The 110,118-nt window shown below is 69.3% G+C and carries 105 protein-coding genes and 1 tRNA gene (2 of these 106 running past the window's edge); 53 read left to right on the top strand and 53 right to left on the bottom strand.

The window, feature by feature from the left end; genetic code table 11:
- The 3 genes in view from MLE42_RS07760 to MLE42_RS07750 are tightly spaced (at most 39 nt apart) and all read left to right on the top strand, a layout consistent with a single transcriptional unit that may run on beyond the window.
- Positions 1-570 carry the 3' portion of a PLP-dependent cysteine synthase family protein gene (locus MLE42_RS07760; protein ID WP_243287307.1) on the top strand. 369 nt of this gene lie to the left of the window's left edge, so 570 of the gene's 939 nt are visible here — the last part of the coding sequence; the start codon falls outside the window, past its left edge; its stop codon occupies positions 568-570.
- Positions 570-1,211: an orotate phosphoribosyltransferase gene (gene pyrE / locus MLE42_RS07755; protein ID WP_243287306.1), complete on the top strand. Its 642-nt coding sequence runs from the start codon at positions 570-572 to the stop codon at positions 1,209-1,211. Before MLE42_RS07760 ends, pyrE begins: the two co-directional genes overlap by 1 nt.
- A 39-nt stretch (positions 1,212-1,250) precedes the next feature.
- Positions 1,251-1,808, top strand: coding sequence for a cob(I)yrinic acid a,c-diamide adenosyltransferase (locus MLE42_RS07750; RefSeq protein ID WP_243287305.1), 558 nt, complete (start codon positions 1,251-1,253; stop codon positions 1,806-1,808).
- A 137-nt stretch (positions 1,809-1,945) separates the two neighbouring features.
- Here the strand turns inward: MLE42_RS07750 and MLE42_RS07745 are convergent, their stop codons facing one another.
- From MLE42_RS07745 to MLE42_RS07720, 6 genes are all read right to left on the bottom strand, one after another.
- On the bottom strand, positions 1,946-4,996 hold the full coding sequence (locus MLE42_RS07745; protein WP_243287304.1) for a TonB-dependent receptor: 3,051 nt from the start codon (positions 4,994-4,996) through the stop codon (positions 1,946-1,948).
- A 391-nt stretch (positions 4,997-5,387) separates the two neighbouring features.
- Positions 5,388-8,582 (bottom strand): TonB-dependent receptor, encoded by a 3,195-nt coding sequence (locus MLE42_RS07740; protein ID WP_243287303.1) that lies wholly within the window; start codon positions 8,580-8,582, stop codon positions 5,388-5,390.
- Between the two features lie 322 nt (positions 8,583-8,904).
- Positions 8,905-11,823 (bottom strand): TonB-dependent receptor, encoded by a 2,919-nt coding sequence (locus MLE42_RS07735; protein ID WP_243287302.1) that lies wholly within the window; start codon positions 11,821-11,823, stop codon positions 8,905-8,907.
- Positions 11,824-12,243: 420 nt separating this feature from the next.
- Positions 12,244-15,222: a TonB-dependent receptor gene (locus tag MLE42_RS07730; protein ID WP_243287301.1), complete on the bottom strand. Its 2,979-nt coding sequence runs from the start codon at positions 15,220-15,222 to the stop codon at positions 12,244-12,246.
- Between the two features lie 243 nt (positions 15,223-15,465).
- The gene (locus MLE42_RS07725) at positions 15,466-16,770 is read right to left on the bottom strand and encodes a thymidine phosphorylase (protein WP_243287300.1); all 1,305 of its coding nucleotides are present in this window, start codon (positions 16,768-16,770) and stop codon (positions 15,466-15,468) included.
- Positions 16,771-16,794: 24 nt separating this feature from the next.
- Entirely contained in the window at positions 16,795-17,475 is a 681-nt protein-coding gene (locus MLE42_RS07720; RefSeq protein ID WP_243287299.1) for a YfgM family protein, read from the bottom strand.
- 105 nt (positions 17,476-17,580) lie between these two features.
- Between MLE42_RS07720 and MLE42_RS07715 the strand changes: the two genes are divergently transcribed.
- Positions 17,581-17,656: transfer RNA gene (locus MLE42_RS07715), tRNA-Phe, on the top strand.
- 312 nt (positions 17,657-17,968) lie between these two features.
- Here the strand turns inward: MLE42_RS07715 and MLE42_RS07710 are convergent.
- Positions 17,969-18,580, bottom strand: a complete 612-nt coding sequence (locus MLE42_RS07710) for a hypothetical protein (protein WP_243287298.1) — start codon at positions 18,578-18,580, stop codon at positions 17,969-17,971.
- A 55-nt stretch (positions 18,581-18,635) separates the two neighbouring features.
- Between MLE42_RS07710 and MLE42_RS07705 the strand changes: the two genes are divergently transcribed.
- The 9 genes from MLE42_RS07705 (at position 18,636) to MLE42_RS07665 (ending at position 28,015) form a co-directional block, all read left to right on the top strand.
- A complete protein-coding gene (locus MLE42_RS07705; protein ID WP_243287297.1) occupies positions 18,636-18,929 on the top strand; it encodes a glutaredoxin family protein in 294 nt (97 codons plus the stop codon).
- Positions 18,930-18,962: 33 nt separating this feature from the next.
- A complete protein-coding gene (locus MLE42_RS07700; protein WP_243287296.1) occupies positions 18,963-19,136 on the top strand; it encodes a hypothetical protein in 174 nt (57 codons plus the stop codon).
- A gap of 21 nt (positions 19,137-19,157) precedes the next feature.
- Positions 19,158-20,201, top strand: coding sequence for a rod shape-determining protein (mreB, locus tag MLE42_RS07695; RefSeq protein WP_338028450.1), 1,044 nt, complete (start codon positions 19,158-19,160; stop codon positions 20,199-20,201).
- A 19-nt stretch (positions 20,202-20,220) separates the two neighbouring features.
- A complete protein-coding gene (gene mreC, locus MLE42_RS07690) occupies positions 20,221-21,108 on the top strand; it encodes a rod shape-determining protein MreC (RefSeq protein ID WP_243287295.1) in 888 nt (295 codons plus the stop codon).
- Positions 21,105-21,593, top strand: a complete 489-nt coding sequence (locus tag MLE42_RS07685; RefSeq protein ID WP_243287294.1) for a hypothetical protein — start codon at positions 21,105-21,107, stop codon at positions 21,591-21,593. The genes mreC and MLE42_RS07685 overlap by 4 nt, the downstream gene beginning before the upstream one ends.
- On the top strand, positions 21,593-23,479 hold the full coding sequence (mrdA, locus tag MLE42_RS07680; protein WP_243287293.1) for a penicillin-binding protein 2: 1,887 nt from the start codon (positions 21,593-21,595) through the stop codon (positions 23,477-23,479). Before MLE42_RS07685 ends, mrdA begins: the two co-directional genes overlap by 1 nt.
- A complete protein-coding gene (gene rodA / locus MLE42_RS07675) occupies positions 23,476-24,561 on the top strand; it encodes a rod shape-determining protein RodA (RefSeq protein ID WP_243287292.1) in 1,086 nt (361 codons plus the stop codon). Before mrdA ends, rodA begins: the two co-directional genes overlap by 4 nt.
- Complete coding sequence (ligA, locus tag MLE42_RS07670; protein ID WP_243287291.1) at positions 24,561-26,561, top strand: NAD-dependent DNA ligase LigA; 2,001 nt, start codon at positions 24,561-24,563, stop codon at positions 26,559-26,561. The genes rodA and ligA overlap by 1 nt, the downstream gene beginning before the upstream one ends.
- 62 nt (positions 26,562-26,623) lie before the next feature.
- Positions 26,624-28,015 carry a serine/threonine-protein kinase gene (locus MLE42_RS07665; RefSeq protein ID WP_243287290.1) on the top strand — a complete coding sequence of 464 codons (1,392 nt, stop codon included), beginning with the start codon at positions 26,624-26,626 and terminating at the stop codon, positions 28,013-28,015.
- Here the strand turns inward: MLE42_RS07665 and MLE42_RS07660 are convergent.
- Positions 28,012-28,425 (bottom strand): hypothetical protein, encoded by a 414-nt coding sequence (locus MLE42_RS07660; RefSeq protein WP_243287289.1) that lies wholly within the window; start codon positions 28,423-28,425, stop codon positions 28,012-28,014. The genes MLE42_RS07665 and MLE42_RS07660 overlap by 4 nt on opposite strands.
- 42 nt (positions 28,426-28,467) lie before the next feature.
- Here MLE42_RS07660 and MLE42_RS07655 point away from each other — a divergent pair, with 42 nt between their 5' ends.
- Positions 28,468-29,622 (top strand): trans-sulfuration enzyme family protein, encoded by a 1,155-nt coding sequence (locus tag MLE42_RS07655; protein ID WP_243287288.1) that lies wholly within the window; start codon positions 28,468-28,470, stop codon positions 29,620-29,622.
- 129 nt (positions 29,623-29,751) lie between these two features.
- Here MLE42_RS07655 and MLE42_RS07650 read toward each other — a convergent pair whose 3' ends face one another.
- A complete protein-coding gene (locus MLE42_RS07650; RefSeq protein WP_243287287.1) occupies positions 29,752-30,276 on the bottom strand; it encodes a class IV adenylate cyclase in 525 nt (174 codons plus the stop codon).
- 50 nt (positions 30,277-30,326) lie between these two features.
- Here MLE42_RS07650 and MLE42_RS07645 point away from each other — a divergent pair, with 50 nt between their 5' ends.
- The 3 genes from MLE42_RS07645 to MLE42_RS07635 all read left to right on the top strand — a co-directional run bounded on the left by MLE42_RS07645 (position 30,327) and on the right by MLE42_RS07635 (position 33,896).
- Positions 30,327-31,631: a hypothetical protein gene (locus MLE42_RS07645; protein ID WP_243287286.1), complete on the top strand. Its 1,305-nt coding sequence runs from the start codon at positions 30,327-30,329 to the stop codon at positions 31,629-31,631.
- A gap of 111 nt (positions 31,632-31,742) precedes the next feature.
- Positions 31,743-33,209, top strand: a complete 1,467-nt coding sequence (locus MLE42_RS07640) for a response regulator (protein ID WP_243287285.1) — start codon at positions 31,743-31,745, stop codon at positions 33,207-33,209.
- A 42-nt stretch (positions 33,210-33,251) separates the two neighbouring features.
- Positions 33,252-33,896: a hypothetical protein gene (locus MLE42_RS07635; protein WP_243287284.1), complete on the top strand. Its 645-nt coding sequence runs from the start codon at positions 33,252-33,254 to the stop codon at positions 33,894-33,896.
- A gap of 78 nt (positions 33,897-33,974) precedes the next feature.
- On the opposite strand, the gene MLE42_RS07630 is transcribed toward MLE42_RS07635, so the two are convergent.
- Complete coding sequence (locus MLE42_RS07630) at positions 33,975-34,880, bottom strand: YoaK family protein (protein WP_243287283.1); 906 nt, start codon at positions 34,878-34,880, stop codon at positions 33,975-33,977.
- 125 nt (positions 34,881-35,005) lie between these two features.
- Here MLE42_RS07630 and MLE42_RS07625 point away from each other — a divergent pair, with 125 nt between their 5' ends.
- The 7 genes from MLE42_RS07625 to MLE42_RS07595 all read left to right on the top strand — a co-directional run bounded on the left by MLE42_RS07625 (position 35,006) and on the right by MLE42_RS07595 (position 40,108).
- Positions 35,006-36,013 carry an asparaginase gene (locus MLE42_RS07625; RefSeq protein ID WP_243287282.1) on the top strand — a complete coding sequence of 336 codons (1,008 nt, stop codon included), beginning with the start codon at positions 35,006-35,008 and terminating at the stop codon, positions 36,011-36,013.
- Positions 36,014-36,189: 176 nt separating this feature from the next.
- A complete protein-coding gene (serS, locus tag MLE42_RS07620) occupies positions 36,190-37,458 on the top strand; it encodes a serine--tRNA ligase (RefSeq protein WP_243287281.1) in 1,269 nt (422 codons plus the stop codon).
- 68 nt (positions 37,459-37,526) lie between these two features.
- A complete protein-coding gene (locus MLE42_RS07615) occupies positions 37,527-38,225 on the top strand; it encodes an ATP-binding cassette domain-containing protein (RefSeq protein WP_243287485.1) in 699 nt (232 codons plus the stop codon).
- A 119-nt stretch (positions 38,226-38,344) separates the two neighbouring features.
- Positions 38,345-38,668 (top strand): ArsR/SmtB family transcription factor, encoded by a 324-nt coding sequence (locus MLE42_RS07610; protein ID WP_243287280.1) that lies wholly within the window; start codon positions 38,345-38,347, stop codon positions 38,666-38,668.
- Entirely contained in the window at positions 38,665-39,072 is a 408-nt protein-coding gene (locus MLE42_RS07605; protein ID WP_243287279.1) for an SRPBCC family protein, read from the top strand. Before MLE42_RS07610 ends, MLE42_RS07605 begins: the two co-directional genes overlap by 4 nt.
- A gap of 171 nt (positions 39,073-39,243) precedes the next feature.
- The gene (locus MLE42_RS07600) at positions 39,244-39,657 is read left to right on the top strand and encodes a DoxX family protein (protein WP_243287278.1); all 414 of its coding nucleotides are present in this window, start codon (positions 39,244-39,246) and stop codon (positions 39,655-39,657) included.
- Between the two features lie 31 nt (positions 39,658-39,688).
- On the top strand, positions 39,689-40,108 hold the full coding sequence (locus MLE42_RS07595; protein ID WP_275975773.1) for a DUF1801 domain-containing protein: 420 nt from the start codon (positions 39,689-39,691) through the stop codon (positions 40,106-40,108).
- Between the two features lie 7 nt (positions 40,109-40,115).
- Here MLE42_RS07595 and MLE42_RS07590 read toward each other — a convergent pair whose 3' ends face one another.
- Entirely contained in the window at positions 40,116-42,020 is a 1,905-nt protein-coding gene (locus MLE42_RS07590; RefSeq protein WP_243287276.1) for a peptidylprolyl isomerase, read from the bottom strand.
- Positions 42,021-42,097: 77 nt separating this feature from the next.
- On the opposite strand from MLE42_RS07590, the gene def reads away from it, so the two are divergent.
- Together def and fmt are read left to right on the top strand one after the other, a co-directional pair.
- A complete protein-coding gene (gene def / locus MLE42_RS07585; RefSeq protein ID WP_243287275.1) occupies positions 42,098-42,601 on the top strand; it encodes a peptide deformylase in 504 nt (167 codons plus the stop codon).
- Positions 42,598-43,518 (top strand): methionyl-tRNA formyltransferase, encoded by a 921-nt coding sequence (fmt, locus tag MLE42_RS07580; RefSeq protein ID WP_243287274.1) that lies wholly within the window; start codon positions 42,598-42,600, stop codon positions 43,516-43,518. The genes def and fmt overlap by 4 nt, the downstream gene beginning before the upstream one ends.
- 86 nt (positions 43,519-43,604) lie before the next feature.
- On the opposite strand, the gene MLE42_RS16090 is transcribed toward fmt, so the two are convergent.
- The 3 genes from MLE42_RS16090 to MLE42_RS16085 form a co-directional block, all read right to left on the bottom strand.
- The gene (locus tag MLE42_RS16090; RefSeq protein WP_275975772.1) at positions 43,605-46,382 is read right to left on the bottom strand and encodes a tetratricopeptide repeat protein; all 2,778 of its coding nucleotides are present in this window, start codon (positions 46,380-46,382) and stop codon (positions 43,605-43,607) included.
- A gap of 71 nt (positions 46,383-46,453) precedes the next feature.
- Positions 46,454-46,870, bottom strand: coding sequence for a cytidine deaminase (locus tag MLE42_RS07560; RefSeq protein WP_243287272.1), 417 nt, complete (start codon positions 46,868-46,870; stop codon positions 46,454-46,456).
- A gap of 22 nt (positions 46,871-46,892) precedes the next feature.
- Complete coding sequence (locus tag MLE42_RS16085; protein ID WP_275975771.1) at positions 46,893-47,843, bottom strand: DUF58 domain-containing protein; 951 nt, start codon at positions 47,841-47,843, stop codon at positions 46,893-46,895.
- A 74-nt stretch (positions 47,844-47,917) separates the two neighbouring features.
- Here MLE42_RS16085 and MLE42_RS07550 point away from each other — a divergent pair, with 74 nt between their 5' ends.
- The 5 genes from MLE42_RS07550 (at position 47,918) to MLE42_RS07530 (ending at position 51,469) form a co-directional block, all read left to right on the top strand.
- Positions 47,918-49,492 (top strand): amino acid permease, encoded by a 1,575-nt coding sequence (locus MLE42_RS07550; protein WP_243287271.1) that lies wholly within the window; start codon positions 47,918-47,920, stop codon positions 49,490-49,492.
- A gap of 19 nt (positions 49,493-49,511) precedes the next feature.
- On the top strand, positions 49,512-50,162 hold the full coding sequence (locus MLE42_RS07545) for a riboflavin synthase (RefSeq protein WP_243287270.1): 651 nt from the start codon (positions 49,512-49,514) through the stop codon (positions 50,160-50,162).
- A gap of 138 nt (positions 50,163-50,300) precedes the next feature.
- A complete protein-coding gene (locus MLE42_RS07540) occupies positions 50,301-50,678 on the top strand; it encodes a hypothetical protein (RefSeq protein WP_243287269.1) in 378 nt (125 codons plus the stop codon).
- Between the two features lie 18 nt (positions 50,679-50,696).
- Positions 50,697-51,065, top strand: coding sequence for a hypothetical protein (locus MLE42_RS07535; RefSeq protein WP_243287268.1), 369 nt, complete (start codon positions 50,697-50,699; stop codon positions 51,063-51,065).
- Entirely contained in the window at positions 51,062-51,469 is a 408-nt protein-coding gene (locus MLE42_RS07530; protein WP_243287267.1) for a hypothetical protein, read from the top strand. The genes MLE42_RS07535 and MLE42_RS07530 overlap by 4 nt, the downstream gene beginning before the upstream one ends.
- A gap of 18 nt (positions 51,470-51,487) precedes the next feature.
- On the opposite strand, the gene smpB is transcribed toward MLE42_RS07530, so the two are convergent.
- Positions 51,488-51,943 carry an SsrA-binding protein SmpB gene (gene smpB, locus MLE42_RS07525; RefSeq protein WP_243287266.1) on the bottom strand — a complete coding sequence of 152 codons (456 nt, stop codon included), beginning with the start codon at positions 51,941-51,943 and terminating at the stop codon, positions 51,488-51,490.
- Between the two features lie 44 nt (positions 51,944-51,987).
- Here smpB and MLE42_RS07520 point away from each other — a divergent pair, with 44 nt between their 5' ends.
- Complete coding sequence (locus MLE42_RS07520) at positions 51,988-52,644, top strand: DedA family protein (RefSeq protein WP_243287265.1); 657 nt, start codon at positions 51,988-51,990, stop codon at positions 52,642-52,644.
- Here the strand turns inward: MLE42_RS07520 and pip are convergent, their stop codons facing one another.
- The 5 genes from pip to gmhA all read right to left on the bottom strand — a co-directional run bounded on the left by pip (position 52,645) and on the right by gmhA (position 57,137).
- Positions 52,645-53,607, bottom strand: coding sequence for a prolyl aminopeptidase (pip, locus tag MLE42_RS07515; protein ID WP_243287264.1), 963 nt, complete (start codon positions 53,605-53,607; stop codon positions 52,645-52,647).
- Positions 53,608-53,768: 161 nt separating this feature from the next.
- Positions 53,769-54,656 (bottom strand): DMT family transporter, encoded by an 888-nt coding sequence (locus MLE42_RS07510; protein ID WP_243287263.1) that lies wholly within the window; start codon positions 54,654-54,656, stop codon positions 53,769-53,771.
- Positions 54,653-55,843, bottom strand: coding sequence for a coproporphyrinogen-III oxidase family protein (locus MLE42_RS07505; RefSeq protein ID WP_243287262.1), 1,191 nt, complete (start codon positions 55,841-55,843; stop codon positions 54,653-54,655). The genes MLE42_RS07510 and MLE42_RS07505 overlap by 4 nt, the downstream gene beginning before the upstream one ends.
- Positions 55,833-56,564, bottom strand: coding sequence for a DUF4124 domain-containing protein (locus MLE42_RS07500; RefSeq protein WP_243287261.1), 732 nt, complete (start codon positions 56,562-56,564; stop codon positions 55,833-55,835). Before MLE42_RS07500 ends, MLE42_RS07505 begins: the two co-directional genes overlap by 11 nt.
- Before the next feature lie 9 nt (positions 56,565-56,573).
- Entirely contained in the window at positions 56,574-57,137 is a 564-nt protein-coding gene (gmhA, locus tag MLE42_RS07495) for a D-sedoheptulose 7-phosphate isomerase (RefSeq protein WP_243287260.1), read from the bottom strand.
- A 362-nt stretch (positions 57,138-57,499) separates the two neighbouring features.
- Between gmhA and MLE42_RS07490 the strand changes: the two genes are divergently transcribed.
- Complete coding sequence (locus MLE42_RS07490; protein ID WP_243287259.1) at positions 57,500-58,459, top strand: hypothetical protein; 960 nt, start codon at positions 57,500-57,502, stop codon at positions 58,457-58,459.
- 12 nt (positions 58,460-58,471) lie between these two features.
- Here the strand turns inward: MLE42_RS07490 and MLE42_RS07485 are convergent, their stop codons facing one another.
- The 6 genes from MLE42_RS07485 to MLE42_RS07455 form a co-directional block, all read right to left on the bottom strand.
- Positions 58,472-58,891, bottom strand: a complete 420-nt coding sequence (locus MLE42_RS07485) for a hemerythrin domain-containing protein (protein WP_243287258.1) — start codon at positions 58,889-58,891, stop codon at positions 58,472-58,474.
- 122 nt (positions 58,892-59,013) lie between these two features.
- On the bottom strand, positions 59,014-60,387 hold the full coding sequence (locus MLE42_RS07480) for a rhodanese-like domain-containing protein (protein ID WP_243287257.1): 1,374 nt from the start codon (positions 60,385-60,387) through the stop codon (positions 59,014-59,016).
- 365 nt (positions 60,388-60,752) lie between these two features.
- On the bottom strand, positions 60,753-63,326 hold the full coding sequence (locus MLE42_RS16080) for an FtsK/SpoIIIE family DNA translocase (protein ID WP_275975770.1): 2,574 nt from the start codon (positions 63,324-63,326) through the stop codon (positions 60,753-60,755).
- A gap of 48 nt (positions 63,327-63,374) precedes the next feature.
- Complete coding sequence (locus MLE42_RS07465) at positions 63,375-64,775, bottom strand: polysaccharide deacetylase family protein (RefSeq protein WP_243287256.1); 1,401 nt, start codon at positions 64,773-64,775, stop codon at positions 63,375-63,377.
- Complete coding sequence (locus tag MLE42_RS07460; protein WP_243287255.1) at positions 64,772-65,122, bottom strand: 6-pyruvoyl trahydropterin synthase family protein; 351 nt, start codon at positions 65,120-65,122, stop codon at positions 64,772-64,774. The genes MLE42_RS07465 and MLE42_RS07460 overlap by 4 nt, the downstream gene beginning before the upstream one ends.
- 49 nt (positions 65,123-65,171) lie before the next feature.
- Complete coding sequence (locus MLE42_RS07455; RefSeq protein ID WP_243287254.1) at positions 65,172-65,843, bottom strand: HD domain-containing protein; 672 nt, start codon at positions 65,841-65,843, stop codon at positions 65,172-65,174.
- 107 nt (positions 65,844-65,950) lie between these two features.
- Here MLE42_RS07455 and MLE42_RS07450 point away from each other — a divergent pair, with 107 nt between their 5' ends.
- The 3 genes from MLE42_RS07450 (at position 65,951) to MLE42_RS07440 (ending at position 68,645) form a co-directional block, all read left to right on the top strand.
- Complete coding sequence (locus MLE42_RS07450; RefSeq protein WP_243287253.1) at positions 65,951-66,271, top strand: (2Fe-2S)-binding protein; 321 nt, start codon at positions 65,951-65,953, stop codon at positions 66,269-66,271.
- Positions 66,272-66,330: 59 nt separating this feature from the next.
- Entirely contained in the window at positions 66,331-66,807 is a 477-nt protein-coding gene (bfr, locus tag MLE42_RS07445; protein ID WP_243287252.1) for a bacterioferritin, read from the top strand.
- 92 nt (positions 66,808-66,899) lie between these two features.
- Positions 66,900-68,645 (top strand): protein-disulfide reductase DsbD family protein, encoded by a 1,746-nt coding sequence (locus MLE42_RS07440; protein ID WP_243287251.1) that lies wholly within the window; start codon positions 66,900-66,902, stop codon positions 68,643-68,645.
- Positions 68,646-68,661: 16 nt separating this feature from the next.
- Here MLE42_RS07440 and MLE42_RS07435 read toward each other — a convergent pair whose 3' ends face one another.
- The 4 genes from MLE42_RS07435 to nth form a co-directional block, all read right to left on the bottom strand.
- Positions 68,662-69,258 (bottom strand): outer membrane beta-barrel protein, encoded by a 597-nt coding sequence (locus tag MLE42_RS07435; protein ID WP_243287250.1) that lies wholly within the window; start codon positions 69,256-69,258, stop codon positions 68,662-68,664.
- A gap of 103 nt (positions 69,259-69,361) precedes the next feature.
- A complete protein-coding gene (locus MLE42_RS07430) occupies positions 69,362-70,402 on the bottom strand; it encodes a TlpA family protein disulfide reductase (RefSeq protein WP_243287249.1) in 1,041 nt (346 codons plus the stop codon).
- 54 nt (positions 70,403-70,456) lie between these two features.
- A complete protein-coding gene (locus MLE42_RS07425) occupies positions 70,457-71,212 on the bottom strand; it encodes a TlpA disulfide reductase family protein (protein WP_243287248.1) in 756 nt (251 codons plus the stop codon).
- 32 nt (positions 71,213-71,244) lie between these two features.
- Entirely contained in the window at positions 71,245-72,717 is a 1,473-nt protein-coding gene (gene nth, locus MLE42_RS07420; RefSeq protein WP_243287247.1) for an endonuclease III, read from the bottom strand.
- Positions 72,718-72,783: 66 nt separating this feature from the next.
- Between nth and MLE42_RS07415 the strand changes: the two genes are divergently transcribed.
- Positions 72,784-73,644, top strand: a complete 861-nt coding sequence (locus MLE42_RS07415) for a bifunctional 5,10-methylenetetrahydrofolate dehydrogenase/5,10-methenyltetrahydrofolate cyclohydrolase (RefSeq protein WP_243287246.1) — start codon at positions 72,784-72,786, stop codon at positions 73,642-73,644.
- A gap of 10 nt (positions 73,645-73,654) precedes the next feature.
- Here MLE42_RS07415 and MLE42_RS07410 read toward each other — a convergent pair whose 3' ends face one another.
- The 3 genes from MLE42_RS07410 to kdsA all read right to left on the bottom strand — a co-directional run bounded on the left by MLE42_RS07410 (position 73,655) and on the right by kdsA (position 75,752).
- Positions 73,655-74,104 (bottom strand): hypothetical protein, encoded by a 450-nt coding sequence (locus MLE42_RS07410; protein WP_243287245.1) that lies wholly within the window; start codon positions 74,102-74,104, stop codon positions 73,655-73,657.
- A gap of 260 nt (positions 74,105-74,364) precedes the next feature.
- Positions 74,365-74,913, bottom strand: coding sequence for a GNAT family N-acetyltransferase (locus tag MLE42_RS07405; protein ID WP_243287244.1), 549 nt, complete (start codon positions 74,911-74,913; stop codon positions 74,365-74,367).
- A gap of 8 nt (positions 74,914-74,921) precedes the next feature.
- Positions 74,922-75,752: a 3-deoxy-8-phosphooctulonate synthase gene (gene kdsA, locus MLE42_RS07400; protein ID WP_243287243.1), complete on the bottom strand. Its 831-nt coding sequence runs from the start codon at positions 75,750-75,752 to the stop codon at positions 74,922-74,924.
- A gap of 118 nt (positions 75,753-75,870) precedes the next feature.
- On the opposite strand from kdsA, the gene MLE42_RS07395 reads away from it, so the two are divergent.
- Genes MLE42_RS07395 through MLE42_RS07385 form a run of 3 tightly spaced genes read left to right on the top strand, consistent with a single transcriptional unit; the run spans position 75,871 to position 77,569 of the window.
- Positions 75,871-76,377: an Lrp/AsnC family transcriptional regulator gene (locus tag MLE42_RS07395; protein WP_243287242.1), complete on the top strand. Its 507-nt coding sequence runs from the start codon at positions 75,871-75,873 to the stop codon at positions 76,375-76,377.
- Positions 76,374-76,700, top strand: a complete 327-nt coding sequence (locus MLE42_RS07390) for an antibiotic biosynthesis monooxygenase family protein (protein ID WP_243287241.1) — start codon at positions 76,374-76,376, stop codon at positions 76,698-76,700. The genes MLE42_RS07395 and MLE42_RS07390 overlap by 4 nt, the downstream gene beginning before the upstream one ends.
- Complete coding sequence (locus tag MLE42_RS07385) at positions 76,700-77,569, top strand: EamA family transporter (protein ID WP_243287240.1); 870 nt, start codon at positions 76,700-76,702, stop codon at positions 77,567-77,569. Before MLE42_RS07390 ends, MLE42_RS07385 begins: the two co-directional genes overlap by 1 nt.
- Here MLE42_RS07385 and MLE42_RS07380 read toward each other — a convergent pair.
- The 4 genes from MLE42_RS07380 to MLE42_RS07365 all read right to left on the bottom strand — a co-directional run bounded on the left by MLE42_RS07380 (position 77,505) and on the right by MLE42_RS07365 (position 82,776).
- The gene (locus MLE42_RS07380) at positions 77,505-78,269 is read right to left on the bottom strand and encodes a hypothetical protein (protein WP_243287239.1); all 765 of its coding nucleotides are present in this window, start codon (positions 78,267-78,269) and stop codon (positions 77,505-77,507) included. The two genes, MLE42_RS07385 and MLE42_RS07380, sit on opposite strands and share 65 nt — an antisense overlap.
- Positions 78,266-79,522 (bottom strand): hypothetical protein, encoded by a 1,257-nt coding sequence (locus MLE42_RS07375; RefSeq protein WP_243287238.1) that lies wholly within the window; start codon positions 79,520-79,522, stop codon positions 78,266-78,268. Before MLE42_RS07375 ends, MLE42_RS07380 begins: the two co-directional genes overlap by 4 nt.
- Positions 79,519-81,240 carry a DUF2339 domain-containing protein gene (locus MLE42_RS07370; RefSeq protein WP_243287237.1) on the bottom strand — a complete coding sequence of 574 codons (1,722 nt, stop codon included), beginning with the start codon at positions 81,238-81,240 and terminating at the stop codon, positions 79,519-79,521. The genes MLE42_RS07375 and MLE42_RS07370 overlap by 4 nt, the downstream gene beginning before the upstream one ends.
- Before the next feature lie 78 nt (positions 81,241-81,318).
- Complete coding sequence (locus tag MLE42_RS07365) at positions 81,319-82,776, bottom strand: GGDEF domain-containing response regulator (protein WP_243287236.1); 1,458 nt, start codon at positions 82,774-82,776, stop codon at positions 81,319-81,321.
- Positions 82,777-82,916: 140 nt separating this feature from the next.
- Between MLE42_RS07365 and MLE42_RS16280 the strand changes: the two genes are divergently transcribed.
- Positions 82,917-84,365, top strand: coding sequence for an NFACT RNA binding domain-containing protein (locus tag MLE42_RS16280; RefSeq protein ID WP_243287235.1), 1,449 nt, complete (start codon positions 82,917-82,919; stop codon positions 84,363-84,365).
- Between the two features lie 138 nt (positions 84,366-84,503).
- On the opposite strand, the gene MLE42_RS07355 is transcribed toward MLE42_RS16280, so the two are convergent.
- From MLE42_RS07355 to MLE42_RS07335, 5 genes are read right to left on the bottom strand one after another with little or no spacing between them, the layout of a single operon-like run.
- The gene (locus tag MLE42_RS07355) at positions 84,504-85,034 is read right to left on the bottom strand and encodes an SPOR domain-containing protein (protein WP_243287234.1); all 531 of its coding nucleotides are present in this window, start codon (positions 85,032-85,034) and stop codon (positions 84,504-84,506) included.
- Positions 85,031-86,113 carry a beta-ketoacyl synthase N-terminal-like domain-containing protein gene (locus MLE42_RS07350; RefSeq protein ID WP_243287233.1) on the bottom strand — a complete coding sequence of 361 codons (1,083 nt, stop codon included), beginning with the start codon at positions 86,111-86,113 and terminating at the stop codon, positions 85,031-85,033. Before MLE42_RS07350 ends, MLE42_RS07355 begins: the two co-directional genes overlap by 4 nt.
- Positions 86,110-87,288 (bottom strand): beta-ketoacyl-[acyl-carrier-protein] synthase family protein, encoded by a 1,179-nt coding sequence (locus MLE42_RS07345; protein ID WP_243287232.1) that lies wholly within the window; start codon positions 87,286-87,288, stop codon positions 86,110-86,112. The genes MLE42_RS07350 and MLE42_RS07345 overlap by 4 nt, the downstream gene beginning before the upstream one ends.
- Positions 87,285-87,689, bottom strand: a complete 405-nt coding sequence (locus MLE42_RS07340) for a 3-hydroxyacyl-ACP dehydratase FabZ family protein (RefSeq protein WP_243287231.1) — start codon at positions 87,687-87,689, stop codon at positions 87,285-87,287. The genes MLE42_RS07345 and MLE42_RS07340 overlap by 4 nt, the downstream gene beginning before the upstream one ends.
- Positions 87,690-87,699: 10 nt before the next feature.
- The gene (locus MLE42_RS07335; RefSeq protein WP_243287230.1) at positions 87,700-87,957 is read right to left on the bottom strand and encodes a phosphopantetheine-binding protein; all 258 of its coding nucleotides are present in this window, start codon (positions 87,955-87,957) and stop codon (positions 87,700-87,702) included.
- Between the two features lie 139 nt (positions 87,958-88,096).
- On the opposite strand from MLE42_RS07335, the gene MLE42_RS07330 reads away from it, so the two are divergent.
- From MLE42_RS07330 to nuoD, 4 genes are read left to right on the top strand one after another with little or no spacing between them, the layout of a single operon-like run.
- Positions 88,097-88,477: an NADH-quinone oxidoreductase subunit A gene (locus tag MLE42_RS07330; RefSeq protein WP_243287229.1), complete on the top strand. Its 381-nt coding sequence runs from the start codon at positions 88,097-88,099 to the stop codon at positions 88,475-88,477.
- A gap of 2 nt (positions 88,478-88,479) precedes the next feature.
- Entirely contained in the window at positions 88,480-89,088 is a 609-nt protein-coding gene (locus MLE42_RS07325) for an NADH-quinone oxidoreductase subunit B (RefSeq protein WP_243287228.1), read from the top strand.
- A 12-nt stretch (positions 89,089-89,100) separates the two neighbouring features.
- Positions 89,101-89,610, top strand: a complete 510-nt coding sequence (locus MLE42_RS07320) for an NADH-quinone oxidoreductase subunit C (RefSeq protein ID WP_243287227.1) — start codon at positions 89,101-89,103, stop codon at positions 89,608-89,610.
- Between the two features lie 58 nt (positions 89,611-89,668).
- Entirely contained in the window at positions 89,669-90,823 is a 1,155-nt protein-coding gene (gene nuoD, locus MLE42_RS07315; RefSeq protein WP_420843087.1) for an NADH dehydrogenase (quinone) subunit D, read from the top strand.
- A gap of 165 nt (positions 90,824-90,988) precedes the next feature.
- On the opposite strand, the gene MLE42_RS16070 is transcribed toward nuoD, so the two are convergent.
- Entirely contained in the window at positions 90,989-91,477 is a 489-nt protein-coding gene (locus MLE42_RS16070; protein WP_275975769.1) for a MarR family winged helix-turn-helix transcriptional regulator, read from the bottom strand.
- Positions 91,478-91,592: 115 nt separating this feature from the next.
- Here MLE42_RS16070 and MLE42_RS07305 point away from each other — a divergent pair, with 115 nt between their 5' ends.
- From MLE42_RS07305 to nuoF, 3 genes are all read left to right on the top strand, one after another.
- Complete coding sequence (locus MLE42_RS07305; protein ID WP_243287225.1) at positions 91,593-92,186, top strand: YceI family protein; 594 nt, start codon at positions 91,593-91,595, stop codon at positions 92,184-92,186.
- A gap of 94 nt (positions 92,187-92,280) precedes the next feature.
- The gene (locus MLE42_RS07300; protein WP_243287224.1) at positions 92,281-92,856 is read left to right on the top strand and encodes an NADH-quinone oxidoreductase subunit NuoE family protein; all 576 of its coding nucleotides are present in this window, start codon (positions 92,281-92,283) and stop codon (positions 92,854-92,856) included.
- 9 nt (positions 92,857-92,865) lie between these two features.
- Entirely contained in the window at positions 92,866-94,236 is a 1,371-nt protein-coding gene (gene nuoF / locus MLE42_RS07295; protein WP_243287223.1) for an NADH-quinone oxidoreductase subunit NuoF, read from the top strand.
- A 78-nt stretch (positions 94,237-94,314) separates the two neighbouring features.
- Here nuoF and MLE42_RS07290 read toward each other — a convergent pair whose 3' ends face one another.
- On the bottom strand, positions 94,315-95,064 hold the full coding sequence (locus MLE42_RS07290; protein WP_243287222.1) for a cytidylate kinase-like family protein: 750 nt from the start codon (positions 95,062-95,064) through the stop codon (positions 94,315-94,317).
- Positions 95,065-95,187: 123 nt separating this feature from the next.
- Between MLE42_RS07290 and MLE42_RS07285 the strand changes: the two genes are divergently transcribed.
- Positions 95,188-96,528 (top strand): metallophosphoesterase, encoded by a 1,341-nt coding sequence (locus MLE42_RS07285; protein ID WP_243287221.1) that lies wholly within the window; start codon positions 95,188-95,190, stop codon positions 96,526-96,528.
- Positions 96,529-96,557: 29 nt separating this feature from the next.
- On the opposite strand, the gene MLE42_RS07280 is transcribed toward MLE42_RS07285, so the two are convergent.
- From MLE42_RS07280 to MLE42_RS07250, 7 genes are all read right to left on the bottom strand, one after another.
- Positions 96,558-98,027 carry an MFS transporter gene (locus tag MLE42_RS07280; RefSeq protein ID WP_243287220.1) on the bottom strand — a complete coding sequence of 490 codons (1,470 nt, stop codon included), beginning with the start codon at positions 98,025-98,027 and terminating at the stop codon, positions 96,558-96,560.
- A 45-nt stretch (positions 98,028-98,072) separates the two neighbouring features.
- Positions 98,073-98,486, bottom strand: a complete 414-nt coding sequence (locus tag MLE42_RS07275) for a nuclear transport factor 2 family protein (protein WP_243287219.1) — start codon at positions 98,484-98,486, stop codon at positions 98,073-98,075.
- Between the two features lie 39 nt (positions 98,487-98,525).
- A complete protein-coding gene (locus MLE42_RS07270; RefSeq protein ID WP_243287218.1) occupies positions 98,526-99,023 on the bottom strand; it encodes a hypothetical protein in 498 nt (165 codons plus the stop codon).
- Between the two features lie 100 nt (positions 99,024-99,123).
- Positions 99,124-100,116: an ornithine carbamoyltransferase gene (gene argF, locus MLE42_RS07265; protein WP_243287217.1), complete on the bottom strand. Its 993-nt coding sequence runs from the start codon at positions 100,114-100,116 to the stop codon at positions 99,124-99,126.
- 127 nt (positions 100,117-100,243) lie between these two features.
- On the bottom strand, positions 100,244-101,179 hold the full coding sequence (locus MLE42_RS07260; protein WP_243287216.1) for a polysaccharide deacetylase family protein: 936 nt from the start codon (positions 101,177-101,179) through the stop codon (positions 100,244-100,246).
- A 79-nt stretch (positions 101,180-101,258) separates the two neighbouring features.
- Positions 101,259-101,594, bottom strand: a complete 336-nt coding sequence (locus MLE42_RS07255) for an acyl-CoA carboxylase biotin carboxyl carrier protein subunit (RefSeq protein ID WP_243287215.1) — start codon at positions 101,592-101,594, stop codon at positions 101,259-101,261.
- Positions 101,595-101,636: 42 nt separating this feature from the next.
- On the bottom strand, positions 101,637-103,178 hold the full coding sequence (locus MLE42_RS07250; RefSeq protein WP_243287214.1) for an acyl-CoA carboxylase subunit beta: 1,542 nt from the start codon (positions 103,176-103,178) through the stop codon (positions 101,637-101,639).
- A gap of 206 nt (positions 103,179-103,384) precedes the next feature.
- On the opposite strand from MLE42_RS07250, the gene MLE42_RS07245 reads away from it, so the two are divergent.
- Positions 103,385-103,813, top strand: a complete 429-nt coding sequence (locus MLE42_RS07245; RefSeq protein WP_243287213.1) for a CBS domain-containing protein — start codon at positions 103,385-103,387, stop codon at positions 103,811-103,813.
- Positions 103,814-103,829: 16 nt separating this feature from the next.
- Here MLE42_RS07245 and MLE42_RS07240 read toward each other — a convergent pair whose 3' ends face one another.
- Both MLE42_RS07240 and MLE42_RS07235 read right to left on the bottom strand, forming a co-directional pair.
- Positions 103,830-104,396, bottom strand: a complete 567-nt coding sequence (locus MLE42_RS07240) for a hypothetical protein (RefSeq protein ID WP_243287212.1) — start codon at positions 104,394-104,396, stop codon at positions 103,830-103,832.
- Between the two features lie 74 nt (positions 104,397-104,470).
- Positions 104,471-105,601: a twin-arginine translocation signal domain-containing protein gene (locus tag MLE42_RS07235; RefSeq protein WP_243287211.1), complete on the bottom strand. Its 1,131-nt coding sequence runs from the start codon at positions 105,599-105,601 to the stop codon at positions 104,471-104,473.
- 91 nt (positions 105,602-105,692) lie between these two features.
- Here MLE42_RS07235 and MLE42_RS07230 point away from each other — a divergent pair, with 91 nt between their 5' ends.
- The 3 genes from MLE42_RS07230 to MLE42_RS07220 all read left to right on the top strand — a co-directional run.
- The gene (locus MLE42_RS07230) at positions 105,693-106,967 is read left to right on the top strand and encodes an NTP/NDP exchange transporter (protein ID WP_243287210.1); all 1,275 of its coding nucleotides are present in this window, start codon (positions 105,693-105,695) and stop codon (positions 106,965-106,967) included.
- 249 nt (positions 106,968-107,216) lie between these two features.
- The gene (gene thrA, locus MLE42_RS07225; RefSeq protein ID WP_243287209.1) at positions 107,217-109,700 is read left to right on the top strand and encodes a bifunctional aspartate kinase/homoserine dehydrogenase I; all 2,484 of its coding nucleotides are present in this window, start codon (positions 107,217-107,219) and stop codon (positions 109,698-109,700) included.
- Positions 109,697-110,118 carry the 5' portion of a homoserine kinase gene (locus MLE42_RS07220; protein WP_243287208.1) on the top strand. Its footprint extends 592 nt past the window's final position, so only the first 422 of its 1,014 coding nucleotides appear in the window; the start codon lies at positions 109,697-109,699; its stop codon lies off the right edge, out of view. The genes thrA and MLE42_RS07220 overlap by 4 nt, the downstream gene beginning before the upstream one ends.

The raw sequence follows: 110,118 nt of genomic DNA, 5'->3' as shown, positions 1-110,118 counted from the left end.
CAGGGCATGAAGGGTGCCATCGCCAAGTGCCAGGAGCTGGCGGCGAGCATTCCCCACGCCTTCGTGCCCCAGCAGTTCGACAATCCCAGCAATCCCGACAGCCACTACGCCACCACGGGACCGGAGATCTGGCAGCAGATGGAGGGCCGCGTGGATGCCGTGGTGCTGGGCGCGGGCAGCGGCGGCACCTTCACAGGCATCGCCCGCTACCTGAAGGAGAAGAACCCCGCCCTCAAGGCCGTGGTGGTGCAGCCCGTGGGCTCCGTCTACTGCGGGGCCCCCGTGGGCGAGTGGGTGGTGGAGGGGGTGGGCAACGGCTTCATCCCCGCGAGCCTCGACCTCTCCCTGGCGGACCGCATCATCGACGTGGCGGACGCCGACAGCCTGGCCACGGCCCGGGAGCTCATCGCCACCGAGGGCTGCCTGGTGGGCGCCTCCGCGGGCGCCAACGCCTGGGCTGCCCGCGAGTTCGCGAAGACCCTGCCCGCCGGTTCCCGGGTGGTGACGCTCTTCCCCGACGGGGCCGAGCGCTACATGTCCAAGCAGCCCGTGGCCGACCTGGAGATCTGATGCCCCTCTCGCCCCGGGATCTCGCCGCCTGCCTGCTGGACGCCGGCGCCGTGCGCCTCCAGCCCCTGGACCCCTTCACCTGGGCCAGCGGCCTGAAGGCGCCCATCTACTGCGACAACCGGCAGTTGCTGGGCTTCCCCGAGGCCCGCGGCCAGATCGTGGCGGCCCTGGCGGCCCGGACCGCCAGCTTCGCCCCGACGCTCGTGGCCGGGGCGGCCACCGCGGGCGTGCCCTGGGCGGCCATGGTGGCGGATCGCCTGGGCCTGCCCATGGCCTACGTGCGTCCCACGCCCAAGAACCACGGCATGGGCCGCCAGGTGGAGGGCCCCCTGGCCAAGGGGCACCGCGCGGTGCTCATCGAGGACCTGATCTCCACGGGCATGTCCAGCCTCAAGTGCGCGGACGCGCTCCGGGCCGAGGGCGCCGAGGTGCCGGCGGTGCTGGCCCTCTTCAGCTACGGCCTGCCCCAGGCGGAGCGGGCTTTCGCCTCGGCGCACATCCCGTTCGAGGTGCTCGGCTCCTTCCAGGTGCTGTCCGAGGAGGCCGAACATCGTGGCCTCCTGGATGCCACCGGCCTAGCCGCCCTGGCGGACTGGCGCACCGACACCGTGGCCTGGAGCCGCGCCCGCGGCGGGGCGTAGGCGCCGACTCATCCTGTCCCTGTTTATCGAGGTCCGATCATGAGGCTCTACACGCGCACGGGCGACGACGGTTCCTCAGGGCTCTTCGGCGGGGAGCGGGTCAGCAAGTCCCACCTGCGCCTGGTGGCCTACGGCACGCTGGATGAGCTGAACAGCGTCATGGGCCTCCTGCTGCTCCATGCCACGGCTCCCTGTGCCACGCAGGAGACCCTCCAGCGCATCCAGCACGACCTCTTCGTGCTGGGGGCCATCCTGGCCACGCCCGCCAACCGCCAGGAGCTGCTGGGGGCCCGCATGAGCGCTCCCACCTGGACCCTGGCGGACATGGAGGCGGACATCGACCGCCTCACGGCGCTGGCGCCGCCCATGACGGCCTTCGTACTGCCGGGCGGCACGTCCGCCTCCGCCCACGCCCACCTGGCCCGCACGGTCTGCCGCCGGGCCGAGCGCGAGGTGGTGGCCCTCACCCACGAGGAGCCGCTGAATCCCTCCGTCCTGGCCTACCTGAACCGCCTCAGCGACTGGCTCTTCGCCCTCGCCCGCGCCGAGAACGCCACCGCCGGCGTGGCCGACATCCAGTGGGTGCCGAAGGACTGATCTGATGGCGAGGCGCGCCTGACAAGGTCTTGCGTCGCCGCTCGAGGAGCGCCGTGCGAGCGCGCCATAGCAGCGGGTCTCTTGGCCAAAGGAAAGGGGGCCGGATGGCCCCCTTCTCCTTGGTGCAGATGGTTCCGCTAGAACTTCAGGCGGAAGCCCATCTGATAACGCCGTGGCGCCTGGAAGGCATAGGGCTCGCCTGCCACGGCCGCGTTGTAGATCGTTGTCGTTCCGGAGCGGACATTCAGGCCTTCGGAAACCCCGGTGACTTCCTGGCGGTTCGTCAGATTGATGATGTCCAGATAGACCTCGGAGCGGAGCTTCTGGTTCCACTTCCAGGCGTACTGGATGCGGATGTCGCTCTGCCAGAAATTGGGGGTCCGGAATTTCCCGGCCTGCTCGGTGAAGACATCGTTGATGTCCTTGGGAGCGCTATTCAGCACGCGGGTGCCGACCTTGTCGCTGGCGCTGTAGTGGTAGCCGGAGTTCGCGTTGAAGTTCATGGCCACCTGCAGGCCCATGTCCCAGTGATAGAAGGCGTTGAACTTCGCCATCCAGTCCACGGAGCCATCCAGCTTGCCGTTCATGTAAGGCAGACGAGGGTCATACTGCGCCAGATCGCCCTGGTAGTCCGCGTTGCCGAGGCTGAAGCTGTTGCCCTGGCCATCCACCAGGCTGACCGAAGCGAAACCGCCCCAGTTATTGGATTCCCGGCGGCTGACGGTGACATCGAGGGTCTTGTATTTACGGACGCCGCCCGGCAGGTTGGCCAGGGCGAAGTTGAGCTGGCCTGCGTTGGCACGGGCCAGGTTCTGGGCCCCGGTGAACCCACCACCGGCAAAATATTCAACCGGCATGGCGAGCCCTCGGAAGTAGTCCACCACGCGTTTCTGCTGGGCGGTGAGAGAGGCGTAAGGCGCCGTGGCGGCACTGCCCATGTTCCACAGGGCCCTGGCCTCGCCTTCAAGGTTGTCGGGGCTGGTGTAGAGCCCGATATCCCAGTCCTCCACGATGTCGAAGTCGCGGCGAAGGGTTCCAACGACTTCGAAGGAGTAGATCCTCGCGAAATCCGTGGCATAGCCGAGGCGGAACTCATCGGTCTTGGGGAGCTTGAACTTGTCCACGAAGACCGCGTCGACAGAGCCCTTGGTGCCGCGGTTGATGGCCGTGATCCAGGTGTTGAACATCCGCACGTCTTCGGTGGTGGCCGAAGCCTGGAGGCTGCCGGTGAACCGGACCATGTCCAGGCGGATGGGATCGATGTAGCGGCCCCAATAGGCGTAGATCTTGGAGTGGCCGTCGCCCTTCACATCGTAGGTCGCACCGACGCGGGGGGCGAAGTTGTAGTCCGTTTTGAAGAGTGACTGGCCGTTGTCCGCCTTGTACTCGTACTTGTCAAACCGGAAGCCGGGGCTCAGCGTGAACCGGCCGACCTGCCACTGATCCTGGATGTAGAACCCCTGGGTGAGCTGCTTGGGCGTGGAACTGGCCGAGGATACGAAATTATTCCGGTAGCCGTAGTAGCCGCCGATGGGATTCACTTCGTTGAAGGTGTAGCTGTTGAAGTCCGAGGACTGGAACACGCCGCCGGTGCCGGTAGGCGTGTAGCCGGCGGCGATGGCCGTGGCCTTGAGGGAGGGGGTGTTGTTGATGGCGCCCAGCACGCGCGCGCGCTGTGACCTCACCTGGCCGCCGGGCAGGGCTCCCCAGGTATAGGTGCCGAGATCGAAGCTCTCGTAGGCCGTACCCTGGCTGATGCCGGAGGTGCGGGTGAGGGAGTCTTCACCGCTCTGGCCGCCGAACTTGACGGTGTGATTGCCGAGCGCGGAAAAGATCCAGGTCAGGTCCGCGCGAAGCAGGTCCTTCTTGTAGACGCGCAGGTCCATCGCTGAACTGTTCCCCTGCTGGGCCTGGTCGGGCGTGAGCGCGGAGAGGGAGACGATGGTGTTCTGCGGGCCCGCATCGGTATAGAGACCCGTGACTTTGTTGTCTTCCTGGTGGTGGGAGTAGTGGACATCCAGGAAGATGTTGCTGAACTGATGAGAGTAGGCCGCGATCCAGCGGTTTCCGCCCCACTCGGTCTTGGCCGCACGGCGCGTGACCACGCCGGGATTGGTGAGGTTGTCGAAGTCGTATGGATTGGTGTTGTAGGTGAAGCTGAACAGATCCTCAGGCGTGATCTGCCAGGTCAACTTGCCGAAGAATCGCTTGCCGTCCTCGTTCAGGCCTGTGCGCGACTCGCCGCTGGGGAGCTTGACGGTCAGCTCATCCTTGACGGATTGGACGCTCCCGACGAACCAGAGCTTGTCCTTGATGATGGGGCCCATGAAGAAGGCGCTGTAATCTCGGACGCTGCGCTCGCCCACGTCGTACTTCCCGTAGCCGACCTTGTTCTGAAGCGAAGGGCTCTGGTAGTCGACGGTCAGGCCGCCTGAGTAATCATTACCACCCACCTTGGTCGTCACGCTGGAGAACAGACCAGCGCGGGCGGTGTATTCCGCGGTGATGGCGCCGGTTTTCACATCCTGCACCTGGATCAACTCAGGGGCGATGGTCGTGCGCAGGGTCCCGGCCTCTGGGCTGGTCACATCCACGCCGTCCACGAGGTAGGTGTTGTTGCGGCCGCCGCCAGACCCGAAGTTGTCGCGGTTGAGGCCCGTGGCCAGAGTGGGATTGCCGTTGGTGTTGCCGAGAGTGGCGATCACTCCGGGAGCCAGATTCAGCGTGGAAAGCTGGGTGCGGCCGACGGGAAGGGTCTCAAGTTCCGTGGAGGTGATCTGGGTGCCGGTGGTGACGGTGGTGGCATCCACTGCGGCCACATTGGACACCACTTCGACAGTCGCCGATCCCAGGGGTTGGAGCTTGAGATTGGCCGAGGAGGTCTGGTCCACCTTGACATCGATGGCGGAGAGGGTGGCGGTCTGGAATCCCTCCTTGGATACCTGGACCTTGAAGTCACCCGGGCTGAGGCGGATGAACCGGGCATTGCCCTCCTTGTCGGAAGGCACGGTGCGGGCGCCGCCGATCTGGGTGGGGCTGGTGACGATGACCGTCGCGCCTGCGACGGGCTTGCCCTGGGAATCCAGCACCTTGACATACAAGTTGCCGTCACCGGCAGCGAAGACCGTGGCGCCAGCGGCCACAAGAAGGGCCGTGGTGCGGGCCATTCGGCGGGGGGAGAGATGCATGCAGAACTCCTGATGAGTGCGGAAGGCCGCACAGGTGAAGGTTGTCGAAACATCGAGCCTGCCTTCGCCTAGACCGCGGCCGACCTCCATCCGGGATTCATGGAGGCGGGACGACGGACCCGGGGAGTAACGGGACGTCGATGTCGAAAGAGCGGAGAGTGCGATAAGGATAGGACAAGTTCTCGACTCCTTTCAGGTTTTTCTTGACCTTTTCATGCGCTACATCGCAACGCGATATTAATTGGCCGAGTCTCTGGAAGCCTAGGAAATAGAGCTAGATTGAAGTCATCTTGGTTAAAGAATAGACGATTGATCCATCATCAATAATGGGGTGGCCTCCAATGAAAACGGGCCCCGAGGGGCCCGTTTTCATTGCGGTTGTGGGTTCCGATTAGAACTGGAACTTCACGCCGAACCGGTAGCGACGGCCAATCTGCCAGGCGTTTGCGGCGCCGTAGCGGGGATCCGGAGCGCCACCCTGGTCGGTGGCCTGCTGGAGCTGGCCGGTGGCGTAGCGGGTGTTGAACAGGTTGAACACATCCACGCTGGGGACCAGCTTGTACTTCTTGCCGATCTTGTAGGCCCAGTCGAGGTGCAGGTCCACGTTGTTGAGGGCGGGTGAGCGGCCAGCGTCGCCCTGCTTCCCGTTGGTGGCCACGGCATCGCCGTAGAAGCCGATGTCCAGGAACTTGTAGGTGTCGGACATGGGGCCGATCCACTGGGTGCCGATGCCGTAGCCGGTGCCAGTGGCCCAGTTGTTGACATTGTTGTAGGCAGCCTCGGAAGAGATGACGACGGGGTTGCCACTCAGGGTGGTGTTGTTGTCGTAATCGAGGTAGCCGAGGTGGGCGGTGTCGTAGCCCGGGGCCCTGCCGTGGCTCAGGGAGCCGTCATCCCAGGCGCTGTTGGGGGTGCCGCTCTGGTAGGTCCAGTTGACGCCCACGTTCAGGTCGCCACCGAAGAAGTCGAAGCGGTGGCTGGCGAAGAGCTTGACCACGTGGGTGCGGTCGTTGGGCAGCAGGCCCCAGCCCACATAGGGGAAGTAGTCGAAGCTGGCGGTGATGTTGCCGTCCGCCTGGCCGTTGGAACTGGATACCACGCCCTCGTAGTTGCCTTCCAGGCGGCTCCAGGTGTAGCTGAAGCTGAAGGTGTCGCGGTCGGTCTTCTTGTCCAGGGTGAAGTCCACGCTCTGGTAGCGGTTTCCGGCCTTCTCATACCCGGTGTTCTGGACGGTGAAGAGGCCCGTGGCCGGGTTGTAGTAGTCCAGGATGTTGATGCCGTAGCTGTTGTAGGGGTAGGGGTAGCCGAAGTACGTGGAGCTGCCGGGTCCGCCCGCCAGGATCACGTTGGTCATGCTCTTGGCATTCGGACGCCACTGCTGGAAGGCACCGGGGTTGCCGATGACGGCCGCGCCAGCGCCGTAGCGGGGAGTCCCGCTGGCGGTGGTGGAGATGGCCGGACCCTCGTCGTAGGGGTTGCCGTACGAATCCGTGAACACCATGTCTTCCATGGGGTTCTTCAGCTCGCGGTACTTGGCGTGGATGCCCGCGGTCCAGCCGCTGGCGAAGGTGTGGTCCACGCCCAGGATGTACTCATTGCGCTCGGGGAGCTTGGTCCCTTCGGCGATGGGGTCGAAGCTGAAGGGCGTGCCGTAGTCGGTGATGGAGTTCGGCGTGGCCCCGTAGGTGTAGGCGCCAGTGGCGGTGTCATAGGTGGAGTTGGTGGGGCGGTAGTTGTAGCGCAGGTAGGTCTCGTTCGCGTAGACGCGGATGGCCATGCGCTGGGGGATCTGCTCGAAGTACTTCGCGTAGTTGCCGCTGACCTTGGTCTTGCCGTCCTGGTTCACGTCCCAGGTGAAGCCGAGGCGGGGCTGCACGTAGTCCTTGAAGTTGTCGAACTTCATGAAGGACTTGTCGTGGAGATCCCGCTGATCCTGGGTCTCGAAGCGGAAGCCATACATGAGCTTGACGCCGGCGCCCACATCCCACGTGTCCTGCGCGTAGAAGGCGTTGATGATGGCCTTCACGGTGGCATTGGTGTGGAGGAACTGCCGGATGATCTGCGTCTGGGTGGGCGCGGTCGTCACGTTGATCTGGACGCGCTCCCCACCGGAGGTGGCGGCGACCTCCGTGTACTTGGAGACGAGCTGGGACAGGCCGAACTTCATGTTGTGGTTGCCCAGGAACCAGCTCAGGTCCACGCGGGCCTGGGTGGTCTGCGTCTTGTCCTCGCTCACGTAGTAGCCCGCGCCACCGTGGGCATAGGCGAGGCCGCTGCCGGCATTGGGATCGCCATTGGTGGAGCCGGGGCCGATGTCTTCCCAGAGGTAGTCGGTCACGCGGACAGTCGTGGTGTCCGTGGGGTTGTTGGTGGTCTTGTACTGGGTGGTGCCCAGCTTGGCGCTGAGGAACAGGCTGGGGCTGATGTTCCAGTCGTAGTTCAGCACGAAGTTCTGAACGTCGAGCTTGGCGTTGTAGCCGAGCTGCGCGTTGCCCAGGGTGCCGGGGTACTGGTTGGGGAAATCGTCCTTCGTGTTGTTCACGTTGGCCGAGAAGGTGAGCTGCTGGTCCTGGGTCAGGTACCAGTTGATCTTGCCGATGACCTGGTAGGCGTCGACCGTCTCGTCGCCGTTGCGGAGGCCGCTGCGGTTGGGCAGGTTGTTGCTCTCGGGGGACTCGGTCTTGCTGCCGTCCACGCCGATGAAGAAGAAGAGCTTGTCCTTGATGATGGGACCGCTCACCTCGCCGCCGAGGTCATAGCGGCTGGTGGGGGGATCCTGCTTGAAGTACTCGTTCCTCTTGGGCACGGCCTGGATGCCGATGGCGTCCCAGGTGGCCCAGGCGGAACCCTTGAAGGCATTGGTGCCGGACTTGGTGATGGCGTTGATCACGCCGCCGAGGGCGCTGAACTCGGGCTTGAAGCCGCCGGTCTGGACTTCCACCTGGTCGATGAAGTCGGTCACCAGCTGGGCGCCCTGGAAACCGCGGGCCGTGTTGGTGGTGGAGAGGCCGTCCACGACGTAGCTGTTCTCAGCGCCCGAACCGCCGCCGATGGAGGGGTCGTTGTGCTGGTTGAGGCCGGTTCCGAACGTGCCGCCGGCGACGACGCCGGGAGCCAGCAGGGCCACGGTGCTCATGTCGCGGCCCTTGGGGATGGCGGACAGGTTGTCCATGGAGGTCACCAGACCCGTCTGGGTGGTGGTGGTGTCCACGGTGGCGGTGGTGCCGAGCACCTCGACCACGGTGGCCGCCTCGGAGGCCATCTTGATGTTGACGGGCTGGGTCTGGTTCACCAGGACCGTGAGGTTCTGGGTGAACTTCTGGAGGCCGGACTTGGTGACTTCGATGGTCCAGGCGCCGGGGTTCAGGAGGCCGAGGCGGAAGGAGCCGTCGGCCCCCGTCACCGCCTGGCGGGTGGTCTGGGCGGAGGTCAGGCGGACGGTCGCACCAGCGATCGGGGCGCCCTTGCCATCCGTCACCGCGCCGCTGACGGCACCGGTGGTGGCCGTCTGCGCGTGCGCGACGATGCCGCTCCCGGCGACGATGGCGGCGGCTGTGAAGCCCAGCCGGGTTAAGACACGATTCATAGAAACTCCTTTGGGGGGAAGGCGGCAATGCCGCATGGTGCAGGTAAAAAGCGAGGGAAGTCGGAGTCAAATGGGGGTAAACAAGTCCGCCGCAGGGTCTGCGGCGGGGGCGGTTCCGAATTCGGAGGACTGCCAAAGAGCGGGGACGAGTGTCGAAAGGATAGGTCAGGTTCCAAGAACTTTACAAATAAATTTGACCTTGAGTCTGGGAATACAGGCATCGTAATGCGATGTCAATTGATCTAGACCTTTCCGACGAGTTTTCTTTAGTACATAAGGAAAGAGGCCCTTGCGGGCCTCTTTCCTGAAGCGGCGTTCCCGATTAGAAGCGGAAGCCGGCGGAGGCCACGATGTTGCGGGCCTGACCGTAGTAGGTGGCACTGTTGAGCGACGTGCCGAACTGAGAACCCTGGATCCAGGGGGAATTGACGGCCGTGGGGTAGGTGGCGGAAGTGGGCACCGAATTCCACGAGGTGTTGAAGGTGACGACCTGCTGGTGGTTGAGCACGTTGGTGACGACCACCTTGCCGAAGGCCACCACTTCCTTGCCCGCGACCTTGAAGAGGGGGAAGTCGTGGGAAATGGCCAGATCGAGGTAGGACGAGGCGTTGTAGACGCCAGCGCCGCGCTCCTGATCCATGTACTGGGTGAATGTCGAGCCAGCCTGGCTGCTGAGGGCCGAGCTGCCGAGGCGGGTGCGGGAGATGTTGCGGGTGTTGCTGTAGTGGGCGCCGGAATCGAAGCGGTAGATCAGGCCCACCGTCGTCTTGCCGAACTCGTTGGTGAAGACCTTGCTCCCGTTGAAGCGCATGCGGAGCGGGTTGTGGCCGAACAGGTAGCCATAGGGGTGGACCCAGTTCTTGTCGAAGTACTGGACGCCATTCTGGATGTACCAGCTGTTGATGGACTCGCCGCGGCCGGGGGTGTTGGTGCCTTCACCCTCGTAGTTGCCCTGCAGCTTGCTCCAGGTCATGTTGCCGCCGTAGGCCCAGCCGTTGCGGTTGAACTGGCCTTCGACTTCCAGACCCCTGTACTTGCGCTTGGCATCGGGGTTGTTGTCCCAGACGTTCATGTAGATCAGCGCGCCGGTGGGGTCCGCCACCTGGCCGTTGTTGCCGGCACTGACGTCGATGAGGTTCTTCCAGTTCTTGTAGACGCCGGTCACCTTGACGAAGCCGTCGCCGACGCCCTCCCAGTTGAAGGAGTAGGCGTAGCTGCCCTGGAACTCGTCCACCGTGGGAGCCTTCATCTTGTCGTTCAGCTTCACGTTCAGGGTGGGGTTGTTGTAGTAGGCGATGGGGTTGGTGCCGCCGATGGCATAGTTGGCCAGGTTCTGGATCTCGGCGAAGCTGATGCGGTTGGCGGTGAGCCAGTCACCGCCAGCGGCCAGGTAGGAATTGGCATACCAATCCACCTCGGTGGGGTTGCCCTGGCCCGTGACGGAGTTGGTGATGCCTTCCAGCACCTTGGCGTTGTAGCGGGCGTAGCTGGCCTTGAAGATGTGCTTGCTGTCGCCGAACAGGTCATAGGTCAAGCCCAGGCGGGGAGACAGGCCATCGGCGCCGGCGGTGCGGGCACCAGACTCGTTCTCGGCCTTGTACTTGTCCCAGCGGAGACCCAACTGGAAGTTCCAGTGCTGGTCGAGGTTCCACTTGTCGTTCACGTAGAGGCCGTAGGCATAGTTCTTGGCCTCGCCGGGGGTGCTGACGAACAACCAGGCGGCCGTGGGGATTGCGGTCCGGGTGACCAGGTCGACGCCGGCGGCCTCGAAGATCATGTTCGTGGGGCTCTGCTCGTTGCGGGCCCGGCGGACGCCTTCGTAGTAATCGATGCCGAAGTCGGTCTGGTGGCTGCCGAGGCCATTCCAGAAGAGGCTGGCCTTCACGTTGTAGGTGCGGTTGTCGCGGTTGTCGCCGCCGTCCGTGTTGTTGAAGATGCCGTTGTTGTAGTAGAGGCCCGTGTCATCGGACTGGATGGGGCTCTGGCCATTGGCGGAGCCGCCGGCGGAGAGGTTCTGATGCTTCTTGCCGAACCGGATCTCCGTGGTGAAGTTGGTGGCCCAGGCGGACCGCAGGGTGGCGTTCCAGAAATCGGAAACGCTGATCTGGGGAACCAGAGAGAGGAGCTCACCGGCGCTGTAGTTGCGGTTGGTGTCGTTGATGGCGTTCCGCATGTAGGCCACGACCAGGGTGTGGTCCTGGGTGATGGACCAGGTCAGCTTGGCCTGGCGGCGGATGTCCTTGCGGCCCTGCACGTAGCCCGCGCCGAACCCGGTGCCGTCGTTGGGGTTCTGGGCGCCGACGCCGTTGGGATCGTTGCTGAGGTTGCCGCCGATGGTGCCGGGGGTGTTCAGCTCGGTCTTGAAGTAAGAAGCGGCGAACCAGAGCTTGTCCTTGAGGATGGGACCGCTGAGGAACAGGGTCTTCTGCTCGCCGAGGATGTTGTTCAGGGCCGACTTGGCCTGGAAGGGCTGCAGGGCGTTCCAGGAGGGGTTGTTCAGCTCCCAGCGGAGAGAGCCGCTGAACTCATTGCCGCCAGAGCGGGTGATGGAGTTGATGACGCCGCCCTCGACGTCGCCGTACTCGGCGGACATGGCGCCGGTGACGACCTGGGTCTCTTCGATGGAGTCATCGATCACGGAAACGCCGCGGTTGTTGTAGGCGTTGTCCGCGATGTTCTGGCCGTCCAGCAGGTAGAGGTTGCCGGAGGTCATGGCGCCGCGGATCTGCACGCGACCGCCCACGCCGGTGGTGACACCAGGGGTGAGGAGGGCCACGGTCTCCATGCTGCGGTTGTTGGTGGGCAGCTGATCGACGGTGTCGTTGCGGTAGTTCGTCGCGGTCTTGACGTCGGTCTTGTCCACGGCGGGAGCGGCGGCGACCACTTCGACCACAGCGCCACCGGCCTTGCTCATGGTGACCTTGGGGCTGAAGGTCTGGTCGATGCCGAGCTGCTCGGTGATCTTGCGGGTCTCGAGGCCATCCTTCGTGTACTGGATGGTGTAGAAGCCGGGAGGCAGCAGGCGGGCGATGAACTTGCCCGTGGCATCCGTGACGTAGGTGCGGACGCCCTGGAGCGCGGGGGAGGTGAGGCGGACGGTGACGCCAGCCACGGGGGCGCCGGCGGTGTCGACCACCGTGCCGGTGACGTTCGCAGTCTGGGTGCCCTGCGAGTACAGCGCTGCCCCGCCCAGGGCGAGGAGGGCCGTGAGGCGGCCCAGGCGGTTGTTCAAGAGATGCATTGCATCCTCCGGAAGACCAGAGCCGGACAGGGTGGCTCTGCGTTGAAAAAAACATCCGCAGTCCCCGGTGGCGCCCGGGGAATTGCCCAGGCATCGGGAATGGCAGAAGGCATTAAAGGGGAGAAAGATCAGAGCACGATGATGCGGCCATTGTATTGCGATGGGTATTAATTTTTGTTAATTCGGCCTGAAAGTCGGGAACCGATTCGGCGGAATCGGCACTCCACTTTAACTTTGCAGGCATACCTCTAGTTGCGAGGTTATCGCAATGTCAAAGATCTCTCGAAGGGGCGTGACGGTATTTTCTCCCCACACCGCCGGAGCCCCTGTGATTCGAATGGTACCTGCAGGTTTGACCGGGTTTGCCAGCCAAGAAGAGGGCTCCCGAAGGAGCCCTCTTCTTGGCTGGGGTGGCTGGTTTCAGAAGCTGAACTTCACGCCGAGGCGGACCCGGCGTCCGGCATCGTAGGCGGGGGTTCCGCCCACCACGCCGGTGGGTCGCATGTAGTTGGGATTGACGGTATTGATGCCCAGATCCACGTTGGTGTCCAGCGCGGTGACCTTCTGCTGGTTGAAGACGTTGAACACGTTCGCGATGAAGACCAGGCGCTTGGATCCACCCAGCTTGAGGCTGTACTGACCGGCCAGGTCGAGGAGGAAGCGGGAGGGCAGGCGCCCTTCCACGCCGCGGCCGTAGACCGGAATCTCGCCCGCGTTCTCATACACGGGGTGGGCCAGGTACGAGGTGATGGGGGTGCCGGTCAGGTAGCGGGCCGTGAAGCCCACGGTCAGCCCCATGTCGAAGTTGTAGCTGCCGCCGGAATTGACCACGAGGGTGCGATCCGAGGGCAGGGCGCCGATCAGGAACTGCTCCTGGCCCGTGAGGCCGCGGGCGGGGTCCGCCAGCAGTTCCACGGGAAGGTCATAGAGGCTCGAGATGTTGGGGTCGGACTGCCCGTTGTCGTTGCGGAACAGGCCCTCGTAGTTGCCCTCCAGCTTGGAGAGGCGCAGGTTCATGAAGGCGTTGTATTTGACCGTATTCTTCCGCATCTCGAACTCGAACGCGTAGTAGTTGCGAGTCGGGGAGGGGAAGGTGGCGGTGCCGGTGAATCCCGTGAGGGCGGCGATAGCCCCGTTGTTCTCGCCGGGGTTCGCGATGAAGTAGCTGTCGCCATCCAGCGACATGTCTTCCAGGATCCGGCCGAGCTTGCGGTAGATGAAGCGGTTGCTGAGGGCCACGCCGTTCGGGAGCTCGACATCGAAGCCGAAGATCGACTCGTCCTGATACATCGACTTCGTGCCCGGGATGACGAGGGTCGTCTGGTCGCCGGTGGTGCGGTAGTGGATCGTGGTGACGGTCGTGGTGCCGTCATCGATCACGGGGGTGCCGGTCAGGATGGGATTGGAGAGCCCATTGAAACCAGGGGCCAGGGTCAGGAAGTCCGACCGGTTCACGCCCTTCTCATTGGAGAAGGCTCGGACGCAGATGTCGTTGGGAACCTTCTCGAAGTAGCGGCCCCAGAAGGCGTAGAGCTTCGACTTGCCGTCGCCGCTCATGTCGTAGGTGACGCCGAGGCGCGGTGCGATGTTGTCGCTGGCCTTGAACTTGTAGGTCTGGTCCTGCCCGATCATCTTCTGGCCTTCCATGCGGACGCCCAGCTTGAAATTGAACCGGTCCAGCTTGATGGCCGTCTGCAGGAAATAAGCGTCGTACTTCGTCTCCGTCTTGATCTGGGGATTCGAAATGTCACCCCGGACGATGCGGTAATAGGGCGTGCCGGCGGGGCCGCCATTGATGGACCCGTACCGCTTCTGGATGGAGAGCCCCTGGGAGAAGACCGTGCCGGGGGAGTGCGGGTCCGCGAAGCCCAGCGGGCCTGAACGCTGCAGGTTGGACTTGTAGTCCACATCCTCGTGCAGGTAGCCGATCTTGAAATCGAACCTGCCCCAGGTCCGGGACAGCTTGACATCGTACTGCTTGTTCTGGCCCTTCAGCTTCTGCTCATAGAGGCCGGCCGAGTTGGGGGAGAGGGTCGCGCCGCCCCGGGTGTCGACCACCTGCCATTCGCTGTTGCCCAGGCTTGAAATCGAGGTCTCGAAGGTGTTCTCGCTGGAGGTGGCGCGGGCCTCCAGGAAGTACTCATTGGCGAAGGTGGCGTTGTACTTCAACGTCAGGGTCTGGCTGCCGAACTTCAATTCGGTGTCCTTGCCTTCGGTGCCGCGGAAGGAAGAGAAGAGCTGGGGGCCCAGGTCCCGCTTGCCGGGATCGCCGAACGCACTGAATTCCAGGATCTGATCGGTGGCCACCACCCACTGCAGCTTGCCGTAGTAGGAGTCGGTCTTGTTCTTGTTCTCAAGGGTCTGGCCGCTCCTCGGCCACGGATAGATGCCCTCTGGCATGGCGGTGGTGGCCGAGGCGGCCGTGACGATGTGATAGGGTGCGACCCGCTTCTGGGATTCAGAAACTGGGTTGTAACCCACGAAATAGAACAGCTTGTCCTTGATGATGGGGCCCGAGACGAAGAACCCCAGCTCCAGGCGGTCGTACGACTTCCAGGTGGGCTGTTCCGTGCCGTCCGTCCGGTAGACCTGCCGGTCCGCGGCCTGGAGGCTATCGATGTCCAGGAAGGCGAACACGCTGCCCTGGAATGAGTTGGATCCCGATTTTGTGACGGCGTTGATGATGCCGCCCGTGCTCTGGCCGTACTCGGCCTCCATGGCAAAGCTCTTGACCTGGACTTCCTGGATGAAGTCCGAGTTGATGCCCGTGCCGAGGGAGCCATAGATGATGGAGAAGGAGCCGCTGCCGCCGAACCCGGTGTTGGTGGTGTTGGCGCCATCGATCACGTACTGGTTCTCGAGGCCGGATCCGCCCGAGATGGAGGGGTTGTTGGCGCCCGTGCCGCCGCCATCCACCACGCCGGGAGCCATGGAGGCAATGGCGGTGAAGGAACGGCCGAGGGGCATGGTGCTGAACTCGTCCGTGCCGAAGGATGTGCCGCTGGTCACCGTGGTGGTGTCCAGGGCCTGGGTGGTGGCGATCACTTCCACCACGGCGCCCGCTGCCCGGGTCATGGTGACCCGGACGGGCGTCAGGGTGTTGATGGAGGCGGTGGCGATGAGCTTCGTCGCCGTCTCATAGCCGGCCGCCGTCACCGTGAGGTGGTACTGGCCGGGAATCAGGGCGGACGCCTTGAAGGCGCCATTGGCGTCGGTCACGCGGACGACCTGGCCGCGGCCGCCATCGAGGACGACCTTCGCGCCGGCGACCGGGGCCCCGTTCGGGGCGGTCACCGTCCCCGAGATGGCGCCCGTCGTGGCGTCCTGCGCGCACAGGATCACCCCGCCGATGGCGAGGAGGGCCGTCAGACGGCCGAGGTGGGAGAAACGTCCATGCATACAGCCTCCAGGGAAATCGGGGCCATGCATCGCAGGTCCCGAGGGTGAACACGGGTCCTCCGCCAGACGTCGTCGATCAAGGGTCCGCTCGGGCCCCCAGGCTTGACCTCTGGGACTTCATCATGGAAAAGATCGATTCTTGTTGGGTCGTATTATAACGGCAGGCCCCAGGTCAATCGTCTTTTTTTATAAATTTCTGGGAACCCTTGCCAGCAAGGGCGCACTTCGCCGGCTTATTGAGACTCAGCAACCGATGGTGTCCAGCAGCCAGGGGACCGCCACAGGCTGCGCCGCTGCGAGCTCCAGGGTGGCCAGGTAGGCATCCGCCTTCAGTGAGTACCCGGCCTTGGCATGGGCGGTGAAGACCACATCCCCCGGTTCGATCCGCTGACCGACGGTTGCGTGCACCCGGATCCCCACGCCGAGATCCAGCACGTCCTTCTGATCCTTCCGCCCGGCGCCCAGTTCCATGGCCAGGAGGCCCAGGGCGCGCCCATCGATGGCGGCCACGTACCCGGCCCGGTCGGCCCGGATGTCCACGGTCTGGCCGGCCTGGGGCAGGCGGCTGAAGTCGTCCAGGGCCCGGGCGTCGCCGCCGTTGAGGGCGACGAAGCGCCGCAGGGTCTCCAAGGCGGAGCCGTCCTGGATGCTGGCCTCGATCCGGGTCCGGGCCTCCGGCAGCGCCTTGGCGGCGCCGCCCATGATCAGCATCTCCGCCGCGAGGCGGAAGCTCATCTGGGCCAGCTCGGAATCGCCGTGCTCGCCCCGCAGGATCTCCACGGACTCCATGACCTCGAGGGCGTTGCCGATGGCCCAGCCCAGGGGGGCGTCCATGCGGGTGATGAGGGCGCGGATCTGCATGCCGTGGGCGGTGCCCACATCCACCATGCTCTGGGCCAGGGTGCGGGCATCCTCCAGGGTCTTCATGAAGGCCGTGGGCCCGCACTTCACGTCCAGCACCAGGGCATCGGCCCCGCCCGCCAGCTTCTTGGACATGATGCTGGCGGTGATGAGGGGGATGCTCTCGACCGTGGCGGTGGTGTCGCGCAGGGCGTAGAGCTTCTTGTCCGCGGGGGCGATGTTCCCCGTGGGCGCGGAGTTGGCGAAGCGGGTCTCCTTCAGGCTGCGGATGAACTCCGCGTCCGTCAGCTCGACCTTGAGGCCGGGGATGGCCGCGAACTTGTCCACGGTGCCGCCCGTGTGGCCCAGGCCGCGGCCGCTGAACATGGGGCAGGGCACGCCGCAGGCCGCCACGATGGGGCCGAGGATGAGGGTGGTCTTGTCGCCCACGCCGCCGGTGCTGTGCTTGTCCACCTTGGTGCCGGGCACGGCGGAGAGATCCATGCGCTTGCCGGAATCGCGCATGGCCAGGGTGAGGGCCAGGGTCTCCTCGGTGGTCATGCCGCGCCAGCAGATGGCCATCAGCAGCGAGGCGCTCTGCTCATCGGGAACGCTGCCATCGGCCGCGCCCTTGACCCAGAAGGCGATCTGCTCAGGCGACAGGGCGCCGCCCAGCTTCTTGGTGTAGATCAGGTCGTACATCCGCATGGGATGATCCTCGGCTGAAGGCCCTCAGATGCTCTGGACCAGGCTTTCGAAGGCCCCGCCGTCGCTGCGGCCCTTGAAGCGGGCCTTGTATTCGGCCAGGTCCTTCATGGCCTGCGCGCGGTCACCGGCCAGGCGGTCCACATCCATCTGGCTGGCCCAGAAGGCCTCGGCCCAGGGCTCCCCTGGGGTGGCCTTGGCCCGCAGGCCGTCCAGCTGGGCCCGCGCGGCATCGGCCTGGCCCAGGGCCAGGGCCCGCTGGGCGAGGCGGATCTTGCCCCAGGGGTCCTCGGCCTTGCTCGGGGCCTGCTCCTTCCCGTCCAGGGCCAGGCGCCAACTCGCCAGCAATCCGGCGGTGGCGGCCTTCCGCGACGAGGGCGCCTGGTTCACCAGGGCCTCCAGGCGACCCAGGCGCTCCCGCATGCGCTTCTCCACTTCGGCGGGGGGGACGGGCGTCACGCCATCACCCTCGACTTCCATTTCCAGAGCCGAGAGGGCGGCCTCGTGCTTTTCCACGGCCTGGGTCTGATAGGCGCTCCAGCCGCCGTAGATGAGCCCCGCCAGCACCAGGGCCCCGATGCCGATGAGGATGGGCTTCAGGAGCGCTCCATCCTCGTCTTCGCTCTTGCCCAGCTTGGTCTGGAAGTGGGCCAGGCTCTGCGCCGGCTTCTGGACCTGGATCTCGCGGTTCTTGGTGGGACGGGCCATGGCGGACCTCTCTGACGGAGCAGCACTCAAACCATTGAGGATGCACCAATCCCCTCGGTTCCGGCACTTGAAAATGCGCCGCTGCCTGATATGCTGGCTCTTCCCGCCTGGGTAGCTCAGTTGGTAGAGCAATGGATTGAAAATCCATGTGTCGGCGGTTCGATTCCGTCTCCAGGCACCAGAAATCAAAGGCCCCCGCTCGGGGGCCTTTGATTTCTGGAAAGACGGAAGCGAAGTCGAGGCTCCACTGCCGAGAGCCGAAGGCGATTGGGAGGGTGCCCCGGCGGGGCGCCCGATCAGTGGAGGCAGTCTCAGGGCGCGTTCCGGAGGCCGGAGGTCGCCTCGCGTCTGGCGTCTGGAGGCCGAAGGCGCCCCTAGACTGCGTGCGGCGGAGGGGACGTGCGTGAGCGAGGCCCCCGAGGGTTCCGTCTCCAGGCACCAAAACCAAGGCCCCCAACCGGGGGCCTTGGTTTCGTGAACGCGCGAAAGGTTCCTATTCCGCCCCCGCTGGCCGGTAGTCATCGGCCAGGGTGACGGGGACCTTCTGCTTGACCTCGTTCTGGATCTGGTCGCTGAGGGTCTGCATGTGCTGCTGGCGCCAGAGCTCCGGCAGCTGGGACTTGACGGTCTCGAAGGGGGGGATGCCCTGGGCGCGGCCCTGGGCCTTGAGGGCTTCGACGCGCTCCTTGTAGAAGGCCTGGAGCTGCTCGTCGGTGGGGTTCATGCCCGCCATGCGCTTCTTCATCAGGGCCTGGAAGTAGACGTTGGCCTGCTGCTGCTCCAGCTGCCGCTTCACGGAGGGATCCTGATCGAGCCCCGTCTGCGCCGCATAGGTGGTGATGGCCCGCGACATGGCGATGCGCTGGGCGAGCTGGGCCCGGTCGTTGCGGGCGGCGGCGTCCGTCAGGAAGGCCTGGGCTTCTTTGGGATCCGGCGACAGGCTCTTCACGATGTCCTGGAACTCGGCCTCGGTGAGCTTGCTCCCACCGATGTTGGCGATGACGCGGCTGGAATCCGGCTTGACGGCCTTGCCGCAGCCCAGGGCGAGGGCAAGGAAAAGGGCCGGCACCGCGATCAGGCCGGCTCGATGGGTCATCTTGGACATGGAACCCCCAACAAAGGCATCAAAGTCTCCAGAATGACAGGTCCGGGAGGATCGCATGAGTCGAATTGATGACCTGAAGGGCCTAGATCTGGCGGTCTACAGCGCCACCTGGTGTCCGGATTGTCGCCGCCTGGAGGCCTGGCTGACGGGTCAGGGTGTGGCCCACCGGAAGGTGGACATCGAGACGACCCCGGGCGCGGCGGAAAAACTCGAGATGGAAACCGGGAAACGGGCCATCCCGTTCGTGCTGGTGAATGGGGGGCGCTGGGTCCGGGGCTACCACAAAGAACTGCCCCAGCGGCTGGACGGGGACCTGCTCGTGGAGGAGCTGCTGGCGGCCGGGAGGTGAACCGCCCCGGACACGCGCTTGTGATGCTCGCCGGTGCGGGGCGATCACAAGGAGCTGCCCCAGCGGCTGGACGGGGATCTGCTCGTCGAGGAGCTGCTGGCGGCGGGGAGTGAGCCGGCCGGGACACGCGCGGTGATCCGCTCCGGCACGTCCCTGCCCGCGGGTTCTCCTCGGCTGGCCTGGGGGGGGTGGTTCGTGGCACTCTAGGAGGTTCTCCGGGAGCCGCCAGTGGCCAGCATTTTTTCCAGCCAGTTCTGGTCCAACATCTTCAATTCGGACCTCGCCATCGACCTCGGCACGGCGTCGACTCTGATCCATACGAAGCAGGCGGGCCGCATCGTCATCTACGAGCCCTCCATCGTGGCCGTGAATACGGTCACCCATGACGTGGAGGCCGTGGGCGACGAGGCCAAGCAGCTGCTGGGCCGGGCCCCCCAGGGCGTCCGGACCATCCGGCCCATGAAGGACGGCATGATCTTCGAGGTGGATGCCGCCGAGAAGATGCTGGCCCAGTTCATTTCCAAGGCCCGGCCCAACCGCGGCATCGCCCGCACCCGCATCGTCGTGAGCGTGCCCCCTCGGGCCCACCAGGTGGCGCGCCGGGCCGTGAAGCAAGTCTGCTACGACGCCAAGGCCGGCGAAGTCTTCATCGTGGACCAGACCATGGTGGCCGCCATCGGCGCGGGCCTGGCCATCAACGAGAAGCGCGGCTGCATGATCGTGGACATCGGCGGCGGCACCACGGACGTGGCCGTCATCAGCTACAACGGCAAGGTGTTCTCGGATTCCATCCTCATCGCCGGCGACGAGATGGATGAGGCCGTCATCAAGTACATCCGTGAGAAGTACAACGTGCTCATCTCCGAGGCCTCGGCCGAGGAGGTGAAGTGGACGCTGGGCTCGGCCTTCCCCTCGGAGCTGACGCGCACCATGGAGGTGAGCGGCCGGGACCAGTTCGAGGGCCTGCCCAAGACCCTGACGCTCAACGACGCGGAGATCCGCGAGGCCCTGGCCGAGCCCATCAACGCCATCATCGACCTGGTCCGCAAGGCCCTCAACGAGACGCCGCCCCAGCTGGCGGCGGACCTCATCGACCGGGGCATCTGCCTCACGGGCGGCGGCTCGCTGATCCAGGGCCTGGATGAGCGGCTGCGCAAGGAGACCCATCTGCCGGTCTTCCGCGCCGAGGACCCCCAGACCGCCGTGGTGCGGGGCACCGCGCTCCTGCTGGAGAACATCCCGCTCCTGCGCCGCATCCAGATCCTCGACTAGCTGGCGGGAGGTTCGACAGATGGCCCTCCGCGCAGCCAAGTGGGGATGGAGCCGCACAGGCTGGCAGCGCCTGCTCGTCCTCCTTCTGTGGTTGGGCCACGGAACCTGGGTCCTGCTGGGCCCGCACCCCAGCCGACACTGGGCGCGGGTGGCCGATGTCCTCTCGAAGCCCGGCCAGGGCCTGGCGTCCCGATGGGCGCAGTGGCGGGCGGCCCAGCGGGTGTCGGCCCGCAGCTTCGCGGAGACCCAGGCCGAGAACGAACGGTTGCGCGCCGAGCTCGCGCAGCTGCGGACCCAGTCGGCGCAGGAGGCGCCCCGGCTGATGGAGGTGGACGAGGCCGTGCGGCTCTTGGGGCTGAAGCGGCAGGTCCCCCTGGATCTGAAGGGCGCGCGGGTGATCTTCAGCACGCGGCCCGCCGCGTTCGGAGGCCTCATCCTGGACCGGGGCCAGGATCTGGGCCTGGTGGCGGACCAGGGCGTGCTGGTGCCCGAGGGCATCGTGGGCCGCCTCTGGTCCGTGGGCCCCACCCAATCGAAGATCCTGCCGGCGGACGCGCCGAACGCCTCCGTGGCCGTCATGCTCATGCGCAGCCGCGCCACGGGGGTGCTCCAGGGCCTGGGATCTGGGCGCGCCCTCATCCGCTACATCAGCAACCAGGAGGTGGTGCAGGTGGGTGAGGCCGTGCTCACGTCGGGCCTGGACCGCGTGTTCCCCCGGGGCCTCCTGGTGGGCTACGTGGCCGAAGTGGCGCCCGGCGATCTGGAGCTGAAGGTGCAGGTGAACCTGTCGGCGCCCCTGGACCGGATCTCCACCGTGCTGCTGCTGCCCGCCCAGCCACCACTGGAGGTGCAGCCGCCCTTCGTGGCACCTGAACAGAAACCGCAGCGCAAGCGGGGGACGCCATGAGGATTCCGGCTCCTTCCGCCATGCGCCAGAACCTCCTGTGCGCGGCCGCCCTGGGCCTGGTGTTCCTCTGCGCCCCCTTCCCGCGGCTCCAGGCCGTGGTGCATGTCCTGCTGGTGCTGGCGCTGGCGCCCCGGGCCGGCTCTCCCCTGACGGGCCTGCTCTGGGCCGCGGCCGCCGGCTGGGCCTTCGAAGGGTCCCTCCGGCTCTATCCGCACCTGGGCGGAACGGCCTGGGCGGACATGACCCTGACCCTGGCGGCTGGCTGGATGGCGGGCCGCTGGCCGCTGGAGGGCCTGAAGGGCTGGCTGGCGCGGCTGGCGTGCCTGGTCGTGGCGCACACCCTGCTGGTCCACGCGGCCGTGCGCCTGGCGGCGGGTCCGCACGCCTGGGGTCCCGGGTGGTTCTGGGCCCTGCTCAGCCTGCCCCTCTGGGGCTGGGCGACCTGGCGCCTGATGTACTCCGGGCCTTCTCCCCGGCTGGGCTGATGGATCCCCGGCAGCGCCCCCTCCTCCACCGCCGCCTCGGGGTGTTCAAGGGCCTGGCCTGGAGCCTGGTGGCCCTGCTGGTGCTGATCTACGCGTGGCTCCAGATCGTCCGCCACGGCGAGTTCAAGCAGCTGGCCATGCAGCAGGCCGTGAAGATCCGCCCCATCGCCGCGCCGCGGGGCCTGGTGCTGGACCGCAACGGCTACCGCCTCGTGGACAACCGCCGCGCGCTGCATCTCGTCATCCAGCGGGAGGATCTCCCCACGCGGCCGGAGGTGGTGCAGAGCCTGGCCCAGGCCCTGGAGCTGGACCCGGCGGGGCTGGCACGGAAGATCCAGAGCTACCGCCTGGCCGGGAAGGGCCGTCCGCTGGTGCTGAAGGAGAATCTGGACGATGCGGGCATCGCCCAGGCGGAGCGGGTCCGGGCCCGCTTCCCCTTCCTCAGCGTGGACGTGGCGCCGCGGCGCGTGTATCTCGGCGACGAGCTGGCCGGTCACGTGCTGGGCTACGTGGGCGAGGTGGACGAGCCGATGATGAAGGCCAATCCCGATGTCTTCCGGCTGGGCGAGACCATCGGCAAGGAGGGCTTCGAGGCCAGCGGCAACGACAAGCTCAAGGGGGTGGATGGCCAGCGGCGCATCCTCGTGGATCAGCTGGGCACGGAAGTCGCCCACTTCGGCCAGACCGATGCCGTCGCGGGCCGCAGCCTCTACCTCACGCTGGACGCGGGCCTCCAGAAGGTTATGCAGGACGCCTACGGCGAGGAGGCCGGCGCGGCCGTGGTGCTCGACCTGCGCGATGGCGGCATCCTGGCCATGTACTCCAGCCCCTCGTACGATCCGAACCTCTTCCTCAATCGCCTCAGCCAGGAGATGGTGGACCGCTACCTGAACAATCCCACACGCCCCATGATCAACCGGGCCATCCAGGGCATCTACGCGCCGGGCTCCACCTTCAAGCTGCTGGTGGCCCTGGCGGGTCTGGAGAAGGGCGTCATCACCCCCCAGACCGTCATCTACTGCGCCGGGAAGAAGAACTTCTACGGCCGCGACTTCCGCTGCGACAAGCCCACGGGCCACGGGGGCCTGAACCTGGTGCAGGCCATCGCCCAGAGCTGCGACGTCTACTTCTACGAGGTGGCCTCCCGGCTGGACGTGGACGACATCTACGCCACGGCCGAGAAGTACGGCCTGACCGAGCGCACGGGCATCGACCTGCCCCGGGAGAAGCGGACCCGCATCCCCAGCCGCGCCTGGAAGCGCAAGGCCGTGCCCAAGGACCCCAAGTGGTACGCGGGCGAGACCATCAGCGTGGGCATCGGCCAGGGGGCGGTGGGCGTCACGCCCATCGGCCTGGCGCGGTTCTACGCCACGCTGGCCACGCGGGGGAAGGTGCTCACGCCCCACCTGTTCTACGGCTTCCGCAGCGACCAGTCCAACACCCTGGAGCCGGCATCGGTCGCGCCGTTCAAGGACACCCCTCTGGACCTTCGCAACTGGGCGGTCCTGGACGAGGGCCTGTACGAGGTGGTCCAGAGCGGAACGGCCGCGGCCAACCCCTTCATCCGGGAGATCGCGCGGGAAGCTCCCTTCGTCGGCAAGACCGGCACGGCCCAGGTGGCCACCTTCGTGGACAAGAGCCACTACGCCCGCCAGGCCAAGCACCTGAAGGATCACGCGCTCTTCGCGGGCTATGCGCCCCATGACAAGCCGCAGATCGCCTTCGCCGTGGTGGTGGAGAACGCCGGCTTCGGCTCCACCGCCGCCGCGCCCATCGCGGCCAAGCTCGTGAAGTACTGGTTCGTGGACCGGATGAAGACCCCCATCCCGCCCCCAAGGGGCCGCATGGTGGATCCCTTTGCGCCTCCCGCGGAGGCGGCCGAATGAAGGATCGCGTCCGAGCCCTGGATTCCCGGCTGCTGGGGGTCATCCTCGCCCTCATGGCCCTGGGCACGCTGACCCTCTATTCCGCGGGCCGGAACACGCCCCAGGCCACCATCTGGCTCAAGCAGACCGTCTGGAACCTCATGGGGCTGGCGCTGATGCTCCTGCTGGCGAACACGAATCCCCGCCGCGTCCTCCGCTACAGCTTCCCCGCCTACCTGCTGGGCCTGGCGGCCCTGGTGGCGGTGCTGGTGGTGGGCAAGAAGATCGGTGGCGCCACCCGCTGGTTCGTGGTGGCCGGCCAGACCTTCCAGCCCTCGGAGCTCATGAAGTGGGTGACGCTCCTCTACGTGTCCCAGCGCCTGGGCTCCCGGCCCGCGGACAGCATCGGCCGCCTCGAGCTGCTGGGCGCGGTGGGCCTGGTGGCCTTTCCCATGCTGCTCGTCCAGCGCCAGCCGGACCTCGGCATGGCCCTGAGCTTCCTGCCCATCCTGCTGATCATCCCCCTCATGAAGGGCCTGCGGATGCGCTGGGTGGTCGCGCTGATCCTGCTCGTCTCCCTGGGCGGCTTCGGCGCCTGGAAGTTCGCCCTCAAGCCCTACCAGAAGCAGCGAGTGATGATCTTCCTGGATCCCTCCAGCGACCTCCAGGGCAAGGGCTACCAGGTGAACCAGAGCCGCATCGCCATCGGCGCGGGCGGCCTCATCGGGAAGGGCTTCACCAGCGGGTCCCAGACCCAGCTGAACTTCCTCCCCGTGAAGACCACGGACTTCGCCTTCAGCGTGTGGGCGGAGGAGCGGGGCTTCCTGGGCGTGCTGCTGGCCCTGGGCCTCTTCGGCCTCTTGCTCAGCCGGATCCTCGACGCCGCCAAGGCCGCCCACACCACCGCCGAGGCCTACTTCTGCGCCGGGGCGTCGGGCATCTTCGCCCTGCACCTGCTGGTGAACGTGGGCATGGTGGCCGGGGCCCTGCCGAACAAGGGCATGGTGCTGCCCTTCTTCAGCGCCGGGGGCAGCAGCACCCTCAGCTTCTTCCTCGCCCTGGGGCTCATCATGGGCATCCTGTACCGGTCGAAGGTGAAGTGATGGATCTCCGGACCCGCATGAAGCAGCTGGCCGACCAGGTGCGACTGCACCGCCACCGGTACTACGTGCTGGATCAGCCCACCGTCTCCGACGCCGAGTACGACGCCCTGGAGCGGGAGCTGCGCGACCTGGAGGCGGCCCACCCGGAGCTGGCTGATCCCAACAGCCCCACCCTGCGCGTGGGGGCGCCGCCCATCGACGCATTCCAGAAGCGCCGCCACGCCGTGCCCATGCTGAGCCTCGACAACGCGTATTCCGAGGCGGAGCTGCGGGAGTGGGAGGGGAAATGGCGGAAGCTCGCCCCGGAGGCCGAGCCCCGCTACGCCGCCGAACTGAAGGTGGACGGCCTCTCCCTGTCCCTGCGCTACGAGCGCCGCGAGCTGGTGGAGGCCCTCACCCGCGGCGACGGCGAAACCGGCGAGCTGGTGACGGAGAACGCGCGGACCATCGCCGACATCCCCATGCGGTTGCCCGAGGACGCTCCGGATACGCTCACCGTGCGCGGCGAGGTGTTCCTGTCCCGCAAGCGGTGGGAGGAGCTGAACCGCCAGCGGGACGCCCGGGGCGAGGCCCGCTTCGCGAACCCCCGCAACGCCGCGAGCGGCACCATGAAGCTGCTGGACAGCCGGGAGGTGGCCGGCCGAGGGCTGTCCTTCCTGCCTTGGCAGGCGCTCTGGGACGGCGCTCCGGCGGAAGATCACGCCCGGTCCATGGTCCACCTCGGCGCCTGGGGCTTCGGGGTCATGCCCGCCCATGCCACCGGGGACCTGGAGGCCATGCTGGCCTTCATCTCGACCCAGGCCGAGGCCCGGCTGAAGCTCCCCTTCGACACGGACGGCGTGGTGATCAAGCTCCTCGACGCCGAGCTCCAGCAGCGGCTGGGCGCCACCGACCGCGTGCCGCGCTGGGCCATCGCCTTCAAGTACCCCGCCACGCAGGTGACCACCACGGTGCTGGGCATCACCTGGCAGGTGGGCCGCACGGGCAAGCTCACGCCGGTGGCCGAGCTGGAGGCTGTGGAGGTGGCGGGCTCCACCGTGCGCCGGGCCACGCTCCACAACGCCGACGAGCTGGCCCGCCTGGGCCTCCGCGTGGGCCATCGCGTGTTCATCGAGAAGGGTGGGGAGGTCATCCCCAAGGTGGTGGCGCTGGTGCCCGGCGAGGAAGACCGCGGCCTGCCGGCGGCGGAGATCCCCTCGGTCTGCCCCGTGTGCGGCGGCGAGGTGGGGAAGGCCGACGACGCGGAAGTGGCCATCCGCTGCCTCAACCCCGAGTGCCCCGCCAAGCTGGTGGCCCGGATGCTCCACTTCGGCGGACGGGCGGCCCTGGACATCGAGGGTCTGGGCGAGGCCCTGGTGGAGCAGCTGGTGGCCTCCGGGCGCTTCGAGCAGCCCTGGGAGGTCTTCACCCTGCTGGGCGAGCCCCGGCTGGGCCTCGCGTACCTGTCGAACCTCGAGCGCATGGCGGAGAAATCCGCCCAGAACCTCATGGATGCCCTGGCGGCGGCGCGCACGAAGCCCCTGTCCCGGTGGCTCCACGCCCTGGGGATCCCCATGGTGGGCGCCCGCACCGCGGAACTGCTGGCGGAGGCCTACCCGTCGCTGGAGGCCCTGTGGGCGGCCGAGGAGGCTCGCCTCCAGGCCGTGGAGGAGGTGGGACCCAAGGTGGCCGCCGCTTTGCGTGGCTTTGCGGCCCTGCATCCGGACCTGCCCGCGCGGCTGTCCGCCCTGGACATCCATCCCGCCCCGCCAGAGGCCCGGGACCGGAGCGGCCTGCCCCTCGCTGGTGAAGTGGCGGTGGTCACCGGCACCCTGCCCACGCTCTCCCGGGAGGAGGCCGAGGCCCGGCTGAAGCGCCTGGGCGCGAAGGTCACGGGCAGCGTCAGCGCCAAGACCACGCTGCTGGTGGCCGGGGATAAGGCTGGCTCCAAGCTGGCCAAGGCCGAGGCCCTGGGCATTCCCGTGCGGGATGAGGGGTGGCTGCTGGGGCAGGGGGACTGAAAAGGCCTGGACGGCGGGTTGGGGATCGTCCGATGATCGGGGCCGAATCCTTGGAAAGTCCCGTGCTCACGCGCCTCGGCAAGTTCGACATCCTCCGCCTGCTCGCCCAGGGAAGCATGGGCGATGTCTACGTGGGCCGCGATCCCATCATCGGCCGGGAGGTGGCCATCAAGGTCATCCAGGCCACGGCGGCCGCGGGGCCCGAGGCGCGCGAGCGGTTCGCCCGGGAGGCCCGGGCCGCCGGGGCGCTGAACCACCCGAACATCGTGACCATCCATGAGATGGGGGAGGAGCAGGGGGTGCTCTACCTCGCCATGGAGCTGGTGAAGGGCGAGGACCTGGCCACGCTCATCCGGGCGGGGACCCTCTCGCCGCGGGACACCCTCGAGGTGCTGGCCCAGGTGTGCGATGGGCTGGCGGTGGCCCACCAGCACCAGGTGCTGCACCGGGACATCAAGCCGTCCAACATCCGGGTGGTGTGGGATGGGAAGGCCCTCCAGGCCAAGGTCCTGGATTTCGGGGTGGCCAAGATCTTCAACACCGACACCACGGATGAGGGCATCGTCTTCGGCACCGTGACCTACATGGCGCCCGAGTACCTCCAGGGGGGCCGTCCGGATGCCCGCAGCGACCTGTTCGCCGTGGGGGTGGTCCTCTACGAGACGCTGACGGGCATTCCCCCCTTCGACGGGCCCAATCCCGGCGCCGTGATCTACCGCCTGCTGCACGAGCCCCCGCCTCCGCTGCTGCCCACGGCCTCCCATGGCATCAGCCGCGACATCCAGAGCCTCCTGAGCGGCGCCTTGGCCAAGGACCCGGCGCACCGGTTCCAGAGCGCCGAGGCCCTGGCGGCGGCCCTGAGGGCCGCCAAGGATCCGAACTGGCGCTGGAGCCCGGAGTGCCTCCACGCCGGTCCCCCGCTTCCCCGAGTGGCCCCGAGCCCGTTCCCAGCGGCGCCCCCGCCTCGGCCCGTAAAAGCCCAGGAGGCCACGGCGCCGAGGGAACTCCCCGCCTCCGCCGCCCCCTCCGGGCGTTCCCGGGACACGCCCCCCGCGAGGCTCCCTTCTCCGGCTTCGGGGCCCCGGCGGGCCGCCGGGGCCGGAGGGATCGCGCCGGATCCGGACCACGAGGAGGAGGTTCCGCTCGAGAAGCGGCCCGCGGGCCAGGCGGAAGTGCGGAAGGACGTCCTGGAGACCACGCGGCGCCAATTGCTCCAGGCCCTCGCCATCGATCCAGGCAATGCGAAGGCCCACGCGATGCTGCTGGTCACGCTCTATCGCCTGGGCTGGCGGGAGGCCATGATGCAGAGCCTGCGCCACGCCCGGGATGGCGGCATCCCGGCCCCGCTCCTGAAGGCGGTCCCCCGCTGCGCCCAGCTCGTGGATGAGGAGGCCGCCGCCTGCCACCTCCCCCTGGAGCTGCACCAGGAGTTCATGGCCTACCTGGGGGATTAGCGCTCCTGGATCTCCAGGATCCGCCAGTCGTCGCCGGCCTTCCGCCAGCGCAGGCCGAAGGAGCGGCGCGTCGCGTCCCGGGGCAGGAGGCCGGCTTGGCGGCTCGTGATGACGAGGTCCACCTCCTGGAAGGCCTCGCTCCCCCGAACGGTGAGGTCGTTGCGCAGCACCGTCACCCCCACCTTGTCCTGCCGGAGGAGGCCCATGAGGAACAGGCGGGCGCCGGCCTTGTCCATGCCTTCGGGGCCACGGAAGGCCGCATCCAGAGGCCCCACGGCGGCCGCCGCGTCCCCATCCTCCACGGCGACGCGGCAGGCTTCGAAGGCGCTCCGGATCCGGTCCTCGGGCTTGTCGGATCGACAAGCCAGGAGGATCGCCAGCATAGAAACCAAAGCGATGCTTTTCCTCATGGACGCTCACCTTCACACTGGTGGATCAGGAAGGATGGTCCCATGAATCCCCAAGGCCGTTTCGACACCCGCTGCATCCACGCCGGCCAGAGCCCGGATCCCACCAGCGGCGCCATCATGACGCCGGTCTTCTTCACCAGCACCTATGTGCAGGAGGGCCTGGGCCAGAACAAGGGCTTCGACTACGCCCGCGTGCGCAACCCCACCCGCGACGCCCTGGAGGCCAACCTGGCGGCCCTCGAGGGCGGCGCCCACGGCATGGCCTTCGGCTCGGGCATGGCGGCGGTGCAGGCCATCTTCGAGCAGCTCTCCAGCGGCGACCACGTGGTGCTGGGCGACAACGTCTACGGCGGCACCTTCCGTCTCCTGGACAAGGTGATGACCCGCTTCGGCCTCACCTACACTCAGGTGGACACCGGCGACCTGGCCGCCTTCCGCGCAGCCCTGCGCCCGGCCACGAAGCTCGTGATGCTGGAGACGCCCACCAACCCCATGCTGGGGATCACGGATATCCCCGGCGTGCGCCGCGTGATGACGGAGGCGGGCTGCACGGCCGTGCTGGCCGTGGACAACACCTTCGCCACGCCCTACAACCAGCGCCCCCTGGAGCTGGGGGCCGACCTGGTCTTCCACTCCACCACCAAGTACCTGAACGGCCACAGCGACACGATCGGCGGCATCGCCATCACCAGCCGCGAGGACATCGCCGAGGGCCTGCGCTTCCACCAGAAGGCCGCGGGCGGCATCCTCTCGCCCATGGAATCCTGGCTCATCCTGCGGGGCACCAAGACGCTGCACCTGCGCATGGAGCGCCACAACCGGAGCGCGCTCCAGATTGCCCGCTGGCTGGAGGCCCGCAAGGACCTGAAGGCCGTCTACTACCCCGGCCTGGAATCCCACCCCCAGCACGCCCTCGCCAAGCAGCAGATGAAGGGCTTCTCGGGCATCGTCAGCTTCGACACCGGCGACGCTGAGCGCACGCGGCGCATGGCCTCCAGCTTCAAGGTCTTCTCCCTGGCGGAGAGCCTGGGCGGTGTGGAGAGCCTGGTCTGCCACCCGGCCAGCATGACCCACGGCAGCGTGCCCGAGGCCGACCGCCAGCGCCTCGGCATCAACGACAACCTCCTGCGCCTTAGCGTGGGCGTGGAAGACGTCCAGGACCTCATCGAGGACCTGGAGCAGGTGCTGAAGGTCTGATATCGCTCCGGGGGTTCCCCTGCGCGGACGCATGCGTCCCGCAGGATCTAAGGGCACGCTGCGCGAACACCCCCGGACCCCCGCGCAGAGGCAAGGAGACCTTGCCTCTGCGCATGGCCCTTCAGAACATCAGCCCAGCCCATGCGCTTGGTACAGCTCCGGATAGCTGCGGGGCTCGGCGCGGTTGGGGGCGAGGCCCAGGCCCTCCATGGCGACGCGGATGGCCTGGGGATCGCCCTCCAGCTCCAGGTAGCAGCCGAAGGGGGTCTCGTCGAGGCAGGCCTCCAGCTCGTCCCGTTCCCACACGGCCCGGGTCTTCTCCATGCGCAGCACGGGCGAGAAGCCCAGGGCGCGGAGGATGGCCTCCAGGGATTCGCCATCGTCGATGCCCGCCTCGTGCTCGGGGCGGATCTTGAGCATGGGGTCCGGCACCTTGGGGCCTTTCCAGGTCAGTCGGAAGGCTCCGGCGAAGCGCCGTGTCCGCAACGCCGAGCCCGCCGCCCGCAGCTCGCCATCCCGATCCCAGAGCACGCTTACCTCCGCCTGGGCGGGGACGACCTCGCGGAAGCCCAGGGCCTCCAGCAGGGCGCGGTAGGGGCCCGTGGCCGGGATGCGCAGCTTGAGCTCGGTCTCCACGGCGGGTTTGTGCTTCATCGCGGCGCGCCTCCGATCAGGCATGATGGTGCTGTCCCTGCGGTCCCATCGTGATCCCACAACGGTACATCATCGCCACCCTCTTCATCGCCGCCATGCTGCTGCTCTTCGCGGTGGTGCAGGCGCCGCGTCCGGTGACCTCGGGCGGGGTGGGCGCGGTGGACGCCCCCGCGGTGATGAGCCTCGGCGGCAGCGAGACCCTCGCCGAGCTGAGGTTGGAGGAGGGCTGGGCGCCGCGCTTCCAGGGGGCCCTGGATCCGGACCAATCCGAGCCCTGGCCCTTCGAAGGCGGCTTCGGCACGCCCTGGGAGCCGGCCTCGCCCTACCTGGGCGACCAGGGCCTGGCCCTGAACGGCCCCCAGGGGCGGAGCGAGGTCGTCCTCTGGCGCGGGCTGGAATGGCGCCGGTACCGGTTCGATGCCCCCCTTTCCTCCGCCCGGCTGGATCCGGCCAAGGGCAACCGCCTGCTGGTCACCCTCCAGATGGGGGACGGCCGCTACGAGACCCGGTTGCTGGAGGTGCCCGAGGGCCGGGTGATCTGGTCCACGGAGTCCGGGCCGTGGAGCCGGTTCAGCTGGGACGGGAGGGCGGTGCTGCTGGGCTTCTTCGAGAAAGCCGATCCCAGGGCGGAATCCCGCCTGCTGGTCGGGGTCCTGCCCCTGGAGACGGATCTGGGGGAAGCCACCCTCGCCGGCTGGGATGAAGCGGATCTCCCCGCTCCGCCCCGGGGCCTGGCCACGAAGCCGGAGGCCCTGTCGGACGATGGCCGGGACCTGCCCGGTGCCCGCATCGAGCTGCCTTGGCACGCGGGGGATCGGCTCTGGTTTCCGCGGGCGGACCGCCTCTGGTACGGAGGCGTCCAGGGGTGGGTCGCCTGGGTTCTGAAGGAGGGCCGGTGGCGCCGCGCCGCCGCGGGGCCGGGGCTGCTCACGGCCCATCCGCCCCAGCGCATGGCCTTGACCTCGCCTCTCGCCGACGAGGGGATGGCCCGCCGCACCAGCCCGGTGACCGGGGTGGACTGGTCCCCGGTGCCCGAGGGGGCGCTGCCCTGGCCCGCCTGGGACGCGGCCTGGGCCTGGCGGGACAACGGGGCCTTCGATGCCTGGGACCAGCGGTGGAACGAGAGCGCCCTGCCGCCGGAGCGCCAGCGCCAGGCGCTGAGCGAGGCCTTCCGTCCGGATTGGCGCGCCGCCTTGAACCTGCGCGTCTCCGTCAAAGGCTGGCTGCCCGGGGGCCCCGAGGTCGCCCTGCGCGAACCCCTGGGCGTCGCCTGGATCTGGGTGGGAGATCGCGTCCTGCTGGTCCGCCTGGTGGAAGTGGAACGGGTACGGGTCTTGAAGAAGCTGTTGCGCTAGCGTCAGATTCCAGACACGCCTCCGGCCCATTCGCTTGCGTTGGAAGTGCAGATTTCTGGTAGCGTTGTGCCCAGCCACTCTTTCTTCCTCCCGGCCTCCCGAGGTAACCAGATGCCCCGCCTCCTCCTCGTGGACGACAATCCCAGCATCCACCGCATCGCCGAATCCCTGCTGGCTCCCACGGATGTGGAAGTGGTCTGTGTCGACTCCGCCGCCGAGGCCCTGGACCGGATCGTCCGGGGCGAACGGTTCGACGTGGCCCTGGTGGATACCGCCATGCCCGGCATGGACGGGTGGGCCCTGCTGGCCCGCCTGAGGGAGATGGAGGCCACCGCCCGCCTTCCCATCGCCATGATGGCCGGCGTGCTGGACCCCGTGGATCCGGCCAGGCTGGCCCAGGCCCCCGTCCAGGGCTTCCTGAAGAAGCCCATCGAGCTCCGCGAGTTGGCGGATCGCGTGAAGGCCCTGCTGGCGACCCCGGTCGCCTCAGCCGCGCCTGCCGCCGCCGCACCTGTTGCCGCTGTGGCTCCCCTGACGCCGGAGCCTGCGAAGACGGCCGAATTCGCCCGACCGGTCTTTCCGCCGAACCCTCCGCCCCCGGCGCTGGAGGCCCTTCCGGCCCTGGATATCGACCTTCCTGCCCTTGGCACCGACGCCGTGCCTCCGCAGATCGCCCTCGCCGACACGGCCGAGGACGACCTGCTGGTCCTGACGGCCGAGGACCTCTGGCCCGAGGATGTGGTGGCCGAGATGGCCCCCCCGTCCGCTCCTGAGCCGATTCCCGCCCCGGTTCCCGCACAGGTTCCCGCCCCGACTTCCACCTTGGTCCCCGAGCCTCCGGCCGTGGCCCAAGTCCACCTCGACCTGGAAGAGCTGGACCTGGACAGCCTTCACGGCCTGGCCACCGAGTCGCTTCCTCCTCTGCCTGTCGCCCTCCCCGCGGTGGCCGAACCCCTGCCGGCTCCTTCGGCGCTTCCCCCGATGCCTGCGCCGGCGCTCGAGCCCGCCCCCGCGCCCACCCCGGCGGAGGCCCTGGTGGAGGAAAGCCTGCCCGCCTTCACGGGCCTCGAGACCCTCGACGACTTGGGCACCCTCGACCTGCCGCCTCTGCCCGAGCCGCCCGCCGCGGCCGAGCGCCCTCCCATTCTTCCCGTGGCGGGCGTCGCCTTCGCCGGCCTGGCGGCCGGGGCCGCCGGTCTGCTGGAGCGGTCGCAGGAGGCCCACCAGCCCACCCATCCGTCCACTCACCAGGCCGCGCCGGAACCCCCGGCGGCCCCGGTCTTGGAGCCTCCCCCTCCAGCGTTCCCGATCGCCGGAATTCCGCCGGTGGTTCCTTCCGCTGCGCCTGTCCCGCCAGCCATGGCCGCCCCGGTGGAGGTGGCAGCTGCCGCGCCTGGGCAGGCGCCTGCCGCACCCGGGCAGGCGGCCCTCACGCCTGCCCAGGTCCAGGCGCTCCTGGCCGATCCTGCGCTGATGGATGCCCTGGTGAAGGCCCTGGTGGCCCGCATGGGCGATCAGGTGATCCGCGAGATCGCCTGGGAAGTCATGCCGGAACTGGCTGGAAGATTGCAGAGGTAGGTTCATGATCCGCCCTGCCCCTCCGTCTTCCGGGTTCCTCCCATGATCACCGGCTACAACACCGATGTCCGCCATGGGAACCGCGTCTACCACGTGCAGACCGAAGACAAGGGCATGTCGAACCCCAAGATCGAGACCCTCATCTACGTGGGCGGCGAGATCCTGGACAACTACCGGTCTTCCTATGAGGACCTGATCTCGGCCCCGCCCGTGTCCGATGTCGCCGTTCAGGAGCGCATGGATGAGCAGCACCGGGCGGTGATCCGGGACATCAAGAACGGCAAGTACGACCAGACGCCGCCGGATCTGCTGGAGAAGCAGGCCTTTAACGACCGGCCTCTGGACCAGGCCATCCTCGAGTTCCTCCAGCTGGAGGGCGATGTGGACACGCTGGAGCTGGTGCTGGACCAGCCCCTGAAGCCGGCCTTCGGAGCCCCCTTCCGGGTGCGCCTGCGGGCCCGCCTCAGCCAGAGCCAGAGCCCCGTGGCCGATGCCGAGGTCTCGGTGAAGCTGGTGTCCAGCCTCAAGAAGGCCATCAGCCTCCTGACCGGGCGCACGGGCAGCGATGGCCACTTCGATGGGGAGGTCCAGCTGCCGCCAAGCCAGCCGGGCCAGTGCGCCGTGGTGATCAGCTGCACCTGCGACCAGGGCTTCGACGAGCTGAAGGCGGCTGTGGTCGCGCTGTAAGCCTCATGGCAACCCGCGTTGTAGCCTGCGGCCGGCAGCCAGGCGGGGGCAGAGGGCCGGAGGTTACAGTTCCGGGGGTCACGGCGAGGTGTGATCCGGATCCCACTGCCGGCGGAGGCGGTGCAGCAGGAGGCGCATCTCCAGCAGCAGGGGGCGGGCCGCGAGGAAGCACAGGAACAGGGCCAGGGGCACTGTGACCTTGAAGCCGATGTGCCGGAACCCGAGGGCCCCCGATACGCCGCCGACGATGAAGGAGATCAGGATCAGCAGGAGCAGCGTGAGCTTCTGGCGGTTGGCGACGATGCGCTCCCGGCCGTGCCGGTGGTGGACATTCACGTAGGTCAGGCGGCTCAGTTCGATGCCAATGTCCGTGACCGTGCCCGTGAGGTGAGTGGTGCGCACGGCGGCGCCGGAGATGATGGAGGTGACGGTGTTGTGCATGCCCATGATGAAGCAGAGCAGCATGACGGTGCTGGGCAGGGTGAAGCGGATCTCCTGCTGGAGGCGGTTGCCCATGAGCCCGAAGACCATCATCAGGATGGCCTCGAACACCAGGGTCAGCGCGTAGCGGCTGCGCATGCGCCGGCGCTGGCCGAAGCTGATCAGGGTGGTGCAGACGAAAGCCCCCGCCAGGAAGCTCAGCATCATGGCGAGGGCGGCCAGGGCGGTGGCCAGGTCCCCGTCGGCCAGTTCGTCAGCCATGGAGGAGACCACGCCGGTCACGTGCGAGGTGTAGTGGCTCACCGCCAGGAAGCCGCCGGCGTTCACCGCCCCGGCCACGAAGGCCATGGCCCAGGCCAGCTGGCGGTTCAGGGTCTCGGAACGCAGGGCCCCCTCGCGCACCAGGAGCTTCTCCTGGATGGGCAGGGTGGCGATGGCCGTCTCCACGGCCGTCTGCAGCTGCCGGCCGGACAGACGCCCCCTCAGCAGCCGCCGGAGGTAGCGGCCAGCGATCAGCTGGAGGTAGCGTGGAATGCGGCGCATGAGGTGGCGATAGGCCCAGTCCAGTTAACCATCCGGGACCCAGGGCGGCCAACCGTCCGGCCAGGACCCGCCGTGGGCGGCCCACCCGATGGAGAAGTCCGGTCCGTTTCGATTAGGGTGGAAGCATGCGGACGATCCTCCTCCTCCACACGGGTGGCACCCTGGGCATGATGCCCAGCGGGGAACCGGCCTCGCTGGCGCCGGGGCGCTTCCTGGACCACCTGCTGGAGCAGGTGCCGGAGCTGGGCCAGATGGCGAAGCTCTCCGTGGAGGTCCCGTTCAACCAGGATTCCTCCTGCCTGGAGCCGGAGCACATCCTCGCGCTGGCTTCGCGCGTGCGGGCCGCGGCCCAGGAGGTCGACGGGTTCGTGATCATCCACGGCACGGACACGATGGCGTTCACGGCCTCCTGTCTGGGCTTCCTGCTGGCGGACCTGGGCAAGCCCGTGGTCATCACCGGCAGCCAGCGCCCCCTCGCCTTCGTGCGCAGCGACGCCCGCAGCAACCTCGTCAATGCGGTGGACCTGGCCTGCCGCGGGATCCCCGAGGTGGGGATCTGCTTCGGCACCCACTGGATCCGCGGGGTGGCCGCGGACAAGCTGAGCGTCCACCAGTTCGAGGCCTTCCAGAGCCCGAACCTGCCCCCCCTGGCGGAGATCGGAGCGGAAATCCGCCTCCATCCCGACGTGGGCCAGTTCGTCCGGCAGGTGCCAGAGGGCGTGGGAGAGCGGCTGGATCTGGCCATCCACACCCTGACGCCCCACCCGGGCATGGCCTGGAGCCTGGCCCCCGCGGGCGCCAGGGCCGTCCTGATCCAGGCCTTCGGCGCGGGCAACCTGCCCATGGGCCGGGCGGATCTCCGGGCCATGCTCGAGGACGCGCGGCTGCGGCGGCTGCCCGTGGTGGTGATCTCCCAGTGCCCCTACGGCGGCGTGGACCTCTCGGCCTACGAGCTGGGGCGGCAGATCGAGGCGATGGGCGCCATCTCCGGCGGCCTGCACACCCGGTGGGCCGCCCTGGCCAAGATGGGCCTGGTCCTGGGCACCGGTGGCGGCATCGAGGCCGTGCGGGAGGCGTTCGGGGTGGCCTGGGCCGGGGAGCCCATGCCGGAGGGGGCGTGGTCGCAGGACTGAGCGTCGAGTGATTCCCTCCCTGTGGGGGCCCCGCTCCACAGGCTACCCCGCAGCCTGTTCCGCGACCCGCCTGGTCGGGAGGTCACAGGATTGAGCTTCTGCCGTTGATGAGCTCCAAAACGCGTCCGTAGCACGTTTTGGAGCCAGGTAAACTGATAGGTCATTGGGAAACCGACATGATCGACGCCAACCTCCTGCGCAACGACCTCGACGCCGTGGCGACCCGCCTGTCCGAGCGGGGCTACACGCTGGACCGGGCGCGCTACCAGGAGCTGGACCAGCGGCGCCGGGCGGCGCTCCAGGAGGCGGAGGCCCTCAAGGCGGAGCGCAACCGCGTGAGCGAGGAGGTGGGGCGTCTCAAGCGGGCCAAGGAGAACGCGGACCACCTCATCGCCCAGCAGCGGGAGGTGGGCGACCGGCTGAAGGCGCTGGAAGCCGCCGAGCGCGAGATCGAAGCGGCCTTCCGGGACTTCCTGGCCGGCATCCCCAACCCGCCCCACACCAGCGTGCCCTCGGGGTGTGACGAGCATGCGAATGTCGAGATCAAGCGCTGGGGGAAGGTCCCGAAGATCGACGCGCCGAAGGACCACGTGGAGCTGGGCACGGCCCTGGGCATCCTCGACCTGGACCGCGCCGCCAAGCTGAGCGGCGCGCGCTTCGCCGTGTTGAAGGGCCTGGGCGCCAAGCTGGAACGGGCCCTCATCGCCTTCATGCTCGACCGCCAGACGGCGGCGGGCTACACCGAGGTGATCCCGCCCTACCTGGTGAACGCCGACAGCATGTACGGCACGGGCCAGCTGCCCAAGTTCGAGCAGGATCTTTTCAAGACCTCCCGCGGCGACGGCGCCGCGCTCTACCTCATCCCCACGGCGGAAGTCCCCGTCACGAACCTCTACCGCGACGAGATCCTGCCGGCGGACGCGCTGCCCCTGCGCCACTGCGCCTTCACGCCCTGCTTCCGCAGCGAGGCGGGCAGCTACGGCAAGGACACCAAGGGCATCATCCGCCAGCACCAGTTCCACAAGGTGGAGCTGGTCACCTTCGCCGCCGCCGATGAGGCCGAGGCCGAGCTGGAACGGCTCACGGGGAACGCGGAGGCCATCCTGGAGGCCCTGGGCCTGCCCTACCGCCGGGTGCTGCTCTGCACAGGCGACATGGGCTTCAGCAGCCAGAAGACCTACGACCTGGAGGTGTGGCTGCCTTCGCAGGACACCTACCGGGAGATCAGCTCCTGCAGCTGGTTCGGGGACTTCCAGGCCCGTCGCGCGAACATCCGGATGAAGGGGAAGGAGGGCAAGCCCGCCTTCGCCCACACCCTCAACGGCAGCGGCCTTGCCGTGGGCCGCACCTGGGTGGCCATTCTGGAGAACTACCAGCAGCCGGACGGCAGCATCGTGGTGCCCGAGGCCCTGCGGCCCTACCTCGGGGTCGAGGTGATCCGCTGACCACCACCCCCCCGCTCTCGGTGGAAGGTCTCGGCCTTCGCCGAGAGGGGCGCTGGGACTTGCGGGGCGTGACCTTCACCGTGGCCCCGGGCGAGGCCTTGGGTGTGATGGGCGAGAGCGGGGCGGGGAAGAGCACCCTCCTGAACCTGGTGCTGGGTCTGCTCGAACCGACCGAGGGTCGCATCTCTCTGGAAGGCGAGCCCTGGTCGCCCCTGCCGGAACGGGAGCGCCGCCCGCGCCGGCCGAGGATCCAGGCGGTTTTCCAGGATCCCCTGGCCAGCCTGCCGCCACACCGCACGGGCTGGGAGATCCTTCAGGAGCCCCTGGAGATCTGGAAGCGTGGCACGGACACGGCGCGGCAGGAGGCCGCGGCCCGCATGGCCGCGCGCGTGAGGTTCCCGGAGGCGGCCCTGGATCAGCGGCCCGGGGCCTGGTCCGGAGGGCTGGCCCAGCGGCTCTGCCTGGGGCGGGCACTCATGCTGGAACCGGCCCTGCTGGTGCTGGACGAGCCTTTTTCAGCCCTGGATGCGACCCTGGCGGGCCACCTGCTGGAGGTGTTGCTGGGCCTGAAGGCCGAAGGCCTGGCCCTGCTGTTCGCCAGCCACGACCTGGCCGCCGCGCGGAGCCTCTGCGATCACCTGCTGCTGCTGCGCGCCGGTGAAGCGCTTTGGAACGGGCCGATCCGCGAAGCATGGCCCGACCCGGAACCCCCGTCCCTGCGGACCCTCCGGATGGCGATGCTCCAGGTTCCAGTCGCGGAAGATTAGGTCCGCCTTCAACTCCGGGTGCGGGCCGCGAGGCGCCCCAGGATGGCCTCTTGACGATCAATAACCATTTGGCTATGGTTTGTCCCTGCCGGCCACCCGTGCCTGGACGAGGACTCCCCATGCACGCCGAACCGACAGCCGTCCTGAAAATGTTGGCTGATCCGACCCGGCGCGCCCTTTTCGAGCGCTTGAGCCGGGAGGGCGAAATGACGGTGCATGCGCTGACCGATCCGTCCGGGGTCTCCCAGCCCGCCATTTCGAAGCACCTCGGCGCGCTCAAGCATGTCGGCCTGGTGCGGGGCCGGCGGGACGGGCGGGAGACGTATTACCGGGCCGAACCCAAGGCGTTGGCACCGCTGATCGACTGGATCAGCTTCTATTCAACCTTCTGGCATCACCGGTTCGACCGGTTGGAAGCCCTCTTGAAGAGGATGGACCCATGACGCACCCCAGCGACACCAGGACGCTGATCGTGGAAAGGGAGCTGCCGCATGCCCTCGAGAAAGTCTGGCGGGCGCTCACCCAGGGCCCGCTCATCGAAGCCTGGCTGATGGAGAACGACTTCAAGCCCATCGTGGGCCACCGGTTCGATCTGCGCGCCAACTGGGGCGTGGTCGAGTGCCAGGTCCTGGCGGTCGAGCCGAACCAGGCGCTGTCCTACACGTGGGAGGCCCATGGCCTCAAGAGCGTCGTCACGTGGACGCTCACCCCCGCGGGCGCCGGGACCCACCTGCGCATGGAGCAGTCGGGCTTCCGGGCGGATCAGCAGCAGGCCTATCAGGGCGCCCAGGTCGGCTGGCAAAAGTTCCTCGCGGGCCTCGAACGTGTGGTGGGGGACCTGTCGTGAGCGGCGTCCCCGCCTCGCGCTAGCAGCCTGTCCTCACCGCCCAGCATGGGTTTCCATGCGTCGCACCCCCTGGAATCGCCCCTGCAGAAGCCGTCCCTCGTAACAGCGGGTGGGGAAGTGATTCCGGCTTCTCGAACGAAACTCGCAGCCCCCCCAACCCAGAGGTGCCCGATGCCCACTGAAACCGCCCGCCCCGTTCCCATCCCTCGCTGGAGGCTCTGGACCGGCCGGGTCCTCTCCTTCATCCCGGTCGCGATCCTGCTGAGCAGCGCCTGGGTCCGGGCCACCCACCACACCAACGCCGTGGCTGAAATCGTCACGGCCTATGGCTATCCCGAATCAGCCATCGTCCGCATCGTCATCGCGGAATGCGTCCTGGTGGTGCTCTACCTCGTCCCGCGAACGTCCATCCTCGCCGCCATCCTGATGACCGGCTATCTCGGCGGCGCGGTGGCCGCGCATCTGCGGATCGCGGACCCGGCACGCGCAGCGATTCCGTTGGCCGCGGGCCTGTTCGCCTGGGGCGGCCTGTACGTGCGGGACGCCCGTCTCCGCCACCTCCTTCCCCTCCGCCGGTCGGCGTGAGTCGGATCCACGGAATATCTAGGGTGGGATCATGAAAAAGTCGGACGCAGACCAGGGCCAGTCAGCCTCGGAGCTCATCTCGGGAAGAATCGCCGAACTCGGGGACTGGCGCGGGGAGACCCTCCGCCGAATGCGCGAGCTCATCAAGGAAGCAGACCCGGACGTCGTCGAGGAATGGAAGTGGATGGGCACTCCCGTTTGGTCGCACGACGGCATCATCTGCACAGGCGAATCCTACAAGAACGCCGTGAAGCTCACCTTCCTCAAGGGCGCATCTCTGAAGGATCCGGCCCGTCTCTTCAACTCGAGTCTCGACGGGAACGCGCGGCGCGCGATCGACATCCGCGAAGGCGAAGCGGTGGACGCGTCCGCCTTCAAGGCGCTCGTCCGCCAGGCGGTCGCCCTGAATGGCTCCGGCAAGGGGGACCCTTCGAAGAAAGCGAAGTCCTGAGGGGGGCCTAGTCTTCGACCGGCACCTGCACAGCGCTGGCGTTCACGTAGATGCCGCCGAAATGGCCCCAGAAGCTGCTGAGGCCGGGGCGCAGGCGGCCTTCCTGGTCCAGGGACTGGAGCTCGGCGGAGAGGAGCTTCTGGGCCTCGGAGGTCTGGACCTCCTGGATGAGGCTCCGGCGCCCTTCGAAGCCGAGGGCCGGGGCGGGCTCCCGGGAGACGATGCGGGCGGCCCACAGCTTGCCGTCCGGTGCCCAGAGCAGGGGCGTGGTCTGTCCGATGGGGGTGTCCAGCAGAGCTTTGCGGATGCCGGGGTGGGACACCAGGTCGCGGAGGCCGCTGAGAGGGGCCGCGGCCTGGTCGGAGACGGGACCCACGGCCTGGAGGCCGCCGGTCTTCATGGCCTGCTCGGCTTTGGCCAGGGCCTGCTTGCGGGATTCCTCCAAGCGGTAGGCGGCCAGCACCTTGGTGCGGATCTCCTTGAAGGGCGGCACGGCCTCGGGCAGCTCCTCCTGCACGCGGAAGAGGATGTGGCGATCGGCGAACCGCATGGGCTTGGAGACCTCGCCCACCTTCAGGCGGAAGGCCTCGCCGGCCATCTGGGACAGTTCCGGAAGGCCTTCGGACTGGGCGCCGGGCTCATTGCTGAAGGGCTGGCTGAGCTGGGCCTGGCTGGCGAAGCTCTTGGCCGCGGCACCGAGGTCGCCCCCGTTGGCGCGCTTGCGGATCTGCTCCAGGCGCTCCTGGGCGCGGGAGTTGAAGCGGTCCTCCGAGATCTCGCGGGCCAGCTGGTCCTTGACCTCCTCGAACCGCTTCTCCCGGCGGCCTTCCAGCTTGATGAGGTGGACGCCGTAGACGGTCCGCACGGGCTGACTGATCTCGCCGGGCTTGAGGGCCGCGGCGGCATCCGAGAAGGGCTTGACCATCTTCGAGGCGTTGAACCAGCCCAGGTCGCCGCCGTTGCCCTTGGCGCTGGGATCCTCACTGAGCTCCTCGGCGGCCTTGGCGAAGTCCTGTCCCTTCACGAGGCGTCCCCGCAGCAGCTCGGCCTTGGCCGTGGCCTCCTGGAACTGGGTGTCGCCCTCGGCCTTGAAGAGGATGTGGCGCGCCTTGAACTCGATGAAGTCGCTCTTCCGGGCTTCGAAGGCGGCCTTGAGGGTGGCGTCGTCCACCTGGAGGTCCTTGCCCAGGGCGGCGCGATCCACGGCCACGTACTGGATCACGCGGCGAGGGGGCTGGAGGAAGCGCTGGCCGCCGGCCTTGTAGAACGCCTCCAGAGGGGCGTCGCCGGGATCGGCCACGGCGGCCGGATCCACGGCCAGGGTGGCCTGTTGGAAGGCCACCTTCTCGTTGCGCAGCCGGTTCTCCACCGCCAGCCAGGCTTCGTCCACGGGTACCTGGAAGGCCGCCTGCTGGATGAGCTTGGTGCGCAGCAGCTCGCTGCGCAGGTTCCGCTCCTGGATGGCCGGGTTGAAGCCGGTGTCCTGGAAGATCTGCTTCAGTTCCGCGGTGGACTTCAGGTTGCCGTTGGCATCCAGGAGGACGGGGTACTGCTTCAGGAAGGCCCGGAGGCGGGCGCCCACCTCTTCGTCTGTCACCACCACGTGGTGCCGTTCCGCCAGTTCCTCCATGAGCTTCTGGTTAATGAGGTCCTTCAGGGCCTGGGACTGGACGAAGGGCTTGAGGGCCTCGGGGCTGGCCTGCTTGCCATAGCGCTGGTAGAGCTCCTGCATGTGCTCGGCCAGGTCGCGCAGCAGCACGTCGCGGCCGTAGACCCTCGCCACGACGGTATCCGGCGTATCCACCCGCCCGGAGGGGGCCAGATACGCCACCAGGCCCAGCAGGACCACGATCATGATCGCGGCCATGGGCGTGCGGTTGGATTTGAAGACCTGGCGGAAGGAACGCAGCATGCGGGGCTCCGGAGCACGGACCTCCCAGATTACCTCGGGAACGGCAATGGATTACACTGGAATGCTGGAGCGAATGCATGGCCGTCCTGCCCGTACTGACCTGGGGCGATCCCCGATTGAAGAAGAACAGTGAGGATGTGGGGGCATGGACCCCCGAGCTGGAGCAGCTCGTGGCCGACATGTTCGAGACGGCCCTGGACGAGGAGGGCGTGGGTCTGGCGGCACCTCAGGTCGGCGTGAACCTCAACCTGGCCGTGATCGACTGCTCCTGCGGGGAGGATCCGGCCCAGAAGCTCGTCCTCATCAACCCTGAGATCGTCCGGACCGAGGGCAGCCAGGTGGGGCCGGAGGGCTGCTTGTCCATTCCCGGCATCCGGGAAGTGCTCGAGCGCCCCCAGAAGGTGGCCATCCGCAACCGGGCCAAGGACGGCAGCTGGCATGAACTGGAGGGCGAAGATCTGCTGGCCCGGGCCTTCTGCCACGAGATCGACCACCTGCGCGGCCGGCTCTTCGTGGAGTACTTCGGGCCCGTCAAGCGCCAGGTCATTCAACGCAAGTACCAGAAACAGGCGCGGGGATGACACGCATCGCGTTCCTCGGCACTCCCCGCGCGGCCGTCCCCGCCCTGCGGGCCCTGGCCGAGGAGGGGATCGAGGCGGTGTTCTGCAATCCCGACCGGCCCGCGGGCCGGGGGCGTCACCTGGAAGCCCCGCCGGTGAAGGGGGCGGCCCTGGAGCTGGGCCTGCCCGTCCACCAGCCCCCGACCTGGAAGGCGCCGGAGACCCGCGAGCTGTGGGACTCCCTGAAGATCGACCTGGCCGTGGTGGTGGCCTACGGGCACCTGCTGCCCGGCTGGATGCTGGATTCCTGCCCCAACGGCGTCTGGAACCTGCACTTCTCCCTGCTGCCCCGCTGGCGGGGCGCGGCACCCGTGAACCACGCCCTCCTGGCGGGAGACGAGGAAACGGGCGTCAGCCTCATGCGCCTCACCCTGGGGCTGGATGAAGGGCCCATTCTGGCCCAGTCACGGCGTGCCATCGGCCACGGGGACACGGCCGAGAGCCTGCTGGCGGCCCTGGCGCAGGACGCGGCCGAGCTGCTCATGGATCAGCTGCCCCTGCTGCTCTGTGGCTGCGGCCGGCCGGCGGAGCAGCACCACGAGGAGGCCACCTACGCGTCGAAGCTCCGCAAGGACATGGGCCACCTCGACTGGCACCGCCCGGCGGCGGAGCTCCACCGCCAGGTGCGGGCCCTCTGGCCCTGGCCGGGGTCCGAGCTGCAGCTGGAGGGCCAGCCCCTCAAGGTCTGCGGCGTGGGGGCCCTGCGGACCTGCTACCGCGACCCGGGCCAGCTCCTCTGGGGCAAGGAGGGCGCCTGGCTCACCACCCCCGAAGGTGCCCTGGAGCTCACGCAACTCCAGCGTCCCGGCAAGCCCGTCCAACCCGCCCTCCAGGCCCTCCAGCCCTGGGGCGCCAGCGGCAGCCGGGCACTGAGCTAGCTCACGCCAGGTCCGAGGGAAAGCGGGTGGGCGAGCAGGATGAAAGCCCTCGCCCGGCTTCGCTGGGCGAGGACCCCCGGAGAACGTCAGGCCAAGCGCGCGGCCACGTCCCGGTAGTCGGGGTCCATGGCGTGGACGGCCTTGAACTCGGCGGCGGCCAGGGCGGCCTGGCCCTGCTGGAGGTAGATCTCGGCCAGATCGTAGCGGAGGCCGATGCTGTCCTCGGGCGGGAAGCCTGGGGCCTCGACGCCCTGCCGGAGCCAGTCCACGGCGGCCTGGAGATCGCCCCGGCTCTGCTCGCAGATGCTGAGCATGGAGCAGCACTCGAGGGTCCGCTCGGGGTCGCCCATGGCGATCTTGAACTCTTCGATGGCGGGATCGATGAGCATCATCTCCTTGTAGGCGATGCCCAGGTTGTAGTGGGTGTCGTAGTCGTCGCCCTTGACCTGCTTCTCCACGCCCTCCCGGAAGGCGCTGAACAGCTCGTCGACGCTCTGGATCTTCTCCACCACATGGGTGGCGTCGTGCATCTCCTCGCCTTCGCCCGTGTCCAGGAGGGCGGTGCCCAGCACGTCCGTGAGGTCGAAGAAGGAATTGGCGAAGTCGCCTTCCTCCAGGGCATTGGCCTTGGGGGCGTGGCCCAGCTTCTGGAGGGCGATGGAGGCCCGCTCCATGCGGGTTTCCAGTTCGGGGTGTCCCGGGAACTGCTTGAGGGCGGCCTGGATCTCGAGTTCCGCTTCCTCCGGGCTCCCGTAGTCCAGCTGGAAGTCGATGTCGCCCAGGAGGCTGACCAGCTCATCCGGGAGGGCCGGCTCCACCGGGGGCGCCCAGGGTTCGGCGGCCGAGAGCGGTGGCAGGGCTTCGACGACCTCCGGCGAGAGGACGCCGGTGGGCATAGGGGGGAGCTGCAGCGTGGGGGCGGAGAGGGGATTCGATCCGGCGCTCAGGTCGGACAGTGTCTCGTCCATCCAGCTCAGGTCGGAGGCGTCGAGCGCCGCGGGCGAGACCGCCGCCGAAGGCAGGGCTGCGGCCGGGACGATGGGCTCCGGCCGCACGGGCAGGCCTTCGCCCAGGGGGATGGGCTCCCGTGAAGGGGGAAGCGGCTTCTTGGCCGGGGGCGCCGGGGCGAGGTCGGGGAGCTCCAGCTCGATGGGCTGTTCCAGGGAGATTGAAGGCTCGGGCAGGGGCTCGGGCAGAGGGCTGGGAGCGGGGACAGGAGCGGGCGCGGCGAGGGGGATGGCCGGCCGTGGCGGGGGCGGGGCCGGCACGGGAATCGGCGGGGGGGCCGGAGGTTCGGGCAGGCGGGCGCCGGGCTCGGGAAGGCCCAGGGTCCGGCGGTGGATGCGGGTCGATCCCGGGAAGAGCTGCTCGGCCATGTCCAGCAGCTGGGCGGCTTCCCGCTTCCTGCCGAGCTGGTTGAGGGCCTGGGCGCTCTGCACGTACTGCATCTGCACCTTGGTGAGGTGCCCCGTGGTCCGGTGCACGGCGACGATGGCCTCGATGATCGCGAGGTCCGAGGGGTCGAGTTCCAGGGCCTTCTTGTAGCTTTCCACGGCGCGGTCGTGGCTGCCGCCGCGCAGCAGGGCCTCGGCCTCCCGGGAGAATTGTTCGATCCGCAAGCGCCGGACGGGATCCAGCTCCGTGTCCCCACCGCCTTGAAGGGTGGTCTCCATGATCGCCGGGGCCTGGAAGCCCGCGGGGGAACCGGGCTGGAGCGGGCTCGGCGGCGGCGCCGAGGCATCGGGAACCGCGCCCAGCCCGCGCAGCTGGTTGGCGAGCTGCCCGATCTGCGTCTGGTCATTGGTCTGGTGGGCCAGGCTGTACGCGTTCTGCAGGGCATGCACCTGGTCGGTCCGGTTGCCGCTCTGGTGGGCGATCTCGGCGAGCAGGACCCAGGCCTCGAGGCTCATGGCGCTCTGCATGGCCCCCCGGAGGCTGCGGCCCACGATGTCGCCGGAACCCCGGCGGGCCAGCTCGCGGGCGATGGGTGCGAACAGCCGGAGGCCTTCGTTCCCGCGATCGGCATTCACCAGGTTGCGGAGGGCCTTCTCGGCCAGCGGAAGGGACTTCTCCGGGAGCTGGGCGACCTCCGTCAGGGCCTCCAGGGCGCGGTCGGGGTGGCCGCTGCGGAGTTCGATCTCGGCCAGGGCCTCCAGCAGCTCCGTGTCACGCGGGTTGCTGGCTAGGCCCTCCCGCAGGTGCTGGGCGGCGAGGGCGTAGTCGCCCTGGATCACCCCCAGCCGGCTCTGGGTGAGGAAGACGTGGGGCGTGGAGATCATCGACTTGGCGCGCTCGAGGATCTGGTTGGCCTCCCCGTGCATCTGCTCCATGGCCAGGGACTCGGCCACTTCGAGGTAGATGCCCGCCGCGCGGTCCTTCATGCCCTCCTTGTTGTAGAGGTCCGCCAGCTTGACCTTCATCTTCAGGTTCTTGGGGTCCAGGTCGACGACCTTGTTGAACTCCTCCAGGGCCCGCTTGATGAGACCCTTCTTCTGGAAGTGCTCGGCCACCTGCAGGTGGACCTTCACCGCGTCGGTGACCTTGTTCATCTGCCGATAGAGGTCCGCCAGGCGCTGGGCCGCGTCGATGTCCTCCGGCGCGTTGCGCACCACCTTCTGGAAAATGGCGGCGGCGCGGGCATGGAAGCCGTCCCGCTCGTAGGCCCCGCCGAGCCGCTTGTGGATCTCCACGCCCTCCCGGGACCGCCCGATCTGCACGTAGAGGTCGCCGATCTGGTTCAGGGTGGCGTAGTCCTTGGGATTGTCCTCGACGAGCTTGTGGAACTCCTCGATGGCCCGATCGACTTTCCCCGCCGTCAAGAGCTTGTCGGCTTCCTTCTTGACTTTGACGCGATCAATGGCCATTCACTTCCTCAAGATGCCTGACGGTTCGGAAAGTGTAGGCGGCGGGGGCCCACTTGGATAGATCCTGTGGTCTAGGCGAGATTGCGCCCCGTGAAGCTGTGGGGCAGCAGATCCTCCAGGCGATGGAGCTCGCGGTCCCGGCGATTGGCCAGGAGGACCGGCAGGCGCTCGGCAAACTCGGCCAGCGCCTGCCGGCAGGCGCCGCAGGGTGGCGTCAGCAGATCCACGTCCGTCACCACCACGGCGGCCACCAGGCCTCCCGGACGCAGGCCGGCGGCCACGGCGGCGCTGAGGGCCCCCCGCTCGGCGCAGAGGGTGACGGGGTAGGCGGCATTTTCCACATTGCATCCGGCCACGATGTCGCCCGAGGCGGTCAGCAGCGCCGCCCCGACCTGGAAATGGGAATAGGCGGCGTGGGCATTCGCCCGGGCCTTCCAGGCCGCCTCCAGCAGGGGCGTCCAGGATGGGGATTGGGGATCGTCGAACACCGGCGCCTCCGTCACGTTCAGATTAGCGGAGGTTCTCAGGGGCCGGCGGGTCTCCGGAACCCTCGGCCTGGGCGAGGGCCAGGGCGCGCCAGCAGGGGGCGTGCCCCCGCACTTCCCGGGTCTCCAGGGCGCCCTGGAGCTCCAGGCTGACCTCCCGCTTCTGGAGGCGGGCCTGGAGCACCGCGCCGGAGAGCCGCTCCAGCTCCCGCTCGAAGGGTCGGCCCGGGGCCCAGGCGGCGAGGTCGAGCCGCAGGTGCAGGCCCTGGGGGCGCTCCTCGTGGAAGGTGCGCACCCAGAGCTGGCTCCGCTGGGCCGTGCGCTTCCAGTGGACCCGGCCCGGGGGATCCCCCGCCCGCCAGGGGCGCGCCCCCTCCGGGCTGCTGGTTCCCTCCTGGGTCACCGTGCGATGGCCCTCACCCCGCCATCCCGCGGGAGGGGCCGGCGGGGTGCGGGGGTGGGGCAGGATGAGCAGGTCCTGGTCCAGGTCGATGAAGCGGGCCTTCTCCACCAGACCGAAGGGGAAGCGGGTGCGGAGCTCCAGCCGGTGCGCCTTCGTCCAGCCCCGGTGGCCGGCGCGGGCCTGGAGGACCACCAGGGTCTCGCCGCCGGAGGTGGTCCGGCCCAGAAAGCCCGGCTCCACCTGGCCATCCTCCAGGGTGAGGTGGAGCTCCAGGCCCCGGATCCGGCCCCGACCATGCTCTCGGCCCCGGTCCTGGAGGCGGAGCCGGAGGCCGCCCCGGACGCGGGCGAAGAGGTTGCCCTCCTCAAGGCTGACGATCCGGAGGCCCTGAAGGGCGCGGCGGCTCAGGACCCCGGAGACCAGGAAGAGGCCCAGCATCAGGGAGAACACCAGGTAGAGCAGGTTGTTCCCCGTGTTCACGGAGAAGGCGCCCACGGCCAGCAGGGCCAGCAGGCACTGCGCGCCCAGCCCCGTGAGGGAGAGGCGAAGGCGGCGGTCGCTCCACAGTTGCATGGCCTCCAGCCTACCTCGCCATGCGACCGGATATCCGCCTGCTAGCATGATCCTCTCTCCCCACAAGGCCCCCCATGCTGGAACGTGTCCTTCGCACGAAAACCCTGGAGCAGCTCCGCGCCAGCGCCGATGAGCCGGAGCACCAGCTCAAGAAGAACCTGGGGGCCTTCGACCTGACCATGTTCGGCATCGGCGCCATCATCGGCGCGGGCATCTTCTCCAGCATCGGCACCGCCGCGGCCGGGAACATGGTCGACGGGCGGCTCCCGGCCGGGCCCGGCCTGGTCCTCAGCATCCTCATCGTGGCGGTCATCTGCGGCTTCACCGCCCTGGCCTACGCCGAGATGGCCTCCATGATCCCCGTGTCGGGCAGCGCCTACACCTATGCCTACGCCACGCTGGGCGAGCTGATGGCCTGGATCATCGGCTGGGACCTGCTGCTGGAGTACGCCATCTCCAACGTGGCCGTGGCCATCTCCTGGGGCGACTACGCGCGGAGCTTCCTGTCCACGGTGCTCCACGTGGACATCCCCGGCTGGCTGGGCATGGACCCCCGCAGCGCCCTCAAGCTGGCCGAGGGCGTGCCGGCCATGGACCTCGGCGCCAAGCTCCACGCCCTGGCCCAGGCCAAGGCGGGACTCATCAGCGGCGGCGCCACCTTCGCCAACTGGGAGGTGGTGAAGGCCGCACCCAGCCTGGGGGGCTTCCCCATCACCATCAACCTCCTCGCCGTGATCATCACCGCCCTGATCACCTGGCTCTGCTACATCGGCATCAAGGAGAGCGCGCGGGTGAACGGCGTCATGGTGGTGGTCAAGGTGATCATCCTGCTGGCGGTGGTGGGGCTCGGCATCAAGTTCATCAGCCCGGGCAACTGGCATCCCTTCGTGCCCCACGGGTGGCGGGGCATCCAGGCGGGCGCGGCCATCATCTTCTTCGCCTTCATCGGCTTCGACGCCGTGAGCACCACGGCCGAGGAATGCCGCGACCCGGGCCGCGACCTGCCCCGGGGCATCCTGGGCTCCCTGGTCATCTGCACCGTCATCTACGCCGCCGTGGCCCTGGTGGTGACGGGCATGCTGCACTACACGAAGCTGGGCGGCATCGCCGATCCCCTGGCCTACATCTTCACCCAGCACAAGATGGCCGGCATCGCCGCCGTCATCAGCTTCGGGGCCGTCATCGCCACCACCGCCGCCCTCCTCGTCTACCAGGTGGGCCAGCCCCGCATCTTCCTGAGCATGAGCCGCGACGGCCTGCTGGGGTCCTGGTTCGGGAAGGTCCATCCCCGGTACAAGACCCCCTCCACGGCCACGGTGCTCACCGGCTTCCTGGTGGCCATCCCCGCGGCCCTGCTCAACATCGACGAGGTGGTGGAGCTGGCCAACATCGGCACCCTCTTCGCCTTCGTCATCGTCTGCGCCGCCGTGCTCATCCTGCGGAAGCGCCGGCCCGAGGCCCCCCGGAAGTTCGTCATGCCCTTCGCCTGGGTCGTGGCGCCCCTGGGCATCCTGGGCTGCTTCTGGATCGCCAAGGGCCTGCCGGCCATCACCTGGTACCGCTTCTTCGGCTGGCTGGGCATCGGGCTGGTGATCTACTTCTTCTTCGGCTCGCGGAACAGCCGCCTGGAGACGCCGGCTGCGCGATGATGGATCCGGAGCGGCCCCCATGTTCACCGGATTGATCAGACACCTCGGCACCCTGGAATCCCGCGCCTCGCGGCCCGGCGGGGCCCGGCTGCGCATCGCGGCCCCGCCGGACCTGCTGGCCCGGGCTGACCTGGGCGCCAGCATCGCCGTGAACGGCGCCTGCCTCACCAGCGTGGCCGCGGATGGCCGGGCCTGGGAGGCGGACCTCAGCGAGGAGACGCTGCAGAAGACCACCCTGGGCCGCCTGCCCCTGGGCGCGACCCTACACCTGGAGCCGGCCCTGCGCGTGGGCGACCCCCTGGACGGCCACCTGGTCTCCGGGCACGTGGATGGCGTGGGCCGGCTGCTGGAGCGCCCCAGCGCCAAGGGCGGCATCGACGAGGGCATCTGGCGCTTCGCCATGCCCCCGGAGCTGGCGCCCATGACCGCCCCCAAGGGCTCCATCGCCGTGGACGGCATCTCGCTCACGGTGGTGGACTGCGGCCTGGATTGGTTCACCGTGGCCCTCATCCCCGAGACCGTCACCCGTACGGCGCTGGATGCCATGCGCCCCGGCGACCCCGTGAACCTGGAGGCCGATCCCGTCGGCCGCTTCGTGGCCCGCGCCCTGGCCCTCCGCGGCAGCGAGGAGAAGCTCGCCAGGTTCGCCCAGGGCGGGTGGAGCGGCTGATCCGAAGTGGCATCTCCGGCTCGACCGCCGGCCAGGCCTCTTTTGACGGAGACCGCCCTGCGCGATACATTGACCGCGACACGCCCATCCCCTCTCCGAGGCCCTGTGCTCCCTCGAGCTCTCCTCCCGATGCTCTCCATGGCCTTGGCTCTCGGGGTCGCCTGTGTCAGTCCAAGCGCGAGACAGGAGAAGGCGCGGACCTTCGAGGCCGGGCTGCTGGGACCCATCCAGGACGGGCGGACCACCCGCCAGGAGGTTCTGCTGCGGCTCGGCACCCCGACCTCGGCCTTCGAGGGAGGCCGGATCCTCACGTACGATTTCGTGGTGGACCTGAATGGGGAGTGGCGCCGGGCTGGGGGCGGCGGGGCGAGCGATTGGACCTATCCCCATCCGCGCACCTCAAGTCTGGTGCTGGTGTTCGGACCGGATGACCGCCTGGTTCGGCACAGTCTGGTGAAGGATCCGCGTCAATCCGATCCTTCTCCTCAGGATGTGGCGGCCTCATCGCCCCAGTAGGTTCTGAAGGAGTCCACCTTGGGCCAGCCTCTTCCTCTCGGTCTCCTCCTGGGCATGGCTCTCCTGGTGGGCTGCACTCCTCCGCAGCTGAGGCAGGCGGCGCCAGCGGAGAGCGAGCTGGAGTGGTTCGCCTTCCTGAGCGATGGGAAGACCACGCGGGAGGACGTGCTGCTCCGGCTCGGGACGCCCAGCGCGCGCCTCGAGGGGGAGCGGATCCTCACCTATGCCTTCTCGCGGAACGCGGCGGGAGCCTGGGGTCCCGTGGGACGGCGCTGGGACCGGGCGCTGAAGACACCCGTCTTCTCCGATCACCATGTGCACAGCCTGGTGTTGGTCTTCGCGGTGGATGGAAGGCTGGTCCGCCATAGCCTCGTGATATCCGGATGAAGCGCTCCCGCGGGTTGCTCCTGGGCTTCCTGGCCCTGTCCCTCCAGACCGGATGTCTGATCTGGCCCTTCCCCACGGGAGACCTGCTCGCTGGGCGAGGCCGGATCACCCCGCAGTACGTCTCCTCCCTTCGGGTGGGCGCGTCCACCCGGGAGGACGTGTTGCTCCATCTGGGGGAACCAGACGAGGTGGTGGACGGCGGGAAGATCCTCGTTTACCGCTGGACCGAAGCGCGGGGATTCATCGCCGTCGCGGGCAGCTATGGCGGAGGCGTGGTGGCACCCTTTCCTGGCCACCGGGCGCTGAGGCTTGAGTTCGGGCCCGACGCGCGCCTGGTCCGCCTCGCCTTCGAGCGCGGAACACCTCGGCCGCCGGCCGGGCCGGTTCCCAGGGGGGAGTCCTGAGGCTCCGCCGGGAGCAGCCTACTCCCGGGCCCCCTTGCGGATGCGGTCCATCTCGCGCTTCTGCTCGCGCTGCTTCAGGGCCTCGCGCTTGTCGCCCACGGCCTTGCCTTCGGCCAGGGCGACCTTCACCTTGATCTTCCCCTGCTCGTTCAGGTAGATCGCGAGGGGGATGATGGTGAGGCCCTTGCGGACGACCTTCGCGGTCATCTTGGTGATCTCGGCCTTGTGCAGCAGCAGCTTGCGGGGCCGCAGCGGGTCGTGGTTGGCGTAGGTGCCGAACTCATAGGGCGAGATGTGGGCCTGCTTGAGCCACAGCTCCCCTGCCACCGCATCCACATAGGCGTCCTGCAGCTGGCCCAGGCCCGCCCGCAGGGCCTTCACCTCCGTGCCCTGGAGCGCGATGCCCGCCTCCCAGGTCTCCAGGACGTGGTAGTTGTGCAGGGCTTTGCGGTTGCGGACGAGATCCTCGCTCATGGCTCCAGTGTATCCGCCGGTAGACTGGGGTTTTCGGATCGCCCATGCTCCAGAAGCTCCTCGCTCCCGTCATCGCCTGGATGGTGGCCCTCATGGCCGTCCTGGGGCCCCTGGGCGTCATGCTGCTCATGGCCATCGAGAGCGCCTGCATCCCGCTGCCCAGCGAGGTCATCATGCCCTTCGCGGGCTACCTGGCCTTCCAGGGGAAGCTCACCTTCCTGGGCCTGGGGGCCGGAAGCCCCGTGGCGCAGATCTGGATCGCCGGAATCTTCGGCGCCCTGGGCTGCAACCTGGGCAGCATCCCCGCCTACGAGGTGGGCGCCTGGGGCGGGCGGCGGGCCATCGAGAAGTACGGGAAGTACATCTGGCTGCACACCGGGCACCTGGACCAGGCCCACCGCTTCTTCGAGCGGTTCGGCCCCGAGGCCATCATCCTCGGCCGCCTGCTCCCCGTGGTGCGCACCTTCATCGCCCTGCCCGCGGGCATCGCCCGCATGAACCGCACCCGCTTCCACCTCTACACCTTCGCGGGCAGCCTCCCCTGGTGCCTGGGCCTGGCCTGGATCGGGTACAAGCTCGGCGAGAAGTGGAACACCCTCGGCCAGTACTTCCACAAGCTGGATGCCGTCATCGGCGTGCTCATCGCGGCGGGCGTCGCATGGTTCGTGTACGACCACGTCAAGAACCGGAGCAAAGGCTGATCAGCCCGCGAATCGATCCGTAGCCGCCACCAGGGCCCGCGAGATGCCGGGCTCGTAGGCGCTGTGGCCGGCGTCGGGGACGATGACGAGGTCGGCCTCGGGCCAGGCTTTCGACAGGGCCCAGGCGCTCTCGATGGGGCAGACCATGTCGTATCGGCCCTGGACGATGGCGCCCGGGATGCCCTTCAGCCGGTGCGCGTCGCGCAGCAGCTGGGCCTCGTCCATCCAGCCCTTGTTCAGGAAGTAGCTGCACTCGATGCGGGCGAAGGCCAGCGTGGTGGCCTCGTCGCCGTAGGAGGCGATGAAGTCGGGATCAGGGATGAGCTTGCTGGTGGCGCCCTCCCAGATGCTCCAGGCCTTGGCGGCGGGCAGGTTCACGGCCGGGTCCTCGCTCAGCAACCGCTTCGCATAGGCCTGCAGGAAGTCGCCGCGCTCGGCCTCGGGAATGGCGTCGCGGTAGGGTTCCCAGGCGTCGGGGAAGATGCGGCTGGCGCCCTCCTGGTAGAGCCAGTCCACCTCGCGCTGGCGCAGCAGGAAGATGCCGCGGAGGATCAGCTCCGTCACGCGATCGGGGTGCGTCTCGGCGTAGGCCAGGCCCAGGGTGGCGCCCCAGGAGCCGCCGAAGACCATCCAGCGCTCGATGCCCAGCTCCATGCGGATGCGCTCGATGTCGGCCACCAGGTCCCAGGTGCCGTTCTCGCGGACCTCGGCGTAGGGAGTGCTCTGGCCGCAGCCGCGCTGGTCGAAGAGGATGATGCGGTACCTCTCCGGGTCGAAGTAGCGCCGGTGCTTGGGGCTGGTGCCACCGCCGGGTCCTCCGTGGAGGAAGATGACGGGCTTGCCGCTGGGGTTGCCGCTCTCCTCCACGTGCAGCTCGTGCGGACCTGACACCTTCAGGCGCAGCACCCGGGTGGGCTCGATGGGCGGGTAGAGCCAGCTGACGGGATCCTTGCGCAGGGACATCGAGACTCCTGGGGGCGTTAGAACCAAGGAAACCACACTCGCAGAGATCGCGGAGAAGCGGGAGGGCCGCAGAGTCAAAGACTACGAACATCATGCGGCCTTCCTCCGCGTTCCTCTGCTCTCCCTGCATCCTCCGCGAGTGTGGTGTCTTTTACAAAGGGTCACACGAAGAACAGGGCCGCGGCGCCCGCCAGGGCCAGCAGCGTGCCCAGGATGGCATGCCAACCGACCTTCTCCTTGAACCCGAAATGGGAGACCGGCAGCAGGATGATGGGCGAGAGGGACATGAGGGTGGCGGCCACGCCCATGGGGGCCCTGGCGATGGCCACCAGCGACAGCACCACGCCCAGCACTGGGCCGGTGATCGCGCCGAGGCTGATGAAGGCCGCGGCCCGGCCGTCGCGGAGACCGCCCAGCCCGTCGCGCAACCAGCCCGTGGCGGCGAAGGAGAGCCCCAGGGCGCCCAGACCCGCGGTCACCCGGATGAGGTTGGCGGAGATGGGAGGGAAGCCGTCCGCCAGGCCCTTCATGCTGAAGAGGAGGCCCACGGACTGGCCCAGGGCACCGCCGACCCCGAGGGCCACGCCGCGCCAGAGGTGGGGATGGGGCTCGCGATCGCCGCCATCCCACACCACCCAGGCAATGCCGCCCAGGGTGAGGGCCATGGCCAGGACCTTCGGAAGGCTCAGGCTCTGGTCCAGGAACAGCCAGGCCAGCAGGGCGCTGAAGATGGGGGAGAGGGTCATGAACAGCATGGCCAGCCGCGCGCCGATGAGCACGAAGGCCTCGAAGAGCGCGGTGTCGCCCAGGGCGAAGCCGATGAGGCCCGATACCGCCAGCCAGCTGAGGCGCGCCGTCCCCGCCTGCCAGGGGAAGGCCTGGCCGTAGAGGACGAGGTGCAGCAGGATCAGCAGGACCCAGGCCATGAGAAGTCGCACCAGGTTCACGCTGGCGGACCCCACCCGCCGGCCTGCGATGGTGAAGCAGACGGAATTGAGGGCCCAGCAGGCGGAGGTGAGCAGGGCGGCACTTTCGCCGAGGTACGTCATACGAACATCTGCAGGATGCCGTTGCTCATGAGCATGCCCCGGGGGCTGAGGCGCACCCGGTCGCCCTCCCAGACCGTGAGCCCTTCCTTCGCGAGGGCCCGGAGCCGCGCCTCCCACCCATCCGTCAGAGGCCGCAGATTCAGGTTCTCCGCCTCCCGTCGCAGGGTGCCCCAGTCCACCCCGCGGTGCAGGCGCAGGCCCAGCAGGGGGATCTCCGAAAGGGCCTCCGCCGCGTCCAGTTCCTGGAGGTCGACCCCGCCGCGGCCTTGGGTCCAGGCGGGGATGACGGAGGTCTCCGTCCAGCGGAAGGCCGCCAGCTGCGAGGCGGCGCTGGGGCCCAGGCCCAGGTAGGGGCGGCGCTCCCAGTAGCGGGTGTTGTGGATGGACTCACCCCCGGGCCGCGCGTAGTTGCTGATCTCGTAGGGCGCCAGACCCAGCGGCGGAAGCTCGGCCTGGAGGGCTTCGAAGACATCGGCCACTTCGTCCTCCGAGGGCAGCGCCAGGCGGCCCGCGTCGATCTCCGCGCGCAGGGGGCAGGCCTTGTCGAGGTCCAGGAGGTAGACGCTCAGGTGGTCGAGGCCCGTGGCGGCGAGGGTGCGAGCGTCTCCGATCACCCTGGACAGCGACTGTCCAGGAATGCCCACCATGAGGTCGGCGCTGCGGCGGCGGAAGCCTGCACGTTCCGCCAGGTCCAGCGCCTCGAGGGCCTGCGTGGCCCCGTGAATCCGCCCCAGCCGGGCGAGCAGGGCGTCGTCCAGGGCCTGCACGCCGAGGCTCACGCGGTCCCAGCCCAGGTCCCGCGCCTGCTGGAGCCAGGCCAGGTCCACGGTGCCGGGGTTGGCTTCGAAGGTGGCCTCCATCAGGGGCGAGAGGCTGAAGGCCTCGCGAAGGGCGGCCGTGAGCACCGCCAGTTCTCCCGGGGAGAGCAGGGAGGGGGTGCCCCCGCCCAGGTAGATCGTGTCCACGGCGGGTCGCTCCAGGGCGGCGCCCCAGACCCGGACCTGCTCCGTCAGGCGCCGGATCGTGGCCGGCTGGAGGTCGCGGTCCCGGGTGGTGGCGAAGGAACAGTAGGTGCAGCGGTCCAGGCAGAAGGGGATGTGCAGGTAGAGCCCGAGCGGCTCCCGGTGCGCGGCGGCCCTGAGCGCCGGCAGCCTCTCCGCCAGGGGGGGCGGAAGGTCAGGGGTCAACCATCACCTGCTTCACCGCCTCCCGCAGGGCCCGGACCTCCTTCGGGAAACGCCAGGGAGCCTGGGTGGGCTCCGCGGTCCGCTCCAGGGCCTGGTACCGCTGCTGCAGGAAGGCATGGCGTTCGGGCCGGGGGATCCGCCCGCCCATGTGGAGCTCGAGCAGCTCGAGGTTCTGCTGGAGGCGGGCCGCCTGAGGGTGGTAGAGGAAGACGTTCAGGAGCAGGTGGCCGAAGGCGAGGCCCAGAACCAGGAATCCGCCCACCACCGGGAGGCGGAGCGCGGTGCCCAGCCCCAGGGCCAGCCACCAGCCCATGAGGACCATGAGCGCCAGCGCCAGGAGCGGGACCAGGGGCATGGCCCACAGGCCGTTGCCCCAGAGGCAGTCGTGGATGAGGGAATCGGTGACGGCCTCGAGGGTGCGGCGGTCGTTGGCGGTCCGGGCCCGGAGCAGGTGCTGGTCCAGGGCCTCCCACGCCTGTTTCTGGGTGGGATTGAGCGTCACCTGGCGGTAGCCGCGGGGAACCAGGTTCTGGGAACCGGTCTGGGCCTGGCGGGGGCGGCCCGGCTCCACCGCGGGCGGGGGTGGGGGCTCCAGGATCTCCGCGTCGGCCGGCGGCGGTGTGTTGGTGATGTGGGTCTGCCCGCCGGCATCGCGCCAGTAGTAGGTTCGCGAAGGCTGGCCCAGGAGGGCCACGACGAGCAGTGCCGCGGCGGCGATCACCCGGCGGCCTCAGAACTGGGCATCGAGGGCCTCGCACCAGAAGTGGTAGATCATCTGGTGGATCTCCTGGATGCGCGCCGTCACGGTGGAGGGCACCACGAGGGCGTCGTCCATCAGGCCCGCCAGCTTGCCGCCGTCGCGGCCCAGCAGGCCCAGGGTGCGGACCCCCAGCTCCTTCGCCGAGGCCGCGGCCCGGATCACATTGGGGCTGTTGCCGCTGGTGCTGATGCCGATGAGGAGGTCGCCGGGACGGCCCAGGGCCTCCACCTGCCGGGAGAAGACCTGGTCGAAGCCGTAGTCGTTGCCGATGGCCGTGAGGGCCGAGGTGTCCGTGGTGAGGGCGATGCCCGCGAGGGCGCGCCGCTCCTTGAGGTAGCGCCCGCTCAGCTCCGCGGCCAAGTGCTGGGCGTCGGCGGCGCTGCCCCCGTTGCCGCAGACGAGGATGCGGCCGCCCCGCCGCAGCCGCTCGGCCATGTCGTCAGCCTGGGCGAGGAGGTGGTCCATCTCTTGGGCGAAAAAGGCCTGCTTGAGCTGGACGGACTCCTGGACGTGCTGGAGGAGGATCTGCTTCATGCCGCCGATTGTGACAGGAATTCCATTCCCAGGATCCGCCCAGGGTCTGTCTTCGAATTGGGGTGCGGCCGCGCAAGGGGCGCCGCCCAAGCGAGGCCAGGAAAGCGACGAAGGCGATAGCGACTCCTATCGGCGAGGAGCTTGACGCAGCATCGCGCCGGGCACCGCCCCTTGCCCTCTGGGACGGCGCCCAGCCGCACCCCTGGCGGCGTTGCCGACCTTGAACGATGTCCCGCATCGCCCCGCGGCCGGCGCCTTGCCATGAGCGCGGCTGGACGCCGTCGCGGCTCACATCCAATTTGAAGACAGACCCTAGCCCTGGCAGACTGCGGGGAGTCTTGCCCCTTCCGAGCGTGGGTCCCATGGAATGGATTGCCCTCAAACACGCCCTGCTGGCCCACCTCCCGGTGGCGACCGGATTGCTCCTGCCCTGGGCGCTGTTCGCCTCCCAGCGCGCGGGCCGGGGCATGCGCCCCTGGTGGACCGTATGCCGGTACCTGGGCTGGATCGGCCTGCTGGGCCTGATCGCCGCGCTCGTCAGCGGCCCCGCGCTGGGCCGCCTGTCGGCGCTGATCCCCGCGGGGCGGATCTTCCCCCTGCCGGCCTCGGGGCTGGGGGCGGATGCTCTGCTGTTCCGCCACGCGGTGATCGCCACCGCCGCGGCGCTCCTCTCGGTTCCCGCGCTCTGGTCCATGAACCGGCCGCGGAAGGACCACCAGAGCCTGGGCGTCCTCGCGCTGCTGCTGGGGCTCGCCTGGTCCGGCGCGCTCCTGGCGACCGGCTATTCCGGCTACAGCCTGGCCCATCCGGGCCGCCCCGTCCCCCCCGCGCCCGTGAAGGTCGTCCAGGCGCCCCCGGCGCCGCCAGTGGATCCCGAAGCCCAGGCTCCCGTGCGGGCCCTGGATTTCGCGTCCCTCGAGGCCATCCACGCCGAGCCCGTCAAGTCCCCCGCCCACGGCGGCCGATGGATCCGCGCCTGGGCCAATTCCACGGCCGCCTCGGCCTACCGGGCCGGCCGGACCCTGCCTCCGGGCTCCCTGGTGGTGCTCAGCACCCTGGAGGACCGCTGGGGCCGTCCCGGCACCGAACCCGGCCCTCTCTACGCCCTGGAGATGAAGGGCGAGACGCCCGCGCTCACCTTCTACTGGCCCCAGGTGCCCATCGACCGCCGCCAGGAGACCGGCGGCGAGGCCCGGGCCTACTGGCGGAACCAGAACACCCATCTGGAGGCCTGCAAGGCCTGCCACGCCGGAGGCATGGCCGATCCGGCGCAGCGCAGCCGCTGGCGGGTGCCACGCGTGAAGGCCGTTTCCGAGAATTGAGATGAGACGAGGCTAGGCCCGTTCCACGAGGGGGAACAGCCGGGCTTCCTCCAGGTCGATCCGCTGGCGGAGGACGTGGAGTAGGTCCCTGGACGTCTCGATGAAGGCCTCCGGCGCCAGCCGGATGGCTTCCGCGCTGGGCCAGTGTTGGGTGAACTGGCGCATGCGCGTCCTCAGCTCGTCCAGCCCGGCCTCCAGGCCCTTGGCGGCCGCCAGGATATCGGCGTCCATGGCCTCCAGCAGCGCCGGGTACAGGATGGTGTTCTCCATGGACAGGTGGGCCTTGACCGTGGCGAGGAGGGTCTGCGCGCCGGCCAGGCACTGATCCGGATGGCTTCGCACCAGGGCCGGGGCCAGCCGGGCCTCATGCTCGCGCGCCAGGCGCCGCAGCTCCTGGTGGTGATGGTGGTAGGGGGCAAGGCTGGCGTCCATGGCAGATCCTCATGCCTTCCGTTATCGGCCCGGCCCGGCCTTACTTGAGTGTTGCTTGAGGGTGGCTGGCATAAAAAAGGCCGGCCCCGGGGGGCCGGCCTTCCCGTTGAAGGCGACGGGATTCAGTCGAGGGTGAACTCGCCGCTGTCGATGATGGTGATCTCCGTGGGGAGGAACTGGACGTCGTAGCCCTTCTCCTTCAGCAGGTGGTAGGCCAGCTCGGCGCGGATGCCCGTGGAGCAGTGGCAGATCACCTTCTGGCCCTTGGGGACCTCGGCGAGGCGGGCCAGGAGCTGGGGCTCGGGGATGGTGAGGGCGCCCTTGATGATGCCGTTCTTCGTTTCGTCAGGGTTCCGCACGTCCAGGATCACGGCGCCACGCTGTGCGGGGGCCAGTTCCGCGATCTTGCTGAATTCTGCGGGGGTGATGGCGCCCGGGCGGGGCTTGGGGACGAAGGTGGCTTTGGCGGCCAGGGCACCGCTCTCCACGGGCATGGCGGCGGCCTGCCAGGCCTTGAAGCCGCCGGAGAGGACGTTCACGCCCACGTAGCCGGCCTTGACGAGATCGGAGGCCACGGCCTTCGCCGCGTCGCCACCGGTCTCATCCACCACCACGATGGGCGGCTTGAGCTTGGCGGAGGGGAAGGTCTTGAGCAGGTCGGCCGTCTTCGCGGGATCCGCGGCCACGGCGCCGTTGATGAAGCCCTTGGAAGCCTCGGCCGCGGGGCGGGCATCGAGGACCACCAGGGGTGTCTGCGTGTCGAGGAACGCGGCCTTCAGGGAGGCCGGGCTCAGCACGCCGTAGGCCTTCTTCGTCCACGCGGGCATGCCGTCCACGAACACCTTGGCGTTGGTGTAGCCCAGCTTCTTGGCCTTGGCCAGGGAACCGGGGCTCATGTTGCAGGTCTTCCCGCTGCAGTAGAAGATCACCAGCGCGCCCTTGTCGGCTGGCAGCTTGTCCACGTGCTTGTCGAAGGCGGGGAAGGGCAGGTTCACGGCCGTGGGGATGGCGCCCTCCATGAAGCGCGGCGCGGGCCGCGAGTCGAAGAGGAAGTACTTCCCCTTCTCGGGGCCCATGGCCACCAGCTTCTGGAGCTCGTCGAGGGAGATGGTCTCGCTGGCCGCCAGCTTGACGGGGGGCTTGGCGAACACCGCCACGGCCGTCTTCACGCCATCCTTCTCGGTGAACTGGACGCGCACCTCGTGGCCCTTGGCGATGGACTTCAGCGCCGCCTCCGCGTTGGCGGCGGGCTCGGGGGTGACCACCTTCAGGGTGGCCTTGTCGAAGCGCAGCACCTCCGTCCGCTCGTCGATCTTCATCTGGAAGGAGTTGTTCTTCAGGATGAGGTTGTCGAAGTGGCCGCGGAGGTTGTCGGCGGCCGTGGTGTGGCAGGTGGTGCAGATCTTTGCGGAGGCCGGCCTCTGGACCGGCATGTCGGCGTTGGCCAGGGCGCAGGCGGCGGCCAGCGGAAGGATGAGGTGGGGATGGAATGCCATAGACTCTCCCGTGGTCATGTACGAATGGAGTCTAGGGCCCTTTGCACGCCGGGCCCGCCGGATTGTGACCGCGGTCTACGGACACCCCGGTGGAGGCTTCAGTCCACCTCGCAGGGAGATGAAAAAGCAGGCCTGCCGAACCACTCGGGCTGAGCGAAGGCCCCGGGGGTTTTCCCGCGCCGCGGTCGCGGCCCGGCGAGGCGCGAACGACCCCGCCTGGCTCGCCGTTCCTTTTCCTGATCAGCTTTTGGATCCGTGTTCGCCGGCGGCGAAAAGGCTTCTGCCCTGTCCCTGCGCCCTCCGTGCGTCTCCGTGGGCTCTGCCTGCAGCTCTTTGGCTTCGGAAGCCCCGCTCAGGCGCATGCCCTATTCGGCCTCGACCAGCACTTCCCGAGGCTTCCCCGCGCCCCGGTCCGGTCCGACGATGCCCTCTTCTTCCATGCGGTCGATGAGCCGTGCCGCGCGGCCGTAGCCGAGGTTGAGCTTGCGTTGGAGGAGGCTCGTGCTGGCCTTCCGTTCGCGCCGCACCACGGCGAGAGCGCGGACGTAGATGTCATCGCCGCCGCCCATCTCCGCCTCGTCGAAGAGGGCCGTCTCCTCCTCGGTCTCCATGGCGCTGACGAGGGACTGGTTGTAGTCGGGCCGGCCGCGCTCCCGCAGCCAGGTGACGAGGCGCAGGGTCTCGTCCTCCGTGAGGAAGGGGGCGTGGATGCGCTTGGGGTGGCTGGCGCCGTTGGGCAGGAAGAGCGCGTCGCCCGCGCCCAGCAGCTGTTCGCCGCCGCCGGAATCCAGGATGGTGCGGCTGTCGATCTTGGTGCGCACGCGGTAGCTGAGGCGGCTGGGCAGGTTGGCCTTGATGACGCCCGTGACCACGTCCACCGAGGGCCGCTGGGTGGCGAGGATGAGGTGGATGCCCACGGCGCGGGCCTTCTGGGCGATGCGCGCGATGCTGTCCTCCACCTCGCTGCGGGCCACCATCATGAGGTCCGCCAGCTCGTCGATGACCACCACCACGTGGGGCATGGGGTCCAGCACCGCGGGCCGGTCGGGCCAGCGCGGGTTGGGTGTGCGCTCGGAGATGTCGAGCGAGCCGCCGGCATCGGCGATCTTGGTGTTGAAGCCCTTGAGGTCGCGCACACTGAGCAGGGCCAGGCGGCGGTAGCGGTCCTCCATCTGGGCCACCACCCACTTGAGCACGCGGCCCGCCTCCTTCATGTCCGTGACCACCGGCGCCCACAGGTGCGGGATGTCCTCGTAGACGCCCAGCTCCACCATCTTGGGATCCACGAGGATGAGTTTCACCTCGTCGGGCTGGGCGCGCACGAGGCAGGAGCAGATCATGGCGTTCACGCCGACGCTCTTGCCGCTGCCGGTGCTGCCGCCGATGAGCAGGTGGGGCATCTTGTTGAGGTCGGCCACCACGGGCTTCCCCGCGATGTCCTTGCCGAGCGCCAGCTGCAGCAGCCCCGGCGCGTCGCGGAAGGCAGGACTGTCGATGACCTCGCGGAAGGTGATGATCTCGCGCCTGGGGTTGGGCACCTCGATGCCCACCAGGTTCTTGCCGGGGATGCGGTCCATGCGCACGGCCTCGGCCTGGAGGGCCAGGGCCAGGTCCTCCTCCATGCCCAGGATGCGGGACAGAGGGATGCCGGGATCGGGCTGGAACTCGAAGACCGTCACCACGGGGCCGGGCTGCATGCCGGTGACGGCGCCCTTGATCTTGAATTCGGACAGTTTCTGTCCAATGACTTCCTTGATGGATTCCAGCGCGGCGAGGTCGGCCTTCGCGTGCTGGCCGGGCGGATCGAAGAGCCGGCGCGGGGGCAGGGTCTCGCGGGAGGCCGGGCCCGGCTCCGGCTCGGGCGGCGGGGCGGGCAGGGGGCGCGCCGGGGTGGGTTCCGTGAGGGGCAGCGGGGGCTGGACGATCTCCCGCCCGAAGCGGTCCTTGGCCACCTGGACCTTGGCCACGGTGGGCTTCGGCTTGGGCGGCGGCGGAGCCTCGGCGAGCAGCTTGGCGCGGAAGGGGGCGTCGCCGGTTGGGACGCCGGTCAGGGCGCTGTTCGGCGCGCCGGCCGTGGGCGCCGAGGTCGCCGGCAGGGGCTGGGCCTCGATGAGAGTCTGGGCCGCGTCGAGGTTGATGGACTGGATGGGCGGAAGCAGGTCCTCGGCCCGGATGCGGGGCTGCATCTTGCGGACCTCCGCCGTTTCCAGCTCGGCCTTGAGCAGGGCTTCGCGCTGGGCCTCCAAGGCGTCCTGGCGCTGGGCCAGGGCGAGCAGGGCCGCGCCATCGGCCGCGTCCAGGTCCGGCTGGTCTGGGTTGCGGCCGCGGAGGAAGGGCCGCTTCACCATGCTGAGGAAACCCTGGAAGCCCTTGGCGGGCATGGGCTTCACCCAGGGCCAGGCGGTCTCGCCCAGCCAGCGGTGCAGCAGCCTGCCCAGGCCCCGCGTCACGGACGGGGCCAGGATGAGGGCGCAGGTGAGCATCACCAGGGCCAGGAAGAGGGGCAATCCGACGGGACCCAGGAGGTGGCGCTGGGCGGGCCACAGGGTGCTCCCCAGCCAGCCGCCCCAGCGGATCTCCACGGTGCCCACCCCGTCGAGGCCCGGCCAGGACCGGCTGCCGAAAGCGCCGAGGGCCGTCCAGATCGCCAGGGCCAGGCCCAGCCAGGCCAGGCGGCCGGGCCAGCGGTGCTCCTCCCGGGGCCAGGCCTCCCAGAGCAGGTAGGGCGGGACGATCCAGGCGCCCATGCCCATGAGGGTCTGGAGCAGGCCCGCGATGGTGGCCCCGACGGTGCCGCAGAGGTTCTGCACGCCCGCCACGGCGGCGCCCTGGGTGAAGGGATGCGGGTCCAGCGGATGGAAGCTGGCCAGCGAGAGCAGCAGCACCAGGGCCACGAAGCCCAGTCCCGCCCTCAGCATCCAACGGCCGATCCCCTGCAACGCGCCTCCAAGGTGTCTGGGCTTCAGTGTAGCCCAGGGGCGCGGCGCTCAGCGGGCCTGGGGCGCGGGGGCCGGAGGCTGCAGGAAGGCCAGGCGCAGCTGCGGGTTCCAGACGGGCTTGCCGAGATCATGCAGGAAGGCGCTGGCCGGCACGAAGGCCCAGCCTTCCCGCTGTGCGCGGTCCATGAAGGCTCCCAGCCCCGCGGAGGGCCGGTCCTTCTCGACCCGCTCCGACCCCAGGTGCATGAGCACGATGAGGCCGTCGCCGTCGCGGTCCAGACGCTGCCTGAGGCGCTGGAGGATGGCGTCGCCGCTCCGGTACAGGCGGCGCTCCTTCGGCGTGGCCCAGTCCAGGGTGTCCGCGCCCTCGCTCCAGCCCACGTGGCGGTAGCCCAGCTCCTCGGCCCAGCGGCGGATCTCGGCGGTCTGCTCGCCGTAGGGCGCCCGCCAGTAGGGGTCCATGGGGCGGCCGAGGAGGCGCACCAGGGCCGCATCCGCTTCCAGGAGCTCCCGCTGCACCCGCTCCTTGGTCCACTTGGGATCGCGCTTCATGCCCGGCGCGAAGTGGGGATGGTTCATGGTGTGGTTGCCCAGCTCGTGACCTTCGGCCGCCATGCGCTTCACCAGGGCCGGGAAGTGCTGGATGAAGGCGCCTGTGAGGAAGATGGTGGTGTGCACGCCCCGGGCTTTCAGGGTGTCGAGGATCTCAGTGGCGACCTCGGCGTTGGAGCCGCCGTCGAAGCTGAGCAGCAGCCGCTTCTGTCCCCCGGGGCCGCGGGTGAGGTTGAGCGCCTCGCCCATGCCGGGCCAGGGGCCGGGGCCTGGCGCGGGCGCGGCGGCTCGGGGAAAGATGAGCGGAGCGGGGCTCGGAAGGGGGATGGCCCGGTCCGGGGCCGGGGCGGGCGATCCAGGCACGGCTTTCAGAGGCCGGGCCGGCGGGACGGCGGCTGCCACTCGGGCTCCGGCCGGCGGTTCGGCCCGCCGCGCCTTGGGGGGGATCGTGGAAGCGGCGCGGGTGCCGGGTTTCATGGGCGGCGCGACCCTGGCCGGCGGAGGCAGCACGAACTCGAAGCGGGCCAGGATCTGGCCGGAGCCGGTGCGCAGCAGGGCGGTCTCGCCCACGGGGGGCCGGAACAGCTCCCAGCGCACCGGACCGGCCTCGGCGAAGCGGGCCTCCCGGATGGACCGCCCCTCCAGCACCAGCTCCGCGGGGGTGGCCAGCTCGCCCTCCAGGATGGCCAGCCCCCCCACCGGGCGCCAGGACCAGTCCTTCCGGGCCGAGGTGGCGGGCCTGGGCGGGGGAGCGGGCCGCGAGGCCGCCTCCCGGGCCGCTTGGCGCCCGCAGCCCGCCAAGGCCAGGAACATCCCCAGGAGCAGACCCGGGAACAGGCCCGTGCGCGCGCCCATCCGCAGACTTGGGCCCAGACCTGGCCTGCGGGCGGGTCTCATGACGTGGCGTCTCCCCGGCAGAGCGCCCAGTAGTTGGCCTTTTCCCGGATCCTCACGCTGCGCGGCTGCAGATCCGCCTCCCGCAGGTGCTCGAAGGCCCACTCGGCCAGGACCTCCGCGGTGGGGTTCCTCCCCTCCAGCGGGGGAAGGGTGTTCAGCAGGTGGTAGTCCACCGCTTCCAGCCAGGCGTCCAGGGCCTTGGCGAAGGCGGTCTCATCGGCCTCGGAGGCCAGTTCGACGGTGGCCTCGACCTCCCAGTTGTGCCCATGCCGATCCTCCTGGAATCCAGGAAGGTTGTGGAAATGATCGGCCACGAAGGGGCGTCGGAGGGAGAGGGTGAAGGGCATGGCTGAGTATAGCTATCGGCCATGGGACTGCGGACATGAGGAACGGCGGTCAGGGCTCGGCTGTCGGCCCGAGCTCCGCGCGGAGGGCGGCCAGGTAGGCCGTCATGACCGCCTGGCGGGCCCCGGCGCGGCGGCGCCCCGCGGCGGTGGTCATGCCGGCGGCCAGCTTGAGGAGCTTGCGCTCGAAGTGATCGAGGCTCCAGGCCTTGTCATCCAGGTCGCGGCCCTCGGCCCAGGGGTCCTCCGGGTGCCAGAGGCCGGCCCCGAAGCTGGCGCCCGTGGCGAAGACCCGGGCGATGCCGATGGCGCCCAGGGCCTCCAGGCGGTCGGCGTCCTGCAGCACGGCGGCCTCCAGGCTGCCAGGCGCCTGGCCCCCGCTCCAGCTGTGGGTGGCCACCGCGGCGGCGATGGCCTCCGCCTTCGTCTCCAGCCCCGGCGTCTCCTGGCACCACCGGGGCACCAGGTCCGCGGCCAGGCGGGCGGTGAGGGGCGACTCCGGGTGGTTCTTGGGGCGGTAGACCAGGTCGTGGAGCAGGGCCGCGGCCAGGCAGACCTCGGCATCGGCCCCCTCCTCGACGGCCAAGGCGCCCGCCAGTCGCGCCACCCGCAGGATGTGGCCCAGGTCATGGGCGGCATCCCGGGGGAAGGGCTCGGCGGCCAGGTGGGCCCGCAGGCGCGCCAGCAGGGGGGCGGACCAGGGGAAGGCGGGGCTCGGCGTCATGGTTCCAGCCTAATCGAGCCGACGTGGGCGGAGGTTGTGGCGGAGGTCACACAATTCAATATTGAGACTCTTTCTCTTTTGCCTAGAATTGATTCCTGAGGTCGGGCATGTATCTCTGCGTCTGCAACGCCATCACGGAGGACCAGGTTGTCTGGGCCGTGCGGGAGCGTGGCGCGGCATCGGTGAAGGCGGTCTTCGAGGCCCTGGAGGCCAAGCCGGACTGCGGGCGCTGCCTGGGGGCCATGGCCGAGGCGGTGCTGGCCATCCGGGCCGGGGAACCGGTGGGGGTGGCCTTGGATCCCGCCCTGGATCCCGCTCGGGATCTCAGGGCCACGCCCTGGGGCTGTCGGGGCCGCTGTCGCCCGACCTGGGGACCGACTTCGGACCCGGCCTGGGGCCCGCCGGCGGAGGTCGCCAAGGCCGGCTGAAATCCTTGTGAAGAACCGGCAAAGGTGGCTATGGTGAGGGCCTTTCCAGGGGAGGCCCCATGCAAGGCGATGCGACCCTCATCCAGCACCTGAACCGGCTCCTCCGCAACGAACTCACGGCCATCAACCAGTATTTCCTCCACGCCCGCATGTGCCGCAACTGGGGCCTGAAGGAGCTGGGGGAGCACGAGTACCGGGAATCCATCGACGAGATGAAGCACGCGGACCGGCTCATCGAGCGGATCCTCTTCCTCGAAGGCCTGCCCTCCATGCAGGACCTGCACAAGCTGCGCATCGGCCAGAATCCCAAGGAGGTCCTGGAGGGCGACCTGGCGCTGGAGATGGACGCCATGAAGGACCTGCGCGAGACCATCGCCTATGCCGAAGGCATCCGGGACTACGTGAGCCGCGACCTCGCCCAGGACATCCTGGAGAGCGAAGAGGAACACGTGGACTGGCTGGAGACTCAGCTCGACCTCATCGGGCAGATGGGCCTCCAGAACTTCGTCCAGCGGGCCGCAGGCGGCCTGTCCTGACCGCCAGGCCCCTGCCAGCGCAGTGGCCGCTGGCGGAGGGCGGTCTGCCCAGGGGATCATGGAGCGTGCCCCACGGCACGCCAGGAGTGTCCATGCGGTTCCTGAAGTCCCTGTTCTGCTCCGTTCTGCTGGCGGCGACCGCCTGGGCCCAGAAGGCCGATCCTTCCTTCGACGCGATCAAGAGCGTGAACCTGGCCTTCCAGAAGGGGGCCGTGGTGCTCACGGTACCGCCAGGCGCCCACCTGAAGGCCTCCTTCATGGAGGTGGCGAAGAAGGGCGGCGCCGGGACGCTGAAGGTGGGCCCCCTGCCCGCCACGGACGCCAAGGACGAGATCGGCGACGGCGTGTGGCACGGCACCGTGCGCATCCCCCTGCGTGGCGAGGGACTCAGCGGCACCGTGAAGCTCGAGGTCACCTACCAGCCCTGCACCGAAGGCGAGGGCGGCGTCTGCTTCCCGCCGACGACACGGACGCTGGAGGTGAAGGCGGCTGAGATTCCGGCTGCCGCGCCCGTGGCCGCTGCTGCGGAGAAACCTGCGGTTTCTCCGGTGGGAAAAGCGGCAGAGCCGGCAGTCCCTTCGGCTTCATCTTCCCCCACGGCGCAGGCGGCCACGCCTGCGCCCGCATCCGACGAACACTCGGGCCTGATCTGGTCGTTGCTCGTGGTCTTCCTCGCGGGCATGGGGGCCTCGCTCACGCCCTGCGTGTACCCGATGATCCCCATCACCATGGCCATCGTGGGGGCCAAGGGCAGCGGCAAGACCAGGGGTTTCGCGCTGTCGGCCATGCTGGTGCTGGGCATGGCGGTCACCTACACGACGCTGGGGGTGCTGGCGGCCCGCAGCGGCGCGGCCTTCGGCGCCTTCGCGCAGAAGCCGGCCTTCCTGATCCCGGTGTCCCTGCTCTTCGCGGCCTTCGCGCTGTCGCTCTTCGGGGCCTTCGAGATCGCCCTGCCCCAGGGGCTCGCCCTGAAGCTGCAGGGTGATGGCTCCCGCAAAGGGTTCGGCGGCGCCTTCCTCATGGGCCTGGTGCTGGGGCCCCTGTCGGCGCCCTGCGTGGGGCCCGTCATCGGCGCGGTGCTGGTGGGCATCGCCCAGCGGGGGGACGTCTTCCTGGGCGGCCTCCAGCTCTTCGTCTTCGCCCTGGGCATGGGGGTGCTGTTCCTGGCGGTGGGCACCTTCTCGGCGGCGCTGCCCAAGAGCGGCGACTGGCTCACGCGGTTCAAGCAGGGCATGGGCCTGGTGGTGCTGGGCTTCGCGGCCTGGAACGTGCGGCTCGTGGTGCCGGACTGGGCCAACTTCGCCATGTGGACCGTGGTGATGCTCGCAGGCGCGGCGGTCTTCGGTGCCTTCGAGGCGGCCGAGGGGCTGGTGGGTCAGCTGCGGAAGGGCCTCGCCTTGCTGATGCTGGCGCTGGCGCTGCTGCTGGGCGTGCGGACCGTGGAGGCCTACCTGAAGGTGGACCTGCTGCCCAAGGGCGGCGCGGCGGCCGCGACGGACGAGCACGCCGGCTGGATGGAGCAGGATCTCGAAGGCGCGCTGGCCAAGGCCAAGGCCGAGCACAAGGTCGTGCTGGTGGACATCTATGCCGACTGGTGCGCCCAGTGCAAGGAGCTGGACGAGAAGACCTGGCCCGATGCCGCGCTGAAGCAGTGGATCGCCGCGAACGCCGTGCCCATCCGCATCGACACCGACGCCAAGCGCAAGGACCTGGCCGCGAAGCTGCAGATCCGCAGCTATCCGACCGTGCTCCTGCTGGACGCGGACGGCAGAGAACTGCGGCGCATCCTGGGCTTCCAGAAGCCCGAGGCCATGAAGGCCTGGCTGGAGGGGAAGTGACGGGAGCCGGCCTCGTCTAGAAGCGCCAGGCCGCGCCCGCGCTCACGCGGATGAGGCGATGGGACAGCACCCGGGGGAACAGGCTCCCGTCCAGGCGCAGGAGCCACTGCTTTCCGAGCGGCACCTCGACCCCGAGGCCGAGGTGGGGGGTGAAGCCCGAGGTGGCAGTCTCGTCCGTATCCGCGAGGAAGACGTAGCCCTCGCCTTTGGTGGCGGTCCAGTAGGCCACGCCGGCGCGGGCATAGGCGGACGCGGAGCCGCCGAGGGGGAGCCAGGCCATGCCTGTGAGGCTGGTGGTGCAGACGTCCCGGTCCTCGGGAACTCCTCCCGCGATCACCGTGAAGTCCCCGTACAAGGTCTGGTCCACCTCGAACCCCCAGGTCCGGCGCCAGCGCCCGCCGCCGTAGATCGTGAAGCCGGCCGTGGTGCGGGAATCCGGCGCCCCGGCGACGGGGAAGGCTGGCTTGTAGTCCGCCCAGACGAGGGAGAGCCCGACGGACCCCTCCCAATCGGGCCTCAGGGCCGGCTCCTGCCCGCGGAGCGGCAGGGCCAGGAGCAGGACGAACGCCCCGCGCGCCACACCGGCGACGCGGGCTGACGAAGGCGTGGCCATGGGATCCCCCGGCTCTGGACCTCCAGATGCAGGGAACATAACCTCCGGATCGTCAATCCGCAAACCCCCATATGGAGTCTTCAGATGGGGGCTCCAGCCGACCTCACTTCCCGAGGAACGTCTCCAGGGTCTTCTCCAGGTTCTCGCCGCGGAGCTGGGCGCCGCTGGCCACGATCCTGCCATCGGGTCCGATGAGCAGGGGCTTGGGGATGCCCTTCACACCGTAGGCGTCGGCCACGGGGTTCTGGAACCCGCCCTCGACGAAGGCGTGTTTCCAGGGCATGGGTGTGGCGGCCTGCTTCCGGAAGGGCGCGATGTGCTCCACGCGGCGGTCGAAGGAGAGCGAGAGGATCTCGAAGGGCTTGGTCTTGAACCTGGCCCAGGCGGCGTGCATGGAGGGCATCTCGGCGCGGCAGGGCGGGCACCAGGTGGCCCAGAAGTCGATGAGCAGGTACTTGCCCTTGAACGTAGCCAGCGTGTAGGTGGTCTTCGGGTCGCCCAGGGCCTTGAGGCTGAAGGCGGGGGCGGGCCGGCCGAGGCCGGTCTTCAGCTCGGCTTCGAGGATCTCTTTGGCCAGCGTGGCTTGGCGGCTGCCCGGGAAGTCCCTCTGGAGGCCGTCGAAGGCGGGCTTCCAGGCGGCTTCGTCCTTGGCGTCCAGGCGCTCCCAGAAGTGCTCGAAGAGCAGGATGCGGCGGAGGTCGGCGTCGGCGTGCTTCGTCCGGGCCTCGGCCACGTAGGCGTCCCAGCCCTTGGGATCGGCCTCGGCGCGGGCGGTGAGCAGCCCCGGGTCCAGGCTCCAGGCAGCGGCCGTGGGCGGGACCTCCTGCTTCAGCTGGGCCAGGAAGGTCGAGGTGGGCTCGGCCTTGGCCAGCTGGAGGTGGAACAGCTTGCTCACCAGCATGGCCTGGCGCAGCTCCGGGGCTTTTTCGACCGCCAGGCGCGCATCCAGGTCCGCCAGCTCCTTGGCGCAGTCGCCTTTGAAGTCCTTGGTGTTGCCGCCGGCTTTCATGAAGGCGGCGCGCGCTTCCATCACGGCCTTGGCTTTCGCCTTGGCGGCGTCCAGGATGGCCTGGGTTCCATGGACGGGCGCGGGTGCCTGGAGGGCGGGCAGCGCCATCATCAGGGAGAACAGGGGCAGCGGCATGGATCCTCCGGCGGGTGGTCAGGCTCGCCGGACAGGATACCTCGATTCACGATGTCACGGCTGAGTGGGCTTACCCGGCTCTGCCGGCACGGCGGGGGCCGGAGTTGGAGCTGGGGGAGCAACCCGCTCCCGCAGGGCCCGCATCACGGCCTGGCCCACGAAGCCGTCCTGGTAGCCGATGTGGAGTTCGGCCAGCTTCCCCTGGCGGTCCACGACGAACAACACGGGCACGGAGTAGACCGTGTCCATGAAGTTGGAGGGGCCCTCTTTGCCGAGGCCCGGCGTGAAGACGGGCATGTGGCTGCTCTCGAAGAACTGGCGGTTCCGGCTCATGAACTTGTGGATGGCCCGCCAGCCGCCCTCGATGCCGCTATCCTGCTGGTTCTCATCGAAATTGACCGCCAGGATCTCGAAGCCGTACTGGCCCTTCTTGGGATAAAGGCTGGCGAATTCCTGGAGCATCTTGGCGGAGGGGTCGCAGTTCTTGCTCCAGAGGCCCACCAGCACCACCTTGCCCTTGAGGCTGGCGATGGAGATGCCCTTGTTCTTCTCGTCATAGGCGGCGAAGGCGGAGACATCCTTCCGTTCCGCCGGAGGGAAGAACTGATCCCCCCGCTGGGAGTAGCGGACCGCGGAGGCGTCCGCCCCGTTGCGGCCGTACTGGCTCTTGTAGTTCAGCTCGGTCTTCTCCTGCATGACCCTCGGGCAGATGGGGTCGCTAGGGCTGTTGGCGTTGTTGAACACGCCCTGGGCGCCCAGGGAGAGGCAGGAGAGGGCCAGGAGAAGACTGCTCAGCGGAGGACGCGACACGGGACACCTCTCGGCGGGGATTGCCCACCACCCTATCGGAAGCTCTGCACCAGGTCGAGGCCCTGCTCCGTCCGGCTGAGGTACCAGGTGAGGGCCTGGCCATCCACCACGCGCACCTCCGCGCCCGGGAAACGCTTCTGCAGCTCCGCCTGATGGCGGCGGTTGAAGTGGTAGGGCTCGGTGGGGAGGAGGATCAGCTCGGGCGCGAGGGCCGCCAGATCGTCGTCGGTCAGCGAGGGGTAGCGGTCCGGACCGAGGGGCACCAGACCCCCCGACCGGAGGAGATCGCCCACGTAGGTGTCGGGCCCGGCACTCATCCAGGGGTCCTTCCAGATGAGGGCGAGGGTGCGGAGACCCCTGCGGCGGCGCCCCTTCAGGGTGGTCTCCAGCGCTGAGGCGCGGGCCTCGGCGGCCTCGACGGCGCCGAGCCGCTCTCCCAGCTGGCGCAGGGCGCGCACGCAGTCCTTCACGGTCCGGATCTCCAAGGCCAGCCAGGGGATGCCCAGGGCCGTGAGGGCCTCGGCGACCTCCTTCGGGTTCTCGTCCCGCTCAAGGATCACCAGGTCCGGGGCCAGGTCCCGGATGCAGTCCAGATCCGGGTTCTTGGTGCCGCCCACGGCGGGCACCGTGTTGCGGATCCACCTCGGCTCGATGCAGTACCGCGTGCGCCCCACCAGCTGCGCCGCCAGGCCCCACTGGACCAACAGCTCCGTGACGGAGGGCACCAGGCTGACGATGCGCTGCGGTCCTGACACGCTCCGGGGAGACCGCCTGCTTGCTTCGCTCGCGAGGTTCCCCCGGGCCCCCGCAGGGCGAGGCGTGTCCCCCCTGGGAACTGCGGTCAGCTTCACCCCCAGGTGCGGATCCTTGATCTGCCCCAGGCCCGTGGGGCAGAGGTCCAGCAGGGGGCAGGCGGCGCAGGCGGGGCGGCGGGCATCGCAGGTGCGGCGCCCGTGGAAGATGAGCTGGTGGTGCAGCTCGATCCAGTCCTCCCGGGGGAAGAGGCGGCAGAGGTCCGCTTCCACCTTCTCGGGGGTCGTGGCCTTCGACAGGCCCAGGCGCCGTGCCACCCGGAAGATGTGGGTATCCACGGCCAGGGCTGGCACGCCGAAGGCATTGGCCAGCACCACGTTGGCGGTCTTCTGCCCGACGCCGGGCAGGGCGCCCAGTTCGGTGGGATCCGAGGGCACCCGGCCGCCGTGCTTCGCCATCAGGGCCTGCCCGAGTCCGATGAGGTTCTTCGCCTTGTTGCGGAAGAAGCCCGTGGACTTGATGAGGCCCTCCAGCTCCTCCGTGCGGGCCGCCGCCAGGCTGGCCGCGTCGGGGAAGCGGGCGAAGAGGGCCGGCGTGGTGAGGTTCACCCGGGCGTCCGTGCACTGGGCGCTGAGGATGGTGGCCACCACCAGCTGGAAGGGGTCCCGGTGGTCGAGGGCGCAGCGGGCATCGGGGTAGGCGGCCCGGAGCCGGGCCTGGAGCTCGCGGGGAACGGGTCGGAATGCTCGCATGGATCCAGGATAGGGCCGATCCTCCGGAGGGCCCCTGGATGGATAAACTGGAAGGTGAGGTGCCGCATGCCCACCACGCTCACGGGGAAGCTCGACTGCCAGGAGACCGCCCGGCACTACCTGGATCTGGTGCGCTCGAACGTGAAGAAGCTGGGCTTCTCGCCGGGCCTGGGCGTCATCCTCGGCAGCAGCGACCCCGGCAGCGTCACCTACCAGCGCTGGCTCATGAAGGACTGCGAGGACCTGGGCATCAACGCGGCGGACCTGCGCGTGGAGAACGGCATGCAGCTCGTGAAGCTCATCGCCCGCCTGAACCAGGACGAGAAGACCCACGGCGTGTTCATCTTCTATCCCCTGCGCTACCCCGAGATCAAGGATGACGAGGTGATGGACCTGGTGGATCCGGGCAAGGACATCGAGGGCCTCCACGCCATCAACATCGGATTCCTCACCAAGTACCGGAAGCGCCTGGATGACGGCTCCCAGCACCGCTGCATGACGCCCTGCACCGCCCGGGCCATCGTGAAGACCCTCAAGCGCGGCTTCGGCGACGGCTGGATGGCCGGGAAGACCGTGCTCGTCATCAACGACAGCCTGCGCATCGGCCGACCCCTCACCGCCATGGTGGCCAACCTCAAGGGCACGCCCATCCTCTGCCATGCCGCCACCAACCCGACGCACCTGGAAGGCTTCGTGCGCATGGCCGATGTCATCGTGAGCGCCGTGCCGGCCCCCGGCTATCAGATCCGCACGGACTGGATCAAGGACGGCGCCCTCTGCTTCGACCTCAGCGGCGACGGCAACTTCGACTACGAGGCCCTGGACCGCCGCGGCATCCTCTACACCGACACCACCAAGAACAGCGTGGGCAAAGTCACACGGGCCATGGCCCTGCTGAACCTGACCTACGCGGCGGGCGTGGAGTAGGCCGCCGCTCTCAGAAGCGGCAGGTCAGCGCCAGTCCCAGGGCGCTCCGCCGGCGGGGCGTGATCCCGTCGGTGAAGGGACGCTCCAGATGCTCGCCTTCGAGGCTGAGGGCCCAGGCCGGATGGAAGGCCCAGCCCACGCGGAGCCGGGGGCCGAGGAAGGCGCCCTCGCCGGGCGGGACCTCCACGATGGCGCCGAACCCCACGAAAACCGCGTTGGCGGTGGCGTTGGCGTCCATGACGAACCGCAGGCTGGTGTCGCCATCGTCCCAGTGCCGGGCTCCGAGGCCGACGCCCAGGTGGAGGTGCGCGAAATCCCCGCCGTCCCGCACCTGGATCTCCGTGATGGGTACCGTGAATTCGGCGGCGGTGGCCTTCGGCTGGCGGATCAGCGAGACCATGGCCGTCTGGGCCCCCAGGGGGAGGGCGGAAAGAGCGAGGAGGGGGATCCAGCGGCGCATACCCCGGTTACTGCCAGGCGCGCAGGCGGTTTAGAGTGCCTAACAAGACCCCGACGGGGCCGCAAGAAGGCCAGGTGGGATGCACCGCAGATATCAGTTTGTCTCGCGTATCGCCGAAGGCGATACCGAGAAGGAAGGGCCCGCAGGGCGATGCGGGACATCGTTCAAGGGACCTGACGCCGTGGCGCCCACCTGGCTTTCTCCCTCCGGGCGAGGAGCGGCGGCCCTCGCGCGCCCCCTGGGGGTTTTGTTAGGCACTCTTAGCGGGTCCGCCATTCCTCCGCCAGCATTCCGTACACCGCATGATCCACGTAGCGGCCCACCAGGCGCTCGGCTTGGCGCAGGGTGCCTTCGTGGCGGAAGCCCAGGCGCTCGGGAATGGCGCGGCTGCGGCGGTTGCGGACGCCGGCCCGGATCTCCACGCGGTTGAGCTTGAGGGTGTAGAAGCCGTGGCGGGCCAGGGCCGACACGGCGGCGGTCATCAGGCCGTGGCCCTCGGCCTCCCGGGCCAGCCAGTAGCCGATGCCCCCGCTGCGGTTGGCCGGATCGAGCCACACGAAGCCCGCCACGCCCACCAGGCCCCCCTTCCACCAGAGGCCGAAGGGAAGGGCCATGCCCGCGCGCGCCTGGGCCCGCACCCTCAGGATGTAGGCGCGGGAATCCTGCACGCTTCGGTTGTCGTCGGGCCAGGGCAGCCAATGGCGCAGACGGTCCCGGTTGGCGTCCACGAGGGCGAACAGGGGGCGCGCATCGCGCAGGCACAGGGGGCGCAGCTCCAGGGCACGCCCGGCCTTGATCGCCTCCGGCATCGCGACCCTCACTTGCCGGCGGGATCGAGCTGCGCCGCGGCGCGGCCAGCCCTCCACAGGACCAGCAGCTCATCGAGCAGGGCGCCGAACTGCTCCAGGCGCATGGCGTTCGGGCCGTCGCTGAAGGCCTTCTCCGGGCAGTCGTGCACCTCGAAGAAGAAGCCATCCACGGCCGTGGCCGCGGCCCGGGCCAGGGTCGGAATCATCTCCCGGGCGCCGCCGGTGGCCTTGCCCAGGGCGCCGGGCTTCTGCACGCTGTGGGTGGCGTCGAAGATCACGGGGCAGCCGGTCTTGCGCAGGTGCGGGAAGCTCTGGAAGTCCACCACCAGGTTGCCGTAGCCGAAGCTGGAGCCGCGCTCGGTCACCCACACGGGGCCGTGACCGGGTACGGATTGGAGCTTCTCCACGCCATGCTTCAGGTCCCAGGGGGCGAGGAACTGGCCCTTCTTCAGGTTCACCGTGCGGCCCGTGGCCGCGGCGGCCAGGAGCAGGTCCGTCTGGCGGCAGAGGAAGGCGGGGATCTGGAGCACGTCCACGGCCTGGGCCGCGGGCGCGCACTGGCTGCTCTCGTGGACGTCGGTGAGGACGGGCACGCCGTAGCGGCTGCGGACCTCGGCCAGGATGTCCAGGCCCTCCTCCATGCCCGGACCCCGGTGGCTGTCCCGGCTGGTGCGGTTGGCCTTGTCGAAGCTGGACTTGTAGATGAAGGGAATGCCCCGGGCCTCCGCCAGGTCCCGCAGGCTCGCGGCCATCAGGTGGGCATGCTCCCGGCTTTCGATGACGCAGGGCCCCGCGATCAGGAAGAAGCTCTGGCCGGTGAAGGGTCGGGCGAAGTCCATGTGCACCTCTGCCTGCATTTTACCTCGGCATGGGCCATTTACGGGTTGTCATCCGTATTGCCGAACCATCTAGCACAGTGTTCAATGATTCTCATCAACCCCATTCCCGGAGTCCAGCATGGCGAAGACGTTGATGGAAGACGATCTGAACCGGCGCCTGGTGGCCCTGCTCCAGCAGGAGGGCCGCATGAGCCACGCGGAACTGGCGGAGCGGCTGGGCGTGAGCCGCCCCACCATCATCGACCGCGTGAAGCGCCTGGAAGCCGACGGCATCCTGGCGGGCTACGCCGCCCGCGTGGCCCCGGCGGCCGTGAACAAGCCCAACGTGGCCTTCGTGGCGGTGCGCTACAAGGACAACAACGAGGCCATCGAGCAGCGCTTCATCAAGGCGCTGGAGGACGAGCCGGACATCCTGGAGGCCCACACGGTGGCCGGCGAGGACGCCCTCATGCTGAAGGTCGTGGCTGACACGCCGGCGGGCATCGCCGAGCGCCTGCGCCGCATCCGCGCCCTGGGGCCCATGGTGACCACCCGCACCACCATCGTGCTGGAGACCCACTGGGAGAAGGCCGGCCCCAGCCCCTTCCCGGCGGGCGACGCCGCGGGGAAGAAGGCCAAGAAGTGATCGCGCGAACTCCCGAGCCGCCCTACCTCGCCGTCATCTTCAGCAGCCAGCGCACCCCGGGCGACCAGGGCTACGGGGCCATGGCCGACCGCATGGTGGAGCTGGCCCGCTCGCAGCCCGGCTTCCTCGGCGTGGAGAGCGCCCGGGACGCCGAGGGCTTCGGCATCACCGTGTCCTACTGGAGGGACGAGGCCTCCATCGCCGCGTGGAAGGCGCATGCCGAGCATGCCGTGGCCCAGCGCCTGGGCCGGGAGCGGTGGTACGGATCCTTCCACCTGCGGGTCTGCCGCGTGGAGCGCGAAGCGGGCATGGACGCGCCCTGATGCTCGCCTGGCTCGCCTACCTCACCGTGGCCGTGGTGTGGGGCTCCACCTACTTCGCCATCGCGCTGGGCCTGGAGTCCTTCACGCCCTACGGGCTGGTGGCGGCGCGCTTCTCCCTCGCCTCGGTGCTCGCCCTGGCGGTGGGGCGGCTGCGGCGGGAGCCCTGGCCCCCGGCCCGGGAAGTGGGCCACCTCATGATCGTGGGGGCCCTGCTGCTGGGAGGCTCCAACGCGCTGGTCTCCTGGGCCGAGCTGCATGTCTCCTCGGGCCTGGCGGCGGTGCTGGCGGCGCTGGTGCCCCTGTGGCTGGCGGTCTTCTCCATGGCGAAGCAGCCGCTGGGCCCCAAGGGCTGGATGGGACTTCTGCTGGGGCTGGCCGGCGTCGTCGTGCTGGTGTGGCCTTCGGGCGGCGCGCGCGTTCACGCGGGCGGGCTGGCGGCCCTGGTGGCGGCGCCGATCATCTGGTCCTGGGGCACGCTGCACGGCAAGCACTTCGTCCACGGCGGGGGGCTGCTCACCAACGTGGGCATCCAGATGGCCACCGCCGCGGTCATCGGGCTCACGGCCGCGCCCCTCACCGGCGGGTTCCTGCGGGGACCGCTCACCCACAAGGCCGTGGGGGCCGCGGTCTACCTGGCCCTGTTCGGCTCCATGCTGGCCTTCTCCGCCTACGTCTACCTGGCCAAGGCCTGGCCACCGGCGAAGATGGGCACCTATGCCTACCTGAACCCGCTGGTGGCCGTGCTACTCGGGGGGCTCATCCTCCACGAGCCCTTCGGCCCGCGCGAGATCCTGGGCATGGCGATCATCCTGGGGGCGGTGGCGCTGGTGCAGCTGCGGCCGGCGACACCAGGGGCCGCGGAGGGCTGACGGGGCGGGGGAAGCCGGGAATGGCTTCGAGGTCGTGGAGGAGCTTCGCCTCGATCTTGCGGAGGGAGGCCTGGAGCTGGCGCTCCCGCTTCGCCCGCTCGGCCGGGGCCAGGGCTCCCAGCTCCCGGCGGGCCCACAGCACGTGGTAGGTCTCCTCCCACAGCGGTTTCCCCGCGTCGGCGCGGAGGAGCTTCGCCTCCACCACTGCGGGGCTGGACCAGCGGCCCATGAGCACCGAGCCGCCGATCCAGAAGGCGCTCTCCTCCACCAGCTCGTAGGCCCCGAGGCCCACGGCCAGCCGCGGGTCATGGGCCAGCACGCCCACGCCCACGCCCCATCCCACCCCACTGGCGATCCCCCAGGCGATGTACTTGATCCGCACCTCGCCCAGGCTGGTGATGGTCAGGTCCAGGCGCAGGTCCGAGGCCGGATCCAGGCGCAGGCTCCGGGCCGCGGCCTCGGCGCGCAGGTCGGCCTCGAAGGCCGCGCGCTGGGCCTCGAGGGCCGCCCCGCGCGACTCGGGCGTGTCGGCCTCTCCATCGGGCTCCTTCAGGCGGGCGAGCTTCCGGCTGTGGTCTTCGACATGGACCGCCAGGGCCAGCGCCGGCCCCCCGGGTCCCGGCCGCAGGTCGGCCAGGGGCGAGCGGCATGCGAGTCCCACCAGCGAGAGGGCCGCGGGCAAGACGGCGCGGAGCGTCATGCGGTGGGAGTCTGCTTCAGCAGCTTCCAGGCGACGGCGGCCAGGACCAGCACGGCCACCCCCGCCACCCAGGGCATCCAGGGCCGGGCGCGCTCGTCAGCGCCGATCCGGCGGGGAAGGCCCTGGGGATCGGGCTCGCTGGCGCCGAGGACCAGGGGGGCGGCGGCGGTCAGGACTTGGAGGGAGGGCAGGGCGCCCAGGCTGCCGGGCGCGGGCTTGGCCTCGCCCCCCAGGTGGAGGGCGTAGGCCTGTCCCGCCTCCACGGGGAAGATCAAGGTCTGCCGCCGCACCAGGGCGCGCACGTGCTGGGGCGTGGCGCCGTCAGGCAGGGTCAGGGTGAGCGTCTTCGCCAGCGCCGGCGCGAGGGCGATGCGGCTGGAGCGCGTGCCCAGGGCCGGGAGGTTCCATACGAGGTCGCCGCCGGTCCAGGTCTGCACCATCGTCTGCGCCATCCCGGACCGCTCCGTCTCGGCCCGCTCTCCCAACCGGACTTCCGGCGCGAGGGGCGCGGCGGGCGGCGCCAGCACCAGGTCGAGCCCGACGATGCGCTCCGTGTCGGGCAGCGTCAGCCGCCAGGTTCGCGGCCGGTCCGGCTGCGGGGCGAGGGCGCCCTCGAGGGCCAGCTCCGCTTCCAGGGCTTCAGGCCGGGTCTCCGCCCGCACCGAGAGGCCGCGGATGCGCGGGGCCTCTCCCTGCGAGGCCAGCAGCGTCATGCGGTAGCGCTGGCCGTCCCAGGGGAGGTGGAGGGTGTGCCGGTGGCCCGAGGGCGACAGGTCGTAGAGGTGCATGGAGGCGGAGGCGTCGTAGGCGATGAAGGCGCCGCCGTCGCCCTCGTCCTCGCGTCGCCGCTCAGCCTTCACCTGGGCCACCCAGGGAGCGCGTCCATCGAGGTCGAAGTCGAGTTCCAGCGTCTCCCGCTCGCCCACCCGCCAGCCCTCGGGGAGCTTCAGGGAGAATTCGGCCGTGGGCCGGCCTTCCGCGTCCCGCCCGGTCAGCAGGTGGTCCAGGGCTAGGGTGCGGGATTCCCAGAGCCCCTCGCGGGCCTCCAGGAAGGGGACGCTCCGCCCCTCCGCATCACCGATCCAGGCGCCCTTCATCTGGCGCTGGGCGTCCGCGTCCAGGGGCAGGCGCGCCCACCCGCTGGCGGATGGCGCCGGGATGGGCCTGCGGCGCAGGGCTCCGGCGTCTTCGCGGGCGCAGGCGAGGCCGAGCAGGAGGAGACCCAAGGGAGCGATCAGGCGAATGGATCTCATGCGTTCCCCTCGGGATGGTGCCGGTGGGCGAGGATGGCGGCCGCCATGCCGATGGCCCCCACCCCCAGGAAGGCCAGGGCGCGCAGAGGGGTGTCGGCGCGGTCGAGATCCGACACGATGAGCTTGAAACTGGCGATCCCCATCCAGGCGTAGCCGGCGGCGAGCAGGGCGCGGCGGGCCGTGTCGCGCTGGCCCAGGCCGCGCATCCACTGCCAGGCGCCGGACAGGGCCCACACCAGCGTCATGGCGATGGAGGCGGCGCGGGAGGGGCCCCAGCCGGCCGGGGCGGGGGTCTGGAGCCACTGCACCAGCCGGGCCGCCTCGAAGGCCAGGGTCACGTTGGCCGTCACCTCCAGGGCGAGGAACGAGACCATGCCCAGGGGGCCGCCGCGCCGCGTGAGCAGGAACCAGGCGGCGGAGACCAGGGCTCCTTCGAAGAAGGCGGCATGGAGGAAGGGCACCGACCCGCTGCCGTGGAAGAACAGGCTGTCCAGGCCGTGGAACGCCCAGCGGAAGGTGGTGAGCAGCGCCATGCCCGCCGCCAGCCAGCGCAGGGCGGTGGCCTCCTGCGCGAACTCGCCCTCCTCGGCCTTCCGGGAGGCCCAGGCCAGACCCAGGGCGAAGACGCCCCAGAGGGGGCCCACCCAGCGCCAGGCCAGGGCCACGGGCACCGCCAGGGCGAGGTGCCCCGCCGCCAGCGCCAACAGGCCCCAATCCGCCTGACGGCCGCCCAGGCGGCGGCGCAGCGGCTTCACGAGGGCCAGGTTCAGGGCGGCGAGGACGAGCACCGGCGCGGCGAAGGCTTCGGGCGCGAGGTCCAGGCGCTTCCACACCAGGCCGCCGTACGTGGTGGCCAGGATCGAGGCGACCAGCCAGAGCACGGTCGGCGTGCCCGGCTTCTCCTCCCGTCCCGGCAGCCAGGCCCAGCCTCCGGCCAGGGCCAGATGGAGGGCCAGCAGGCCCGCCAGGGCCGGAGCATCGGCCTTCAGCACCTCGGCGCAGGCGGAGAGCAGCAGGAGCCAGGTGCCGATGAGCGCCGTCCAGCGGGCGCCGTGCCAGGTTTCCCCGGCCTTGGCGAGGTAGGGCACCGCCAGCGCCGCGGCCATGAGCACGGCCAGGTAGATCGCCAGGGCCACCTCGTGGTGGCCGCCCTGGCTGAAGACCAGCGGCGCGGCGAGGCCGGAGACCAGGGCCACGGTCAGGGCGCCCCCGCTGCGGCCCCGTGCCGCCAGGCCGCCGGCCACCAGCGTGACCAGGGCCGCGGCCACCAGGCCCAGGGTGGCAGGGTAGAAGTGGTAGGCCATGGCCCCGGCCCGGAAGGTGAACTGCAGGGTGCCCAGGCCCGCCAGGAGCAGGGCCACGCCCAGGCGGCGCCCCTCGCCGAGGATGAGCTTCCCCGCGACGCCGGCGATGGCGGCGCCGACCAGGAGCCCCAGGGCGAAGCGCAGCTCGGCCCCGAGCCATCCCTGCTGGATCGCCCAGTGGAAGAAGAAGATGGCCCCCACGAGGAAGATGGAAGCTGCCGCGCCGGCGATCCAGACCACCGGGGAAAGCGGCTTGCGGGGCGCGGCGGCGGGTGCTTTGCGGGGCCTGGGCGCGGCGGGCGGCGGCACGGGCGCCTGCTGGCGCTGGAGGAGCCAGGCCACCTGGGCCTCCAGGCGGGCCACCCGCTCGGTGAGATCCGGTGAGGCGGACTGGTCCTGCGGAAGCTCGGCCATGAGATCTCCATACGGAAGCGTATGGAATCATGGAATGGCGATTCCGGCGCTGTCAAGCGGGCCGATTTGCTCGGCGGGTCAGCCGATGACGCGGTCCCGGCCCGCGGCCTTGGCCTTGTAGAGGGCCTTGTCGGCCCGGGCCAGCAGGCGCTCCAGGGTGTCCGCGGAACCCTCCCAGGTGGCCAGGCCGATGCTCAACGTCACGCGGTCGTTCTTGGGAAGGCCCGGAAGGGGCTCGAGGGTCACCTGCTCCCGGAGCCGCTCCGCCAGGGCGCGGATGCCCTCCAGCTCCGTCTGGGGCCCATAGGCCAGGAACTCCTCGCCGCCGATGCGGCCCAGCTGGTCCACCTTGCGCAGGGCGAAGGACATGCGCTGGGCCATGACGCTGAGCACCTGATCGCCGGTGGCATGGCCGAAGCGGTCGTTCACGGCCTTGAAGTGGTCCAGGTCGATGAGCATCACGGACAGGCTCTGTCCGAACCGGCCGCACTGATCCACCTCGATCTTGAGCATGTCGAGGATGTGGCGCCGGTTGAACAGGCCCGTCAGCGGGTCGCGGATGGCCTGGTGGTAGAGGCGGAGGCGGGAGTCCTCCAGGGTGAGGAGGCGGCCCAGCTCCTCGTTGGCGATCTCGAACAGCCGCTCGTACTCCTCGACAGAACGGCGCTCGGCGAAGAAGCCCAGGGCACCCACGGCCGGATAGCCGGGCATGAGGGCGGGCATCACGCGCATCACCGGGTCCCGGAGGGTGCGGCGGCGCTCCTCCCCATCATCCACGGGGTGCCAGTGGCACTCGGCCGGGACCCCGGAGGGCGAGAACTGAAGGACGGCGGTCTCGAGGGCCCGGCGGTCCTCCTCGCTGGCGGAGGTGCCGTGGGCCCCGTGGCAGACGGTCCCCTCTTCGCCCATGTAGGACACCAGGAGGGCTCCGGGCAGCACCAGCTCCTGGAGGATCTCGATGAACCCGCGGATGAGCCGCAGGGTGTCGTGCTCCACGGTGTAGAGGCGGGAGATCGAGTCGCGCAGGGCCGTCTCCACCACGCGCTGCTCCAGCGCCATGGCCAGGCGGCGCTGGATGGCATCCACGCCGAAGTTCTCCTGGGCGAGCCGGGGCGTCCCCGGGAGGGGCCGCAGCCGGTCGGTCTGCTCCACCAGGGAGGTGGCCGCCTCCACCACATGGTCAAGGTCCCGCCCCTTCACCAGGAAGCGGTCGGCCCCGCAGGTCTTGGCCCAGAAGCGCGCCAGGCCCACGCCCTGGGCCGTCAGCAGGAGCACGGGCAGGTTGCGCGTGGCCCGGTCGTCCTTCAGCAGGCGGCAGAGCTGGTAGCCGTCCAGGAGGGGCATGACGCAGTCGCTCACCACCACGTCCGGGCATTCCGTGGCGAGGACGATGAGGGCCTCGGCGCCGTTCTTGGCCTCGAGGGTGGTGTGTCCGTGCCGTTGGAAGAGGTGATGCAGGAGGCTCAGCTGGATGGGATTGTCGTCCACCAGGAGCACCTGGAGCGTCTTGGCGGCCTTGGCAGCGGCAATCGTCATGGGTCCAGCGTCAGGTTGTGGAGGAAAGCCGGATGAGGGCGGAGGTAGGGACCTTCCTGGGGCCAGACATGGGATGCTGGACGGGGAGGCTGCCCCATGATGGCCACCGTCGGGTGGAAAGAACAGAGAAAGGTGAGTCCGTGGATGCACCCCTGATCCTGGCCCTGGGCCGGACGTGGCTCCGGGAACGGGGCGAGCTGCCTGTGGAGGCCGTCTGGGCTTCAAGCCGGGCCCTGGGCCTGCGCTGGGCGGGCAGGAAGGCCGCCGAGGGGTGGGTGCTGCTGCTTCAGCCCAGGCCCGAACTCTGGCTGCTGGACACGGGCCATCCCGCCTGGACGCGCCTCCAGGCCGAGGCCCCGAAGGACAGCGGGAAGCTCTGGGGCCCCTGGCTCCAGGGGGCGAGGCTGAAGGCCGTGGAGGGGGATCCCCGGGAACGCTGGCTGGGCCTCGTCTTCCAGCGGCGGGCCATCACCGGACGCCTGGAGACCCTGCGCCTGGCCTTCCAGGCCATTCCCGGCCGGGCCGGCATCCGGGCGGACGGTCTGGACGTGCCGATTCCGCGCCTGGGCCTTGGCACCCCCTTTCCCGCCGCCCCGCCGGAACCCTCCGAGGATCCGCCCCCCCTCCGCCGCTGGCGGGAGCGCTGGGGCGCGGACCTGGAACGGGCCGTGGCCGGGGAGATCCCCGAGGTCCTCGAGGGCGAAGGGGGCCTGTTGGACCGGCACCGCGCCTGGTCCGCGGCCAGGGCCGAGGCGCTGATCCTGGCGCCGGCCCAGGCGGCGGCGGAGCGGAAGCGCCAGGCGGAGGTCGCGCGCATGGACCGCCTGGGCCAGGCCCTGGCCCGGGACCGGGCGAAGCACGAGGCCATCCTGCCCCTCAAGGCCCAGGCCCAGCGCCTGGCCGCGGAGCTCTATCGCCTCAAGGGGGCCACCGGCGAGGCCGTGCTCCTGGACGGGACGCGCATCCCGCTGCCGGAGGGACGTCCCGCCGAAGCGGCCATCCAGACCTGGTTCGCCGCGGCCAAGAAGGCGGAGCGCGGCCTGGCGCGGGTGCGGGAACTGGAGGCGGAGCTGGCCCGCGAGCGGGCCGCGTGGGCGAAGCGGATGGAAGCCGAGGCCGCGGGCCTTGCGCCGGAGCCGCCCCTCGCGAGACAAAAGAACGCGAAGGATTCGGCGAAGGGCAAGGGGACGAAGCGGATGGGCGGAGCGGAGGCGAAACGCAAGGATGGCAAAGGCACGGCCTTCCGCAGCGTCATGGTGGACGGCTTCGAGGTGCTCATCGGCAAGGGCGACGCGGAGAACGACCAGCTCACCTTCAAGGTGGCCGACAACACGGATTTCTGGCTGCACGTGGCCAGCGTGCCGGGCAGCCACGTGGTCATCCGCAACCCCGACAAGCTGAGCGAGCTGCCGCGCCATGTGCTGGAGCGCGCCGCCGAGCTGGCCGCCTACCACAGCAAGGCCCGCGACGGAGGCAAGGTGGAGGTCCACCTCGCCCGCATCGCCGACATCAGCAAGCCCCGCGGCTTCGCGCCGGGCAAGGTGATTCTCAAAAAGTGGGTGGGTATCCGCGTCTATCCCAAACCGTGACCTGAACCGAAGACGGGTAATTGGGGCGCGAGCGGTGTCTCGCGTATCGCCGCAGGCGATACCGAGAAGAAGTGGGTGGGTATCCGCGTCTATCCCAAACCGTGAGGGCCTGAACTTTGAGGGCCCAAGCCGTGAGGGCTACTCCGCCTTCACCGCGAAGGGCTTGAAGCCCGCCTTCTTGAGCTTCTCGGCGGTCTTGTCGATGACGGCGCGATCCGCCGATTTGACGAGGCGCACCTTCAGCTGGCCCTTCTCCTTGAGGGTGGTGGTGGCGAAGCCGGCGGCCTTGGCCTTGTCGGCCACGCGCTTGGCCTCGGCCGCATCGGAGGTGGCCACGAGCTGGAGGGTCCAGGTGCCGCCTCCGCTTGGCGCGGCCTCGGCCCTGGGCTCAGTCTTGGGCTCCGGCCTGGGAGCCGTGGCGTCCACCCGCGGGGCCGCCACGAACTTGTCCGGACCGTCGCCCTCGAAGATCTTGAGCTGGTCCACCAGCGGCTCGGGAAGGTCCTTGAGCTCCTCCTCCACGCCTTTCTGGGCGGGGCGGCGCAAGGCGGCGCCCTGCTTGCCGACCTGCACGCCCAGGACGAAGGCCAGGGTGACCAGGCCCACGCCCACACCCGCCACCCACAGGATGGACTGGCTGCCGATGCTGATCTGGTCGCGCTGGGTCATCGTCGTTCCAGCCTAACGCCTTCGAGCAGCGCCGCGAACTGGGCGCCCGAACTGGCGGGGGCGGTGACGAGGGTGCGATCCGCGGGTTCCAGCAGGGCCGCCGCCAGCAGCTGGCCGCCGGAGCCGCCGAACTCGCCCCAGAGGGCCTTGGGAAAGCGGGCCGCGGGCCAGTCCGGATGGGCGGCGGCCAGATGGGCCTCCAGGGCGTCGAGCCGGCGCAGCCCGTTGCTGCCGCCGATCCAGCGCGTCGGGGGGGCCTCACCGAGGGCCTGGGTCGATGCCTCGGCCAGGGCCCGGGTCCGGGCCTCGATCCCGTCTCCGGGCGTGGACCGGGAGGCCAGAGCCCGCAGGACGGCCCGGGGGCGGGCGCCCCGGGCCTCGGCCCGGTCGCGCCGCTCCAGCAGGAGGGCCTGGGCCCCTTCGCCCGGCAGGAAGCCCCGGCCGGAGCCGATCTCGGGATGGCCGTGGCGGGCCAGCAGGCGGGCGCCGCGGCAGATGTCGAGGAGCAGGGGGAAGAGGCCGTCCGCCCCCAGGACCAGCGCGGCGTCCGCCAGGCCGGCGCGCAGCCAGCGGGCCGCCTGCTCCAGGGCGGAGAGGGCGGCGTTCTCCCGGTCCACGAAGGTGGCGCTGGGGCCCTTCAGGCCGAAGGCCAGGGCCAGGTGGCCGCTGGCGGCGTTGGCCACGGTGTTGGGGAAGAGCAGGGGCGAGGCCCCTTCGGGCCCCCGCTGGAGGTAGGGCCGCATGAAGGCCTCGCTGGCCTCGCTGCCGCCGGTCATGGTGCCCACGGCCACGGCGATGCGGTCTCCCACTGGCTTCGGATCCAGGCCCGCGTCGCGGAAGGCCTGGTGCGCCGCCGCCCAGGCGAACCGCGAGGTCCGGTCCAGGCGCCGCAGCTGCATGGGCGGGATGATGCCAGCCGGGTTGAACGCGGCGCAGGCGGCCCCCTGGCCCAGGCCCAGCGTCTCCGGCAGGTCCGCGAAGCAGGGCTGCCCCGAGGCCAGGCCGACCCCCGCGGTCTCGACGCCGTCCCCGCAGGGCAGCACCAGGCCCAGGCCCGTGAAGACGAGATCGCCGCTCATGCTCCGCTCCAGCGGCGCAGCGCCAAGCTCACGTTGTTGCCGCCGAAGGCGAAGGCGTTCACGAGGGCAGCCCGCAGCGGCCGCTCTCTGGCCACCAGGGGCGTGCAGTCCAGGTCGCAGGCGGAGTCGGGGTCCTCCAGGCGCAGGGTGGGGCTCACCACCTGATCCCGCAGGGCCAGGATGGCGGCGGCGGCCCCGAAGGCGCCCGCAGCCCCCAGGGTGTGGCCGAACTGGCTCTTGGTGCTGGTGACGGAGACGGCGTCGGCGGCCGCGCCCAGGGCCCGGCGGATGGCCAGGCACTCGGCGCCGTCGTTGGCCGGGGTGGCCGTGCCGTGGGCGGACACGAGGTCCACCTCGGCGGGATCCAGCCGGCCTGTGCGGAGGGCCATGGCCATGGCCCGGGCGGCCCCCTCGCCCTCGGGGTGGGGCGCCGTGGCGTGGTGGGCGTCCATGCTGGCGCCGTAGCCCAGCACTTCGGCATAGATCGTCGCCCCCCGGGCCAGGGCCCGGTCCAGGGGTTCCAGCAGGATCTGCACGGCGCCCTCGCCCAGGTTGAGGCCCGCCCGGTCCCGGCTGAAGGGGCGGCATTTCCGGGCATCCACGGCCTTGAGGCAGGAGAACCCGGCATAGGTGGTACGGCAGAGGCCCTCGGCGCCTCCGGCCACGGCCAGGTCCAGCTCGCCGGCGGCCAGACGCTCCCAGGCCTGGCCCAGGGCCAGCAGGCTGGAGGAGCAGGCGTTCATGAGGGTGCTCCGGGGGCCTTCGGCGCCGAGCATCCGGGCCAGGGCGTCCGTGACGGTGCAGGGGCTCTGGTAGGCGGGCTCCGCGGCCCGGCCGCGACGCCCGGCCAGGCGGTCTTCCAGATAGGCCTCGGCCACAGGCAGGCCGCTGGTGCCCGCGCCCTGGAAGACGCCGATGCGGGCCGGATCGCCCCCGGACTGGAAGCTGCTGAGCACCTCCGCCAGGGCCCGCAGGGCGGCGGCCTCGCACAGGGTCTGGTGCCGAAGGGGTTCCAGGGCCACCTGGCCCGCGACCTGGGCCGGTTCCGCCGGCAGATCCAGGCGGGTGAGGGGCCCCAGGCCGTCCCGCCCGTCAAGCATGGCGGACCAGGTGCCTTCGCGGTCCAGGGCCAGCGAACTCACGATGCCCAGGCCCGTCACGACCACCCGGTTCATAGGCGCTTCACCAGCAGGGTCGCCGTGCAGAGATCGCGCCCTTCGCAACTCGCGGTGCCCTGCAGGCGCATCAGCCCGGCGAAGGCGCCCTCAGCGGCCACCTCCAGGCGCAGCCGGTCTCCGGGAAAGGCTGGGGCGTGGAACCGTGCGTCCCGCACGCCCGCCAGGAAGATGGAAGCCCCGTGGAGGGTTCCGGCCTCCAGGAAGCCGCCGGCCTGGGCCAGCATCTCGAGCAGCAGGGGCCCGGGGACCTGGGCGCGGCCGGCGGGATGGCCCTGGAAGAAAGGTTCTCCGGCCGTGACGAGCTTTTCGGCCACCACCCGCAGGCCCGGCTCCCGCTCCAGCAGCCGGTCCACGAGGAGCAGGGGCGCGCGGTGCGGGAGGTGGGCCAGGATGTCCATGGGCGGGACTTCAGGCTTTGGCGTGCTCGGCGATGAAGTCCGTGAGGGCCTGGACGGACTTGAAGGCCTTCATCCCCGCCGCCTCGTCCTCGATCTTCACGCCGAAGACCTGCTCGATGCCCAGCACCAGCTCCAGGGCGTCGATGGAGTCGAGCCCCAGCCCGTCTCCGAAGAGGGGGGCCTGATCCTCGATCTGGTCCGGGGCCAGGCCCTCAAGCTTCAGGCGCTCGATGATCATCTCTTTGACGCGCAGCTTGAGGTCGCTCATGACAATCCCGGCAGATCAGTGGAAGTGGTGATTCTATCCTCAACCCGGGGGCCCGGTGGGGTTGTGATATTGGCACGGTTTCGGGATCCGCAAAGGGCGCTAAGCTGGATCCTCGCGGAACCCTCCGCCCGAGAGCGCCATGGCCCATCCCGCATCGCCCTTCCTGCCGGTCCTGATCCTGCTGCTGGTCGCCGCCGTGACGGCCATCGCCATCCTCTTCCTGTCGGGCAAGGCGCTGGCCCTGCTCAAGCCCGCCAACCCGCAGGAGGCCAAGCTGCGGCCCTACGAGTGCGGCGTGCCGATCCAGCAGCCCGGAGCGCGGCACAAGTATTCGGTGCGGTTCTACCTGACGGCCATGCTGTTCATCCTGTTCGACGTGGAAGCCGCCTTCCTCCTGCCCTGGGCCGTGACCTTCAAGCATGCCCTGTGGACCTTCGCGGCCATGCTGAGCTTCATGGCCACCCTGCTCGTGGGCTTCATCTACGCCTGGGGCAAGGGCGCCTTCGAGTGGGAGCACTGACCATGGCCGAGATGAACATCAACGACGCGGTGGTGACCACCCGCCTGGATGCGGTGGTCAACTGGGGCCGCAAGAACAGCCTCTGGCCCATGCCCTTCGGCACCGCCTGCTGCGCCATCGAGTTCATGAGCATGCAGGCGTCCAAGTACGACATGAGCCGCTTCGGCGCCGAGGCCATGCGCTTCAGTCCCCGCCAGAGCGACATGATGATGATCCTGGGCACCGTCACCAACAAGATGGCGCCCGTGCTGCGCACCATCTACGCCCAGATGGCCGAGCCCAAGTGGGTGATCTCCTTCGGCGTCTGCGCCAGCTCCGGCGGCATGTACCGCACCTACGCCACCCTCCAGGGCGTGGACCGGGTGATCCCCGTGGACGTCTACGTCCCCGGCTGCCCGCCCCGGCCCGAGAGCATGCTCTACGGCGTGATGAAGCTGCAGGAGAAGATCGAGAAGGAATCCCTCTCCATGCGCAAGGACCACATCGCGCGGTTCTACGAGAGCCTGGCCCGGCAGGACGCGCTCCAGGCCGAAAAGGGCCTCACGGGCCAGCAGACCATCCGCGAGATGCTGCTGGACGCGGCCGAACACGGCGCGGGCACGATCTTCTAGGCGGGACGGACCATGATCATCGAGCACATCGACGCACAGCTGCCGGGCGCCATCACCGACCGCCACGACTTCCGGGGCGACCAGACCATCGTGGTGGCGAAGGGGAACCTCCTCGCCCTGGTGGACCTGCTCCACCGCGAGGGCTTCCAGCTCCTGGTGGACATCACGGCCGTGGACTGGCCCGAGCGGCCGGGGACCCAGGGCGTGGGGCGCTTCGACGTGGTCTACCACTGGCTCAACCTCGCCAGCCAGGAGCGCCTGCGGGTGAAGGTGCCCGTGGCCGACGGCGAGACCATGCCCACCCTGACCGGCCGCTTCAAGACCGCCGACTGGTTCGAGCGCGAGGTCTTCGACCTCTTCGGCATCCGCTTCGAAGGCCACCCCAACCTGAAGCGCCTGCTCACCTGGGACGACTTCCAGGGGCATGCCCTGCGCAAGGACTTCCCCCTGGATGGCGGCGATCCCTTCTGCATGGAAGGCTGTACGGCTCCCTACAACAACGGCGAACGGGCCCGGGGCTGAGGACTTTATGACCATGGATTCCATCGCCCTTTCCCGGCAGCAGCTCGACGGCGATCACATGATCGTCAACTTCGGCCCCTCGCACCCCACCACGCACGGCACCCTGCGCATCGTCCTCGAGCTCGAGGGCGAGACCATCATCCGGGCCACCCCGGAGATGGGCTACCTGCACCGCGGCGTCGAGAAGCTGGGCGAGAGCCTCAGCTACCAGCAGTTCATCCCGCTCACCGACCGCCTGAACTACTGCAGCTCCATCATGAACAACGTGGGCTACGCCTGCGCCGTGGAGAAGCTGCTGGGCATCGAGATCCCCAAGCGGGCCCAGCAGATCCGGGTGCTGGTCTCCGAGCTGGCCCGCATCGCCGACCACATCGTCTGCGTGGGCGTGAACGCCGTGGACATCGGCGCCTTCACCGCCTTCCTCTACCTCTTCAAGCAGCGCGAGACCGTCTACGACCTGTTCGAGATGGCGGCGGGCCAGCGCCTGCACACCAGCTTCACCCGCATCGGCGGCCTCTTCCGCGACATTCCCCCGGAGTTCGCACCCCTGACCGAGCGCTTCCTGGTGGAGTGCGAAGCGGCCGTGGACGAGTGCGAGCGCCTGCTGACCCACAACCCCATCTGGTACGACCGCACCAAGGGCATCGGCGCCATCAGCCCCGAGGATGCCGTGAACAGCGGCTACACGGGCCCCTGCCTGCGCGCCGCCGGCGTGCCCCAGGACCTCCGCAAGGCCCAGCCCTACCTGGGCTACGAGACCTACGACTTCGACATCCCCGTGGGCACCACCGGCGATGTGTTCGACCGCTACCTCGTGCGCATCGAGGAGATGCGTCAGAGCCTGCGCATCATCCGCCAGGTGCTGGACCGCCTCGAGCCCGGCCCGGTCATCGTGGACGACTACAAGGTGGCCCTGCCGCCCAAGGAGAAGGTCTACACGCGGATGGAGAGCCTCATCCACCACTTCAAGCTCATCATGCACGGCATCGACATGCCGGTGGGCGAGATCTACAGCGCCACCGAGGCCGCCAATGGTGAGCTGGGCTTCTACATCGTGAGCGACGGCGGCAAGAACCCCTACCGCATCCGGGTCCGCCCCCCCTGCCTGCCCATCTTCAGCAGCTTCGAGGAGCAGGTGAAGGGCTGCCTGATCGCCGACGCCGTCGCCGTCCTCGGCGCCATGAACGTCATCGCAGGTGAGCTCGACCGCTGACGCGCCGAGGACGGCGACCGGGCGCAGCCCGGTGCCGGACTGGGGGCCATGAGGACGAGCGCAGCGAGTCCCGCGGTGCCGCAGGCACCGCCCGGAGGGCGAGGCGCGGCGCGCCGAGTGAGCGTCATCGCAGGCGAGCTCGACCGCTGACGCGCCGCCTGCCGATTACTTGCCCAGGCTCTCCAGCTGGGTCCGATAGTCGTCCCGCAGGCGCTCCAGCATCGTCAGGAGCTGGTTGCGCTCCTCCACGGAGAGGCAGCGGTCCACCTGCTGGCTGAGGGCCTGGTGGCGGTCGTGCATGCGGGCCTCCAGGGCCAGGCCCTTGGCCGTGATCTGGACCCGGCTGCCCCGCCGGTCGGCCGGGTTCTCGCAGCGTTTCACCAGGCCCCGGGCCTCCAGGCGGTTCACGAGGCGCGGCACGTCCGCGAACCGGTAGATCATCCGGCAGCGGATGTCCTTCACCAGGTAGCCGTCCTTCCCGCCGCCCTTGAGGATGCGCAGCACGTTGAACTGCTGGTCGGAGAGGTCCTCCGGCTCGTAGAGCGCCTGGTCGAAGAGGCGCGCCACGTATTCCCGGGTCAGGAGGATCGCCAGGGCCACCTCGTGGCCCGGCTCGAGGGGCTTGGTGATCTGGAGTTCTTCCTGGATGTGCATGGTCCTGCTCCGGCTGCTCCAAGATTGACATGATTTTTTCAAAAAAGGTGTTGCAACTTCATTAGAAGTGCCTAGACTGAATTGCATGGTGAAACACCTAATCCCTGGAGGCTCCATGCGACACCCCTTCCGCACCCTGCTCGCCACCCTCGCCCTGGCGGCCGTGCCCGCCCTGGCCGGTCAGGACACCTACAAGATCGACCCCGTCCACAGCGAGGTGAGCTTCAAGGTCAGCCACCTGCTCGCCAAGGTCAGCGGCCGCTTCACGAAGTTCGAAGGCACCATCCAGGTGGACACCGCCGACATCAGCAAGTCCAGCGTGGATGTCACCATCGACGCCGCCAGCCTGACCACGGACAACGAGGCCCGGGACAAGCACCTCAAGTCCCCCGACTTCTTCGACGTGGCGAAGTACCCCACCATCACCTTCAAGAGCACGGCGGTGAAGGAAGTGGCCAAGGGCAAGCTGGAGATCACCGGCGACTTCACCCTGCACGGCGTGACCAAGCGGATCACCTTCCCCATCACCAACGCGGGGACCCAGCCCGGCATGGCGCCCGGCAGCGTGGTGGCAGGCTTCATCGACGGCGCCCTCAGCCTCAACCGGAACGAGTACGGCATCAAGACCTTCCCCGGCGTCATCGGCGAGACCGTCGCCGTCAGCCTGAACGCCGAAGCCGGCAAGGTCGCTCCGGCCGCCAAGAAGTAACCAGACATCCCGTTTCGTGATGGGGGGCACAGGGGTTTACCCCGGTGCCCCCCAGCGTCTTTGGGCTAAACTGGCCCTTCATGCGAGCGCGCCCATGAACCATCCTCTGCCTCCTGAGACCTCGAACGAGCCCCTGGCCCCGGGCCAGCGGCTGCCGGAATCCGAACGGAAGGAATTCAGCCCCGAGGCCCTGGCGGAGATCCAGGCCCTCATGGTCAAGTTCCCGGACAAGCTCGCGGCCACGCTGCCGGCCCTGCACATCGCCCAGCGCGAGTTCGGCTTCGTGAGCCTGTCGGCCATGAAGGCTGTGGCCAAGGCCATCGGCATTCCCGAGGGCCACGTCTTCGGTGTCGCCACGTTCTACACGATGTACCAGAAGGCCCCGGTGGGTCAGTTCCACCTCCAGGTCTGCACCAACATCAGCTGCGCGCTGCGCGGCGCCGCCCAGCTGCTGGAGAAGGTCTGCGAGAAGACCGGGGTGAAGCCCGGCCAGGGTCCCAGCGCCGACGGGATGTGGAGCGTGGAGGAGGTCGAGTGCCTCGCCGGCTGTGGCAGCGGCCCCTGCGTGCAGGTGAACCACGACGTCTACGATGAGTTCGTCGACGAGAAGAAGCTCCTCGATGTGATGGAAGCCTGCAAGCGGGGCGACTACCGCCCCTGGGCGAAGTAGGGGGAATCCATGGCCGCCATCCGAACCAAGCCCGATCCCCAGATCTACACCTTCCCCGGCTTCGGCACGGACAAGTTCCCGAACCTGATGCTCCGTGGCGCGGGGGATCTGGACAACTGGCACCTCAAGGTCTACGAGCAGAAGCACGAGGGCTACGTGGCCCTGAAGGCCGCGCTGAAGCTGGAGCCCGTGGCCGTGGTCGAGGAGATGAAGACCTCCGGCATCCGCGGACGCGGCGGCGCGGGCTTCCCCTGCGGCCTGAAGTGGTCCTTCATGCCCAAGGACACGCCTGAGCGCAAGTTCACCCGCTACCTGGTCTGCAACGGCGACGAGGGCGAACCCGGCACCTTCAAGGACCGCGCCATCCTCGAATACAACCCGCACCAGCTCATCGAGGGCATGATCATCGGCGGCTGGGCCATGCAGTGCAAGCTGGGCTTCGTCTACATCCGCGGCGAGTTCCTCTGGCTCATCGAGAAGCTGGAGGCCGCGCTCCAGCAGGCCCGCGACGCCGGCTACCTCGGCAAGAACATCCTGGGCACGGGCTGGGACTACGACATCCTCGTCTACCGCGGCGCCGGCGCCTACATCTGCGGCGAGGAGACGGCCTTATTGAATTCGCTGGAAGGCCGCCGCGGCGAGCCCCGCGTGAAGCCGCCCTTCCCGGCGGCCAAGGGCGCCTTCGGCCAGCCCACCACCGTGAACAACGTGGAGACGCTCGCGGCCGTGCCGCCCATCCTCCGCATGGGCGGCGCCGAGTACGCCAAGCTGGGCACCCCCAAGAACACGGGCACCCGCATCTTCGGCGTCAGCGGCCACGTGAAGCGCCCGGGCCTCTTCGAGCTGCCCCTGGGCACGCCCATGGACTTCGTCGTGAACGAGCTTGCGGGCGGCTCCAGCACCGGCAAGAAGATCAAGGCGATCATCCCCGGCGGCGCCAGCGCTCCCATGTTCGACGAGAAGGACTTCGACTGCCCGCTGGACTTCGACACCGTGAAGGCCCGCGGCTCCATGGCCGGCTCCGGCGGCCTCATCTGCATGGACGAGGACACCTGCATGGTGCAGGCCACGCTGCGCCTCATCCGCTTCTACGCCCACGAGAGCTGCGGCCAGTGCACGCCCTGCCGCGAGGGCTGCAACTGGATGGAGATGGTCCTCTACCGCATCGAGCATGGCGAGGGCCGCATGGAGGACCTGGACCTGCTGGCCGGCCTCACCCCCCGCATCGCCCTCCGCACCCTCTGCCCTCTGGGCGACGCCGCCTGCGGCCCCATGGACTCGGCGCTGCAGAAGTTCCGCCATGAGTTCGAACATCACATCACCCACAAGACCTGCTACGCCCAGGGCTCGCGGCTGCTGTCCGCGGTGGGCGCGCACTAGCCTCGAATCTTCCCCCCTGCAGAACCGGGCGCCGTCGGCGCCCGGTTCCATGTCCGGAGGAGGCCCGTCACAGCGGGTTCAGGAGCCGACCAGGGTCGGGTGGGCGGGACCGGCCTTGTAGCCGCCCTTCAGATCGGGCCAGCCGCATTCCACGAGGCGGAGGCAGGCCTGGGCGATGCTTTCCACCCGCTGTCGTCCGTTGTTGAAGACGGCGTCGTACCAGTGGAAGGAGGTGATGTCCGTGTGCAGGCATTCGCTGATGAACTTTTCCCGGAGCTTGGACTGGATCCGGACCACTTCCGCAGCGTCCTCCATGGGCATCTCGAGGCGGCGCGCGATGGACCGGACCCGGAAGTCGAAGCTGCCCACCAGGCGGAAATGGAAGCAGTTCTTCAGGTCCTGGCAGACGACGGCCCCGCCCCGCCCGACGATGATCGCGCCGCCGGCCATGGCGATGGGGACCAGGTGCTGCACCACCTTGGCGTAGGCGTCGTCGTGGGTGAGGAAGCCGAAATGGGTCCGGAGGACGTCCTGGGCGTGGCTCTCGTTTCCGAGGTGGCCCAGGAGCTCCCGGGAGAGCTTTTCGTCGGAGGCCACCTGATCCACCAGCGCCTTGTCGAAGATGGTCCAGGGCAGGCCCGTCACGTCGTCGAGGAGGGTCTTCAGGTGGAGGGCCAGGGGATAGCCCTGGCAGCCGAACTCCCTGGAGATGGTGACGGTGGGCAGGATCCGCCGCTGGTGGGCGCGGGCGAGTCGCTCCTGCAGTTCGGTCCACGTGCATTCCCGCTTCTCGATGCTCGGGACGAGGGAGGCCAAGGGCTTGGGCATACGACCTCCAGTGGCGGGACAGCCAGGCGAGGACGGCCGGCGCTTGGATCATAAGGCCTTCCTGGGCGCAGGCAAGGCCCGGATCGCCTGGAGCCTCCTTTGGGGACCTTCTACCCTGGAGGGATGCGCCTCCCGATCCCCCTCCTGCTTGTCTCGCTCCTCCGGGCTCAGGAAGCCTTCCTGGTGCAGCCCTACCTGCAGCTGGGTGATGCCCCGACAGCGGCCGCCGCGGACCGGCTGGACCTGCTGTGGCAGACGGAGGACCGCGACGCCGCCTGGAGCGTGGAGGTGAAGGCCGGAGGCCGGTGGAAGCCCCAGGCGCCGGCCTTTCGGCGGCTGGACGCGCCCCCCTTGCCGGCCCACCGCATCTACCGGGCCACCCTGAGGGACCTCCCACCGGGGGCCCGCGTGCCCTACCGGGTGACGCGGGATGGCGCGGTGGTGTTCGAGGCGCAGGCGCAGGTGCGCAAGCCGGGCGCCCATCGGATGGTGGTGTTCGGGGATGCGGCGGACGGGTCGAGGGAACAGGCGGCTATCGCGCAGGCCGTGGCGGGAGCGCATCCGGATGCGGTCCTCCTTGTCGGGGACCTGGTCTATGGCATGGGCCTGGCCTCCGAGTACCGCCAGCGCTTCTTCCCGGTCTACAACGGCGGCCCCCGCCCGCTCATGGCGCAGGTGCCCTTCCTGGGCGTGCCCGGGAACCACGATGTGCCGTTCCGCCGCGCTCCGGATGCGGCCGCTTATTTCGCCTACTGGTCCCTGCCTCTGAACGGGCCCGCCCTGGAGCCCGGCGGGCCAGGCGCCGCCCCCGTCGTGGCCGGCGTGCATGACGCCATGGTGGCCGCCGCGGGCCCGGCCTTTCCGCGCATGGCCAGCTACAGCTTCGACTACGGCCGCGTCCACTGGACCGTGTTCGATTCCAACGTCTATGCGGATTGGGCGAGCCCAGTCCTGAGGGCCTGGCTGGAGGCCGACCTGAAGGCCGCGAAGGCCGCCACCTGGCGCATCGTGGCCCTCCACCACCCCCTGTTCCAGAGCTCCCGCAGCCACATGGATGACCAGTGGATGCGCCCCATCAGCCCCCTCCTCGAGAAGTACGGTGTGGACCTGGTGCTGGCCGGCCACGTCCACAACTACCAGCGCACGGCCCCACTCCGCTTCACGCCCACGAAGGTGGGACCCCGGGGCAGGCCGGTGGAGGGCACGTTCACCGTCGACGAGGCCTTCGATGGGAAGACGATCACCCGAGCGAAGGGTGTCATCCACGTCGTCACGGGCGCCGGCGGGGCCGAGCTCTACGATCGCTGGCAGACGGATGTCCGCGCCAGCTGGCAGCCCTGGACCCGCGCCTTCGTCTCCGACCGGCATTCCTTCACGGTGCTGGACGTGGACGGACGCAGGCTGAAGCTGAGGCAGCTCGACGCCGAGGGGCGGGAGCTGGACACGGTCATGCTGACCAAGTGAGTCCTGCCACCGGGTTTTGCTAGGCACGCTTAGGCACCCTGGGTTCCAGCCTGCCGCTCGCGGGCCGGTCCGCGCACCAGGGAGGCCCAGGCCCCCAGGAGCGCCAGCCCGGCGCCCGTGGCCATGGCCGCGGCATAGCCGGAGGCGAAGGCGGCCGCCGCTTCCGGTGATCCGCCCGCGCGGAGCAGCAGCCGCCAGCCGCCGGGGCCCAGGTGGCTGGCGGCGATGCCGCCGAGGATGGCGACGCTGAGGGCCTGCCCCGTCACCCGCATGGTGCTCACGAAGGCGCTGGCCATGCCCAGCTGGTCCCGGCTCACGCTGCCCATGATCGCGCTGGTGTTCGGCGCGCTGAAGGCCGCCAGCCCCACGCCCACCACGGCCAGGGCCGCGACGATGGGGAAGACCTCCGGCCGCCGCCCCAGGAGGGCGAGCAGGCCCATGCCCAGGGCTGTGAGCAGCATGCCCACGGTGCTCAGGAGCCGGGAGCCGAAGCGGTCGCTGAGGCGCCCGGCCAGCGGGCTCAGGACGGCCTGCATGAGGGGCTGTCCCAGCATGATCCAGCCTGCCGACCGGGCGGAACGCCCCTGCACCAGCTGGAGCTCGGCGGCGGTGAGGATGGCGATGGCATAGAGGGCCATGTAGTTAAGCAGCGCGGCGAGATTGGCCGCCGCGAAGAGCCGGTTCCGCCGCAGGAGGCCCGGGTCCACCAGGGGGGCTGGAGCCTTCCGCTCCCGGGTGATGAAGGCGGCCATGGCCAGCAGCGCGAGGCCGAGCAGGCCCCAGGTCCGGAGGGCGCGCCAACCCCATTCCGCCGCGAAGGTGAGCGGCACCAGCAGCCCGGCCAGGGCCACGGCCAGCAGGGCCGCCCCCGCCACGTCCAGCCTCGCCACAGACCCGCGCGGGGGATGGACGGCGCGCCGCGGAAGGAGACGCCAGCCCCACAGGAAGACCACGGCGCCGATGGGCAGGTTCACCAGGAAGATCCAGGGCCAGCCGAACCGGTCCACGAGGAGGCCGCCGAGGGGCGGCCCCACGCTGAGGCCGAGGTAGACGGCCATCACGTTGAGGCCCAGGGCCCGGCCGCGTTCTTCGGGGGGGAACGCCGCGGTGACGATGGCCGCGGAGGTGGCCGACAGGAGGGCGCCTCCCGCGCCCTGGACGATCCTTGCGAGGATCAGCGTCACGTCATTGCGGCTGAGGGCGGCCATGAGCGAGCCCAGGGTGAAGCAGACCGTGCCGGCCAGGTAGAAGGGCACGCGGCCGCGCTGGTCCGCCAGGCGCCCCACCGGGATGAGCAGCACGGCGATGGTGAGCAGATAAGCGGCCTGCACCCACAGCGAGGCCGCGAAGCTGAGGTTCAGCAGAGGCCCCATCCGGGGGAGCGCCACCGACACGATGGAGCCGTCCAGGGGCGTCATGAAGGCCCCCACGCTCGTGAGGGCCAGGAGAGCCCAGCGACGCTCCCGGAGTTCCCGGTCCCCCTCGGTCATCGCGTCCATGGACCCCCTTCGGCCTCCGGTTCGGGCTTTGCCCGGCCCGCCGGCCTAGCGTTTCCCCGAGGCGAGCGAATAGGCGTGGATCCTATGGTCCCGCATCTCGAAGATCCAGGTGTCCGCCCAGATGGCATCGGTCTGGACCTTGACGCGGGCCTGGATCGCGCCCTGGACCACCGTCAGCGCCCCGACCTCCACGCGGAGGTCGGGGTGCTTGCGGAAGGTGGCCTGGAAGAAGGCCCGGATCTGTGGCTTCGCGAGGGTCCCGCCGGATCCCTGGAAGACGGCGTCCTCGGTCAGGCACCGCATCATCCCGTCGAGGTCCCTACGACCATAGGCTTCCAGGAAGCTGAGCACCGTCCGGGTATCCGGCGTGTCCGGGGCGGATGGGGCCAGCGCCGCCGGACGGCACGAGGCCAGGAGGATGATCACGGAAGCCACGGCGAACGGCGCGGGGTGTCTCATGCGCCACCTCCCGAAGCCGCCCGGGCCGTCGAACGGCTCCTAGCGGCCGAAATGGATCGAATAGGTCAGCGGCTTCGGCAGCTGGGGGCTCTTCACCGTGGCGGTGAGGGTCAGGGACTTGCCGTCGGGGCTCAGCTTGAAGAGGTTGGTGCGCTCGCCGTCCTCGTTCTTGAAGGTCTGGACGAGCTGGTCCTTGCCCACCTGGGCGGCCACCATGAACTTCTCGCCGTCCTCGCGAGTCCAGGGCGCGGCCTTGCCGCCGGCGGGCATGAGGATGGGGGCCCGGTCGTCCAGCTTCACGGCCACGCCCTTGTCGGTGATCGTGATGGTGACCTTCCGGTAGGCAGGGTTCAGCTTCTTGAGCCGCCCGCGGGCGATGGGCCGCTTGATGAAGTTCATGTCCTTCACAGTCGCGTCGATGGCCGCGGCGATGTCATCGGCCCTGGTCTGGGCCCAGGCGCCGGAGAGGGAAGGCTCCTGGGCCGCCAGGGACAGGGCCGCGAGTACAGGAACGAGAAACAGCTGGGCTGCGCGCATGGGAACCTCCGTGGGATGGGTGGTCCCACCATAGCACTTCACAGGGAGAATCGGCCCCGAACGGGGCCGATTCTCCCTGATGAAAGGATCTGACGGAAACCTACCCGATGGTCGCCACCATGACGGCCTTGATGGTGTGCATGCGGTTCTCGGCCTCGTCGAAGACCACGCTGTGGCGGCTGCGGAAGACCTCGTCCGTCACCTCGCGGATGTCGTGGCCCTTCTCCTTCATCTCCTTGGCCAGCTTGGTCTCGAAGTCATGGAAGGCGGGCAGGCAGTGGAGGAACTTCACGTCGGGGTTGCCGGTCTTCTGGACCATCTCCATGGTGACCTTGAAGGGCGTGAGCAGCTTCACGCGCTGGGGGATCTGGTCCTCCTCGCCCATGCTGGCCCAGACATCGGTGTAGAGCACGTCGGCGCCCTTCACGGCGGCGGCGACGTCATCGGTGACCTCGATGGTGGCGCCGGTCTCCTCGGCGGCCTTGCGGGCGGCGGCCAGCACGGCGGGATCGGGAGCGAGGTCCTTGGGCCCCAGGGCCACCATGTGCATGCCGGTCTTGGCGGCGCCGTACATCAGGGCGTAGCTCATGTTGTTGCGGATGTCGCCGCAGAAGACCAGCTTCACCTTGTTCAGGGGCTTGGCCACGTGCTCTTCGATGGTGAGGAAGTCCGCCAGGATCTGGGTGGGGTGGTCGACATCCGTGAGACCGTTCCACACCGGCACGCCACTGTGCTTGGCGAGGGCCTCCACCACTTCCTGCTTGTAGCCGCGGTACTCGATGCCGTCGTAGAACCGGCCCAGCACCTTGGCGCTGTCCTCGATGGATTCCTTCTTGCCCACCTGGGAGCTGGCGGAATCCAGGAAGGTGACGTGCGCGCCTTCCTCCAGGGCGCCGACCTCGAAGGCGCAGCGGGTGCGGGTGCTGGTCTTCTCGAAGAGCAGCACGATGTTCTTGCCCTTCAGCGCCTCGCCATGGAGGCCCATGCGCTTCTTGGCCTTCAGGTCCCGCGAGAGGTCCAGCAGGTAGCGCACCTCCAGGGGGGTGAAGTCCATCAGCGTGAGAAAGCTTCGTCCCTTGAGGTTGACGGCCATGGGAGCCTCCAATTGGTAAGGACGAAGGGTAACCAGGAGCCCGAGAAATCCACAAGAAATCGGCGTCACAAGCCCAGGGCCATTGACACTGTGTAAGTCCCGAAGGCCGGAGTCCGCGCGCGGGCGATCAAGGCGCGGCGGGCAGCACACCCTGCTTCACCAGGGCCTGGATGTCGGCCTCGCCGTCGTCCACCAGCCGCTCCCAGCCCACGGGCCGGTAGCCCAGGCTGCGGGCGGCCGAGAGCAGCAGGCTCTGGCCGGGGGCCGGGCGCTGGGGCGTCAGGGTGTAGATGAAATCCTGGAAGGCGGTCTCGGGGGACACGAAGGTCCAGCCCATGGCCTTGAACTGCTGCAGGGCGTCTCCCAGGAAGAGGGCGTTGATCAGGTTGTGGTGCAGCAGCACCACCTGGGGGATGTCCCGGCCGAACAGCTTCCGCGAGAGGTCGCGGTAGGCTTCGGACCGCTGCCGCAGGTGGGCCAGGTACGCGGTCCGGAAGGGGGCGAGATCCGCGTCGGGGTGCCGGGCCAGGTGCTTGCGCATGGCTTCGTCCAGGCGCCAGTCGGAGGTGTCGAGGCTCACGTAGGCGTTGCGGTAGCCGGTGGCCTGGAGGAAGGTCCGCATGCCGTCCCGCTTCTCGGGCGTGTTGCCTTCCCGGAGAAAGGTGAAGCGGAACCAGGGACGGTAGCCCGGCAGGGTCCTGATCACCCGGTCGCAGGACTGGATTTCGCCCTCGTAGCTGGCCAAGGTGGTGGCGGCGGCGTCGAGATCCAGGTGGGTGACGGTGTGGTTGCCGATCAGGTGGCCCGCCTCGCCCCAAGCCCGGGCCAGGGCCAGGCCCTCGGGCCTGTCCGCTCCGTTGCCCAGGGTCACGAAGAGGGCCGCCTGCACCTGGTGCTGCTTCAGGGCCGCCAGCAGCGCCGCGTTGCGCTGGGTGGGACTCAGGCGGGGCGTGGCTTCCAGCTTGGGACCGTCGTCGAACGTGAAGGCCACGGTCTGGGCCATGGCCGCAGGCGTCAGGGCCAAGGCCAGACCAAAGGCGCGGAAGGAGCAGGAGGGGAGCATGGGAACCTCGGGGAAGGGTCGAAGTATACAAAGCTGTGTACTTTTCGCAACCCGGCCGACCGTCGCGCTCCTGGGCCGCCTACTGGAATTCCAGCAGCAGCTGCCCCTTGGTGACCGTGTCGCCCGAGGCCACGTGGATGGCCTTGATGGTCCCCGCGTCGTGGGCGGCAATGTGGTTCTGCATTTTCATGGCTTCGAGGACCAGCAGGCTCTGGCCGCTGCGCACCTGGTCGCCGGGCTTCACAAGGAGATCAAGGATGAGGCCCGGGATGATGGCTGTCAGCCGGCTGGGATCCTTCGGCGCGAAGGGCTTCCGCTGGGCGTACTTCTTCGTGAGCGTGGTTTCGTACACGGTACCGTCAAGGGCGATGGACTGCCGGACCGGCTTGGATGGATGGGTCGCTGAGTGAGTCATGGGGCCTCGCGGATCGATGGGAGGTCGTCGGAGCTCGCCGCCTCAGAAGGGCGGCACGCCGTGCTTCCGGGCTGGCCTCGGCTCGGCCTTCTGCTCGGAGATCTCCAGCGCGTGGAGCAGGAAGTCGCGGGTCTGCCGGGGGGCGATGACGGCATCCACGTGCCCGTTGGCCGCAGCCACGTAAGGGCTGGCGAACTTCTCGGTGTATTCCTGGACCTTCTGCTTCCGGAAGGCTTCGGGGTCGGCGGCGGCGGCGATCTCGCCCTTGAAGATGATGTTGGCGGCGCCCTCGGGGCCCATGACGGCGATCTCGGCGCAGGGCCAGGCGAAGACGAAGTCGGCGCCCAGGTGGCGGGAGCACATGGCGATGTAGCCGCCGCCGTAGGCCTTGCGGAGGATGACCGTGATCTTGGGGACCGTGGCCTCGCTGTAGGCGTAGAGCAGCTTGGCGCCGTGGCGGATGACGCCCGCGTGCTCCTGGTCCACGCCCGGCAGGTAGCCGGGCAGGTCCACGAAGGTCACGAGGGGGATGTTGAAGGCGTCGCAGAAGCGGATGAAGCGGGCGGCCTTGTCCGAGCTGTCCACATCCAGCACGCCGGCCAGCACGGCGGGCTGGTTGGCCACCATGCCCACCGTGCGGCCGTTCATGCGGGCGAAGCCCACCACGATGTTGGCGGCCCAGAGCGCCTGGACCTCCATGAAGTCCGAGCCGTCGCAGACGGCCCGCAGCACGTCGCGCACATCGTAGGGCCGGTGGGCCTCGGAGGGGATGATGCGCTCCAGGTCCTCCTCGGTGGGGGAGGGGCTGGCGTTGAATGGATCCGCCTTCTTGCGGTTGTTCCAGGGGATGAAGGTGACCAGCCGCTTCACCTGCTCGAAGCACTCGGCCTCGCTCCCGGCGTAGAAGTGGGCGTTGCCGGAGATCTCCGACTGCACCCGGGCCCCGCCCAGGTCCTCCATGGAGATCTCCTCGCCCAGCACGGTCTTGATGACCTCCGGGCCCGTGATGAACATCTTGGAGATCTGGTCCACCACGAAGACGAAGTCGGTGAGGGCCGGAGAGTAGACGGCGCCGCCCGCGCAGGGGCCCAGGATGATGGAGATCTGGGGGATGACGCCCGAGGCCAGGGTGTTGCGGTAGAAGATCTCGCCGTAGCCCGCCAGAGAGTTCACCCCCTCCTGGATGCGGGCCCCGCCGGAGTCGTTGATGCCGATGAGCGGGATGCCCAGCTTGATGGCGTGGTCCATGATCTTGGTGATCTTGCGGGCGTGGGCCAGGCCCAGGCTGCCTCCGGCCACGGTGAAGTCCTGGGCGTAGATGGCCACGGGGTGGCCCAGGATGGCGCCCGTGCCGGTGATGACGCCGTCCCCGGGCAGCTGCTTCTTCTCCATGCCGAAGTCGGAGCACCGGTGCTCCACGAAGAGGTCGTACTCATGGAAGGAGCCGGGATCCAGGATGGCGGTGATGCGCTCCCGCGCCAGGAGCTTGCCCTGGGCCGCCTGCTTCCGGGCGGCCTCCGGGTGGGGCTCGGTGGCTTCGGCTTGGCGGGCGGCGTGATCCTTGAGCTTCCGGGGCAGGGACATGGGCGATCCTTCGAGGCATTCCGCGGCCCTGGGCGCAGGTCCGGGCGGGCTTTCAAAAAGCTGACCCATGTATCATAAATGTGTTGGCCCAGGGAAATCCACGCCATGGATCACGAATTCTCAGAACCGGAGGGTCCCGCTGCGCCGCCCTTGGCCGTATAGTCAGGGCCACCCACTCCATCCAACCCGGCGCCCGGGAGGCACGCATGCGACCACTCGCCCAGTTGATCCAAGGCAAGAAGGCCCTGGTATCGGTAGGCCCCGACGACACCGTGTTCACAGCGCTGACCCTGCTGGCCCAGCACGACATCGGCGCCCTGCTGGTGCTGGAGGGGGGCCGCCTGGTGGGGATCTTCTCGGAGCGGGACTACGCCCGGAAGATCATCCTCAAGGGCAAGTCCTCGAAGGACACCCTCGTGCGGGAGATCATGAGCGAGCGGGTGAGCTGCGTGACCCTGGGCGAGACCGTGGAGGAGTGCATGGCCCTCATGACAGGCAAGCACATCCGCCACCTGCCCGTGCTGGGGGAGGACAACGAGGTGCTGGGCATCCTCTCCATCGGCGATCTGGTGAAGGAGACCATCTCCGACCAGCAGTTCACCATCGAGCAACTGGTGCACTACATCCAGAACTGAGCCGCCCGGCCCGCGTCTAGCCCCGGGTCTTCTCCGGGACCTTGCTGTGCCGGTAGGAGCCGATCAGGAGGTTGGGCCCCTGCTGGGCCACACCGTCCTCCAGGGGCTCTGCGCCGTAGTAGAACTGGTGCTGCATGTACACCAGCGAATGTCCGGCAAGCTCCGGGAGGCTGCGCAGCACGGCGAAGGCCAGGTGGATCAGCGCGTCCGTCGTCTGGTACTGGGTCATGGAGACCCGGTCCATGAGCAGGTGGTCCTCGTACTTGTTCATGGGGCGGGAATAGAAGATGGTCTTCCCGTTGAACAGGATGTCGGACCCGTCTGTGGCGATGGTGTAGGTCTTGCCCTTGTCCGTGACCTCGAACTTGAAGGCCGTGCCCTTCTTGAAGGCGGTCATCAGGCTCTGGAACTTGGGGTGGTTCAGGTAGGCGGCGCCGTAGTTGACCTTCTTCACGGCGGGCTTCATCTCCTTCGCCGTGGGGCCGTACATCATGCGGTTGTAGCGCATGGCCTCAAGGCGCTGCTCCGGCGTCTGCTTCTTCGGCTTGTCCTTCTTGGGCGCTTTATCGGGCTGGGAGGTCATGGGGATCCTTGTCGCTCGCCGTGGATGGAGGCCATTGTCGCATGGGGCCTGCATCCACGGCGGGGCGGATCCGGTCAGCCCCGGGGTTTGGAGGCCTCTCGCCAGGCGGCGATGAGCCTGGCCTCGGCCTCGGCACTGGGACCGGCGAGCTTGGTGCGGCCCTTCTCCACCTTCTCCTGCGTCTTGTACCAGGCCAGGGTGTCCTTCACGGTCTCGAGGGCGGGGCGGAACCGCAGGCCGGCCTTCACGGCGCGGTCGTTGCGCCAGGTGTGGAAGCCCTTGGTCTCGCCCGCGTAGGGGGCCCAGATGGGGAACTCGATGTCCTTCTGCTTGGCGAGGAAGTCCGTGGGGATCCAGACGGGCTTGGCGTTCGCGTTTCCGGCCTTCTGGAAGGCGTCCACCAGGCTGCCCCAGGCCAGGCGCTTGTCTGGGCCGCAGGCGTTGAAGGTGCCCACGGTGCCCTGCTCGACGAGATGCACCAACCAGGCCGCCAGGTCGCGGACATCGATGATCTGCACGGGATCCGAGGCGCCGCCGGGCACGGCGAGCTCGCCGCCCTTGTCGAAGCGCACGGGCCAGTAGGTGAAGCGGCCCGAGGGATCATCGGGGCCCACGATGTAGCCGGGGCGGATCACCGCCGTGCGGCCGGGCAGGGCCTTCTGGGCCGCCTGCTCGCAGAGGGCCTTGAGGCCGCCGTAGTTCTGGTATTCCTTCCCCATCTCCTCGACGGCGGGATCGGTCAGGGTGGCCAGGGGCGCGTCCTCGGTGCCGTTCTCCGGATTGGGCTCCTTGTAGGCGCTGATGCTGGAGATGATCAGGTACTGCTTCACCCGCGGGGCCAGCAGGCCCGCGGAGGCGGCCACCATGCGGGGGTAGTAGGCGCTGTTGTCGATGACGGCGTCCCAGGTGCCCGTCTCCAGGGCCTTCAGGCCCTCGCCTTTCTTGGGGTCGCGGTCGCCGTGCAGCTTCTCCACGCCGGGGAAGAGGTCGGGCCGCGTCTTGCCGCGGTTGAACATGGTCACGTGGTGGCCGCGGCTCTGGGCGATCTCGATGGTGGCGGGGCCCAGGAAGCCCGTGCCGCCCAGAATGAGGATCTTCTTGGGAGCGGTCTTCACCGCTGGTTTTGCGGACAGGTCGAGGCCAGTGGCCGCCAGGGCCGAGGCGGCGGCGGACCACTGGAGGAACTCGCGGCGGGAGACGGTCATGGGAACCTCCGGCGATGGGACTGGGGTTGATGCATCGTGAATCGATATATACTCCTCTCATTCGCATCCGCAACATCTTTTCCGGAGTCCCATGACGCCCACCCGCCTGCTCCGTCGTCTCGTGATGCTGGAGGAGGGCGAGGCCCCGGCCCTGGCCTGGTCCGCCCTGTACTTCTTCCTGCTGCTCTTCGGCTACTACCTGCTGCGGCCCGTGCGCGAGGCCATGGGCATCGCCCGGGGCGCGGACAAGCTGCCCTGGCTCATGACGGGCACTCTGCTGGCCATGGCCCTGGCGAACCCGGCCTTCGCCGCCCTGGTGTCGAAGCTGCCGCGGCGGCGCTTCATCCCCTGGGCCTACCGCTTCTTCGCATTGAACATGGCGGCCTTCTTCCTGGCCTTCCGCCTGCTGCCGGGCCATGGGGGCGCAGCGCTGGGCTACGCCTTCTACATCTGGCTCAGCGTCTTCAACCTCTTCGTGGTGTCCGTGTTCTGGGGCCTCATGTCCGATGTGTGGTCCGAGCCCCAGGGCAAGCGGCTCTTCGGCGTCATCGCCATGGGCGGGAGCCTGGGGGCCATCGCCGGCGCCGCGGTGACGGGGGCCCTCACGAAGGGGGCCGCCCTGGGCGGCCTCCAGGTGAAGATGGATCCCCTCTCCCTGCTGCTGCTCTCCGCGCTGACACTGGAACTGGCCGTGCAGTGCGTGAAGCGGCTGGCGGCGATCTTCGCCCTGGGCGACGTGGCCCACGGGGCGCGGGAGCCGGGGCCGGGCCTGCTGGCGGGCTTGCGCCTCATCGCCACCTCCCGCTACCTCCAGCTCATCTGCGCCTACATCCTGCTCTTCACCATCACCAGCACTTTCCTCTACCTTCAGCAGGGCGCCATCGTCGAGCGCACCTTCCACGGCACGGCGGCGCGCACAGCGGCCTTCGCCCGCATCGACCTCTGGGTGAACGTCCTCACCCTGGTCACCCAAGTGTTCTTCACGGGCCGCCTCATCACGGCCCTGGGCGTCCCGGTGGTGCTATCCATCCTCCCGGTGCTGAGCCTGGCGGGCTTCGGCGCCTTGTGGGCCTGGCCCACCTTCGGTGTCATGGCCCTGTTCCAGGTGCTGCGCCGGGGCCTGCACTACGCCGTGGACCGCCCGGCCCGCGAGATCCTCTACATCCCGCTGGGCCCCGAGGAGCGCTACAAGTCGAAGCCCTTCATCGACACCTTCATCTACCGCGGCGGCGACCTGCTGGGCGTGTGGGCCCCCACGGCCTTCGCGGCCCTGGCGATTCCGGTGGGCCTGGCGGCGGTGGGCTGCTCAGGGTTGTGGCTGGGCAGCAGCGTGGCGCTGGGCCGCCGTGTGAAGCAATTTGGTTGACTTTCCACCATCTTCCCGGATGATGTCGGACATGGTTCGAGTGTCTGAACAGCTCCTGAGTGCCTCGCGGGTTTCCGCGATGGGCGCTTCGCGCGTTGGCGCGATGGGCATCGGCATGTCCAGCTTTATGACCACCACCAACGGTACCATTACGCACCCGGACCCCCGCGGCGCCTGACCTGACCCTTTCTTCAGATTCGGCCCCGCGCACCCCGCGGGGCTTTCTGTTTTGAACCGACGGAGCCCCCCATGCAGCCCACCCCCATCCGCGTCATGAAATTCGGCGGCACCAGCGTCGCCGGCGCCGCGCGGCTCCGCACCGTGGCGGACCTGGTGGCCGCCGCCCGGACCACCCACCGCGTCTGCGTCGTGGCCTCCGCCATGGCCGGGGTGACGAACCTGCTGGTGAACGAGGGGCGCGTGCCGGACCCCGCCGCCGCGGACCGCCTCATGGACACCTTCCGGGCCCTCCACACCGAGGTGGTGGAGGCCCTGGCGGGGGAGCTCGGCGCCGGCGCGGCGAGCCTCCGCGCGGAGCTGGACGAGCTGGAGGTCCTGGGCCGCCGCCTGCTCCACGGCATGGCCCTGCTGGAGGAGGGGCCGCCCTCGGTGCGGGCCCAGGTGTCCAGTCTGGGCGAGCGGGCGGCCTGCGCCATCCTCGTGGCCCTGCTGAGGGCCCGGGGGCTGGAGCCCCGCTACCTGGATCCGGTGGAGTACGTCCGTGTGGAGGGCGACCCCCTCCAGGCCCGGCCCTGCCTGGCGGAGACCGGCACCCGCTTCGCCGCGGTGAAGGCGGGGGAGGGCGGCCTCTGGGTGCTGCCGGGCTTCTTCGGCGGTGACGAGCAGGGGCGCATCCTGTCCCTGGGCCGGGGCGGCTCCGACCACAGTGCGGCGCTCGCCGCCGCCGCCCTGGAGGCGGACCTGCTGGAGATCTGGACCGACGTGGTGGGCCTCTACAGCGCCGATCCCAAGCTGGTGCCCGAGGCCTTCCCCCTGCCTGAGGCCAGCTTCGAGGAGGCCATGGAGCTCTCCTTCTTCGGCGCCAAGGTGCTTCATCCGAAGACCATCCCCCCCGTGCGCGAGCGGGGCATCCCCGTGCGGGTGTGCAGCAGCTTCGATCCCGCCCACCCCGGCACCGTGATCCGCGAGGCCGTGCCGCCGCCGCCGAGCGGCGTGCGGGGCATCTCCTTCCTGCGGGGCCTGTCGGTGGTGAACCTCACGGGGCCGGGCATGCTGGGCGTGCCGGGCATCGCGGGCCGCGTGTTCGGCGCCCTGGCGCGCAAGGGCATCTCCGTGGTGCTCATCACCCAGAGCTCGTCGGAGCTGTCCATCTGCTTCGCCGTGCGCCAGGCGGACGGGCCCGGCGCCGTGGCCGCCATCCAGGAGGCCTTCCCCGCGGAGCTGGCGGCGGGCTTCCTGGACCCCCTGGACCTGCGCGACGGCCTATCGGTCCTCAGCATCGTGGGCGACGGCATGCGCACTCGGGCGGGCGTGGCGGGCACCTTCTTCGACGCGCTGGCGGAGGTGGGCTGCAACGTGGTGGCCATCGCCCAGGGGGCCAGCGAGCGCATCATCTCCGCCGTGGTGGAGGAGGCCGAGGGCGCCCGCGCCCTGCCGCACATCCACCGCCGCTTCTTCCGGACCCAGGTGGTGGTGGACGTGCACCTGCTGGGGGCCGGCAACGTGGGGGGCAGCCTCCTGGGCCAGATCCAGCGGCAGCAGGGCAAGCTCGCGGCACAGGGCCTGGATCTGCGGGTGACCACCATCGCCACCAGCCGCCGCATGCGCCTGGACGCCAAGGGCCTGGACCTGGACCACTGGCGCGAGGACCTGGCCCAGGGCGAGCCCATGGACCTGGACCGTCTGATGGCGGTGGTCCGCAACGGCCCGCCGGCCCTCTCCGTGCTGGTGGACTGCACCACCAGCGGCGAGCTGGCCGCCCGCTATCCGGAGCTCTTCGATGCGGGCTTCCACGTGGTCACGGCCAACAAGAAGGCCAACAGCGCCTCCCAGGCCTTCTACCGCGAGCTGCGGGAACGCTCGTCGCGCCGCGGCCTCCGCTTCCTCTACGAGGCCAACGTGGGTGCGGGCCTGCCCATCATCGACACCGTGAAGAACCTGGTGCTCACCGGCGACCGCGTGCTGCGCGCCGAGGGCATCCTCTCGGGGTCCATGTCGTACATCCTGGGACTGTTGGGAGACGGCGTGCCGCTGTCCGAGGCCGTGCGCGCCGCCAAGGAGAGCGGCTTCACCGAGCCGGATCCCCGGGACGACCTCAGCGGCATGGACGTGGCCCGCAAGCTCCTCATCCTGGCCCGGGAGCTGGGCATGGAGCTGGAGCTGTCGGATGTGGTGGTGGAGGGCCTGCTCCCCGCGGACTTCGACGCCACCGGCGACATCCCCGCCTTCATGGCGCGGCTGCCGGAGCTGGACGCGCCCTTCCGCGAGCGCCTGGCGGCCCTGAAGGCCGAGGGGAAGACCCTGCGCTACGTGGGCAGCCTTTCGGACAGTGGCTGTCGCGTGGGGCTGCTGCCGGTGGACGGGGAGCATCCCTTCATGGCCATCAAGGGCGGCGAGAACGCCCTGGCCCTGCTCACAGAGCGCTACCAGCCGCACCCCATGGTCATCCGGGGCTACGGCGCGGGCGCGGAGGTGACCGCCGCCGGCGTGCTGGCGGACGTGCTGCGCCTGGTGCCCGGCGGCGCCCGGCCGTCGCGGCGGAGGTCCTCATGACGGAGCCCGGCTTCAGCTCGAACGGCGTGACCGCCTACGCCCCCGCCAGCATCGGCAACTTCGCCGCGGGCTTCGACCTGCTGGGCGCGGCCCTCGCGCCCCTGGACGGCAGCCTCCTGGGCGATCTCGTGCACGCGGCCCCGGCGGCCGAGGCCTCCTTCCGGCTGGAGGGCCCCTTCGCGGCGGCCCTGGCCGGCGATGCCCGCCCCAACCTGGTCTTGCGGGCCGCGGGCCTCTACCAGGAGGCGCTCAAGGCCCTGGGCCGTCCGACGGGCCCCTTCGCCCTGCGCCTGGAGAAGCGGCTGCCCGTGGCCAGCGGCCTGGGCTCCAGCGCCAGCTCCATCGTGGCCACCCTGGCGGCTCTCCAGGCCCTCTGCGGCGATCCCCTCGGCGTGCCCGAGCTGCTGGAGCTGGCGGG

It is taken from the genome of Geothrix terrae, from assembly GCF_022808775.1.
GTDB lineage: Bacteria > Acidobacteriota > Holophagae > Holophagales > Holophagaceae > Geothrix > Geothrix terrae.
The sequence above is the reverse complement of the archived record's forward strand: the minus strand, read 5'-3'. Positions and strand labels throughout refer to the sequence as shown.

Excerpts from the sequence above, each read along its gene's own strand:
- MLE42_RS07415 (WP_243287246.1), top strand. The coding sequence starts at position 72,784 with ATGCCCACCACGCTCACGGGGAAGCTCGACTGCCAGGAGACCGCCCGG.
- MLE42_RS07465 (WP_243287256.1), bottom strand. The coding sequence starts at position 64,775 with ATGAGACCCGCCCGCAGGCCAGGTCTGGGCCCAAGTCTGCGGATGGGC.
- MLE42_RS07355 (WP_243287234.1), bottom strand. The coding sequence starts at position 85,034 with ATGACCCAGCGCGACCAGATCAGCATCGGCAGCCAGTCCATCCTGTGG.
- MLE42_RS07550 (WP_243287271.1), top strand. The coding sequence starts at position 47,918 with ATGCTGGAACGTGTCCTTCGCACGAAAACCCTGGAGCAGCTCCGCGCC.
- MLE42_RS16070 (WP_275975769.1), bottom strand. The coding sequence starts at position 91,477 with ATGCACATCCAGGAAGAACTCCAGATCACCAAGCCCCTCGAGCCGGGC.
- MLE42_RS07260 (WP_243287216.1), bottom strand. The coding sequence starts at position 101,179 with ATGCTCCCCTCCTGCTCCTTCCGCGCCTTTGGTCTGGCCTTGGCCCTG.
- bfr (WP_243287252.1), top strand. The coding sequence starts at position 66,331 with ATGCAAGGCGATGCGACCCTCATCCAGCACCTGAACCGGCTCCTCCGC.
- MLE42_RS07545 (WP_243287270.1), top strand. The coding sequence starts at position 49,512 with ATGTTCACCGGATTGATCAGACACCTCGGCACCCTGGAATCCCGCGCC.
- MLE42_RS07510 (WP_243287263.1), bottom strand. The coding sequence starts at position 54,656 with ATGACGTACCTCGGCGAAAGTGCCGCCCTGCTCACCTCCGCCTGCTGG.
- MLE42_RS07740 (WP_243287303.1), bottom strand. The coding sequence starts at position 8,582 with ATGAATCGTGTCTTAACCCGGCTGGGCTTCACAGCCGCCGCCATCGTC.
- nuoF (WP_243287223.1), top strand. The coding sequence starts at position 92,866 with ATGGCCGCCATCCGAACCAAGCCCGATCCCCAGATCTACACCTTCCCC.
- MLE42_RS07640 (WP_243287285.1), top strand. The coding sequence starts at position 31,743 with ATGCCCCGCCTCCTCCTCGTGGACGACAATCCCAGCATCCACCGCATC.
- mreC (WP_243287295.1), top strand. The coding sequence starts at position 20,221 with ATGGCCCTCCGCGCAGCCAAGTGGGGATGGAGCCGCACAGGCTGGCAG.
- serS (WP_243287281.1), top strand. The coding sequence starts at position 36,190 with ATGATCGACGCCAACCTCCTGCGCAACGACCTCGACGCCGTGGCGACC.
- MLE42_RS07460 (WP_243287255.1), bottom strand. The coding sequence starts at position 65,122 with ATGCCCTTCACCCTCTCCCTCCGACGCCCCTTCGTGGCCGATCATTTC.
- thrA (WP_243287209.1), top strand. The coding sequence starts at position 107,217 with ATGCAGCCCACCCCCATCCGCGTCATGAAATTCGGCGGCACCAGCGTC.
- MLE42_RS07235 (WP_243287211.1), bottom strand. The coding sequence starts at position 105,601 with ATGACCGTCTCCCGCCGCGAGTTCCTCCAGTGGTCCGCCGCCGCCTCG.
- MLE42_RS07430 (WP_243287249.1), bottom strand. The coding sequence starts at position 70,402 with ATGCCGCTGCCCCTGTTCTCCCTGATGATGGCGCTGCCCGCCCTCCAG.
- MLE42_RS07685 (WP_243287294.1), top strand. The coding sequence starts at position 21,105 with ATGAGGATTCCGGCTCCTTCCGCCATGCGCCAGAACCTCCTGTGCGCG.
- MLE42_RS07610 (WP_243287280.1), top strand. The coding sequence starts at position 38,345 with ATGCACGCCGAACCGACAGCCGTCCTGAAAATGTTGGCTGATCCGACC.
- MLE42_RS07280 (WP_243287220.1), bottom strand. The coding sequence starts at position 98,027 with ATGGACGCGATGACCGAGGGGGACCGGGAACTCCGGGAGCGTCGCTGG.
- MLE42_RS07370 (WP_243287237.1), bottom strand. The coding sequence starts at position 81,240 with ATGGCCGAGCTTCCGCAGGACCAGTCCGCCTCACCGGATCTCACCGAG.
- smpB (WP_243287266.1), bottom strand. The coding sequence starts at position 51,943 with ATGAGCGAGGATCTCGTCCGCAACCGCAAAGCCCTGCACAACTACCAC.
- MLE42_RS07300 (WP_243287224.1), top strand. The coding sequence starts at position 92,281 with ATGAACCATCCTCTGCCTCCTGAGACCTCGAACGAGCCCCTGGCCCCG.
- MLE42_RS07350 (WP_243287233.1), bottom strand. The coding sequence starts at position 86,113 with ATGAGCGGCGATCTCGTCTTCACGGGCCTGGGCCTGGTGCTGCCCTGC.
- MLE42_RS07720 (WP_243287299.1), bottom strand. The coding sequence starts at position 17,475 with ATGGCCCGTCCCACCAAGAACCGCGAGATCCAGGTCCAGAAGCCGGCG.
- MLE42_RS07605 (WP_243287279.1), top strand. The coding sequence starts at position 38,665 with ATGACGCACCCCAGCGACACCAGGACGCTGATCGTGGAAAGGGAGCTG.
- ligA (WP_243287291.1), top strand. The coding sequence starts at position 24,561 with ATGGATCTCCGGACCCGCATGAAGCAGCTGGCCGACCAGGTGCGACTG.
- MLE42_RS07600 (WP_243287278.1), top strand. The coding sequence starts at position 39,244 with ATGCCCACTGAAACCGCCCGCCCCGTTCCCATCCCTCGCTGGAGGCTC.
- MLE42_RS07245 (WP_243287213.1), top strand. The coding sequence starts at position 103,385 with ATGCGACCACTCGCCCAGTTGATCCAAGGCAAGAAGGCCCTGGTATCG.
- MLE42_RS07395 (WP_243287242.1), top strand. The coding sequence starts at position 75,871 with ATGGCGAAGACGTTGATGGAAGACGATCTGAACCGGCGCCTGGTGGCC.
- MLE42_RS07275 (WP_243287219.1), bottom strand. The coding sequence starts at position 98,486 with ATGAGACACCCCGCGCCGTTCGCCGTGGCTTCCGTGATCATCCTCCTG.
- MLE42_RS07725 (WP_243287300.1), bottom strand. The coding sequence starts at position 16,770 with ATGCGGATGTACGACCTGATCTACACCAAGAAGCTGGGCGGCGCCCTG.
- MLE42_RS07625 (WP_243287282.1), top strand. The coding sequence starts at position 35,006 with ATGCGGACGATCCTCCTCCTCCACACGGGTGGCACCCTGGGCATGATG.
- MLE42_RS07385 (WP_243287240.1), top strand. The coding sequence starts at position 76,700 with ATGCTCGCCTGGCTCGCCTACCTCACCGTGGCCGTGGTGTGGGGCTCC.
- MLE42_RS07655 (WP_243287288.1), top strand. The coding sequence starts at position 28,468 with ATGAATCCCCAAGGCCGTTTCGACACCCGCTGCATCCACGCCGGCCAG.
- MLE42_RS07595 (WP_275975773.1), top strand. The coding sequence starts at position 39,689 with ATGAAAAAGTCGGACGCAGACCAGGGCCAGTCAGCCTCGGAGCTCATC.
- MLE42_RS07410 (WP_243287245.1), bottom strand. The coding sequence starts at position 74,104 with ATGCGCCGCTGGATCCCCCTCCTCGCTCTTTCCGCCCTCCCCCTGGGG.
- MLE42_RS07650 (WP_243287287.1), bottom strand. The coding sequence starts at position 30,276 with ATGAAGCACAAACCCGCCGTGGAGACCGAGCTCAAGCTGCGCATCCCG.
- MLE42_RS07455 (WP_243287254.1), bottom strand. The coding sequence starts at position 65,843 with ATGACGCCGAGCCCCGCCTTCCCCTGGTCCGCCCCCCTGCTGGCGCGC.
- pyrE (WP_243287306.1), top strand. The coding sequence starts at position 570 with ATGCCCCTCTCGCCCCGGGATCTCGCCGCCTGCCTGCTGGACGCCGGC.
- MLE42_RS16085 (WP_275975771.1), bottom strand. The coding sequence starts at position 47,843 with ATGCAACTGTGGAGCGACCGCCGCCTTCGCCTCTCCCTCACGGGGCTG.
- MLE42_RS07635 (WP_243287284.1), top strand. The coding sequence starts at position 33,252 with ATGATCACCGGCTACAACACCGATGTCCGCCATGGGAACCGCGTCTAC.
- MLE42_RS07230 (WP_243287210.1), top strand. The coding sequence starts at position 105,693 with ATGACGCCCACCCGCCTGCTCCGTCGTCTCGTGATGCTGGAGGAGGGC.
- MLE42_RS07325 (WP_243287228.1), top strand. The coding sequence starts at position 88,480 with ATGGCCGAGATGAACATCAACGACGCGGTGGTGACCACCCGCCTGGAT.
- MLE42_RS07660 (WP_243287289.1), bottom strand. The coding sequence starts at position 28,425 with ATGAGGAAAAGCATCGCTTTGGTTTCTATGCTGGCGATCCTCCTGGCT.
- MLE42_RS07290 (WP_243287222.1), bottom strand. The coding sequence starts at position 95,064 with ATGCCCAAGCCCTTGGCCTCCCTCGTCCCGAGCATCGAGAAGCGGGAA.
- MLE42_RS07520 (WP_243287265.1), top strand. The coding sequence starts at position 51,988 with ATGCTCCAGAAGCTCCTCGCTCCCGTCATCGCCTGGATGGTGGCCCTC.
- MLE42_RS07440 (WP_243287251.1), top strand. The coding sequence starts at position 66,900 with ATGCGGTTCCTGAAGTCCCTGTTCTGCTCCGTTCTGCTGGCGGCGACC.
- pip (WP_243287264.1), bottom strand. The coding sequence starts at position 53,607 with ATGTCCCTGCGCAAGGATCCCGTCAGCTGGCTCTACCCGCCCATCGAG.
- MLE42_RS07750 (WP_243287305.1), top strand. The coding sequence starts at position 1,251 with ATGAGGCTCTACACGCGCACGGGCGACGACGGTTCCTCAGGGCTCTTC.
- MLE42_RS07305 (WP_243287225.1), top strand. The coding sequence starts at position 91,593 with ATGCGACACCCCTTCCGCACCCTGCTCGCCACCCTCGCCCTGGCGGCC.
- MLE42_RS07335 (WP_243287230.1), bottom strand. The coding sequence starts at position 87,957 with ATGAGCGACCTCAAGCTGCGCGTCAAAGAGATGATCATCGAGCGCCTG.
- MLE42_RS07530 (WP_243287267.1), top strand. The coding sequence starts at position 51,062 with ATGAAGCGCTCCCGCGGGTTGCTCCTGGGCTTCCTGGCCCTGTCCCTC.
- def (WP_243287275.1), top strand. The coding sequence starts at position 42,098 with ATGGCCGTCCTGCCCGTACTGACCTGGGGCGATCCCCGATTGAAGAAG.
- fmt (WP_243287274.1), top strand. The coding sequence starts at position 42,598 with ATGACACGCATCGCGTTCCTCGGCACTCCCCGCGCGGCCGTCCCCGCC.
- MLE42_RS07435 (WP_243287250.1), bottom strand. The coding sequence starts at position 69,258 with ATGGCCACGCCTTCGTCAGCCCGCGTCGCCGGTGTGGCGCGCGGGGCG.
- kdsA (WP_243287243.1), bottom strand. The coding sequence starts at position 75,752 with ATGGACTTCGCCCGACCCTTCACCGGCCAGAGCTTCTTCCTGATCGCG.
- MLE42_RS07590 (WP_243287276.1), bottom strand. The coding sequence starts at position 42,020 with ATGCTGCGTTCCTTCCGCCAGGTCTTCAAATCCAACCGCACGCCCATG.
- MLE42_RS07285 (WP_243287221.1), top strand. The coding sequence starts at position 95,188 with ATGCGCCTCCCGATCCCCCTCCTGCTTGTCTCGCTCCTCCGGGCTCAG.
- MLE42_RS07375 (WP_243287238.1), bottom strand. The coding sequence starts at position 79,522 with ATGAGATCCATTCGCCTGATCGCTCCCTTGGGTCTCCTCCTGCTCGGC.
- MLE42_RS07270 (WP_243287218.1), bottom strand. The coding sequence starts at position 99,023 with ATGCGCGCAGCCCAGCTGTTTCTCGTTCCTGTACTCGCGGCCCTGTCC.
- rodA (WP_243287292.1), top strand. The coding sequence starts at position 23,476 with ATGAAGGATCGCGTCCGAGCCCTGGATTCCCGGCTGCTGGGGGTCATC.
- MLE42_RS07320 (WP_243287227.1), top strand. The coding sequence starts at position 89,101 with ATGATCATCGAGCACATCGACGCACAGCTGCCGGGCGCCATCACCGAC.
- MLE42_RS07345 (WP_243287232.1), bottom strand. The coding sequence starts at position 87,288 with ATGAACCGGGTGGTCGTGACGGGCCTGGGCATCGTGAGTTCGCTGGCC.
- MLE42_RS07450 (WP_243287253.1), top strand. The coding sequence starts at position 65,951 with ATGTATCTCTGCGTCTGCAACGCCATCACGGAGGACCAGGTTGTCTGG.
- MLE42_RS07380 (WP_243287239.1), bottom strand. The coding sequence starts at position 78,269 with ATGACGCTCCGCGCCGTCTTGCCCGCGGCCCTCTCGCTGGTGGGACTC.
- MLE42_RS07745 (WP_243287304.1), bottom strand. The coding sequence starts at position 4,996 with ATGCATCTCTCCCCCCGCCGAATGGCCCGCACCACGGCCCTTCTTGTG.
- MLE42_RS07485 (WP_243287258.1), bottom strand. The coding sequence starts at position 58,891 with ATGGACGCCAGCCTTGCCCCCTACCACCATCACCACCAGGAGCTGCGG.
- MLE42_RS07490 (WP_243287259.1), top strand. The coding sequence starts at position 57,500 with ATGGAATGGATTGCCCTCAAACACGCCCTGCTGGCCCACCTCCCGGTG.
- MLE42_RS07330 (WP_243287229.1), top strand. The coding sequence starts at position 88,097 with ATGGCCCATCCCGCATCGCCCTTCCTGCCGGTCCTGATCCTGCTGCTG.
- MLE42_RS07705 (WP_243287297.1), top strand. The coding sequence starts at position 18,636 with ATGAGTCGAATTGATGACCTGAAGGGCCTAGATCTGGCGGTCTACAGC.
- MLE42_RS16090 (WP_275975772.1), bottom strand. The coding sequence starts at position 46,382 with ATGGCCATTGATCGCGTCAAAGTCAAGAAGGAAGCCGACAAGCTCTTG.
- gmhA (WP_243287260.1), bottom strand. The coding sequence starts at position 57,137 with ATGAAGCAGATCCTCCTCCAGCACGTCCAGGAGTCCGTCCAGCTCAAG.
- MLE42_RS07405 (WP_243287244.1), bottom strand. The coding sequence starts at position 74,913 with ATGCCGGAGGCGATCAAGGCCGGGCGTGCCCTGGAGCTGCGCCCCCTG.
- nuoD (WP_420843087.1), top strand. The coding sequence starts at position 89,669 with ATGATCGTCAACTTCGGCCCCTCGCACCCCACCACGCACGGCACCCTG.
- MLE42_RS07710 (WP_243287298.1), bottom strand. The coding sequence starts at position 18,580 with ATGTCCAAGATGACCCATCGAGCCGGCCTGATCGCGGTGCCGGCCCTT.
- MLE42_RS07255 (WP_243287215.1), bottom strand. The coding sequence starts at position 101,594 with ATGACTCACTCAGCGACCCATCCATCCAAGCCGGTCCGGCAGTCCATC.
- mrdA (WP_243287293.1), top strand. The coding sequence starts at position 21,593 with ATGGATCCCCGGCAGCGCCCCCTCCTCCACCGCCGCCTCGGGGTGTTC.
- MLE42_RS07365 (WP_243287236.1), bottom strand. The coding sequence starts at position 82,776 with ATGACGATTGCCGCTGCCAAGGCCGCCAAGACGCTCCAGGTGCTCCTG.
- argF (WP_243287217.1), bottom strand. The coding sequence starts at position 100,116 with ATGGCCGTCAACCTCAAGGGACGAAGCTTTCTCACGCTGATGGACTTC.
- MLE42_RS07340 (WP_243287231.1), bottom strand. The coding sequence starts at position 87,689 with ATGGACATCCTGGCCCACCTCCCGCACCGCGCGCCCCTGCTCCTCGTG.
- MLE42_RS07730 (WP_243287301.1), bottom strand. The coding sequence starts at position 15,222 with ATGCATGGACGTTTCTCCCACCTCGGCCGTCTGACGGCCCTCCTCGCC.
- MLE42_RS07480 (WP_243287257.1), bottom strand. The coding sequence starts at position 60,387 with ATGGCATTCCATCCCCACCTCATCCTTCCGCTGGCCGCCGCCTGCGCC.
- nth (WP_243287247.1), bottom strand. The coding sequence starts at position 72,717 with ATGCGAGCATTCCGACCCGTTCCCCGCGAGCTCCAGGCCCGGCTCCGG.
- MLE42_RS07735 (WP_243287302.1), bottom strand. The coding sequence starts at position 11,823 with ATGCATCTCTTGAACAACCGCCTGGGCCGCCTCACGGCCCTCCTCGCC.
- MLE42_RS07240 (WP_243287212.1), bottom strand. The coding sequence starts at position 104,396 with ATGACCTCCCAGCCCGATAAAGCGCCCAAGAAGGACAAGCCGAAGAAG.
- MLE42_RS07630 (WP_243287283.1), bottom strand. The coding sequence starts at position 34,880 with ATGCGCCGCATTCCACGCTACCTCCAGCTGATCGCTGGCCGCTACCTC.
- MLE42_RS07540 (WP_243287269.1), top strand. The coding sequence starts at position 50,301 with ATGGCCTTGGCTCTCGGGGTCGCCTGTGTCAGTCCAAGCGCGAGACAG.
- MLE42_RS07250 (WP_243287214.1), bottom strand. The coding sequence starts at position 103,178 with ATGTCCCTGCCCCGGAAGCTCAAGGATCACGCCGCCCGCCAAGCCGAA.